The sequence below is a fragment of the Streptococcus sp. LMAG:39 genome, from assembly GCF_008680485.1.
GTDB classification, from domain to species: Bacteria; Bacillota; Bacilli; order Lactobacillales; family Streptococcaceae; genus Streptococcus; species Streptococcus pasteurianus.
Genome location: NZ_NALE01000001.1, coordinates 173,015 through 288,357, shown reverse-complemented (window position 1 = coordinate 288,357; position 115,343 = coordinate 173,015). Strand labels below are relative to the sequence as shown.

Sequence of the window (115,343 nt, the reverse complement as noted above, 5' to 3'; positions counted from 1 at the left end):
TCAAGAGTGTTTGCCAGGTATTTTTAGCTTAACTTACTTGCGTAATTATGGCGCTGCTTTTTCGATTTTACAAAATCAACAATGGCTATTTGCGGTTATTACGTTTGCGGTCGTTGGGGCTGCTTGCTATTATTTTGTTAAAAATATCAACGGTCAGTTTTGGTTTTTACTTGGTTTAATCCTCATTATCTCAGGCGGTTTAGGAAATTTTATTGACCGTGTGCGCCTTGGTTATGTTGTTGATATGATTCATTTAGATTTTATGAATTTTGCGGTGTTTAATATGGCGGATTCTTATTTAACAGTTGGGGTTGTGATACTATTCATTGCCCTTTGGAAAGAGGAGGAGAATGGAGTTAATCATTAAGGAAGCTGGTATTCGTTTAGACAAGGCGCTAGCAGATTTGACAGAATTGTCACGTAGCCAAGCTAACGATGAAATCAAAAAAGGAACAGTTTTGGTCAATGGCAAAGCTGTTAAAGCGAAATATGCTGTCAAAGTTGGTGATGTTGTCACTTACGAAGTGCCAAAAGAAGAAGTGCTAGAATATACAGCTGAAAATATTCCACTTGATATTATTTACGAAGATGATGACGTTGCTGTGGTCAATAAACCACAAGGAATGGTGGTTCATCCGTCAGTTGGTCATACGTCTGGAACATTAGTGAATGCCTTGATGTACCACATTAAAGATTTATCTTCGATTAACGGTGTGATTCGACCAGGAATTGTGCATCGTATTGATAAAGACACTTCAGGTTTGTTGATGATTGCTAAAAATGATACAGCTCACAACGCACTTGCAGCAGAATTAAAAGATAAAAAATCACTTCGTAAATACGTTGCAATCGTCCATGGCACTATTCCAAACGACCGTGGTGTTATTGAAGCACCAATTGGACGTTCAGAAAAAGACCGTAAAAAACAAGCTGTGACAGCAAAAGGCAAACCCGCTTTAACTCACTTTAAGGTTTTGGAACGTTTTGGAAATTATACGTTGGTTGAGTTGACTTTGGAAACAGGGCGTACGCACCAAATTCGTGTGCATATGGCGTATATTGGTCATCCTGTTGCTGGTGATCCGCTTTATGGACCACGTAAGACATTAAAAGGCAATGGTCAGTTTTTACATGCACAAACACTTGGTTTTACTCATCCAACAACGGGTGAAACATTGACTTTCATGGCAGAAGCACCAGCTATTTTTAAAGAAACATTGGAAAATCTAAGGAATGGCAAAGCTTAATGATAAAGCAGGGGTTGGACAACCAATTTTTGCTTTTTTACCATAGAGTTGGTAAAAGATAATCGTAAATCTCTTGCCAAATAATCATAGTTTTGGTATCATATAGAGAGTAAATATTATCCTTTAATACTGTCCTGTGAGGCAGGCAAGGAGAGAACGGTAAAAGAAGTGTGCAACTGGCATAGTTGTACCTATATTTTGTGGAATCTCCTTGGTAACGAGGAGCTTTTTTGTATATTAGAGAGGTTTGTTTTATGAAAACAAAAGAAATTGTTGACGACGTAACAATGAAACGTGCGATTACACGTATCACTTATGAGATTATCGAGCGTAATAAAAATCTTGATAATATTGTTCTCGCAGGAATTAAGACGCGTGGTGTTTTTATCGCTCGTCGCATTCAAGATCGCTTGAAACAATTGGAAGGAATTGATATTCCAATTGGCGAACTTGATACCAAACCTTTCCGTGATGATATGAAAGTTGAAGAAGATACAACTGATATGCCAGTTGATATTACTGGAAAAGATGTGATTTTGGTTGATGATGTTCTTTATACAGGACGTACAATCCGTGCAGCAATTGATAACTTGGTAAGTCTTGGACGTCCAGCGCGTGTCAGTCTTGCTGTACTTGTTGACCGTGGTCACCGTGAACTCCCAATTCGTGCTGATTATGTTGGTAAAAATATTCCAACAAGTGCTGTGGAAGAAATTATTGTTGAAGTGATTGAAGTAGATGGAAAAGATTGCGTCAGCATTGTTGATCCGAGCTAAGCAGTTATAGAATTGAGGAGGAAGATAAAAAGTGGAAAACGTAAAATATGATGTGCATGATATACCTAAAACAGGGATGTTGTTTGGACTATCCTTCCAGCATTTATTTGCCATGTTTGGCTCAACGGTTTTGGTTCCAATTTTAGTTGGTATCGATCCAGCAATCGCCCTTTTCTCAAGCGGTTTGGGGACATTGGCACATTTGACAGTAACTAAATATAAAATCCCAGCTTACATGGGTTCAAGCTTCGCTTACATTGCAACGATGCAAATGCTAATGAAAACCGATGGTATTGCGGCAGTAGCACAGGGGGCAATCGCAGGTGGTCTAGTTTACTTAATCGTTGCCTTGATTGTCAAATTTGCTGGAAATGCTTGGATTGATAAAGTTCTTCCACCAATTGTAGTTGGTCCAATCATTATTGTTATCGGACTTAGTCTTGCAACTACAGCTGTTAATGACGTCATGTTAAAAGATGGCGAATATAATTTCACATACTTGTTGATTGGTATGGTAACGCTTCTTGCTGTTATTCTATTTAACATGTATGGCAAGAAAATTATTGGTGTTATCCCAATTCTTCTTGGTTTGATTGTTGGTTATCTTTTCTCCTTGATTGTTGGCGCAGTAACAGGTCAAACGATTGTTGACTTATCAGACGTTGCTAAATCGGCCTGGTTCCAAGTTCCAAGTTTTGATATTCTTTTCGTGGATTATCATTTCAAACTTTATCCAAGCGCGATTTTGACAATGGCACCAATTGCTTTTGTCACTATGACTGAACATTTTGGTCATGTTATGGTGCTTAATAGTTTGACAGGACGTGATTTCTTTAAAGACCCAGGCCTTGATCGTACCCTTACAGGTGACGGTATTGCACAAATTATCGCTGGTGTCTTCGGTGCTCCCCCAGTCACATCTTACGGTGAAAACATTGGTGTTATGGCACTTAATAAGATTTATTCAGTTTATGTTATTGCTGGGGCAGCTGTGATTGCAGTAGTGATGAGTTTTATCGGAAAAATTTCAGCATTGCTTTCTTCAATCCCTACACCAGTTATCGGTGGAATTTCAATTGCTCTCTTTGGTGTTATCGCTTCAAGTGGTCTTAAAATCTTAGTTGAAAATAAAATTGATTTTGACAATAAGAAAAATCTTTTGATTGCAAGTGTTATCTTGGTATCTGGTATTGGTGGTTTGACATTGCAAGTTGCTGGTTTGCAAATTACAGGTGTCGCATTCTCAACACTTTTAGGTATCATTTTGTATCAAATTCTTCCAGAAAAGGATTAAGAAAATGGCAGTTACAGATGGCGTTGTTTCACTAAAACATTTAGTGACTATGGAAACATTATCAAACGAAGAAGTGCTTGGCTTGATTAGACGTGGTGTTGCGTTTAAAACCAATAAGGCGAATTTTAGTTTAGATAGGCAGTATTTTGCAGCAAATCTTTTCTTTGAACCGTCAACGCGTACGCATAAGTCTTTTGAAGTCGCTGAAAGGAAACTTGGATTGGATGTCATTGAATTTGACGCTAAAACAAGTTCAGTGAACAAAGGAGAGACTTTGTATGATACTATTTTGACGATGAGTTCTTTGGGAATTGACATTTGTGTGATTCGCCATTCAATGGAAGATTACTACAAAGAATTAATTGATAGTCGAACAATTCAAACAGCAATTGTGAATGGTGGTGACGGTTCAGGTCAACATCCAAGCCAATGTCTGTTGGATTTAATGACGATTCATGAAGAGTTTGGCGGCTTTGAAAATCTAAAAGTAGCTATCGTTGGTGATATTACCCATTCACGTGTGGCAAAATCAAACATGCAAATTTTAAAACGTCTCGGAGCAGAATTATATTTTGCTGGTCCAGAACAATGGTATTCAAGTGAATTTGATGTTTATGGAAAATACGTTGCAATCGATGATATTGTTGATAAGGCAGATGTCATGATGATGCTTCGTGTTCAACATGAACGCCATGATAGCGAACGTGGTTTTTCAAAAGAAACCTATCATAAGATATATGGTTTAACAGCTGAACGTTATGAAAAAATGAAAGGTTCTGCGATTATCATGCACCCTGCCCCAGTCAATCGTGATGTGGAAATTGCAGATCAATTAGTAGAAGCGCCTAAATCACGAATTGCAACACAAATGCAAAATGGTGTTTTTGTACGAATGGCAATTCTAGAAGCTGTGCTGAACGGCAAAGCTTAATGAATAATAACATACTTTAGTTTGAATTGTCTGCTAAAAACGTTAAAGTGCTCCCGTGAGAGCAAACGAGAGGAATAAAAATGGCAAAAAGACTTTTAATTTTAGAAGATGGAACAATTTTTGAAGGAAAAGCTTTTGGAGCTGACCTTGATGTAACAGGTGAGATTGTTTTTAACACTGGTATGACGGGTTATCAAGAATCCATTACAGACCAATCCTATAATGGTCAAATATTGACTTTTACTTACCCTTTGGTTGGTAATTACGGTATCAATCGAGATGACTATGAATCAATCACACCCACTTGTAAAGGTGTTGTTGTTTCTGAAAATACACGTCGTGCAAATAATTGGCGTAATCAAATGACTTTAGACGAGTTTTTGAAATCTAAAAATATTCCAGGCATTTCAGGAATTGATACACGTGCTTTGACAAAAATTATCCGTAAACATGGAACAATGAAAGCAACACTTGCTAGTGATGGTGATTCTATTGAGCATTTGCAAGTGCAATTACAAGCCACGGTTTTACCAACAAATAATATTGAACAAGTTTCAACAAAAACGGCTTACCCAGCACCTGGTGTTGGTAAAAATATCATTTTGGTTGATTTCGGATTGAAACATTCTATCCTACGTGAATTTTCAAAACGTGATTGCAATGTGACCGTTGTTCCTTACAATATTACGGCTGAAGAAATTCTTCACTTAAATCCTGACGGTGTTATGTTGTCAAATGGTCCAGGTAATCCAGAAGATGTTCCAGAAGCTCTTGACATGATTCGTGGTGTTCAAGGTAAAATTCCAATCTTCGGTATCTGTATGGGACATCAATTGTTCAGCTTAGCTAATGGTGCGACAACTTACAAAATGAAATTTGGTCACCGTGGATTTAACCACGCTGTTCGTGAAATTGCAACGGGACGTATTGATTTTACAAGTCAGAACCATGGTTATGCCGTTGATCGTGACACTCTTCCTGATTGTCTTATGGTAACGCATGAAGAAATCAACGATAAATCTGTTGAAGGTGTTCGTCATCGTGACTTCCCAGCGTTTTCAGTGCAATTCCACCCAGATGCTGCGCCAGGTCCACATGATGCAAGTTATCTTTTTGATGACTTTCTTGAATTAATTGATGCTTTTCAAGCTGAAAAAGCTCGTAACTAATATTTAAATCTAATCCGTGAGTTAGATAATATAGAAAGGAGAAGATACATCGTTCAAGTTGGCTAATGAGCTGATTTGAACAAACCATACAAGCTGTGCCAAAAGATAATCTTTAGAAATAGATGTTATCGTGTTTTTTATTGCTTGTCTGGCTTTGTATCATAGATTATGCCAAAACGTACAGATATTAAAAAAATTATGGTGATTGGTTCTGGTCCGATTATTATTGGTCAGGCAGCTGAATTTGACTATGCAGGAACACAAGCTTGTCTTGCTCTTAAAGAAGAAGGGTACAGCGTTGTTCTTGTCAACTCAAACCCAGCGACAATCATGACAGATAAAGAAATCGCAGATCAGGTTTATATCGAACCGTTGACACTCGAATTTGTCACACGTATTATCCGTAAAGAGCGTCCAGATGCACTCCTTCCAACGTTGGGGGGACAAACTGGTCTTAATATGGCAATGGAGTTGTCAAGAGCTGGAATCCTTGATGAACTTGGTGTTGAGTTGCTAGGTACAAAACTATCAGCGATTGATCAGGCTGAGGACCGTGATCTTTTCAAACAATTAATGGAAGATCTCAATCAACCAATTCCAGAATCTGAAATTGTCAATACTGTTGACGAAGCGGTTGCCTTTGCAGAATCAATTGGTTACCCAGTTATCGTACGTCCTGCCTTTACTCTCGGTGGTACAGGTGGCGGTATGTGTGATAACGAAGAAGAACTTCGTGAAATCGCTGAAAATGGTTTGAAATTATCACCAGTAACGCAATGTTTGATTGAACGTTCTATTGCAGGATTCAAAGAAATCGAATACGAAGTTATGCGTGATGCTGCCGACAACGCCCTTGTGGTTTGTAATATGGAAAACTTCGACCCAGTTGGTATCCATACTGGGGATTCAATCGTATTTGCACCAACACAAACTCTTTCAGACATTGAAAACCAAATGTTGCGTGATGCAAGTTTGAGCATTATTCGTGCCCTTAAAATCGAGGGAGGATGTAACGTTCAGCTTGCTCTTGACCCAAATAGCTTCAAATATTATGTTATTGAAGTTAACCCACGTGTGTCACGTTCATCAGCTCTTGCCTCGAAAGCAACTGGTTATCCAATCGCAAAATTGGCTGCCAAAATTGCCGTTGGCTTGACGCTTGATGAAATGGTTAACCCAGTTACTGGAACAACTTATGCTATGTTTGAACCAACCCTTGACTATGTGGTTGCCAAAATTCCACGTTTCCCATTTGATAAATTTGAAAATGGTGAACGTCGTCTAGGGACACAAATGAAAGCGACTGGTGAAGTTATGGCTATCGGTCGTAATATCGAAGAATCGCTTTTGAAAGCTTGTCGTTCACTTGAAATCGGTGTTTACCACAATGAAATAGCTGACTTGGCAGAAGTTTCAGATGATGAATTGGTTAATAAGATTGTTCGTGCGCAAGATGACCGTTTGTTTTACCTTTCTGAAGCCATCCGCCGTGGATACACTATCGAAGAACTATCTAAACTAACAAAAATCGATCTTTTCTTCCTTGATAAATTGCTCCACATCTTTGAATTAGAACAAGAGTTAGCGAGTCATGTCGGAGATGTTGACGTTTTGAAAGAAGCTAAACGCAATGGTTTTGCTGACCGTAAAATTGCATCACTTTGGAACATGACTGCCGATGATGTGCGTGCCATTCGTACTGAAAATAAAATCATTCCAGTTTATAAAATGGTTGACACGTGTGCAGCTGAGTTTGAATCAGAAACACCATATTTCTACTCAACATATGAGTGGGAAAATGAATCAGTCAAATCAGACAAAGAATCAATCATTGTTCTTGGTTCAGGTCCAATTCGTATTGGGCAAGGGGTTGAATTTGACTATGCAACTGTTCACTCAGTTAAAGCTATTCAAGCAGCTGGATATGAAGCCATCATTATGAACTCAAATCCAGAAACGGTATCAACAGACTTCTCAATTTCTGATAAACTTTATTTCGAGCCATTAACATTCGAAGATGTTATGAATGTTATTGAACTCGAACAACCAAAAGGTGTTATCGTGCAATTTGGTGGTCAAACAGCTATCAATTTGGCAGAACCGTTGTCTAAAGCTGGTGTTGCTATCCTTGGTACACAAGTTTCTGACCTTGACCGTGCTGAAGATCGTGACCTCTTTGAGCAAGCTTTGAAAGAATTGGATATTCCACAACCACCGGGACAAACTGCGACAAATGAAGAAGAGGCGGTTGAAGCTGCACGTAAGATTGGCTTCCCAGTTCTTGTTCGTCCATCATATGTACTTGGCGGACGTGCTATGGAAATCGTAGAAAATGAAGAAAATCTTCGTTCTTACATGCGTACAGCTGTTAAAGCTAGTCCAGACCACCCAGTCCTTGTTGACTCATATATCGTTGGTCGTGAATGTGAAGTAGATGCGATTTCTGATGGTAAAGATGTCCTTATCCCAGGAATTATGGAACATATCGAACGTGCAGGGGTTCATTCGGGTGACTCAATGGCAGTTTACCCACCTCAAACATTATCTAAGAAAATCCAAGATACAATTGCTGATTACACAAAACGTTTGGCGATTGGATTGAACTGTTTCGGTATGATGAACATTCAATTTGTTATCAAAGATGAAACAGTTTATGTTATCGAAGTTAACCCTCGAGCTAGTCGTACAGTGCCATTCTTGTCTAAAGTGACTAACATTCCTATGGCGCAAGTTGCAACGAAATTGATTCTTGGACAAACTCTTGCTGACCTTGGATATGAGGATGGGCTTTACCCAGAATCTGATTATGTACATGTGAAAGCACCAGTTTTCTCATTCACAAAATTAGCTAAAGTTGATAGCCTCCTCGGTCCTGAAATGAAATCAACTGGTGAAGTTATGGGATCAGACCAAACGCTTGAAAAAGCTCTTTACAAAGCCTTTGAAGCTTCATACTTCCATTTGCCATCATTTGGTAATGTTGTTTTCACAGTTTCTGATGATGCAAAAGAAGAAGCACTTGGTTTGGCGAGACGTTTTGCTGATATCGGATACAGCATTTTTGCTACACAAGGTACAGCCAAATATTTTGCTGAGAATGGTTTGATGTCAACCATTGTCAACAAACTTGGTGAAGATGATGAGAACGATATTCCAGCCCTTGTTCGTACAGGAAAAGTTCAAGCTATCGTCAATACTGTTGGAACAAAACGTACGCTTGACGAAGATGGTGCAACAATTCGTAGCTCTGCTATTGAACACGGTATTCCTCTCTTCACTGCACTTGATACAGCAGATGCCATGATTCGTGTCCTGGAAAGTCGTGGATTCACAACACAAGCTATCTAATACAATACATTTAGTTATAGAAATAAGAAGCTGAGCTAACGCTCAGTTTCTTTTGTTTAGCCATAAATTTTTCTACCAAATAGCTTCAAAATTTCTACTTACAAAACTGTAAGTTTATTGAGAAACGTTTTTCTTATAATAAATACGAAAGATGTTTTTTACATTTTATTCTTGACAGTAAAATACTAAAAACGTATAATTGTCTTATCGCAACAATACAAATATACAAAAGAAAAAGAGGAAGATTATGCCTAGAAGAAGTAAAGCGAAAATGTCTAAAAAGACTAAAGGGATTATTGGAGCTGCGGCAGCTTGTTTTGTTGTTGCAGGTGCAGCTCTGCTTTGGTGGCAACAAACCAAAACATCAGAGTCAACCGTTGAAACAACCTACGATACCACAACTGTAACAGAAGGCACCATTTCATCATCAACTTTGTTGACTGGTACAGTTAAAGCTTTCCAAGAACAATACGTTTATTATGACAGCAGTAAAGGAACTGAAGCTAGACCAACGGTATCAGTAGGTGACCAAATTACTACTGGTCAACAATTGGTTCAATACGACACTACAACAGCCCAAGCGGCTTATGACACAGCTGTTCGTAATTTAAATAAAGTTGGACGTCAGATTAATTACCTTAAAACATATGGTAATCTACCGACAACATCGACAACGACAGATGAAGAAACTGGTGAAGAAAAAACTGTTACTACACCACCAACAGCCCAACAAAATGCTGAATATAACCAACAACTGCAAGATTTAAATGATTCTTATGCAGATGCACAAGCTGAGGTTAATAAAGCACAACAAGCTCTTAACGAAACAGTCGTTGTGAGTGATGTGTCTGGTACAGTTGTTGAAGTTAATAATGACATTGATCCATCATCTAAAAATAGTCAAACCCTTGTTCACGTAGCAACAGAAGGTCAATTACAAATCAAAGGGACATTGACTGAATATGATTTGGCTAATATCAAAACAGGACAAAATGTCAAAATCAAATCTAAAGTTTATCCAGACCAAGAATGGACTGGTACCATTTCATATGTTTCTAACTATCCAAATCAATCTGATGATTCAACCGGAACAGGCGGCTCAAGTTCATCTTCAGGGTCAGCTTCTTATGATTATAAAGTTGATTTGACTGGTGATATTTCTAATCTTCAACAAGGATTCACAGTATCTGTAGAAGTTGTTAACGAAAATAAAAATAAACTTGTGCCAGTTGATGCTGTTGTCAATGAAGGTGATAAAGACTACGTTTGGGTTTATGATAAGGACAGTCAAAAAGCAAGTAAAGTTGAGGTGGCACTTGGAAGTGCTGATGCCAAACAACAAGAAATCTTGAGTGGTTTAGAAGTTGGTCAAATCGTTATTTCTAACCCAGATAGCAGTTTGAAAGATGGAGAAAAAGTTTCTAATGTTACTTCTGATGATACAGCCACTACAGAAGAATCAGAGGTGAGCGAGTAGTGACAGAAGAAAGAAAAGTTTTAATTCAACTCAAAGATATTGTCAAGTCCTACCGTAATGGCGATCAGGAGTTGCAAGTTCTTAAAGGGATTGACTTGACAGTTTATGAAGGAGAGTTCCTAGCGATAATGGGACCTTCTGGTTCAGGGAAGTCAACCCTTATGAATATTATTGGTTTACTTGATAGACCAACTTCTGGCGATTACAGTTTAAATGGAACACAAGTCGAAGACTTGAAAGAAAAAGAATTGGCTAAAGTGAGAAATGAAGAAATTGGATTTGTTTTTCAACAGTTCTTCCTACTTTCAAAATTAAATGCTTTGCAAAATGTTGAGCTTCCACTTATTTATGCTGGGATTGGTGTTTCAAAACGCCACCAACTTGCTAAACAGTTTTTAGACAAAGTTGACCTAGGTGAGCGTATGAAGCATTTACCTTCTGAATTATCTGGTGGACAAAAACAACGTGTTGCCATTGCGCGTGCTTTGGTTAATAATCCTTCGATTATTTTGGCGGATGAACCAACAGGTGCCCTTGATACGAAAACCAGTGAACAGATTATGCAGCTATTGACAGAACTTAATCGTGAAGGTAAAACCATTGTCATGGTTACTCACGAGCCAGAAATTGCAGATTTTGCGACACGTAAAATTGTTATTCGTGATGGTGAAATCACAAGAGATACGACAGATAGTGTTAGGATTGACTAAGGAGGAAGATTATGGAAAACTGGAAATTCGCCCTTAGTTCAATCATGGGGCACAAGATGCGCTCATTCTTAACAATGTTAGGAATTATTATCGGAGTTGCTTCGGTTGTTGTTATCATGGCGTTGGGGCAAGGAATGACCAAACAAATCACAGATATGTTTTCTGCTGATACACGTGACATTGAGATTTATTATGTTGCTAAGGATTCTGATAGTAAAGGTATTTTTGACGATGATATTGAAACAACATCATCAGACCAAGGTCCTAAAATTCAGGAAGAATGGTTGCAAAAAATCACTTCTGATGTCTCAGGAGTTCAAAACTATTACTTGACGAATGGTACGACTGCAACGGTTTCGCTTAATAAGAAAAAAGCCAAAAATGTTAACATTATAGGTGTTAATAAGACTTATTTTGATGTTAAAAAATACAAGGTTGTAGCTGGAAGAAATTTCCGTTCGGATGATTATGAGCATTTTTCACGTATCATTATGCTTGATACGAAATTAGCTGTGAAATTATTTGGTACGAATGATAATGCCTTAAATAAGCAGGTTTCAGTCGGTTCTAAATCATACTTAGTTGTTGGTGTTTATAAAGATCCGAATTCTGGTTCAGCTCTCTACGGAATGAGTTCAGGTGGTAATGCTGTCATGACAAATACACAATTAGCTGCTGAGTTTAATGTTAACGAAATTGAGACAGCATATGTTCATGTTAATGATGCGACGCAAGCAACAACCGTTGGAACGGAAGCTGCCAAAATGATGACACAAGTATCAGGTGTGAAAACAGGTCACTTTACCATTTTTGATATGTCTAAACAGATTGCTGAAATTAATTCAGCTTATGGCATGATGACAACAGTTATTGGTGCGATTGCTGGTATCTCGTTGTTGGTTGGAGGTATTGGGGTTATGAACATCATGCTTGTATCTGTTACCGAACGTACACGTGAAATCGGTTTACGTAAAGCTTTGGGAGCAACACGTAGGAAAATTTTGACGCAATTTTTAATTGAATCAATGGTATTGACTCTCCTTGGTGGGCTGATCGGTTTAGGTTTGGCAGCTGGTTTGACAAGCATTCTTAATAGCAATATGGCTGATATGAAACCATCTATTTCATTTAACGTAGCAATAGGAAGCCTTCTTTTCTCCGCTTTGATTGGTATGGTCTTTGGTATTTTACCAGCAAACAAAGCAAGTAAACTTGATCCAATCGAAGCATTACGTTATGAATAATAATAGCATTAATACAAAAATTGCTTAGACATTTAAAGAGCTGTCACCAGCTCTTTTTTTGAGAATGATGGAAGGGGTGATGTTATGTATGACACTTTAAAAAGAGTGATCAAGTTTTTAGGAATTTTTTCTATTATTCTAACCCTTTTGTGTTTGGTTTATCTTTTTAAACATTTAGATATTTTGAATAACCCTCATGCTTTAGCGGATGCTTTACGAGGTCATCTCTTTTGGGGAAGTATTATTTTTCTTCTGTTGCAAATTATTCAGGTGATTATTCCGATTATTCCAGGTGGGGTGACAACGGTAGTTGGTTTTATGGCTTTTGGTCCAATACTGGGCTTTATTCTCAATTATGTTGGCATTGTTATTGGGAGTATTATTCTTTTTCTATTAACACGCCGCTATGGGAAGCCATTTATTTTGCTATTTATGGAGGAGAAATTATTTGCTCGTTATGAGCGAAAATTAACGTCATCAACTTACGAAAAAGTCTTTGCTTTAAATATGGCATCTCCCATTTCGCCTGCGGATATTTTAGTTATGGTAACAGGCCTGTCAAAGATGACATTTAGGCGTTTTCTCTATATCATTCTGCTTTGTAAACCTATTTCTATCGTGGCTTATAGCTATTTCTGGATTTACGGTGGTCATTTCATTAAATCTTTTTTGTAATTTTGCTATAATAAAAGCATGACTATTGCGATTACGACAAGTTTGCGGGAAAATGTTGCTCTGCGTCAGCGAGCGCAAGCTATTGGCGAAAAACTTCATTTACCTGTTATTGAACGACGAAAACAATCAGTGACAAAGCTTTTACAGTCTAGAGAAGCGCTTCTTTTGGTTTATGAAAATGAGCTGCGCTTGGTCAATCAAGATGGTAGTGAGTTTGCTTTTCATCCTGATACTGCTATGTTGCGTATCAAGAGTGGGCATGACGCTTTATTGGCGTTATTGGGTGATGACAAGTTACAAATTCTTGATACAACGATGGGGCTTGCTAGCGATAGCATTGTTATGGCTTCAGCAGGCGATGATGTAACAGCGATAGAAAGCAATCCTCTTATCCACTTTATCGTTTCGGATGGCTTGACAACTTATTCATCAGAAAATCAACGATTAACAGCTGCTATGCGTTCCATTAAAACTTATTGTGCTGACAATATTACTTATATGAAATCGCTGTCTGATAAGTCATTTGATGTAGTTTATTGCGACCCAATGTTTTCTGATAGGATTTCAGAATCTAAAAACTTAGATGGTTTACGACAATTTGCCAATCCTAGCCCCTTATCTGATAGGTTTTTGATAGAAGCAAAGCGCGTGGCAAGAAAGAGAATTATTATAAAAGCCCATTTTAGGGATGATGTTTTTGAAAAATTTGGCTTTAAAAGGATTGTCAGACCCAATCAAAAATTTCATTATGGCATTATTGAGCTGTGACACGATAGTCAATAATGGAAGAGAGATTTGAGAGAGCTTGAAAGAATTGTTTCAGCTCTTTTTGTTTTAAAAATAATATTTTCAGATAATTATTATGCTTTTATACAATTTGATGCTATTTTAAATAAAAATATATTTACGTGAGTTACAATATAGATTTTTAGAAAGAGAATAAAATGAAAAGAAAAGTTGTTGCTTCGCTAATGTCATTAGCATGTCTTGTAATTGATGTTTTGGAAATAAATCAACTCAAAAATAAAAACGTGGTTGCTGACGATGTTGAAGTCAAGTCCTGCGAGACATCAAGTGATAATACGACCATAAATCGTTTAATCACGGTTTGGAAAGGAAAATCGCGAGAAGCGTTTGATAACTATTCTGCAGATTATTCGGACGAGCAGCGTATTGTTGCCGATGAAGAAGGTGGTATTTTGGCTTATGTTGATGGTTACGGTGATGAGGAAGAATTACAAATTAGTTATATTCAGTACGAAGACGGAAGTGTTCATGAGCTTGATTTAGAAGGCCCAGAATCAACGACAGTTGGCGAAGCTCGTCAGGTCTTATATCAATATTTAAAATAAACTAAGGAGAAGCTATGAAAAAAGAATCATGTTACCAATTGTTGGTGCTTTAGTGATTGTATCCGTTGGCACAGCTAAAACAATTGTGTCTGATGAATTGACAGCGTTACTTCCTAAAACTGTTGCCGAACCGATTACTTTACAGCTTGCTGAGGAGGAATATCAAAAAGATAATAGTTTTGTGGAGTTTTTGGATACTTATTGTTCAGATACTGATTTTGTCATTGGTTATCCTGATGAAGTGGGCGGAGGATTTTTGTTTAAAGACAAAAGTGAGTTCAGCTGATGAGCTATTGGTTGGATAACTTTTGGACGATGATGGCAATATTGTCTATCGAGATGACCAAGCAGTGACTGTTGTGGAAATAAAAGAAGCTATTTTGCGATCTCAACAATAATGCGCTCCTGCTTATTTTTAACCTTTCAAAAAAATTTAAAAGGTGTCAAGAAAAAAACTTGACACCTTATCTTTTTATGATATAATAAGTTAAGTTAGTTAGTAGCAGAGCTATTAACCAAAACAAAAAAATATAGAAAAGAGACTTTATACTAATGGCAGTAAAAATCCGTTTAACTCGTATGGGTTCTAAGAAAAAACCTTTCTACCGTATCAACGTAGCTGATTCACGTGCTCCACGTGATGGTCGTTTCATCGAAACAGTTGGTACTTACAACCCACTTGTTGAAGAAAACCAAGTAACTTTGAAAGAAGATCGTGTTCTTGAATGGTTGTCAAAAGGTGCACAACCTTCTGATACAGTTCGTAATATCCTTTCACGTGAAGGTGTTATGAAAAAATTCCACGAATCAAAATTCTCAAAATAATAGAGTACACTAAGAAGAAAGCCTATGGATACCATTGAAAATCTTATTATCGCTATTGTGAAGCCTTTGATTTCACAACCAGATAATCTTACCATTAAAATTGAAGATACACCTGAGTTTTTAGAATATCATCTTGATTTGGATGCACAAGACATTGGTCGTGTTATCGGTAAAAAGGGTCGTACCATTACAGCGATAAGGTCGATTGTCTATTCGGTACCAACTCAAGGTAAAAAAGTGAGACTCGTTATTGATGAAAAGGGAGAAGAGTAGTGATTTACTACTCTTTTTCTTGTTTTTTGGGGGGAGAAGTGTCATATTTATTGGAACTTGTTATTAGAAAATCTGAGATTGCAAATCATCATTATACGTTTTGAATGCTGACTAATGCGATTTAAACGTTAGCTTTAGTACTTTCAAAACGTTGGTAATCAAAATTTTTTCAAAAAAATTTAAAAAATGTATTGACAGAGAGTCAAATCTACGATAGAATATATCTTGTTGTTTTGGGGTATAGCCAAGCGGTAAGGCAAGGGACTTTGACTCCCTCATGCGTTGGTTCGAATCCAGCTACCCCAGTAAACCTCATTGGTTTTATACATTGATTTTGGTCCGTTGGTCAAGGGGTTAAGACACCGCCTTTTCACGGCGGTAACACGGGTTCGAATCCCGTACGGACTATCTTGACCAGTTGCAGAGCGCAGCTGGTTTTTTCATTGCTATCATGGTACAATGGTAAAGACTAAGTTAAGTGGAGTAAACATGAATTATTTTAATGTTGGAAAAATTGTCAACACACAAGGTCTCCAAGGTGAGATGCGCGTGTTGTCTGTGACGGATTTTACAGAAGAACGCTTTAAAAAGGGTTCAAAATTAGCGATTTTTGATGATAAAGACCGTTTTATTATTGAAGTTGAGATTGCTAGTCACCGTAAACAAAAGAATTTTGATATTGTTAAATTTAAAGGCATGTATCATATTAATGATATCGAAAAATACAAAGGTTGTACTTTAAAAGTTGCTGAGGAAAATTTATCTGACCTTGATGATGGTGAATTTTATTATCATGAAATCATTGGACTTGATGTTTATGAAAATGATGTTTTGATTGGTCAAGTTAAGGAGATTTTGCAACCTGGTGCTAATGATGTCTGGGTAGTGAAACGTAAAGGAAAACGTGATTTGTTACTTCCATACATTCCACCAGTTGTGCTTAACGTGGATGTTGCTGGCAACCGTATTGATGTTGACGTTTTGGAAGGACTTGACGATGAAGATTGATATTCTAACGCTCTTTCCAGAAATGTTTTCACCGCTTGAGCATTCGATTGTTGGTAAAGCTACTGAAAAAGGTCTGTTGGAAATCAACTATCATAATTTCCGTGAGAATGCAGAGAAGGCTCGTCATGTTGATGATGAACCATATGGTGGCGGTCAAGGAATGCTTTTGCGAGCACAGCCGATTTTTGATACCATTGATAAGATTGACGCTAAAAAGCCACGTGTGATTCTCTTGGACCCAGCAGGGCGTAAATTCGATCAAAGCTACGCTGAAGAATTAGCACAAGAAGATGAACTAATTTTCATTTGTGGGCATTATGAGGGCTATGATGAACGCATTAAAATCTTGGTTACCGATGAGATTTCTTTGGGCGATTTTGTTTTGACTGGTGGAGAATTGGCTGCGATGACGATTGTTGATGCGACGGTTCGTTTGATTCCTAATGTCCTAGGAAAAGAAGCTAGTCATCAAGATGATTCTTTTTCATCAGGGCTTTTGGAATTCCCACAATATACGCGCCCATATGATTTTCGTGGTATGAAAGTTCCAGATGTGTTAATGAGTGGGCATCATGAGAATATCCGAAAATGGCGTATTGAGCAAAGTTTGCGTAAGACGTTAGAACGTCGTCCAGATTTATTGGAAAATTATGTTTTTAGCAAGGAAGAAGAAGCTATTTTTCGAAAGATTCTCGCAGAGAAAGACGCGAAAGCTAAAAATATGTGATATAATAGGAGGCATGCGGACTGTATGTCTCTTTATTTTTGAGGAGGTTTCATGCGGACAGAAGAGGTGATTGTTCTTTCCTATCAAGAGAGTTGGAAAGATGATTTTGAAAAAATTGCGCAAGAGTTACGTGCTGTTCTTGGCGAGTTAGCTACTAGAATTGAGCATGTTGGAAGCACAGCCGTTGAAGGATTAGCAGCAAAGCCAATCATTGATATTGATGTTGTGATTGCTCAAGAGACGGCTTTATCTATGGTCATTGAAAAATTAGCAAGTATTGGATATGTTCATGAGGGAAATCTAGGGATTGAAGGCAGGGAAGCTTTTGCTTATTCTGGTAAAGAGCATTTGCAATGTCATCATCTTTATGTTTGTTCTGAAAATTCACTTGAGTTGAAACGGCACCTTGCTTTTCGTGATTATTTGCGCAGTCATCCTGGTGCAGTTGCGATTTATGGAGCAACAAAAATGAAAGCAGCGCAGCTATTTCCCAAAAATATCGAAAGTTACATGGCTTATAAAACATCAGTCATCGAAGAAATTTATAAGGAGTTGGAAAAATAAATGTCAGAAAATCGTGAAATATATGATATTACCGTTATTGGTGGTGGTCCTGCAGGGCTTTTTGCTGCTTTTTATGCAGGTATGCGTGGTGTTTCAGTGAAAATTATTGAAAGTTTGTCAGAACTTGGTGGGCAACCAGCTATCCTTTATCCTGAAAAAGCCATTTATGATGTGGCTGGTTTCCCTGAAATCACAGCAGCAGAGTTAACTGAAAATCTTATCAAACAATTAGAACGCTTTGAAGACCAAACAACGATTTGTCTTAAAGAAGAAGTTAAAACTTTTGAGAAAGAGGGCGATGTTTTCACTATTGAGACCAATAAAGGTCAACATTTTTCACGTGCGATTGTTATTGCCTGTGGTAATGGTGCATTTGCTCCCCGTACGCTTGGTTTAGAAGGGGAAGAAGAATACGCTGACAACAACCTTTTCTACAATGTTCATAAATTAGACCAATTTGCTGGCAAAGACGTTGTTATCTGTGGTGGTGGTGATTCTGCCGTTGATTGGGCAAATCATTTGGATGGCTTGGCTAAAAGCGTGACAATCGTTCACCGTCGTGATGCTTTCCGTGCTCACGAACATAGCGTTGAAGTGCTTAAACAATCAAATGTGAAAATCATGACACCGTACGTACCAGTTGCTTTGGACGGTGATGGTCAATTTGCTAACAGTTTAACGATTCAAAAGGTTAAATCAGATGAAACTGTTGAATTGCCATTAGATGCTTTGATTGTTAGCTTTGGTTTTTCAACATCAAATAAAAACCTTAAAAATTGGAACGTTGATTATAAACGTTCAAGCATTACGGTTTCGCCATTGTTTGAGACAAGTCAAGAAGGTGTTTATGCGATTGGTGATGCCGCTGACTATGAAGGTAAAGTTGCTTTGATCGCCTCTGGTTTTGGTGAAGCTCCAACTGCGATTAATCAAGCGATTAAATACATTTACCCTGACCGTGATAACCGTGTGGTGCACTCAACATCATTGATTAAAAACAAAGAAAAATAAAGCGAAACTCTTCTCACAAGTGATTGTGCTGACTCCAAAAAGTTGGATAACTAATTATTAAAAGGATTTAGTTCTGAATTGCACAGGCCTGAGTCCTTTTAGTTTGTGCCAAATTTTCCGATAGTCATTATTTTCCTACTTTTGAAAGTACTCCAACTAACTAGTGAAAAAATGATAGAATTTGATAGAAAATGCTTGACAATGGCAGAAAAAATAGTATAATTTTATCTGGAAACGATTTCAGTGGAGGTGATGAATATTCTTAAGTCTAAACGAAAACAATTAATTATGGAAAAATTGTCTCATGATAAATTTGTTAATCTTGAGGACTTAGTTAGCATGCTAGATACCTCGGAGTCCACTGTTCGTCGCGATTTGGATGAATTGGAGAGTGAGCGTAAGCTCCACCGAGTCCATGGTGGCGCAGAACTCCCTCCCTCACTTCAAGAAGAATTTACCAATCAACAAAAATCTATCAAAAACATTCAAGAAAAAATGTTAGTCGCTCAGAAAGCCGCTGATTTGATTGCTGATAATGAAGTTATTTTCATTGATGCAGGGACGACAAATGAGTTGCTACTCAACTATCTCTCCCAAGATAATTTAACGGTAGTTACCAATTCCATTCACCATGCTGCCAAATTGGTTGATAAAAACATTCAAACGATTATTATTGGCGGCCATGTCAAAAAAGCAACGGATGCTAGTATTGGAACGGTTGCGTATGAGCAAATCAAACAATTAAATTTTGATAAGGCTTTTTTAGGAATAAATGGTGTCGATGAGCAATTCTTAACAACACCTGATGTTGAAGAAGCGGTCATCAAGAAAACGGTTATTGAAAATGCCAGAAAAACATTTATTGTTACAGATTCATCAAAGATTGGTCACATTTCTTTTGCTAAGGTTGGTAAGGTTGAAAATGTCATTATCATTACCAATCAATCTAGTGGAGCACTGATGAAAAAAATAAAAGAAAAAACGAGGGTAATTGAAGTATGATTTACACAGTCACTCTTAATCCATCTATCGACTTTATTGTTCGCTTGGATAGTTTAGCACTTGGAAGTGTTAACCGCATGACTAGCGATGATAAATTCGCTGGTGGTAAAGGGATTAATGTTAGCCGTATCTTGAAACGTCTTGATATTGAAAATACAGCCACAGGATTTATCGGTGGATTTACAGGGCGTTTTGTGAAAGATGGCTTGGTAGATGAAGGTATTGCAACAAAATTTGTTGAAGTTTCTGAGGACACACGTATTAATGTCAAGGTTAAAGCGGGTGAAGAAACAGAAATTAATGGAGCAGGTCCACACATCTCAACAGAAAAACTTGAGGAATTAGAAGCTATTCTTGCTAGTCTTTCAAGTGAAGATACTGTTGTTTTTGCAGGTTCAGCACCAAGTAGCCTTGGAAACCAAGTCTATAACACATTGATTCCGATTGCTAAAAAAGCCGGTGCAGAAGTTGTTTGTGATTTTGAAGGACAAACACTTTTAGATGCCTTAAACTATCAACCACTTTTGGTGAAACCAAATAATCATGAATTAGCTGATATTTTTGGTGTTGAATTAAACGGTCTTGCTGATATTGAAAAATACGCCCGTGAAATTCTCGCTAAAGGTGCTAAAAACGTTATTATTTCAATGGCTGGCGATGGTGCATTGTTGGTAACACCAGAAGCAGCATACTTTGCAAAACCAATTAAAGGTATTGTCAAAAATTCTGTGGGTGCAGGTGATTCTATGGTTGCAGGATTTACAGGCGAATATGTCAAATCTGGCGACCCAATCGAAGCTCTTAAATGGGGTGTTGCATGTGGAACAGCAACAACATTCTCAGATGACTTGGCAACTGCCGAATTCATAAAAGAAACTTATCAAAAAGTAGAGGTAGAAAAAATATGAAAATTCAAGACTTGCTCAGAAAAGATGTCATGATTCTTGATTTGAAAGCAACTTCAAAAGAAGCGGCGATCGATGAAATGATCACAAGCCTTGTTGAACACGGTGTGGTAACTGATTTTGATACTTTTAAACAAGGTATCATGAACCGTGAAGCGCAAACATCTACTGGTTTAGGTGATGGTATTGCCATGCCTCACAGTAAAAATGCAGCTGTTAAAGAAGCGACTGTTTTGTTTGCTAAATCTGCTGCAGGTGTTGATTATGAAGCATTGGACGGTCAACCAACTTACCTATTCTTCATGATTGCAGCACCAGATGGCGCAAACGATACTCACTTGGCTGCTCTTGCTGAATTATCAAAATATCTTTTGAAAGATGGCTTTGCTGATCAATTACGTCAAGTGACATCAGCTGACGAAGTGATTGCAACATTTAACGCAGCAGAAGAAGATAACAAAGTAAAAGAAGAAGCGAAAGTTGCTCCAGTTTCAGATGATAAACCACTTATCGTAGCTGTTACGGCTTGTACAACTGGTATTGCGCACACTTACATGGCAGAAGAAGCCCTCATCAAACAAGGTGACGAAATGGGTGTCACTGTTCGTGTTGAAACAAATGGTGCTTCAGGTGTCGGTAATCGTTTGACTGCTGATGAAATTGCGCGTGCAAAAGGTGTTATTATTGCAGCTGATAAAGCCGTTGAAATGGCACGTTTTGATGGAAAAGCATTAGTATCACGTCCAGTTGCCGATGGTATTAAAAAATCTGAAGAATTAATCAATATCATTCTTGATGGTAAAGCAGAAACTTACACAGCTTCAGCTGGTGAAGCTTCGTCTTCAAGTGATACTAGTGAAAAATTAAGCCTTGGTGCTGCATTCTACAAACACTTGATGAGTGGTGTTTCTCAAATGTTGCCATTCGTTATTGGTGGTGGTATCTTAATTGCTATTTCATTCTTGATTGACCAATTTATAGGGGTTCCCAAAGATCAGCTGAGTCATCTTGGTAACTATCATGAAGTAGCTGCAGTTTTTAATCAGCTTGGTAATGCAGCTTTTGGCTTTATGATTCCGGTGTTTGCTGCTTACATTGCCTATTCAATTGCTGAAAAACCTGGTTTGGTAGCTGGGTTTACAGCTGGTGCTATTGCAACCTCTGGTCTTGCTTTTGGTCGTATCTCATTCTATAGTTTAGAAAGTGCAGCAAACCTTGCTGATAAACAAATTGCTTCAGGTTTCCTTGGTGCTCTTGTTGGTGGTTTCTTAGCTGGTGGTGTTATTCTTGTTCTTAAGAAAGCTCTTGCCTTCTTGCCAAAATCACTTGAAGGTATCAAATCAATCCTCCTTTACCCACTTCTTGGTGTATTGGTAACTGGATTCTTGATGCTCTTCATCAACATTCCTATGGCTGCTATTAATAGTGCACTTTATGATTTCCTTGATAGTTTGTCTGGTAGCTCTGCTATTATCCTTGGACTTATCCTTGGTGGTATGATGGCAATCGATATGGGTGGACCTTTCAATAAAGCCGCTTATGTCTTTGGTACAAGTAGTCTTACTGCAGCAGCTCTTTCAAATGGTGGTTCAGTTGTTATGGCGGCTGTTATGGCCGGTGGTATGGTTCCTCCTCTTGCAGTCTTTGTTGCAACACGTTTGTTTAAAGATAAATTTACAGCTGAAGAACGCGATGCTGGTTTAACAAATATTGTTATGGGACTATCGTTCATCACAGAAGGTGCAATTCCATTTGGTGCTGCTGACCCTGCTCGTGCTATTCCAAGCTTTATGGTTGGTTCAGCTGTAACAGGTGCTTTAGTAGGTGCATTTGGTATCAAATTGATGGCTCCTCATGGTGGTATCTTCGTCTTTGCATTGACAAGCAACTGGATTCTTTACCTTGTTGCCATTGTTATCGGTGCTATTATTTCAGGATTACTATTTGGTGCCCTTAGAAAAGCTAAATAATAAATTTTATTAATCTAACATTGAACTCCTTCGGGAGTTCTTTTTGTTATAGTTAAAAACTATAATAAATTCTAAATGTATAGTTAAAAACTATATCAGTCCATAAAAAGATAGAATGGTGAAAAGTGTTGAAAAAAGGATTATTATCCTTTACAATCTTAATTATAAAAATTTAGCAGGTATAGTTTAAAACTAATATTGTTATAGGAGGTAACTATGGTAAAGGTTTCGAATTTGGGTTATCCGCGTTTAGGTGAAAATCGCGAGTGGAAAAAATTAATTGAATTTTATTGGGCAGGGGATATTTTACAAGAAGAGTTACGAGCTCAAGCTAAAGATTTACGTCTTGAATTTTTGAAAAAACAAGCTGATGCAGGGCTTGATTTTATTCCTGTAGGTGATTTCTCGCTTTATGACCATATCTTGGATTTATCAGTACAATTTGGTGTGATTCCAAAACGTTTTGCTAAAGAAGAAACCAACCTTGATTTGTATTTTGCAATTGCGCGTGGTAATAAAGACAACGTTGCTTCATCAATGAAAAAATGGTTCAACACAAACTATCACTATATTGTTCCTGAATGGTCTGGTGTTAAACCACAATTGACAAATACACGTTTGCTTGACTTGTATTTGGAAGCAAAAGAAGTGGTTGGCGATAAAGCTAAACCAGTTATTACCGGACCAATTACTTATGTGGCTCTTTCATCTGAAGTTGGTGATTTCACAGTTGCAGTGAAAAAATTATTGCCACTTTATAAACAAGTCTTTGTAGAATTGGTTGAAGCAGGGGCAACTTATATTCAAGTTGATGAGCCAATCTTTGTGACAGATGAAGGGGCTGACCTTTTAGAAGCAGCAAAAGATGTTTATGCTTATTTTGCCAAAGAAGTGCCAGAAGCTAAATTGATTTTCCAAACTTATTTTGAAGCCTTGATTGATGCCAAAGATTTGTCAGAGTTACCAGTAGCAGCTTTTGGTCTTGATTTTGTTCAGGGGTTTAATGAAAACCTGGAAGCTATTGAAGCAGGTTATTTTGCGAATAAGGAAGTTTTTGCAGGTGTAGTTGATGGACGTAATATTTGGGCAACAGATTTTGTCAAAACATCAGCATTACTCGAAAAAATTCAAGCCAATGTAAAAACACTTGTTGTACAACCTTCTTGTTCACTTCTTCATGTGCCAGTAACGACTAAAAACGAAACAGAACTCGAACCAGTTCTTAAAAATGGTTTGGCATTTGCGGATGAAAAATTGCAAGAACTCAAATTGTTGAGCCAACGTTTAGACGGTGAAGAATCTGATGCTTACAAACAACACGTTGTTGATTTTGATGCTTTGCAAGCAGCTGATTTCCGTAATGTAACATTGGAAAATTTGGATGATGTTGCTACTGAACGTGTTGACTATAAAGTTCGTCGTCAAGTGCAACAAGAAAAACTTGGTTTGCCAATTCTTCCAACGACAACAGTCGGTTCATTCCCACAATCACCAGAAGTTCGTCGTACACGCTTGGCTTGGAAACGTGGCAATATTTCTGATGTGGAATATGAAGATTTCATTAAATCAGAAATCGCACGTTGGATTCAAATTCAAGAGGATTTGGACATTGATGTGCTTGTTCACGGTGAATTTGAACGTGTGGACATGGTTGAATTCTTCGGTCAAAAACTAGCTGGTTTCACAACAACAAAACTTGGTTGGGTTCAATCATATGGTTCTCGTGCTGTTAAACCACCAATCATTTATGGAGATGTTAAACACATTCAACCATTGACTGTGCAAGAAACCGTTTATGCTCAAAGTTTGACTGACCGTCCAGTGAAAGGAATGTTGACTGGTCCAATCACTATCACAAACTGGTCTTTTGAACGTTCTGACATTTCACGTGCTGATTTGTTTAACCAAATTGGTCTTGCTATCAAAGATGAAATTAAATTGCTTGAAGATGCAGGTATTGCCATTATTCAAGTGGATGAAGCAGCGCTTCGTGAAGGTTTGCCGCTTCGTAAGAGCAAACAACAAGCTTATCTTGATGATGCTGTTCATGCTTTCCACGTAGCAACATCATCAGTGAAAGAAGAAACACAAATTCATACGCACATGTGTTACTCTAAGTTCAATGAAATCATTGATTCTATTCGTGCTTTGGATGCAGACGTTATTTCTATCGAGACAAGCCGTAGCCATGGTGACGTTATTGAATCATTTGAAACAGCTGTTTACCCACTTGGAATTGGTCTTGGTGTCTATGATATCCACTCTCCACGTGTACCAACTAAGGAAGAAGTTATTGCTAACATTGAACGTCCGTTGCGTCAATTATCACTTGAACAGTTCTGGGTAAACCCTGACTGTGGTCTTAAAACACGTCGCGAACCAGAAACAGTAGCGGCACTTGAAGTTTTGGTGGCTGCAGCCAAGGAAGTCCGAGCTAAATACGGAAAATAAGAAAGGTTATGCTATGTCACGATTATTAGAACGTTTAAAAACAGATATTCTGGTAGCCGACGGTGCTATGGGAACTCTTCTTTACGCCAATGGTCTTGACAATTGCTACGAAGCTTATAATCTTACATATCCAGATAAAATTTCAGCCATTCATCATGCTTATCTTGAGGCAGGGGCAGACATTATCCAAACCAATACCTATGCTGCTAAACGTCATCGTCTGAAAGGCTATGCTTATGATGACCAAGTTAAGGAAATCAATCAGGCTGGTGTTAAAATTGCTAGGGAAGCTGCAGGTGATGATGCTTTTGTTCTTGGAACTGTTGGGGCTCTTCGTGGACTTAAACAATGTAATTTAACTCTTGATGAAATTATTGAGGAGACTTTGGAACAAGTCGGGTATTTGATTGAAACGAATCAAATTGATGGTTTGCTTTTTGAAACTTATTATGATGAAGAAGAAATTATCGAAGTTTTAAAAGCTGTTAGACCAATAACTGATTTGCCAATTATCACTAATATTGCTCTCCATGAAGCTGGAATTACAGAAAATGGTCGTCCTTTAGTTGAAATTCTGGGAAAATTAGTCATGTTAGGTGCTGATGTGGTTGGCTTGAATTGCCACCTCGGTCCCTATCATATGATTAAGTCACTGAAACAAGTTCCGCTTTTTGCTCAGTCTTATTTGTCTGTTTATCCAAATGCTAGTTTGTTGTCTTTTGTTGATGACAATGGCAGCGGTCAGTATGGCTTTAGTCAAAATGCTGATTATTTCGGAAAAAGTGCAGAACTTCTTGTGGCAGAAGGTGCGCGTTTGATAGGTGGTTGTTGTGGAACAACGCCTGACCATATCAGAGCGGTAAAACGTGCTGTTAAAGGATTAAAACCTGTTGAACGAAAATTTGTGACACCAATGGTTGAAGAAGTAGAACTTATCAAAGCAGCTAAACAATCAGAGACATTGGTAGATAGGGTCAAAAGAGAAGTTACAATTATTGCGGAGTTAGACCCACCAAAGACGCTTGACATTGCGAAATTTACGGAGGGGGTAAAATCCTTAGACAAAGCAGGAATTTCAGCCATTACCTTAGCAGATAATTCGCTAGCTAAGACGCGAATTTGTAATGTTAGTATCGCGGCTCTATTGAAAAATGAGATTTCGACACCGTTTCTTTTGCATTTATCTTGCCGTGACCATAATATGATTGGTTTGCAATCGCGACTTTTGGGAATGGACGTTTTAGGATTTAATCATGTCCTTGCCATTACGGGAGATCCGTCAAAAATCGGTGATTTTCCTGGTGCTACAAGTGTTTATGATGCCACGAGCTTTAAATTGTTAGCACTCATAAAACAGCTCAATAAAGGTCAAGGATACAGTGGAGCCAGTATCAAGAAAGAGGCCAATTTTACAGCAGCTGCGGCTTTTAACCCAAACGTCAAAAATCTATCACGCTGTGGTCGTTTAATCGAAAGAAAAGTAGCGGCAGGAGCAGATTATTTCATCACACAACCTGTTTTTAACACAGAGATTATTGATGGATTAGCCGATTTAACACGAGATTATGAAGCGCCATTTTTTGTAGGTATCATGCCGATTACAAGCTATAATAATGCTATTTTCCTTCATAATGAAGTTCCTGGTATCCAACTATCAGATGAGTTTTTAGCAAAATTAGAAGCTGTTAAAGATGATAAAGAAACCTGCCAAAAATTGGCTTTGGAAGAAAGTAAACAATTAATTGACCGCGCTTTGGAGCATTTTAAGGGGATTTATCTCATCACACCATTTATGCGCTATGACTTGACGGTTGAGTTGATTGATTACATTCACCAAAAAGTTGAGTTAAAAAATCAAAGAATATCTTAAAAATTGAGAATGGGAAAGCTGGGACGAAAGTGCCCAGCTTTTTTAGCTGCGAGATATGGTGATTGGGCTTTTAAAATCTGAAGATGAGAGCAAAAGTGGAGAAAAATATTTTTTGAGTTGTTTTGGCTAGAAGCGTTATAGCAGTAAATTTTCATCGTTTTTTGTTATAATAGGCACAAATAAATTAAGGTTTAAGGGGAAGAAAGATAGTTTCGATGAAGTACAAATTGGGTAAAATAGTTTAGCCAATATTTTATTGCGGAAGAATGGTCAACGAATTTTGTGCGACTTATTTTACCAATGGCTTTTATTTCTCTGTTTCTTTTGTTGCAATATGTGATTGCGTATTTCAATACTAAAGCAGAAGCAGACCGTAGTTTGATTCGTCAATATTTTGGGAATACGTTCTCTGACTTTGTTTATTTCAATTTTTTACCTTATCAGTTCGGGCTGATTTTGCCGGTTTATGGTGTGCTGTTAATGTAGATTTTACTTAATCCCAAATAAGGTCATGTCTCATAGAAAAGGTGCACTATTAATTTTCCGCATTTGGTTGGAGGCTTATCACTTCTGGTGAAATGATTATCGGCATAGCCCCGTATTTTTCAGTGGATAATTTGTCTGTGGCTTCTTTCTTAATTTTCATCATTGTAACCAATCTTTTTATGGTGTATATTATTGAAATTAATCACATGATAGATGTCAACCAAAACCGTGTGATAGGAAATGGTGCAATCTACTATTTTCAGTTTACCTTCTTATCTTGGTATATTACTGTTTGATGCCTTTTCACATCAGCATAATAAATTAAGTCATCAATTTACCAATAGGCTTTATGGGGTTGAATTTGGTATGCCAATACTAGGATTGCTTTTAAGTTTCTTGATGCTTCAATCCGCATTTGCTTTAATTGCAATTGCTTGTCTTGTGACACTTATCATGATTTCCTTTAACTTAAAACGAATTTAATGTGAGAGTTTATCAGTTTTTGGGGGGGTGATAAACTTTTTTATTTTTTAAAATAATGTTTTTACTTGACTTAGAGTTAACTCTAAGGTGTACAATGAAAGCGTTCAGAAAAAATTGAAATATCTTGGAGGTTTCGTATGGAATACACAAAATTTGGAAATACAGGTCTTGAAGTGTCAAAATTGTGCCTTGGTTGCATGAGTTTTGGTGATGCTAGTCTTGGTTTTCATTCTGGTTGGCTTTTAGATGAAGAAAAATCACGTATCATCATTAAGAAAGCTTTAGATTTGGGTATTAACTTTTTTGATACAGCAAATGTTTACGGAAAAGGAACAAGTGAGGAATATCTTGGTCGTGCTATTCGTGATTTTGCGGACCGTGATGAAGTGATTATTGCCACTAAGGTTTTCTTTGGTGATGGTTTACACGAGGGACGAAATACAACTGGTTTGTCACGAAAAGCAATTTTTAGCCAAGTTGAAGCTAGTCTTAAACGTTTAGGAACAGATTATATTGATGTGCTTTACATTCATCGTTGGGATTATAACACACCGATTGAAGAAACTATGTCTGCACTTAATGATTTAGTGCGCTCTGGTAAGGTGCATTATCTTGGTGCGTCAGCAATGTATGCTTGGCAGTTCCAAAAAGCGCAGTATGTGGCTGAGAAAAATGGTTGGACAAAATTTTCAGTCATGCAAAATCATTACAATATGCTTTATCGTGAGGACGAACGTGAAATGATTCCGTTTTGTAAAGATTCAGGTGTTGGTTTAGCGCCTTATAGTCCTTTGGCAGCAGGTCGCGTGGTGCGCGATTGGGATGCGGATACTGCACGTAGTAAGACAGATGAAACAGCCAAAATGAAATACGATAGCACTGAAGAACAAGATAAGGCTATCGTAGCGCGAGTGGCAGAAGTTGCAGAAAAATACTTAGATGATTTCATGGGTGCTTTTGACGTGACTTTGACAGATGACGATATGGCTTATTTGGACGAAAAATATTTACCACATAAAATCGTTGGTGCTTTGTAGGGTGACTTTTAATCTTTGCTTTCGGTTCAAAGCGAAAGGAGAAAGTGATGCCCACATTGAAATGGATAATTTGCTGAAAAATCCTGTCAAGGGGCGTATTTTATCAAGCGAAACGTCAATTAATAGCTGGTTGGCAGATAACGGTCTGATTAGTTAGTTTATTATTATTGAAAAAAATTAAAAAAGTATTTGACTTGGAGTGCACTCTAGGGTGTATGATAGCATTACTTGCAAAAATTAGTGAGTTTTTAGCTAATTTTTGAAGATATAAATCAATTTGAGAACAGGATGTTATGAAACTTTTCAATTGATTCTTAGATGAAAGAAGGAGAATTTATGGTACTTGAAACAATTTCATCACCACAAGATTTAAAACAATTATCACGTGAAGATTTGCACCGTGTTGTTGATGAAGCACGACAAGCGCTTCTTGAAAAAACAAGCCAACATGGTGGACACAACGGACCAAACTTTGGTATGGTTGAAATGACAGTTGCTATGCACTATGTCTTTAATTCACCAGTAGATAAATTCATTTTTGACGTGTCACATCAATCATACGTTCATAAAATGTTGACTGGGCGTGCGCAAGCTTTTCTTGATCCAGCGCATTATGATGACGTATCAGGTTACACAAATCCTAAAGAAAGCGAACACGACCTCTTCACAGTAGGTCATACGTCAACATCATTGTCACTTGCTTCTGGTGTGGCTAAAGCGCGTGATTTGAAAGATGAAGCTTATAATGTTGTGGCGGTTATTGGTGATGGTTCTCTTTCAGGTGGTATGGCGTATGAAGGGCTAAACCAAATCGCAACAGAAGGGACAAATACGATTGTCGTTATTAACGATAACGACCAATCAATCGCTGTTAACCCAACTGGCGGTATTTACACAGCACTTCGTGACTTACGCGAAAGCAACGGTCAAGCTGATAATAATCTTTTTAAAGCTCTCGGTTTTGATTATCATTACCTTGACGCAGGAAATGATCTCGACCAATTGATTGCTTTATTTGAAGAAGTCAAAGACGCTAGTCACCCAGTTTTGCTACACATTCATACGCAAAAAGGACACGGTGTGTCATTCATGGAAGAAAATCGCGAAGCTTTCCATGCAGGTGGACCATACAATCCTGAAACAGGAGAATATTTTGGTGGTGCAGGTGCTGCTGAAACATACAATAGCATTACAACAGATTTTGTCTTAAATAAAATCAAAAATGACTCAACAGTAGTTGCCGTCAATGCAGGAACACCAATGTTTATGTTGAGCCAAGACCAACGCAAACAAGCAGGTAAACAATTTGTTGATGTGGGTATTGCTGAAGAAGAAGCAGCTACAATGTCAGCTGGGCTTGCTAAAAACGGTGCAAAACCAGTCTGGTATGTTGCCTCTACATTTATGCAACGTACTTATGACCAATGGTCACATGACATCGCTTTGAATAATTTGCCAGTAACAGCTCTTGTTTACATGGCGTCTGTTAGCTCTTTGAACGACGAAAGTCACCTCGGTTTCTTTGATATTCCATTCTTAGCTCACATTCCAAACGTGGTTTACATGGCACCAACAAGTAAGGAAGAACATCTTGCCATGCTTGATTGGGCAATTGAGCAAAAAGAACACCCAGTAGCTATCCGCATCCCAGTTGGTCCACTTCGTGAAACTGGTATTGCAGACACAACGGATTACTCGATTCTTAATAAGAACCAAGTGACTCAAAAAGGTAGTCAAGTAGCGCTCTTTGGTCTTGGTAATTTCTACGGATTGGCAGAGGAAGTTGCTAAAGAATTGGCTGACAAACATGGTATTACAGCGACAATTGTTAATCCAAAATTCATCACAGGATTGGACGAAGAATTGCTTGATAGTTTAGAAGCTGAGCACCAAGTCGTGGTTACTTTGGAAGACGGTATTTTAGAAGGTGGCTACGGTCAAATGATTGCAAGTTACCTTGGTGATACGGAAGTTAAAGTCCAAAATTACGGTGTTGAAAAAGCCTTCCATGACCGCTACAATGCGCAAGAATTGTTAGCAGAAAATGGCATTACTGTCGAAAATATCGTTAACAACGTTTTAAAAAATTTGGCAGAATAAAAACTTTTCAGTGTAAGTAACAGTCAACATGATAAAAGGCAAAACTTGCCTTCCAAGAAGCTGAGACCAAGTGCTCAGTTTCTTTGTTTATGCAGTTACAAATCTGTAAGACGCAGTGGTTTGGACTTTAACAATTCAGAAATAGATTGTTAAAGGTCGCTGTCAAGGCATATTAAAACAGCGCTTGTCACCTTTGGTTAATTTAGATTTCCCATGCTCAATTGATTAGGCACTTTTTAATATTTGCTTTGTAAGCTAGATTTCCAACCTCAAACAATCAATTACTGGGGTCTAATACGCTGATAATCGGCACTCTTTTGGGTGCTGATTTTTATTTTTGACAACAGTTATCAGTCTCTTTTTTATTAAAAATTTGTTATACTGGAAGGTGAATTTGCGAAAGGATTGACAGATTTGACAAAAACAAGAAAACGCAAGATTAGAAAAAAAGCGAGAAGTCATCGTCGGCAGAAAAAAGTTCCTAAATGGGCTTTATATGGCATGAGTTTGTTGGCGGTTTTAGCTTGTGTCACCCTAGTGATTTTTACTTATCAAGCGCAAGAAGCAGATAATACGGCAACTGCTGACACCACAAGTCCTACTACAATACCTGACCAAATAACGATAAATTTTATTGAAAGTATTGGCGAAGCCGCACGGCAAATTGCTGCGCAAAATGACCTTTATGCTTCGGTGATGATTGCGCAAGCGATTCTAGAGTCAAACAGCGGTCAATCAGCTCTTAGTCAAGCACCTAATTATAACTTTTTTGGCATAAAAGGGGACTACAATGGGCAATCAGTCACGATGAAAACGTGGGAAGATGACGGAAGTGGTAATGCTTATACCATTGATGCCCAATTTCGCTCGTATAGTAGCCAAGCAGAGTCATTGGAAGACTATGCCCAATTTCTCCAAAAAGATATTTATGCTGGTGTGCATAAATCAAACACAACTTCCTACAAGGATGCAACCAAAGCTCTTACAGGTACCTATGCTACGGACACTTCATATGGGACAAAACTTAATCGACTGATTGAACAATACGGACTTACTGTTTATGATAGTTGGTGAGTGTGACTTTTTGTATTTTTCGATAAAAATAATGTTCAGTATTATTTCAAACTTCAAAGAAAAATGTGCAAAATATAGGCTATTTATGCTATAATGAATGGTGATATACAAAATAGGAGACCAGTATGGAATTAGTACGCGAAAAAGAATTTGTAAACCAGTACCATTATGATGCAAGAAATCTCGAATGGGAAAAGAAAAATGGTACACCAAAGACTAATTTTGAAGTGACGTTTCAGTTAGTAAGAAAAGATACAGAAAACAACCAAACGATGATTGTATCAGTATTACAATTTACGGTTGTTAAAAAAGAATTCGTTATTAGTGGTGTTGTTTCACAAATGGTTCACATTAAAAAGCGTATTGTTAACGAACCAAGTGAATTCACCAAAGAAGAAGTTGAAAATTTAGCCGCACCGCTATTAGATGTTGTACAACGTCTAACATATGAAGTAACCGAAATTGCCCTGGACCGTCCAGGGATTAAATTGGAGTTTAGAAACTAATGAAATTAGCAGTTATTACAGATACAACCGCAGTTTTGTCAGATGACATCAAACAAAAAGAGAACCTTCACATTTTGGATATTCCAATCATGATTGGTGAGATTAGCTACCTTGAAGGTAAGGATTTGAGCTTAGATGATTTTTATAAGAAAATGGCAATGTCGCCTATTCTTCCAAAAACAAGCCAACCAAGTTTGGCAAAATTAGACGAGATTTTGTCACAGTTGTCTTCAGAAGGTTATACACACGTTATCGGTTTATTCTTATCTTCAGGAATTTCAGGATTTTGGCAAAATATTCAATTTCTAGCTGACGATTATCCCGAATTAACCATTGCTTTCCCAGATAGCAAAATTACATCCGCACCTCTTGGTAGCATGGTAAGAAACACATTGAATTGGGCAGAAGCTGGTGTGGATTTTGATGATATTTTAGCTAAATTGCAACAGCAAATTGACGGAACAAGTGCTTTTATCATGGTTGATGACTTGAATCACTTGGTAAAAGGTGGGCGTTTATCAAATGGCTCCGCACTTATCGGAAATTTACTTAGTATCAAGCCAATTCTTTATTTTAATGACGAAGGTGTTATTGAAGTTTTCGAAAAAGTGAGAACTGAGAAAAAAGCTATCAAGCGTTTAGTTGACGTTTTGTCTGAAGTGACTGTTAACGGTGATTACGAAGTTTTCATCATTCATTCACGAGCTGAAGAAAAAGCGCAACAGTTTTATCAGACTTTAGCTGACAGAGGTCAGGCTGAAAATCTTAAAATTGTCACATTTGATGGCGTTATTGCTACTCATTTAGGGGAAGGCGCAGTTGCATTTGGTTTCACACCAATTGTTTAAGTGTTAGAGAGGAAAAAACATGAGTATTAAAGTTATCATTGCAGGTTTTAAAGGACGAATGGGCTCAGCAGCAGTTAATATGGTTAAGGGAGATGACGAATTAGCCTTAGCCGCATTACTTGACCCATTTGCGACAGAATCAGACGTGGACGGTGTTCCAGTATTTACAGACAAATCACAATTAGTTGGGTTTGATGCAGATGTTTGGGTTGATTTTACTATGCCAGCAGTTGCTTATGAAAATACCCGCTTTGCTTTGGAAAATGGCTTCGCTCCCGTTGTTGGAACGACAGGATTTTCAGAAGATGAAATCGCTGAATTAATCGCTCTTTCTGAAGAAAAGAAAACAGGTGGTTTGATTGCTCCAAACTTTGCAATTGGTGCTATTTTACTCATGGAATTTGCCGCTAAGGCTGCCAAATATTTTCCGGACCTTGAAATCATTGAACTACATCATGACAATAAGAAAGATGCTCCTTCAGGTACAGCTGTGAAAACAGCGGAATTGATTCGTGAAGTTCGTCAACCTAAAAAACAAGGGGCTGCAGATGAAGTTGAAACGTTAAAAGGAGCGCGTGGAGCTGATTTTGATGGTATGCGTATCCATAGTGTTCGTTTACCTGGATTGGTTGCGCACCAAGAAGTCATCTTCGGTGCCCAAGGTGAGGGATTAACACTTCGTCATGATTCTTATGATCGTATTTCGTTTATGAGTGGTGTTAATATTGGAATTAAAGCAGTTGTCAAACGAGATAAACTCGTTTATGGTTTGGAAAAATTACTATGAAATTAAACAATCTGCCTTCTGAATTTCAGGAGGCTTTACCAATCTTGAAAAAAATTCGCGAAGCTGGCTACGAAGCTTATTTTGTCGGTGGTAGCGTTCGTGATGTTTTACTAAATCGTCCGATTCACGACGTTGATATTGCAACAAGTTCTTATCCAGAAGAGACAAAGAGCATTTTTCATCGTACGGTTGATGTTGGGATTGAGCATGGCACAGTTCTTGTTTTAGAAGAAGGTGGCGAGTATGAAATCACTACTTTCCGTACAGAAGATGTTTACGTGGATTACCGCAGACCTAGCAGCGTGTCATTTGTTCGTTCTCTAGAGGAAGATTTGAAACGCCGTGATTTTACAGTCAATGCTTTTGCACTTGATGAGACAGGTTTAATTATTGATAAATTCAACGGTTTGGCAGATTTGGAAGCTAAGTTATTACGTGCGGTGGGAAATCCTGCGGAGCGTTTTAACGAAGATGCGCTGCGTATTATGCGCGGTTTCCGCTTTGCGGCTAGTCTTGATTTTGATATTGAACCTGATACGTTTACTGCTATGGCAGCACATGCGCCCTTACTTGAAAAAATTTCGGTAGAGCGCTCTTTTATTGAATTTGATAAATTATTGATGGCACCTTTCTGGCGTAAAGGGATTAAAGCCATGATTACTAGTCAAGCTCAAAAATATTTACCATATCTTGAGAATGCTCATGACAATTTACAGCAATTACTTGACGATTTGGCTTGTGATTATCACTTTAAAACGTCTGAACAAGCTTGGGCAGCTTTGCTATTAGCTTTAGATGTCAAAGACGTTCGTGTCTTTTTGAAAGCATGGAAAACATCAAGTCAATTTCAAAAAGATGTTGAAAAGATTGTGGCGATTTACCGTTTCCGTCTAGAAAATGAGCTTGATAAGATGGAAATGTACCGTTATGGCAGTTGTTTGATTGAACAAGCAGAAGATTTGCGTGCTGGTTATGGTTTGCCAGTTGATTTTAAACGTATTGAGCGTTTAGATAAAGAATTAACCATTCATGATAAGCACGAAATTGTTATCAATGGCGGAGTTTTAATCAAAGAATTACAATACAAACCTGGTCCAGAATTAGGGCAGGTATTAAAAGAAATCGAGGAAAAAATTGTTCTTGGTGAGCTTGCCAATGACAAAGAAGCTATTTTTGACTTTATTAGAAAGGAAAACAAATGAGTGATTTTATCGTAGAACACTTAACAAAATCAGTCGGTGATAAGACTGTTTTTCGTGATATTTCCTTTATTATTCATGATTTTGACCGCATTGGGATTATTGGTGTCAATGGAACGGGGAAAACAACGCTCCTTGATGTCATTTCTGGTCGTCTTGGCTTTGATGGCGATGTGTCGCCGTTTGCAGCTAAGAACGGTTATAAAATTGCTTATTTGACCCAAGATCCTGAATTTGATGATGATAAAACTATTTTGGATACAGTTTTGTCATCTGATTTGCGTGAGATGACTTTGATTAAGACCTATGAGACCTTGATGGCTGATTACAACGAAGCCAATCAAGCTAAACTTGAAAAAGTCATGGCAGAGATGGATTCGCTTGATGCTTGGGCGATTGAGAGTGAAGTCAAAACTGTTCTTACGAAGCTAGGTTTGGACGACTTGTCACAAAAAGTTGGTGCTTTGTCTGGTGGACTTCGTCGTCGTGTTCAGTTGGCGCAAGTTTTGTTAAATGATGCAGACTTGTTATTATTGGACGAGCCAACCAACCACTTGGATATTGATACCATTGCTTGGTTGACGAATTTCCTAAAAAATTCTAAGAAAACGGTACTTTTCATCACCCACGACCGTTATTTCTTGGATAATGTGGCAACGCGTATTTTTGAATTGGCTAATAGTCAATTGACTGAATATCAAGGAAATTATCAAGATTATGTGCGTTTGCGTGCGGAGAAAGATGAGCGTGATGCTGCAACGCTTCACAAGAAAAAACAACTTTACAAGCAAGAATTAGCTTGGATGCGTACGCAACCACAAGCGCGTGCGACAAAACAGCAAGCTCGTATCAATCGTTTCAACGAGTTGAAGACTGATTTGTCAGGAGCGACACAATCAACAGAGCTTGAGATTAATTTTGAAACAAGCCGAATCGGTAAAAAAGTTATCAATTTTGAGAATGTTTCCTTTGCTTATCCTGATAAACAGATTTTGACTGACTTTAACTTTTTGGTGCAAAATAAAGACCGAATCGGAATTGTTGGTGATAACGGTGTCGGAAAATCAACGCTTCTTAATTTGATAAATGGTGATTTGCAGCCGACAGTTGGGAATCTTGAAATTGGTGAAACGGTTCGTATTGGCTATTTCTCACAATTGACAAAAGACATGGATGAAAATAAACGTGTCATCAATTATTTGCAAGAAGTAGCAGATGAGGTCAAAACAAGCGTTGGAACAACAAGTGTCACAGATTTGTTAGAACAATTCTTATTCCCACGTTCAACACATGGTACATTGATTTCAAAATTATCTGGTGGTGAGAAAAAACGCCTTTACTTGTTGAAAATTTTGATTGAAAAACCAAATGTGCTTCTTCTTGACGAACCAACCAATGACCTTGATATTGCAACCTTGACAGTTATAGAAAGTTTCTTGCAAACATTCTCAGGACCAGTTATCACAGTTAGTCACGACCGTTATTTCCTTGACAAAGTGACTAATAAAATCTTGGCGTTTGAAAATGGTCATGTTCGTGAATTCTTCGGAAATTATACGGATTATCTTGATGAAAAAGCGTTTGAAGAAAATGCCGTAGCGGAACAAGCTAAAAAAGCGTTCTCACAAAAGACTGAGAAGGAAAAAACGAAGAAAAAACGCATGTCTTACTTTGAAAAACAAGAGTGGGAAGTCATTGAAGATGAGATTGCCAAATTTGAAGAGGATATCGACACTATTGAAGCGCAAATGCAGGAAAATGCCAGTGATTATGGCAAACTAGCAGAGCTTCAACGTTCATTAGACAAAGCTAATGAAACCCTACTTGAAAAATATGAAAGATATGATTATTTGAGTAACTTAGCTGAATAAGCCCAGTCACTCTTTCTTGCAGAAAGAAGGTATTTCGTTACTTAAAAATAGAGAAACAGATTAGAAGGGAAAGTTACTATGAAACTAGTTTGGACTTATTTGAAAAAATATCCCAAATGGCTCATTTTGGATGTGTTAGGAGCTTTTACATTTGTCGTGGTTAATCTTGGTTTGCCAACAGCACTAGCTCGTATGATTGACCAAGGGATAACAACTGGAAATAAAGATAAGGTTTATTTCTGGGCAATTGTCATGTTTATCGTGATTATTGTTGGAGCGATTGGTCGTGTTACTCTGGCTTATGCGGCAGGAAAAATCACAACTAATATGATTAAAGACATGCGTAATGACATGTATGATAAATTGCAGGAATACTCACACCATGAATACGAACAAATTGGTGTGTCATCACTTGTCACTCGCATGACAAGCGATGCTTTTATTCTTATGCAATTTGCTGAACAATCTTTGCGTATGGGGGTTGTGACACCGCTCATGATTATTTTTAGTGTTGTCATGATTTTGGTAACAAGTCCGTCTTTAGCATGGATTGTTGCGGTGGCTATTCCCTTTTTGGTACTTGTGGTTTATTACGTCGCGACACATACACGGCCTCTATCTGAAAAACAACAAGGCACTCTTGATAAAATTAACCAATATGTTCGTGAAAATTTGACTGGTTTACGTGTCATTCGCGCCTTTGCCAGAGAAGATTTTCAAGAAGAACGCTTTGATAGTAAAAACGAAGAATATAAAGGCATTTCAAGTCGGCTGTTCAAGCTAACTGGTTTAACAGAGCCATCATTTGTCTTTATCATCATCTCAATGATTGTTGCCATTGTTTGGTTTGCCTTGAATCCGCTCTCAAGAGGTGATTTGCAGATTGGTAATTTGGTTGCTTTTATTGACTATGGCTTCCATGCGCTCTTTTCATTCTTACTTTTTGCCAATCTCTTTACCATGTATCCTCGTGTTGTTGTCTCAAGCGAGCGTATTTCAGAAGTTATGGCAATGCCAATTTCAATTACTCCTAATGAAAATGGTGTGACTGAGACTGAAACAAAAGGTTATTTGGAATTTGACAAGGTGACTTTTGCTTACCCTGGTGAGACAGAAAGTCCAGTTTTAAAAGACATTTCCTTTAAAGCCAAGCCTGGGGAAACTATTGCCTTTATCGGTTCAACAGGTTCTGGGAAATCTTCTCTGGTTAATCTGATTCCACGTTTTTACGATGTCACACTTGGTAAAATTTTGGTTGATGGTGTTGATGTTAGAGACTATCAATTGAAAGCTCTACGTCAGAAGATTGGTTTTATTCCTCAAAAAGCGCTTTTGTTTACGGGAACTATTGCCGAAAATCTAAAATACGGTAAAACGGATGCAACAGTTGATGAATTGCAAGAAGCAGCAGATGTTGCACAAGCTAAGGAATTTATCGAAAGCCGTGATGAGCGTTACCAAACACATTTGGCAGAAGGCGGAAGCAATTTATCAGGAGGACAAAAACAACGGTTGTCCATTGCGCGTGCAGTTGTTAAGAAACCTGATATTTATATTTTTGATGATTCTTTCTCGGCTCTTGATTACAAGACGGATGCGCAATTGCGTGCGCGTTTGAAAGAAGTCACTCAAGAAGCAACCGTCCTTATTGTGGCACAACGTGTGGGAACTATCATGGATGCTGATCAAATTATTGTACTCGATAAAGGTGAAATTGTGGGACGTGGCACACACGATGAATTGATGCAAACAAACACGATTTATCGTGAAATTGCTAACTCACAATTGAAAAATGCAGATGAGATGAAAGGAGAATAACAATGTCAAAACGCAATGTTTTTCTACGTTTATGGGATTATCTCCAACAATATAAAGGTGCGCTTTTTCTTGCCATTTTCTTGAAAGTTTTCAGCAGTGTCATGAGTGTATTGGAACCTTTTATTTTAGGGCTTGCCATTACAGAATTGACGGCAAACCTTCTTGACATGGCGCACGGTGTAGCAGGTGCTCATATCAATATTTCTTATATTGCAATGATTTTAGCTCTTTATTTCTTGCGAGGTTTGGGTTATGAGCTAGGAAGCTATTGGTCAAACTATTTCATGACTGACGCTGTGCAAAAAAGTATTCATGATTTGCGCCGAGATTTAAGTGAAAAAATCAATAAAATTCCAGTTTCTTATTTTGACAGTCAACAATTCGGAAATGTCTTGGGGCGTTTTACGTCAGATGTTGAAACAGTTTCAAACGCTTTACAACAAAGCTTTCTTCAGATTATCAACGCCTTCTTAACCATTTTCTTGGTTATTTGCATGGTGCTTTATCTCAATTGGCGTTTGGCTTTGGTGGTTATTTTAATCATTCCAATCACTTATATCAGTGCTCAGTTTATTTTGAAAAAATCTCAACCCTATTTCAAAAAACAAGCTGACGCTCTTGGTGATATGAACGGTTTTGTTCAGGAAAATCTAACTGGCTTTAACGTTATCAAACTTTATGGTCGTGAAGAAATTTCAAGTGAAGAATTTCGTGAAATCACTCAAAATTTGCAAGAAGTTGGTTTCAAGGCAAGTTTTATTTCAGGAATTATGATGCCAGTTCTTAGTGCAATTTCTGATATGGCTTACCTGATTGTGGCAGTTTTGGGAGCTTTGCAAGTTCTTTCTGGGAACTTGACGGTTGGTAATATGCAAGCTTTCGTTCAATACGTTTGGCAAGTCAGTCAACCCGTTCAAACCATTACACAGTTGGCAAGTATTCTTCAAAGTGCCAAGTCATCACTTGACCGTATCTTTGAAGTTCTAGATGAACCAGAAGAAGTTGCTGATGTAACAGAGCATTTGACACATGATTTAACAGGTCAAGTTAGCTTTGAAAATGTTTCCTTCCAATACGTGGCAGACAAACCATTGATTCAAAATTTCAATCTTGATGTCAAACCAGGTGAAATGGTGGCGATTGTTGGTCCAACAGGAGCTGGTAAGACAACGCTGATTAATCTTTTAATGCGATTCTACGACGTTACCTCTGGTTCGATTAAAATTGATGGGCATGATATTCGCAACTTGTCACGTCAAGAATATCGAAAACAATTTGGAATGGTCTTGCAAGATGCGTGGCTCTATGAGGCAAGTATCAAGGAAAATCTCCGTTTTGGAAACTTGGATGCGACAGATGAAGAGGTTGTTGAGGCTGCTAAAGCTGCCAATGTTGACCACTTTATTCGCACGCTACCTGGTGGTTACAATATGGAAATGAACCAAGAATCAAGTAACGTATCGCTTGGTCAAAAACAATTGTTAACCATTGCGCGTGCCTTGCTTGCTGACCCTAAAATCTTGATTTTGGACGAAGCAACGTCATCTGTTGACACACGTTTGGAATTATTGATTCAAAAGGCTATGGCTAAATTAATGGAAGGGCGTACAAGCTTTGTCATTGCTCACCGCCTATCAACCATTCAAGAGGCTGATAAGATTTTGGTGCTTAACAATGGTCAAATCATTGAACAAGGCAATCATGAAAGCTTACTAGCTGCTAAAGGTTTCTATTACGATCTTTACAATAGCCAGTTTACTAAAAACAAATAAGCTATCTTGGTGATAATTATTAATAAAAAACAGGATTTTATTTTAAGCAAGTCCTGTTTTCTTATTCTTGCATTTTTTAGTCATTGAATATCTGTTGCAAAGATGATATGATAGTAATGTTAATAATAACGATGTTTGGGAAAAGCCATCGCTAAAAAAAACCAGCCTAATGACTGAATTAGCGCCCTTGTGGATTCCCATGAGGGCTTTTCTTTTGCCCAAATATCTGAAAAGATATAGAGGAGATAAGATGAAACGTCAATCTGCACTTGTCGTCTTTAGTGGCGGACAAGATTCAACAACTTGCCTGTTTTGGGCTTTGAAACATTACGACCACGTGGAAACTGTCACGTTTAATTATGGTCAACGTCACAGTTTGGAAATTGAAGTAGCCAAACACATCGCTGCCGAACAAGGGGTTAAAAACCATTTGCTAGACATGTCTTTATTAGGACAATTAACTGAAAATGCCTTGACTCGTGATATTGTAATCGAAAATCCAGACGATGATTTGCCAAATACTTTTGTTGATGGTCGAAATCATTTGTTTTTATCGTTTGCAGCTGTGCTGGCGAAGCGTCTTGGTATCACAGACATTATTACTGGCGTTTGTGAAACGGACTTTTCAGGTTATCCAGACTGTCGTGATGCCTTTGTCAAATCACTCAATGTTACGCTGAATTTGGCAATGGATTATAATTTTGTTATTCAAACACCGCTGATGTGGCTTGATAAGTCAGAAACATGGGAATTAGCTGACCAACTTGGCAAATTTGATTATGTTCGAGAAAATACGCTAACGTGCTACAACGGCATTAAAGGAAGTGGTTGCGGTGAATGTCCTGCTTGCAAGCTTCGTCAGGCAGGTCTTGAAAAATACCTTGCAAAGAAAGGGCAAGCCTAATGTTTGAAATACCAAAAGAGCTAAAAGTCCCAACTGGTGAATCCTTGGTTTATTGCCCACGTCGTGTCATGGTTTCAAAAGAATTCACCTTTGATGCGGCACACCATTTGTTCAATTATGATGGTAAATGTAAGGCTTTGCATGGGCATACTTATCGTTTGCAAATTGCGGTTTCTGGACTGCTTGATGACCGTGGTATGGCAGTTGATTTTGGCGACCTCAAACAGATTTACAAAAAACATTTGGAACCAAGTTTAGACCACCATTACCTTAATGAAAGCCTGCCCTACATGAACACTACAGCAGAAAATATGGTTTACTGGATTTTTAAGCAAGTCGCGCAGTATTTGCCAAAAGAACGTGAGATTCGTGTAGAATATGTCCGCTTGTATGAAACGCCGACATCATTTGCGGAATTTAGGAGGGAGTGGGAGCTTGATGACTAAACGTCAGTTAACCCTTCCGATTCTTGAAATTTTTGGTCCAACTTTTCAAGGCGAGGGCAGAGCAATTGGGCAAAAGACCATGTTTGTGAGAACGGGTGGCTGTGACTATCATTGCGATTGGTGCGATTCTGCTTTTACTTGGGATGGCTCGGAAAAGCCTAAGCGAATGACTACTGATGAAGTGATTGAGCAGCTTGACCAATTGGGAACGTACGATTATGTGACTTTATCAGGTGGCAATCCATGTTTATTGGCGAATAATATGGCAGAGCTTGTTGCCAAATTAAAGGCACGTGGGGTGACCTTAGCTATTGAAACGCAAGGCTCGCGCTGGCAAACGTGGCTAAAGGACATTGACCAAGTAACGCTTAGTCCCAAGCCACCGTCAAGTAAGATGACGGTTAATTTTGAAACGCTTGATTTTATTGTTTCGCAATTGAAAAAAGACCAAATCACCTTTAAAGTTCCAGTTTTTGATGATGCTGATTTGGTATTTGCTAAAATGATTCAAAAACGTTATCAACCTGATGTTTTGTATTTATCAGCTGGTAATCCAGAACCGCACGCCAACGGCAATATCGTGGAACACCAGCTCGAGCGTTTGCGACAACTATGGGAGACAGTAGCAACTGACCCAGAATGGCAAAGCGTGCGCGTGTTGCCACAATTACACACGCTTTTATATGACAACCAACGCGGTGTTTAAAAGGAGAATGAGATGACTAGAACAGATGAAATGAAAGATTTGACCCTTTTGGGAAATCAAAAGACGACTTACACTTACGATTACGACCCAAGTATTCTGGAATCATTTGATAATCGTCATGTTGACAATGATTACTTTATCAAATTCAATTGTCCAGAGTTTACATCACTTTGTCCGATTACTGGGCAACCAGATTTTGCAACGATTTATATTTCTTATATCCCAGATAAACTTTGCGTGGAATCAAAATCATTGAAACTTTACCTTTTCAGCTACCGTAATCACGGTGATTTTCACGAAAATTGTATTAATACGATTGGTAAAGATTTGGTTGACTTGCTTCAGCCACGCTTTCTTGAAGTCTGGGGAAAATTTACACCACGTGGTGGCTTATCAATTGACCCATATTTTAATTATGGAGAGCCAAATACCAAGTATGAAAAAATGGCAGATTATCGCCTAATAAATCACGACTTGTACCCAGAAAACATTGATAATCGTTAATTGAGAACTAAAAAGAACTTCGTTCAAAAAAACGAAGTTCTTTTTATAGTCATAGTTAAATACGGAATGAAAAGGCGATTCCTGACCCCCCAACTGCCATTAAAAGTAATCCTGTTAGACGCCCAATAAAAATAGCTGAAAGTGCAGGATTGAGCAGGAGGAAGAGTCCTAAAAGAATGGCAAGGACCGCAGAGCCTAGGAAACGATTAGCGTCATAAAACCCTGCTTTACGCATTTGGAAACCACCAATTAAACGAAGGATGCCGCTAATAAGAATCCAATAAGCAGCAATCGTGATAACAGCACTCGATAAAGACATGGCTGAGCTTGATAGAAGAATAATTCCAAAAATAATAGATAAAATACTTTGCAACAAATACCAAAATGATCGCTCGACACTATTGGTATACATCAAAAGGCTGGTGATTCCAGACATGAAAACTAATAAAGCGATTATCCAACCAATCATTGCAGTCGTGGTAAAAGGATGCACAAAAAGAAAAATACCGATAAGTAGTGCTAGAATACCTGACCATAGTGATAAACGTTTCATAATATACCTCCTAATAATATACCATTATATTACCATATTTTTCGTGAAAAGGAGAACATAAAGTCCGCCAGAATGACGAAATCTAGCCCTCAACTTCACAAACGATGTTATATTTTATGACATAAAAACGGAATTTTTTCAAAAAAGTACGGTAAATACTTGACATAAATTTTCAGAAAATTTATAATATTCCTTGTAGTCTATTGATTACAAGATTTATAATCTGATTTTCGGAGGAAATATATATGACAACAGGTAAAGAGTATGTAGCTGGTGTCTTTGATAAAGTCAAAGCGCAAAATGCTCATGAACCAGAGTTTTTACAAGCAGTAGAAGAAGTATTTGAGTCACTTGTTCCAGTGTTTGATAAATATCCAAAATACATTGAAGAAAATCTTCTCGAACGTTTGGTTGAACCAGAACGTATCGTTTCTTTCCGTGTTCCTTGGGTTGATGACAAAGGTCAAGTTCAAGTAAACCGCGGTTTCCGCGTACAATTCTCATCTGCTATTGGACCTTACAAAGGTGGTCTTCGTTTCCACCCATCAGTAAACCAATCAATCATCAAATTCCTTGGTTTCGAACAAATCTTTAAAAACTCATTGACTGGTCAACCTATCGGTGGTGGTAAAGGTGGTTCAAACTTTGATCCTAAAGGTAAATCAGACAACGAAATTATGCGTTTCTGCCAAAGCTTTATGACAGAGTTGAGCAAACACATTGGTGCGGATACTGATGTTCCTGCTGGTGATATCGGTGTTGGTGGACGTGAAATCGGCTACCTTTACGGTCAATACAAACGCCTCCGCAATGAATACACAGGTGTTCTTACTGGTAAAGGACTTACTTACGGTGGTTCTCTTGCTCGTACAGAAGCAACTGGTTACGGTGCTGTTTACTTTGCAGAACAAATGCTTAAAGCTCGTGGTGAAGATTTTTCCGGTAAAGTCGCTCTTGTTTCGGGCTCAGGTAACGTAGCGATTTACGCTACTGAAAAACTTCAATCTCTTGGTGCTAAAGTTGTTGCTGTTTCAGATTCATCTGGTTATGTTTATGATCCAGAAGGTATTGATGTCCCTCTTCTTAAACAATTGAAAGAAGTTGAACGTGCACGTATTGTCAAATACGCTGACGCTCGTCCAAGTGCAACATTTACACCTGCTGGTGAAGGCTCAATCTGGTCAATCAAAGCTGACCTTGCATTCCCATGTGCTACACAAAATGAAATTAACGAGGAAGATGCGAAAGCTCTTGTAGCTAACGGTGTTATTGCTGTTACAGAAGGTGCAAATATGCCTTCTACACTTGAAGCTATCGAAGTTTTCCAAAAAGCTGGCGTTTCATTTGGTCCTGCCAAAGCTGCGAATGCTGGTGGTGTAGCGGTATCAGCTCTTGAAATGGCTCAAAATAGCCAACGTACACCTTGGTCATTCGAAGAAGTAGATGCTAAACTTTATGACATCATGAAAGGTATCTACGATAATTCTGCAGCAGCAGCTAAAGAATTTGGTGCTGAAGGTAACCTTGTTGTCGGTGCCAACGTTGCTGGATTCCTTAAAGTTGCAGAAGCAATGTCAGCACAAGGTATCGTTTAAAATCTTGTTTTTCACAAGACTGTTGTATAACTCTTAATGACTTAATCAACAATCTTTTATAATCTTTAATTACATTCTCTAATATCAAATAACCGAAAATGAGTCCACGAAGTGTGGGCTCTTTTGGTTGGTATCGTTGCAACTCATTATTAGTTATTCTCGATTTTGTTGGTGCAATAAAATCTTGAGACAAATGTGAGAAAGCGCATGGTAGCAAGGTTTTATTTATTTTGTTATAATGTTTTTAGCGAAAGCGAGGGCTTGATATGGTTATAGTGAGAAATGCTTTGGCTAGTGATGCTGGGGCTATTTTGGCATTTTGCCAGCAGATTGGTTCAGAAACAGATAACTTGTCTTATGGAGAAGAAGGGGTGTCTGTTTCTGTTGCAGATGAGGGAATCTTATTAAGTGAGATTCAAAAATCTAAGACATCACATTTCTTAGTAGCCGAAGAAGCTGGTGAGATAGTAGGAACGTGTAATTGTAGTGCTTTTCGTAAAAAACGATTGGCGCATCGTGCAGAAATTGGTATCGCGGTGAAAAAAGCCTACTGGAATCAAGGAATTGGACGTCAGCTATTAACGCGATTGATTGCAGCAGCGCAGCAATCAGGCTTAAAAGTCCTCTCACTTGAAGTTCGGTCTGATAATAACCGAGCGATTCATCTCTATGAAAGCCTTGGTTTTCAAAAGATTGGAACGTTTAAGCACTTTATGGAAATTGATGACCAAGCTATTGATTTTGATATTATGGAATTACTATTGGAGAAAAAATGATTAAACAGATTGTAAGAGACACCTTTTTCTTGGCGCAAAAGTCAGAAGAAGCAACAAAAGAAGATTTGTATTTGGCACAAGACTTGCAAGATACTTTAGTGGCAAACCGTGATAATTGTGTCGGCATGGCTGCTAATATGATTGGCGTTAAAAAGCGAGCAATTATTGTTAATATGGGAGTAGCAGATTTGGTGATGTTCAATCCAGTTTTGCTTAACAAATCACTTCCATTTGACACGAAAGAGTCTTGTTTATCATTGACAGGAGCACGACCAACACGTCGTTACCAGAAAATTGAAGTGGCTTTTTTAGACAAAAATTGGAGCCAACAAACCTTAACCTTGACAGGGTTGCCAGCACAAATTTGCCAACACGAATTAGATCATTTGGAAGGTGTTATCATTTGATTTTCAAAAAAAACAAAAACAAACGTTGATATATCAATGTTTGTTTTTGTTTTCAGAAAATAATTGAAAAAATAAAGTAGAAGTGAAGCTTTTTCTTGACAATAGTTCTCATAAGAACTATAATGTATCCTACAAGAATAAATCTTGGTATTTTTCAGAAAGTGAGTAAAAGATGCATAAGAAAGATCCGTTTTCACAGTTTAGGGATTTTATCAATTTAGCGGAAAATCGTGTCCATGCTCTTGCGGAAAGTCATGGTGTTGAAAATCTGGCTGGTCCACAGGGATTTGCAGTGTTGTATCTCCATGATAATCCTGATAAAGAAATTTATATCAAGGATATTGAGAAGAGACTAAGAATTTCAAAGTCAGTAACTAGTAATTTGATTAAGCGCATGGAGAAAAATGGTTTTATCCGAGTTATTTCGTCAATAGAAGATAAGCGTTATAAGCAAGTGGTGTTGACTGAACTTGGAAAATCAAAGGCTCAAAACATTCAAGATTTCCATGATGAAATGCATAGACAAATCTTAGCTGGTGTTGACCATGAGGATCTCAAAATTTCGTTTCGCGTCTTTGACCGCATTTTGAAAAATTTAGAAAACAAGGAGTAACGCATGTTAAAAATTTTGAAACGCTTAACAGTAAAAGAAGTTACGATGCTTATTTTTGCTGTATTATTTGTGTGTTTGAATGTTTATCTTGAGTTGAAAATTCCAGATTATATGTCGGATATCACAACCTTGCTATCAACAGAGGGAACAAAAGTAAAAGATATTTTTGCTTGGAACTTTGATGCGCCAGGGATGCGTATGGTCTTGCTTTCTTTGGGAAGCTTTGCGGCATCCGTCGTTGTCGGTTTCCTGGCTGCTCGTATTGCGGCAAGTTTTAGTACACGTCTACGTGATGACATTTTCCATAGTGTCTTGAATTTTTCAGATGCTGAAATCAAGAAATTTTCAATTCCTAGTCTTTTGACACGTACAACCAATGATATTACACAAATTCAATTGGTTTTCACAATGGGAATCCAAGTCATTACTAAAGGACCTATCATGGCAATTTGGGCAATAACCAAGATTGCTGATAAAAATCATGAATGGCTATTGGTTCTTATTGTCGCAGTTGCGGTTATGTTCTTGATGATTATGTTCTTGTTGATGATGGTGATGCCTAAACAACGCATGATTCAAACATTAACCGATAAATTGAACAGTATTACGCGAGAATCATTGACAGGTATCCGTGTGGTGCGTGCATACAATGCCGAAGATTATCAAGATGCCAAATTTGCACAAGCCAATGATAATGTTACCAATCTTAACCTCTTTATTGGACGTTCAATGGCGTTGTTATCTCCAGTAATGACAGGAATTTCAAGCGGAATGACACTTGCTATCTACTGGATTGGTGCGCATTTGATTGAAAATATTGCCATTCCGACAGATCCAACGAAAATTGCTGGCGCTATGCAAGATAAAGTTGATTTGTTCTCAGATATGGTTGTTTATTCATCATATGCCATGCAAGTTGTTATGGGATTCATGATGATGATTGTTGTATTCTTCATTTTACCTCGTGCTGTTGTTGCTGCTGGGCGTATTAATGAAGTTCTTGAAACAAAATCTTCAATTGAATATCCAGAAACAAATCAAGCTAAACCAACTGAAAAAGGTTCTGTTGAATTTGACAATGTTTCATTCCGTTACAGCAAAAATTCAGAAGCTGTTTTGGAACACGTTTCCTTTAAAGCGAAAGCTGGAGACACGATTGCCTTTATCGGTTCAACTGGTTCTGGTAAATCAACTTTGGTGAACTTGATTCCACGTTTTTATGACGCGACAGAAGGAACGATTAAAGTCGATGGCATTGATGTTCGTCAATATGACCATGATACGCTTCATAAGATTGTTGGTTATATTCCGCAAAAAGCAGTGCTTTTCAGTGGGGATATCGCTTCAAATATGGATATGGGAGAAAGCAATAGTTCGCCACTTGATGATGACAAGATGTGGGAAGCTCTTGATTTAGCTCAAGGTAAGACATTCGTTGAAATGAAAGACGGTAAGTTAAAAGCACCTGTTGCTCAAAGTGGTCAAAACTTCTCAGGTGGTCAAAAACAACGTTTGGCAATTGCGCGTGCTCTTGCTCGTAAACCTGAGATTATCATCTTTGATGATTCGTTCTCAGCACTTGACTACAAGACTGACCGAATCCTTCGTTCACAGTTGAAAGAACGTACAGCTGATATGACGAAATTAATCGTGGCACAACGTATCTCAACGATTATGGACGCTGACCAAATTTTGGTCTTGGATGAAGGTAAAGTTGTTGGTCAAGGTACGCACGAAGAATTGCTTGCAAACAACGATGTTTATCGTGAAATTGCTTACTCACAACTATCTAAGGAGGAATTAGAAAATGGAAAATAAGAAAAAAACATCTTTCTATGACAGAATGAAGCCCTATATTAGAGGTTTCCAGCTTCCATTTCTTCTTGCAGTGATTGGAGCAATTGTTTCTGCGACGGTTACGGTTATTGGACCTGATAAATTAAAAGAAATCACCAATACAATCACCAAAGGTTTGACACCAACGGCGACTGGTATGATTCCAGGAATCGACTTGGATAAAGTTGGTAAAATTGCATTAACTTTGGCAATTTTATACGTTATTTCAGCAGTAGTTGGTTATATTCAAAGCTTTACCGTAGCGACTATCGTTCAACGTTTTTCACAACGTTTACGTAAAGCTATTCAGACCAAAATTGACAAGGTTCCATTGAATTACTTTGATAGTCATTCGCAAGGGGACACCCTTTCTCGTGTGACAAATGACGTTGACTTGCTTGGTCAATCGCTTAACCAAAGTTTGGGAACTTTGGTGACATCAACCATGTTATTGATTGGATCAATTTTCATGATGTTCCATTCAAATGTCAGCATGGCTCTAACAGCGATTGGGTCTGTTCTGATTGGTTTTGTTTTGGTTATGGTTATCATGGGCTCATCACAACCATTGTTCAAACGTCAACAAAATAACTTGGCTGCGATTAATGGTTATGTTGAAGAAATTTACTCTGGTCATAATGTGGTAACAAGTTATAACGCTGCTGGTGAAACAAGCGAAACCTTTAAAAAATTAAACACCAATCTTTATAAATCAATGTGGCAATCACAGTTCTTGTCAGGTATTATGATGCCGCTTATGATTTTCGTTGGGAACTTTGGTTATGTTATGGTCTGTGTGGTTGGTGCCGTTAAAGTTATCAATGGTGATATTACCATGGGGGATGTGGTTGCCTTTATGACTTATGTTCGTATCTTCTCACAACCATTGTCACAAATTGCGCAAGCTTTCACACAAATGCAATCAGCAACAGCTGCCATGAGCCGTGTCTTTGAATTCCTTGAAGAAGATGAAATGGAAGATGAGTCTGATAAGGAACGTCAACTTAGTGATGTTAATGGTGAAGTTACCTTTGATAATGTTTTCTTTGGTTATTCTAAGGATAAAACAATTATCCATGATTTCTCCGCTGTGGCGAAACCTGGTCAGAAAGTTGCCATTGTTGGACCAACAGGCGCTGGTAAAACAACCATTGTTAACCTGCTCATGAAATTCTATGAAATCGATAAAGGTCAAATCACTATTGATGGTGTGGATACACGTTTGATGACACGTGAAGAAGTGCATGACCAATTCTCAATGGTGCTTCAAGATACGTGGTTGTTTGAAGGAACAATCAAAGAAAACTTGATTTACAATCAAGAAAATATTACAGACGAACAAGTTATTGCAGCGGCTAAGGCTGTTGGTGTTCATCACTTTATCATGACACTTCCAAAGGGTTATGACACTTATCTTGATGATTCTGTAACACTTTCAATTGGTCAAAAACAACTCTTGACGATTGCGCGTGCTCTTTTGAAAGATTCACCGCTCCTTATTTTGGACGAAGCAACGTCATCAGTTGATACACGTACTGAAGAATTGATTCAAAAAGCTATGGATAAATTGATGGAAGGTCGTACATCATTTGTTATCGCTCACCGTTTGTCAACGATTAGAAACGCTGACCTTATCCTTGTGATGAAAGATGGTAACATCATCGAACAAGGCAATCACGATGATTTGATGCAACAAGGCGGATTCTATGCTGACCTCTACAACTCACAATTTGAAGTAGCTTAAAATTAAAACGAGTCTGGGACAACGTGCTCAGCCTCGTTTTTTGTTGTTTGCATATTCTAGTTAAAAGATTTTAGAAAGTTAGGCAAGTACCTAGCTTTTTCTTTTGTTTTTATTTTGTAATGGCATTTATATAACTTGCAATCAATTTGTAAAGCAAAAGTGGCATTTGTTTAGGAATTGAAAAATAGTCAAAATATTTGACTATTTTTGGTGGGTATGACATAATAATGGGAAATTATTGAAAACGTTTAAAAGGAGGGAAGAAAGTGAAAGCTGTTATTGTTAGCAAAGCAGGAGATAGTAGTGTTTTAAAGGTGACTCAGATTGCTAAACCGCAAGTGAAATCAGGTTGGTCTTTGGTGAAAATTATGGGATTTGGGATTAATCGTTCTGAAATTTTTACCAGACAAGGCTTGTCGCCGAGTGTCACCTTTCCAAGGATTCTTGGGATAGAATGTGTTGGCGTCATTGAAGAGACGACGGACGAGCAACGTTTGCCAGTTGGTCAAAAAATCATTTCGATTATGGGAGAAATGGGACGTGATTTTGATGGATCGTATGCTGAATATGTCCTTTTGCCAAATGAGCAGATTTATCCTATCTCAACGCAGTTGGATTGGGCAACGTTGGCGACGATTCCAGAGACTTATTATACTGCCTTTGGTGCTTATCAAAATTTAAAAATCACCTCCCGTGATACGGTTTTGGTGCGTGCTGGTGCTAGTGGTATCGGGACGGCTTTTGTGAAATTGGTAAAAGCTAAATTTCCTGACGTGAACGTCTATGCAAGTGTGCGCAATACTGCTAAAAAAGCGCAACTTTTGGACGCTGGATATGATGATTTGGTTATTGATGATAATGGTGTGCTAAAGACGGATGTGACATTCACGAAAATCTTAGAATTAGTTGGACCTGCCACCATCAAAGACAGTCTAGGGCATTTGCAAGAAAACGGAATTATTTGTTCCTGCGGTCAATTGGGACGAAAATGGTATCTGGAAGAATTTGATCCAATTATGGAACTTAAAAATAATGTCTATTTGACAACATTTTATTCAGGCAATGTTTCACAAGATAAGATTCAGAAAATGTTAGCTTATATTGAGCAAGAACAAGTAGATGTTCGCCCTGAGCGTGTATTTGATTTGGATAGTATCCAAGCTGCACATGATTATCTTGATAGTGTTGCAGCATTTGGCAAGGTCATTATTTTAAATAAGGAGGAAAATTTTAGTGATAAGTAATGCAAAAAAATACGCTCGTTTGCGTGATGAGCAATTTTCCCTCTATGAAAGCTACGCTAAAAAGCATGGGCTAAATAGTAAATCGTTATTAGTTTTTATGTGGATTTATCATAATCCACATGGAATGACACAGGAGAGCATTGCAAAACGAACATTTTCAACGAAACAAGTGATTCAAGCAATTGTTAAAACTTATATGAAAAAAGGAATATTATATTTGGAGCCTTCTCGAATTGACAGGCGCAAGAAGTTGATTCGTTTAACTGAAACAGGTCAGCAGTTTGCTGCTGAATTATTGGATCCGTTAGCAGATTTTGAAGCGCAAGCAATGAGCGCTTTGACTTTGGAAGAACAGGAAGTTTTATTGTCAGCGACAGCGATGTTCACTGATAGGTTAACAGAACTTTTAGAAAGTCATCAGGTAAAGGAACATGTTAAATGATATAGCTGCATATTTTGCAGATAATGGAAATACTTATTTAGGATACGTTTGGCAACACATTAGCCTAAGTTTCGAGGCTTTGGTGATTGCCTTAATCATCGCTCTACCACTTGGCTATTTTTCTTATGAAAAGCCGTTTGTACGACAATTGTCAACGCTTTTGACGCAAGGGCTACGCGTTATTCCAAGCCTTGGAATCTTATTTATTTTGATTCCATTCATTGGAGTGGGGCGCTTACCTGCCTTGATTGCTTTAGTGATTTTGGGAATACCACCCATTTTATTAAATACGATTGTTGGGTTTGCGTCGGTTTCAGAAAATTTGCTAGAAACAGCTTTGGGACTTGGTATGACAAGGTCTCAATTATTAACAAAAGTCCAGTTTCCGTTAGCTCTGCCACATATTTTAAATGGCATTAAATTGGCATTGGTGGAAATTATTGCTAGCGCAACCTTGGCGACCTATATTGGAGCAGGTGGACTTGGTACTTTGATTTTTACAGGATTAGGACTTTATCGTTATGATTTATTGCTAATTGGTGGTGGTTCGGTTGCGATATTGTCGTTCCTTAGTATGATTATTTTTGATTTAAGCATAAAAGGGGTAGAACATTATGAAAAATAAAAAGGTGATTTCAGGAGCGTTACTGGTAGTCATTTTGGTGGCAATTGTTGGTGGGATTTGGGCGTGGCGCAATAATCAATCTTCTGAAGTGCAGCAATCGTCAACCACTATTCGTGTGGGGTCGAAAGATTTTACGGAAAATCTAGTCATTGCTGAAATTTATGCGCTTGCGCTTGAGGACAATGGTTATACCGTCGAGCGTGTGTCAAATATTTCAAGTTCTTTGATTCATAATTCAATTGTCAATGATGAGATTGACTTATATCCAGAATATACAGGAACTGGTTTGCTGTCAGTTTTGGGTGAGGATATGGAAACAGACTCAGAGAAAGTTTATAAGACTGTCAAAAAAGAGTATGAGGAACAATTTAACCTGACTTGGCTTGATTACGCGTCAGCAAATGATAGCCAAGGTTTGGTTATTCGTACGGAAGTCGCCAATTCACTCAACATCAAGACGATTTCTGATTTGCAAGCTCATGCTAGTGAATTGCGCTTTGCTTCACAAGGGGAATTTGATGAACGTGAAGATGGTTTACCAGGACTTGAAAAGACTTATGGTACCTTTAACTGGCAATCTTCAAAGGTGTATGATAATAGTTTGAAATACAGTGTTCTTGAAAATGATGAGGCAGATGTAACGCCAGCTTACACGACCGAAGGTCAGTTGGTTAGTACGGATAAATTCACATTATTGGAAGATGATAAACAGTTCTGGCCACCTTATAATTTAGCGCCCGTTGTGCGAGATAATATTTTGGATGACAATCCAGATATTAAAACCATTTTAAATAATATTTCGGCAAAACTTGATACTGAAACAGTTACGGAACTTAATGCTAAAGTGGATGTTGACGGTCAAGAATATACAGATGTCGCGAAAGAATACTACGATAGCATAAAAGGTTAGAAAGATAGATTTATGACAGAAAAGACAATGATTCAATTTGAGCATGTGAGCAAAGTTTATGGTGATAAAACGGTTGTTAATGATATTAACTTAACCATTGAAAATGGCGAATTTATCACAATTTTGGGAACATCAGGTTCTGGTAAGACAACCATGCTAAAAATGATTAACAAGCTGATTGAACCAACGTCAGGGACGATTTTCTTTGCTGGGCAAGATATTGAGCAGATGGATTCCGTTAGCCTTCGTCGTCAGATTGGTTACGTTGTCCAACAAATCGGCTTATTTCCACATATGACGGTTGCTGAAAATATTGCAACTGTTCCCAAGTTATTGGGCTGGGATAAGGAACGCATTGAAAATCGTGTGGGAGAACTTTTAGATTTGGTGCAATTGCCTGCAGTGGATTACGGCGAACGTTATCCGAGTGAATTATCTGGTGGTCAGCAGCAGCGGATAGGTGTTGCGCGTGCTTTAGCTGCTGACCCTGATGTCATGTTATTTGATGAACCATTTGGTGCCATTGATGCTATTACTCGTAATGATTTACAAGAGGAATTGCAAGCGATTCATCAGAAATTAAGTCAAAAGACATTTGTTTTTATCACTCACGATATTTATGAGGCATTTAAACTGGGAACACGCGTGGTTATCATGGATAATGGTACTATTTGCCAGTTTGACACACCAGAAAATATTATCAAAAATCCAGGAAATGAATTTGTTCAAAGATTGATAACAACTGCGCAGGAACAAGAAAAACTGTGGAGGGCTAGCTATGATTGATTATTTTAAGACATCTTCTGATAAGTTAATCACGGCGCTCATTGAACATATTGAATTGACGAGCTTTTCCCTACTGTTTGCTTTGTTATTTGCTAGTGTCATCACGGTAATTTTGCTGTTTTACCCTAAAATAAGGCTGGCTTCTGTTTACGTCTTATCGCTATTGTACGCCATTCCGAGTTTTGCGCTATTTACCTTGTTGATTCCCGTGACAGGTCTGGGGACGCGAACAGCCATAATAGTTTTGGTAATCTATGCACAATATACGTTAGTTCGCACATTTTTAGCAGGATTGACACAAGTTGATGACAGTATTGTTGAAGCGGCGACTGGTATGGGGATGACAAGGTGGCAAATATTAGCAAAAATTCAGTTGCCATTGGCGCAATCCTCTATTTTTGCAGGATTACGTTTGGCAGCAAGTTCAATGATTGCTATCGCAACAATTGCCTCAACGATTAATGCAGGCGGTCTAGGTAGTATTTTGTTTGACGGACTCCGCACAATGAGTTTGCCTAAATTGCTTTGGGGTATCATTTTGACTGTTGCCCTAAGCTTATTAGTCAACCTCATCTTGTATCTTGTTGAAGAATTAGTCAAGAACGAAAGCGTGAGTTAATGCGTCTTGCAATAATAAGAACACAAACCAAGAAGTTGGGCATTTTGCTCAACTTTTTAGCTCTTAAAAATGCCCCTTTTAGCTTCTTATAAGGAATTTTGTTATAATGAAACTATCATCTAGTTAGGAAAAGTTATGACAGATATGATTTATGGAGAATATGCGGATTACCTGCCTTTGATTTTGGAGGACTTTAGTCAGCGTATTCGCAAGAAAAATGATGAGGTTAAAAAAGAGACTGGTTATAAGCTGTTTGAACATTTTATCGCTCGCGTTAAGACACCTGAAAGTATGACAGAGAAGTGTCAACGCAAAAATCTTCCAGTAACAACCGAGTCTGCCTTGAAAAAAGTGCGTGATAGTATTGGTCTGAGGATAATATGTGGTTTTGTTGATGATATTTATACTTTAGTGGACCTTATCCGTTCTTTTGATGATTGCACCATTGTTGCTGAGAAAGATTACATCAAAAATGCGAAACCAAATGGTTATCGTTCTTACCATTTGATAGTAGAGGTTGTGACGCCTTATCCTGATTGTTTGGGAAATAGGCAGGGATCATATTTTATTGAAATACAGCTTCGTACCATTGCTATGGATTCTTGGGCTAGTTTGGAACATCAAATGAAGTATAAGCATGATATTAAAGACCCAAAACGGATTGTCCGTGAGCTCAAACGCTGCGCAGATGAATTAGCGTCTTGTGATTTGACCATGCAAACCATTCGAAACCTCATCCAAGAAAGCTCCCAAGATTAATGAATATGAGCTACGATAGGAGATAGCATATGAAAATATTAGTTGCAGAAGATGAAATTCAAATGAATCGTGTGTTGACTACGGCGTTAACCCATGAAGGTTATGATGTGGATTCGGTTTATGATGGACAGGCAGCTATTGATATGGCAAATGAAAATGCCTATGACGTTATGGTCATGGACATTATGATGCCTGTCAAATCTGGCATCGAAGCTGTGCAAGAAATTCGTCAAACAGGCAACCAGTCACACATTATTATGTTGACTGCCATGGCTGAAGTTGATGACCGTGTGACAGGCTTAGATGCTGGAGCAGATGATTATTTGACCAAACCCTTTTCATTAAAAGAACTATTAGCGCGTTTGCGGTCGATGTCACGTCGTGTGGATACCAATTTCACGTCTAATATTTTGACCGTTGGAACAGTTACTTTGAATGTTGGTGAGCAGGAACTTGTCAGTCAAAACACTATTCGCCTAGCAGGGAAAGAATCTAAAATGCTGGAATTCTTCATGCTCAATGCAGGTAAGAAACTATCAACCGACCAGATTTTTAACCATGTTTGGGCAAATGACAAAGATGACCCAGAGATTGATAATGGCTATGTTTTTATCTACGTTTCCTACCTTCGTCAAAAATTGAAATCAATTGGTGCAAATGTAGTGATTGAGGGCGAGGAAATGGGTGGTTATGAGTTGAAAGAATTGTAGGTGATGCCATGTTTCGAAAATTAAGGCTTCGTTTTATTGCGATTACCTCTTTAGCAATTCTGATTGTATTGTTTTCAGTGGTTGGGGTGCTCAATTCTGCCCGTCACATTCAAAAGGTAAATGAAATCAACAAGATTTTAACCTTGATTTCAGATAATGGCGGAACCTTTCCAAGCGTCTCCAAAGTAACTAGTGAATTGGGTGATACTGTTTCTGTCGATACGCTCTTTCAATATCGGTATTTTAGTGCTGTTGTTGATAAGGATGGCAATATCACTTCGTTAAATTTGAGCAGTATTTCTGATTTGACCAACGAGCAAGTGGAAAATTACCTGATTAAGATTAATAAATCAGGTGATACGAGAGGTGATTTTCGTTACAGTAATCACACCTATTCTTATCTTGTAACGGACGAATCAGATGATTCGACATTGATTGTGGTCTTGGACTCAACAAATCAAGTCGAGGAAAATATGACACTAGTTCATCTTTCCTTATGGATGTCAGGGGTTAGTTTTGCCTTCTTTGTTCTCATGGTTTCTATTTTTTCTGGTAGGGTTATTGAGCCTTTTATCCGAAATTATGAACGGCAACGTCGTTTTATCACGAATGCTGGTCATGAATTAAAGACACCTTTGGCGATTATTTCGGCTAATAATGAATTGGTTGAGATGATGAACGGTGAATCAGAATGGACAAAAAGTACCAACGACCAAGTTGAACGTATGACTGGCTTGATTAATAGTTTGGTGGCTATGGCCCGTCTAGAGGAACAACCTGAAGTAGTATTGACTGATTTGAATTTTTCAGCAATTGCTGAAGATGCTGCCGAGGACTTTAAGGGTCCTGTCATCAAAGACGGCAAGCAATTTATTATGGAAATTCAACCTGATATTCATGTCAAAGCAGAAGAAAAATCACTTTTTGAATTGGTGACCCTTTTGGTTGATAATGCCAACAAATATTGTGATGCAGGAGGAACGGTCTCAGTTAAATTAAGCAAAGCTAATCGCCTCTCAAAAGCACGTTTGGAAATTTCCAATACCTACGTCGAAGGCAAGAACGTTGATTATAGCAAATTCTTTGAACGTTTTTACCGTGAAGATGAATCACATAATAACAAAAAATCAGGTTATGGTATCGGATTGTCAATGGCACAGACCATGGTTAAACTCTTCAAAGGAAGCATTAGCGTTTCTTATAGCGGAGATACCATTACATTCCTAGTAAGTTTGTAGGGGCGAAAACTCTAAAGCTGATTTGCAAGTAGAGTAAGCAACACTCTAATAACTTACTTTCTCCTGTTCAAAACTCGTTAACATCAACAAAAGACGATTTCCGTTTGGAAGTCGTCTTGTTTTACTATTGTATATAAACTCGTTTTCTGACTTACAAGCCCAATAAGCGTTTGACGTGTTCTGGGCTTTCATTTGGTCCGTAGTTGTTTGGAAAACGGTCGAGTGACTGAATTTGCTTGATGTCATCTGGTGTGAGTTCAAAATCAAAAATATCAAAGTTTTCTTTCATGCGTTCTAAGTGAACGGATTTTGGAATGGTAAGGATATCGTTTTGAACTTGCCAACGTAGAATGACTTGTGCCACAGTCTTGCCATGTTTTTCAGCTATGCTATTGAGCGTAGCGTCCCTAAAAATATTATCTTCTCCACGGTTGAAAGGGCTCCAAGCTTGGGTAGCTATGCCAAATTGGGCATTGGCAGCTTGAATGATAGGGTGTTGTTTGTAGGGGTGAAGCTCAATTTGGTTGAGTGCTGGCACAACTTCGGTATTGAGCGCAAAATCTGTTAAACGTCCAGTAGAGAAGTTAGAAACCCCAATAGCACGGATATATCCTTCCTTATAAAGCTCAATCATCGCACGCCAAGCGCCATGAGTATCACCATATGGTTGATGAATGAGATAAAGGTCAAGGTAATCAGTATCCAGTTTGCGTAGCGTTTCCTCAAAAGCCTTTTTTGTTTCGGTATAACCAAGGTGGTCAATCCAGACTTTACTAGTCAGAAAGACATCTTCACGTGAAAGACTAGAAGCCTTCATCGCACGCCCGACAGCTTCTTCATTTTTATAAATAGCGGCAGTATCAATTAAACGGTAGCCCACCTCAAGGGCGTTTTCGACTGATTCTTGGCATTGTGCTTGGTCGAAAATTTGCCAAACACCAAAGCCTAAAACAGGGATTTGGATACCATTATTTAACGTTTTAAAATTCATAATGTTTCCTCCTTAGTTTCATTTTAGCACAAAAAAAAGCAAAATAATGGTATGAAGATTGCTTTATCAGTTTGCTTCAGGAAAGTCATTGAGGCTTTTCTTGATTTCTTGAATAAAGGCTGTTCCAATTTTTGAAACTTTTTTCTTTTTATTGGTCACATATCCAAGGGTATGTTTAGGACTATCTTGCAGAGGAATGAGGACAATTTGGTTACGAACGAAGCTATTTACAATTCCAAGACCAGAGGCGTAGGCGTCTGTTGCACAAAGTAAATTCATGACTGTTCCACGGTCATTGCTATAGAGCACGTGCTGTGTATTGTGAATTTGTAAGGCATCCTCGTCAAAATTCAAACCTGATTGTTCCTGACGGAAGCGAATTTGGTCGTAACCTTTTAAGTCGCTTTCAGAAATGACATCCTTATGTGCCAATGGGTGATTGCGTCTAAGAAAAACACGTGTTGGAAAATCACCCAAAGACGTAAATTCCAAATCATGGTGTTCCAGGGAAGATTCCAAAATATGCTTATTTTCGTCATCCAGATAAATAATACCCAAATCAGCTTCAAAACGAGCAACACTTTCTAAAATTTTCTTAGTGGTCGTTTCAATCGTTTGAAATTCTTGATAATCTTGATTGAATTCTTGGGCAACCTTTGCCAACGGAATTGACAAGAAATCATAATGATGCGATGCTACCGTGAAACTCTTTTTAAATTGGTCATGGTAACGTTGCTCAAGCAAATCAAGCTCACCGATAATACGTTTGGCATATTTCAAAAAATCATAGCCATCTTCAGTTGTATTGGAACGTGTGAACAGTTGAACCCCTAATTCATTTTCTAAATCCTTAATAGAACTTGATAAATTGGGTTGAGTCATAAATAATTCCTTAGCTGCCTGACTAAAAGAACCTACACGAGCGACTGCTTCAACATAACGACATTGTTGAAAATTCATAAAACCTCATCCCTTCATCATAATAGTTGTTGTCATTATAGCAAAAATAAGATTAAAAAATCAGTAAATTTCTGATAGAAAAAAATAAAGCCGTGATAAGATTTTTGTATAACCTGTCATTAGTTTTCTAGATTATAAGCAGATTTTATGGATAATAATAAAAAATTTAGATTATACGAATGAAAAGAGACGTGGTAAGATAGGATTACTAAAAATCTTGAAGGAAGACGTGTCTATGATAGTAACCGAAAAGCAGTTAAGAAACATTTCAATAGTAACACTAATCATTTTTGTCTTATCTCTTCTTATTTTTTGAAAATATCTCCTTTTAACCCATTGATTTCTGATTACCAGAGCTCTGAAATCACGAAAGAAGATTTACAGTATCTTAATTGCTTAAAAAGTTTGACACATTTGCCTTGAAGATAAAAAGTCAGTCGAGAGAATATCTTGACTGGCTTTTTCTTTGGTTTTCGCTATAAGCAAATCTTATGGCTATTCATAAAAAATATAGATTTTTCAAGTATAAAAATGCATGATAGTATAATTGTCATACCAAAAGCAAAGGAGAAACAGATTATGACAACAAAGAGAGAATGGGTTTTAAAAGCATTTAAAAATGAAAAAGTCGACAAAGTTCCTGTCGGATTTTGGTATCATTTCACAACGGATGATGAAAGAGGCGACGGTTTTAATCCTGAGATTTTCAATAAAAATATCGCAGGACATAAAAAATTCGTTTTAGACGTCAATCCAGATTTTGTCAAGGTGATGAGTGATGGCTTCTTCACTTATCCTAATGAACAAATTCATCAAGGCGTCACTTCTATCAAAGAATTAGAAGGAATTGTCTCTATCGGTGAAAATCATCCTTGGATTACACAACAAGTTGAATTAGCCAAAAAAATACGTGAAGATTTCCCAGAAGATATTGCTTCTTTCTATAATATTTTTGCTCCTGTGACTTATTTGAAGTGGCAATTGGCAGGAAAAGGTGGCAATGGTGATGAAATCATTGAAAACTTTATCAAGGAAGACGCTGAATTGACTAAAGAAGTTTTGGACGTGGTTGCTGGCGACATTGGCATCCTAACAAAACGTTTAATTAAAGAAGCAGGAGTTGACGGTATTTACCTCAGCGTTCAAAATTTGCAAGATTCACGTTCAAGCAAAGAAGAATACAACCAAGTGATTAAACCAGGTGAGCTTCACATTTTGAATCGTGCGATTTCTGCTGGTGGTACGAATATTCTTCACATCTGTGGTTATGAAGGCGCAACAAATGACATTATGTATTACACAGATTATCCCGCAGATGTCATTAACTGGGCAGTTGAATTGGAAGGTGTCAGCTTATCAGAAGGACGTCAATTGTTCGGTGGCAAAACAGTTCTTGGTGGCTTTGAAAATACTGAAAAAGGTTTATTATACCTTGGCAGTAAAGAAGCTATTCAAGGAAAAGTCAAAGAATTGCTTGATGAAGCAGGACGTCAAGGCGTTGTGATTGGAGCAGATTGTACCGTACCAAGTGATATTTCGTCAAAACGTATTGATTGGGTGAAAGAAGCAGTTGCTTTATGAGTTTTTAGGAAAAGGAGTGGATGTATATGAGTAAGAAAAAATGGATTGTTGCTGGTGGAATTGTTGTAGCGCTTGTTGCAGCGACAGTAATTGGACGTCAATTAACAGGTAAGACGACCGCAAGTGCTCAAAGCTCATCTGGCGATTCAGACAAGGTGACTACCCTTCAAGTCGCTCATACACAAAACTATGTGCCATACGATTATGTCGATGAAAATGGTGAAAGTGACGGATTTGAAGTTGCTGTTTTGAAAGCCGTTGATAAAAAATTGAAAAATTATAAATTCGAATACACAGGAACAAGTGACGAAGATTTGCTGATTGGTCTTGAATCTGGAAAATACGATATTGGTGTCAAAGGTGCATGGTACACTGCTGAACGTGCTGAAAAATTTGTGATTCCAGACGAAGCCATTGGTGCTAGTGTGATTGGCTTTGCCATTCGTAAAGAAGATGAATCAAAATACACAGATATCGATTCATTTGCTAATAGCGGTGGTAAACTCGTTCCAATTTCACCACAAAATGCTCAATATAATGTGATTCAAGAGTACAATAAAACAGCTAAAAATCCGATTGAATTGATAGAATCAGAAAGTTTCTCTGTTGCGGATGCCTATGCTTGGGTTCTTGAAGGACGTTACGATGCTTATTTCTCAATCAAGTTGTCATTTGAAGAAGCTGTTCAAGACGAAGATGGTGCTTATCATCAATATGCTGACCAATTAACATGGTTCCCATATAAAGGCATTGAAACTTATCCATTGATTCATAAAAATGCTACTAATGAAGCTTTTGCTGAAGAATATGATAAAGCTATTAAAGGGTTGAAAGAGGACGGTACAATCGCAAAACTTTCTGAAAAATACTTTGGAGAAGATGTCTTTAGTTACGTCACAGACTAGGAGGTGCCTATGGTTTCTTATGAACCATCTCGTGTGATAACATTTCTTCCGGAAATTTTATCAGCTTTACCTCTGACTTTATGGGTTTTAGTATTGACCATTTTATTTGGAAGCTTGTTAGGACTGTTTTTGGCTTGGTCACAGTTGTCAGGTGAAAAAAGCTTACCCTCTTTTGCAAGAGGATATGTCTTTATTTTAAGATGTACGCCCCCTATTGTGCTTATCTTTTTGGTTTTTTATGGTTTACCTCGTTTTTTAGAATGGTGGTTAGGCATCGATGTCAATGGTTGGTCTCGTTCAGTGTTTGTTATTTTAGCGATGACATTGTTGTTTGCAGCTAGTATCTCAGAAGTTTTTAAATCCTCTTATCAAGCACTTCCTAAAGGTCAATTAGAAGCAGGGCTTAGTATTGGTTTAACAGATTATCAGACATTTGTCAGAATCCTTTTGCCACAGGCGTTTCGGATTGCACTCCCCAATATCACGACAGCGATTATTAATCTATTAAAAGACATTGCTTTAGCCTATACGATTGGTCTGGTTGATTTAATGGGTGCTGGAAATTTGGTTATTTCACGAAATCTGGGCAATTATTCGCTTGAAACCTATACAGCGGTTGCCATTATTTACTGGGTTTTAGCGTTAATTTTAGCTGTTGGAACACATTTCATTGAAAATGAGTTAGACACGACACGAGGTTAAGGAGGGATTATGGATTTTTCTTACATTTTAGAAACATTTGTCAAAATTCTTTCTGGGATTCCAGTAACCTTGGGAATTATGGTTGTTTCCATTCTTTTGAGTTTCTTTCCAGCTCTTTTTCTAGCTTTAGGTCGCATTTATAAGGTGAAAGGTGTTACGGGATTTTCAGTTATTTATCTCGCCTTTATTCGTTCGACACCAGCTATTTTACTGATTTTATTTTTTTATAGTCTTTTTCCAAGTTTGATTAACCAGCTATTGAAAGCCACAGGTTTTAATATTTTTGACATTAATCCTATTTATTACGCTTACATTATTTTTGGGCTTATGACTACTGGAAGCCTATCTGAGATTATCCGCTCTGCCATTTTAACGGTTGATAAAGGACAGTTAGAAGCTGCACAGGCGATTGGGCTTTCGACCAGTCAAGCTTATATTAGAATAGTTTTTCCGCAAGCTATTCGTCAGGCGCTACCAAATCTTTGCAACTTGGTGATTAATCTCGTCAAGGGGACTTCTCTTGTTTTTGTGATGACGGTGAAAGATATCACGGCAATTGCTAAGATTGAAGCCGCTTATGGTTACCATTATTTTGAATCCTATTTTGTTATTTTCATTATTTATATTGTGATTTGTGGGCTTATTCAATACGGTTTTAAATTTTTAGAAAAACGTGCTCAAATTGTTTGAGGTCAAGTTAGGAGTTTTCTATGTTATCAGTTAAAAATATCGAAAAATCATTTGGAGATAAAAAAGTTTTAGACGGGATTAGTTTGACAGTCAATCAAGGTGATGTTGTTGTCATCTTGGGACCTTCGGGTTCAGGAAAAACAACTTTCTTGCGGTCTCTTAATTATCTTGAAAAAGCTGATGCTGGGGAGTTGATACTAGATGGCAAGACCTACGATTTGGCAAAAATCAGTCGCAAGGATGTTCTTGAAATTCGCAAAAAAACAGCCTTTGTTTTCCAAAATTATAATTTATTTGCTAACAAAACGGCTATTGAAAATATTTTGGAAGGACTAGTCATTGCTCGCAAGATTCCAAAAGAAGAAGCTATCCCAATTGCTGAAAATGCGCTGAAAAAAGTTGGGCTTTTAGAGAAAAAAGACTACTATCCTAGTCAATTGTCTGGTGGGCAACAGCAACGGATTGGAATTGCGCGTGCTATCGCTGTGAAACCTGATGTCATTTTATTTGACGAGCCGACATCTGCCCTTGACCCAGAATTGATTGGAGATGTTCTTGATGTCATGAAAGAATTAGCCCAAGAAGGGGTCACCATGGTAGTCGTCACTCACGAAATGAGCTTTGCGCGTGATGTGGCAACACATGTCATCTTTATGGAAGGCGGACACATTATCGAAGAAGGCGACCCAAAAGAATTCTTCAGCAAACCAAAAGAAGAACGCACCAAACAATTCTTAACCCGCATCATCCCAGAACTCAATATAGACCCAGTGATTTAAACCAGTCCTTGACTGGTTTTTCTATTTTTTTATGATAAGGGCTAACATTTTCCAGTAAAAGTCGCTTTTTTTGTGGAACAATGATAAAATGGAGTGTAAACTAAAAATTGTAAGAGAAGAGCATGACTAAGAAAATTGGCGTCGGTAAGGCGCATAGTAAGATTATTTGGATGGGTGAACATTCCGTTGTTTATGGCTATCCTGCCATTGCGATTCCGCTTCAAGGAATTAAGGTTGAATGTCATATTTATCCAGCTGAAGAAAAGATTCACTTTGATTTTTATGACACGTTATCAACTGCCGTTTATGCGGCGTTAGAGTACCTAAATCACACAGATGTTTCCATTACCTATGCGATTCGTTCTGAAATTCCACAAAAACGTGGCATGGGGTCATCAGCAGCGGTTTCTATCGCAGCTATCCGTGCTGTTTTTGATTATTTTGAGCAAAGCATTGATATGAATACTCTGGAAATTTTGGTGAATAAAGCAGAGATTATTGCACATTCAAATCCAAGTGGGCTTGATGCCAAGACTTGTTTGAGTGATAAAGCCATTACTTTTATCCGTAACATCGGTTTTAGTACCCTTGATTTAGATTTGGATGCTTATTTGGTTATTGCAGATACGGGAATTTATGGTAATACGCGTGAAGCTGTTGAGAAGGTTGCTCAAGCAGAAGAGGCCAATTTACCACATCTAGCAGCCCTTGGCGACTTAACCGAAATTGTTCAAAAAGCTATTCAAGACAAAGATATTCAAAAAATTGGTCACATGATGACCAAAGCACACGCTCATTTACAAGCTATTGGTGTCAGCATTGACGTTTCCGACCAACTGGTTAAGCTTTCTTTGGGAAATGGTGCCCTTGGAGCCAAGATGAGTGGTGGCGGACTTGGAGGCTGTATTATTGCCCTTGCAAGTACCAAAGCTGACGCAGAAAAAATAAGTAACGCATTAAAAGAAGGAGGAGCGGTTCAAACGTGGATCGAAAAATTGTAACGGTAAAATCATATGCCAACATTGCTATTATCAAATACTGGGGGAAAGCTGACGCTATCAAGATGATTCCAGCAACTAGCAGTATTTCTTTGACTCTGGAAAATATGTTTACCACAACAACTGTTTCTTTTTTACCACAATCGGTTGGTCATGATGAATTTTACATCAATGGTGTCTTGCAAGATGAAAAAGAACACGCAAAAATTTCTGCCATTATCGACCAATACCGTGGTGGACGTTCCGAATTTGTCAAAGTTGAAACTAGCAATAACATGCCAACCGCTGCAGGTTTATCATCAAGTTCAAGTGGACTTTCAGCGCTTGTAAAGGCTTGTAATGAACTTTTCGAAACTGGCTTAAATCAATCAGAGTTGGCACAAAAAGCCAAATTTGCTTCAGGCTCATCATCACGTTCATTCTTTGGACCGATTGCTGCGTGGGATAAAGACAGCGGAGATATTTATCCAGTGCAAACCAATCTCAAATTAGCAATGATTATGCTTGTTTTAAGCGATAGCAAGAAACCAATTTCTAGTCGTGAAGGCATGAAACGCTGTGCTGAAACGTCAACAACTTTTGCGGATTGGGTTAAACAATCTGAGCAAGATTATAAGGATATGCTTGCTTATTTGGAAGCCAATGATTTTGAAAAAGTTGGAGAATTGACAGAACGCAATGCGCTTGCCATGCACGATACTAACACACACGCTAATCCACCATTCAATTATTTGACAAATGAGACCTATGCAGCTATGGATTTTGTTAAATCGCTGCGCGCTCAAGGTGAAAAATGCTATTTCACAATGGATGCAGGTCCAAATGTTAAAGTTCTTTGTTTGGAAGAAGATTTAGAGCGCTTAACAAAACGTTTTGAAGAAAACTATCGTGTGATTGCATCACGTACTAAGGTGTTACCAGATGAAAACGATTAGTGTGCAGACAGGTGGAAAGCTCTATATTGCAGGCGAATATGCCATACTAACCCCTGGGCAAACTGCTATTTTGAAAAATATTCCCATTCCTATGACAGCGATAGTCAAAGAAGCCAAAAAAATTTCCCTTTTTTCAGACATGTTTGACTACGCTACTGATATGACAGTGGATAAGAATTACACGCTCATTCAGCAAACCATTGTCACTCTGGCTACTTACCTTGACAAATCTTTGCATGATTTACCAGCATTTAAACTCGATATTACTGGAAAGTTAGAGCGTGACGGTAAGAAATTTGGCATTGGGTCAAGTGGTTCAGTGACGGTGTTAACGCTCAAAGCCTTGTCCGCATTTTATGAGCTAAAGTTATCAGCGGATACCATTTTCAAGCTTGCTTCCTATACGCTTTTAAAACTGGGGGACAATGGTTCTATGGGCGACATAGCTTGTATTGCTTACGATGATTTGGTGGCTTTCACCTCTTTTGACCGTCAAAAAGTGTCAACGTGGATTGCAACAGAAGACATCAAAACTGTACTTGCTAAAGACTGGGGCTATCGTATCGAAATCATCAAACCTGCGTTACTATGTGACTTCTTGGTAGGCTGGACAAAACAACCGTCCATTTCAAAAGATATGATTAATTTAGTCAAATCGGCCATTACAAGAGCGTTTCTTGAGGATACAGAAAGAAATGTTCAATTCTGTAAGCAAGCCCTTCAAACGGGTAATAAAATGGCTGTTAAGGCAAGCCTGCAAAAAGTTAGTGATTTGTTGCTCGGTTTAAGCTCAGCTATTTACAACGACAAGTTAAAGGCGTTGAAATCTGCTGAAAAAGGTTTAGATGTCATTGCAAAATCATCTGGCTCAGGCGGAGGTGACTGTGGTATTGCAATATCATTCTCAGAAAGCGACAGCCACGAACTCGCCCAACGTTGGCAGAAAGCTGGTATTGAAATACTATATCAAGAAAGATTAAGTGATGAAAGATAAATTAAGTTTAGTCAGACCAATTTGGATTGAGGTAACCAAGAATGATTAATCGCAAAGATGAACACATTAAGTACGCTTTAAAATATCAATCTCCTTATAATTCTTTTGACGATATAGAGTTGATTCATCATTCTCTTCCTGATTATGATTTAAGTGAGATTGATTTGCACACCCATTTTGCGGGGCGTGATTTTGAGTTTCCTTTTTATATCAATGCCATGACGGGCGGTTCAGAAAAAGGCAGAGCTGTTAATCAAAAATTGGCTCAAATTGCACAAGCAACGGGGCTTGTTATGGTTACAGGCTCCTACAGTGCTGCGCTGAAAAATCCTCATGATGATTCTTATCCTAGCAAAGAAGAATTTCCAGAGTTGCTGCTAGCGACCAATATCGGAATTGACAAACCTTATGAATTAGGGCTACAAACTATTCACGAAATGCAGCCCATTTTTCTCCAAGTTCATGTCAACCTAATGCAAGAGCTTTTAATGCCAGAAGGTGAACGTGAGTTTCGCCAATGGAAAGAAAATCTCGCCGATTATGCCACAAAAATGCCAGCTCCTGTCATTCTTAAAGAAGTCGGCTTTGGTATGGATTTAAAAACAATTGAAATGGCTCACAAGTTAGGTATTAAAACTGTTGATATTTCAGGACGTGGTGGCACAAGTTTTGCCTATATCGAAAATCAACGTGGGCATAATCGTTCTTACCTCGATGAGTGGGGACAAAGCACGGTCCAAACGCTGTTAAATGCTCAGCCGATGATTGATAAGATTGAAATCTTGGCGTCTGGTGGCGTTCGTCATCCTTTGGATATTATAAAATGCTTGGTTTTAGGAGCAAAAGCGGTAGGAGTATCGCGAGCAATCCTAGAACTCGTCGAAAAATATTCTGTTGAAGAAGTCATCACAATCATTAATGGCTGGAAAGACGACTTGCGCCTCATCATGTGTGCTCTGAATTGCAAAACAATTGCCGAACTTAGACAGGTAGATTATCTCCTGTACGGAAAATTAAACGAAGCAAACCAAAAACGCTGATTCTTTTGAATCAACGTTTTTTATATATTACTAAATTTATCACAACATGTAATAAACAATGGCAATGTAATGTAGCACTGAAGCTAGTAAAATGAAGAGATGCCAAATCATGTGGTCGTAAGGACGTTTTCTAGCGTAGAAGATTGCTCCGATAGTATATGAAAGACCACCAGCAAGCATTAGTAGCCAGAAAGCAACACCAGTTTTGCTAACAATGCTTGGAATAATGAAAATCACTAGCCAGCCCATAAGCAAGTAGAGAAAGAGTGAGAATCTTTCATTAATCTTCTTGGCAAAAATTTTATATAAAATACCAAAAATAGTTGCGCCCCATTGCAAGATAATAATAACATATCCGAGCCAGCCACCTACTAAAGAGAGAGCGACAGGAGTGTAAGAACCTGCAATAGCAATGTAAATCATACTGTGGTCGATAATCCGCAAAATGAATTTCTGTGGTGAATCATATTGCATAGAATGATAAATTGTCGATGATAGAAACATCAAGAAAAGGCTAATATCAAAGATAGACATGCCGACAGCTGCTTCTATACCATAATGGTGATAACTATAAATGGCAGTGATAGGAAGCAGGACAAGCATTGCCACAGCTCCAACAGCGTGAGTGACACTATTTGCGACTTCTTCGCCGAATGAAAGACGTTTACTTAATTTCATAGTCATGCTAGCATTCATCTTTTTCTCCTTCTAATTCTTGAACTAATTGGTGAGTTTGGTAATACAGCTGCAATGTTTGACAAGCTGAAACGACAACAGGAGGTAAGTCGTCTATCTTTTCACCATTCATGCAAGCAACAAAATCATCATAACGTTTTTGTGATTGGTTGTCCGCTGTTAAAATCGCCAATGTTTGGCTAATTTCTTGAATGGAAAAGACGTTTTTTAAACTTGTAATGACAATTAATCGTGCCACCTGCTTACGACTGTATTTTTTCTTAATCGGCTTTTCGAGATGCCCATGTTTAACATAATTGTTAATCATAGAAGCCGTTAATCCTTTTTCGTTTTGATGATTGGCTTCGCCGATTTGGTTGACATACAGCAGTACCTGATCTAAATATAAATCTATATCTGGTAATTCAGACCATTTTGGATAAGACATTGTCATAAAGTTTTATTTACCTCTTTATCTAGTATCGATAACTAGATTATATAATCTCTAAAAAATATTGTCAAGAAAAAACTTCATTTTGGAGAAATAATGTCAAAAAAATCAGAAAACTTAATATTTTTCGTTCATTTACAGTTATAAAAAAGCGTCCGGGAGGTTCCAGACGCTTTGTCTATTTCAGATTGTTTAGAATTGTTTTGGCAGTTTCTAAATTCATATGTGGTGCTTGCAAGAGTTGTTGAACCACTTTGCCAACTTCGTTTTCAGTGGCACCAGCAAGAAGTGCTAATGATTTGGCTTGCAATTTCATGTGTCCTGCCTGAATACCAGTAGAAGTCAATGCTTTCACGGCAGCGAAATTTTGTGCTAGCCCAACAGAAACAATGATTTTTGCAAGTGTTTGTGCATCTGGATGCCCTAGTAGTTCGTGAGCGATTTTAACGGTTGGGTTAAGTCCGATAGAACCACCGCGTGTTGCGATTGGCATTGGGAGCGTTAATTGACCGCGAAGTACTTGTTGCTCTTTATCAAATGACCAAGTTGCTAAACCACGGCATTGTCCGTCTTTGCAAGCATAGGCGTTAGCGCCTGCTTCGATAGCTCGCCAGTCATTTCCAGTTGCCAAGACAACGGCATCTATACCATTAAAAATCCCTTTATTATGTGTGGTAGCACGATAAACATCAACTTGAGCAAGTTTGCTTGCCAGTTGGAATTTACTTGCTAATGCTTGGGCTTCTGTTTTGTTGCGGCTGAGGTAGCGAAGGTCAACTTGACATTCGGTGGTAACCAGCGCCTGCGTTGCATAGTTTGAAAGAATTGCCATTAGACTTTTTCCGCCAGAAAGTTCTTCCAAACTAGGCACTAAAGCCTCCATCATGGTGTTGACCATATTGGCTCCCATAGCTTCTTGTGTATCAACCGTCAAGTAAACAATCAGAAACTCATCTTTTTCTTCCACAGTCAATTCTCTAGCGCCGCCACCACGTTTTACGATAGAAGGGTGAGCTTCATTGGCTAAGGTCAATAGCTGCGCAGAATGATTCAAGATAGTTTCTTTTGCGATAGCTTTGTCTACCACATCATAAAGGGCAACTTGACCAATCATTTTTCGAGAATGAACTTTGGTCTTAAAACCACCTGAACGTTTGATGATTTTAGCTGCAAAACTAGCCGCCGCCACCACTGAAGGTTCTTCAGTTACCATTGGAACGTTGAAAGTAGCACCATCAACCTGAAAATCAGGAGCAACTGAAAACGGCAAAGAGAAAGTTCCCAAAACATTCTCTGTTAGCTGATTGGCTGTTTCAAGCGATAGCAAGGTATTTTCTTTTAAGTCATTAAGCGTTTCAGTGCTTAAAAGACGATTATTTTCCAAATGTTCAAGACGTTCAGTTATTGCTTTTTTGGAGAATCCACTCCAGTTAACTTTAGTCGATTTCGTTTGTTTTTCCATAAATTCTTTCGTGTCCACGAATTTCTTTGAGGGCAAATGTTCCAGTTTTGTAATTTGCAAAAGAAGCATTACCGTCAGCATCTAAAACAGGTTCTTCAAAGAAGATTCTTTCGTAATCTTCAACAGAAAGAGCAATACGTTGTTTGAGTTCTTGAAGTCGGCTATTTTTAAGTTTGTCTTTGAAACCTTCAACCAATGTTCCAGTGAAAATTTCAGCAACTGCGCCACTTCCATAGCTGAAGAAAGCGATATTGTCACCGCCTACCAAGTTTTCACTATTTTCAAGAAGTGAAAGGAGTCCAAGGAAGAGTGAACCAGTGTATATATTTCCGACTTGTTTACTATAAAGGATAGAACTTTCAAAGTTAGCTTTAAGTTTTTCTTGCAAATCAGCTGGCAATGTTTTATCCATAATTTTATTAAAGCCTTTAAGGGCTAATTTTGGAAATGGTAAGTGGAAACAGAAAGCTGAAAAATCAGAAAGTGATGTATTAAAGCGTTTTTGAAATTCTGCCCATGTCGTTTTCAACATATCAAGGTATTGTTTGGTTGAATAAATACCATTGACATAAGGCGTTGTTGAATAATTAGGACGCCAGAAGTCCATAATGTCGCGTGTTTGAGCAACGAAATTATCATTTAAGAGTAAAATTTGTGGGTCTTGTGAGATAAGCATGGCAATGCTACCAGCACCTTGCGTTGGTTCCCCTGAAGTGTGGGCTCCGTAACGAGCAATGTCAGAAGCAATAACGAGGACTTTTGATTCTGGGTGTTTTTCAACGTGTAAGCGAGCGTAATCAAGCGCTGCTGTCGCACTGTAACAAGCTTCTTTCATCTCGATACTACGTGCAAAAGGTTGAATTCCCAAAAGGTTGTGAATACAAGTTGCTGCCGCTTTACTTTGGTCAACAGATGATTCTGTCGCAACGATAACCATATCAATGGCTTCTTTGTCATCATTAGTAAGAATGCTGTCAGCAGCAGAAGCACCAAGAGTTACAATGTCATCATTGACAGGTGCAATACTAAGCGTTCTTAACAGCAAACCTTTGCTGTACTTTTCAGGGTCAACTTGACGACTTTCAGCTAAATCATCCATGTTTAGCATATATTGTGATGTCGCAAACCCGATTTTATCAATACCGATTTTCATGAATAAACCTTTCTGAATGATTGAACTCACCTGATACTACAATGTTTACGAGTACCTGCCTAGCTAACTCATAATGAGCTCAAATGTCTTATGGCATATTGAGTTCGTGATTATTATTAATTGAGTGACTAAATGTCCAAAGATAATTCTACCATAAAGTTGTGAAAATGCTCTACAAAAAAATTATTTATTTCATTCGTCAAAGTAATGGCAAAATATTTTGAATACAAGAAAAATACTAGCTTTTTTTGTTTATTTCAGATAAAATAGGAAAGAATGATTTTTTTACAAAATCAAAAAATCCAAAGGAGTGAATGGCATGACAAAAGCTGATGTGATTTTTAAAGAAAATATCAAAAAAATTATGGAAGAAGGTGTCTTTTCAGAAAATGCTCGCCCTGTTTACCAAAGCGGTGGACAAGCTAATTCAAAATACGTTACGGGAGCGTTTGCTGAATATGATTTGAGTAAGGGGGAATTTCCGATTACAACCCTCCGCCCTATTCCGATTAAAAGTGCTATTCGTGAAATCTTTTGGATTTATCAAGACCAAACGAATGATTTATCAGTTTTAAATGATAAATACAATGTCAAATATTGGAATGACTGGGAAGTTGACAACTCTGGAACGATTGGCGAACGTTATGGTGCTGTTGTCAAAAAACACGACATTATCCGTAAAATATTGAAACAATTAGAGGAAAATCCATGGAATCGTCGTAATGTCATCTCACTTTGGGATTACGAAGCTTTTGAAAATACAGACGGACTTTTGCCATGTGCTTTTCAAACAATGTATGATGTGCGTCGTGTTGACGGTGAGATTTACCTTGATGCAACTTTGACTCAACGTTCAAATGATATGCTTGTTTCACACCACATCAATGCTATGCAATATGTTGCCCTTCAAATGATGATTGCTAAGCATTTTGGTTGGAAAGTGGGAAAATTCTTCTACTTTGTCAATAACTTGCATATCTACGATAATCAATTCGAGCAAGCTCGAGAATTGCTTTCTCGCGAATCTACGGATTGTAAACCACGTTTGGTACTCAACGTGCCAGACGGAACAGATTTCTTTGATATTAAACCAGAAGATTTTGAATTAGTTGATTATGAGCCAGTTAAACCACAAATAAAATTTGATTTGGCTATTTAATCCCTCTTTTGTGGTCGTTTCCGTATCACATTTCTGTATTTTTTAGGGAAATCTGATAAAATGAAATAGACGAAATGAGAGGACTGTATGACAAAGAAAATCGTTGCCATTTGGGCAGAAGATGAAAATCGTTTAATCGGAGTAAATGATGGCTTGCCATGGCGTTTACCAAAAGAATTAAAACACTTTAAAGAAACAACCATGGGACAAGCCCTTTTAATGGGGCGTGTCACCTTTGACGGAATGAATCGCCGTATTCTTCCAGGACGCGAAACATTGATTTTAACAAGAGACAAGTCCTTTGAGGCAGATGGTGTAAGAATCGTTCATGACATGGACGAGGTTTTTGATTGGTTTAAAAAGCAGGATAAGACCCTTTATATCCTTGGTGGGGCTAGTATCTATAAAGCTTTTCTACCGCATTGTGATGCTATTATTAAAACAACGGTTCATGGTGTTTTTGAAGGTGATACGTATTTCCCAGACATTGATTTGACAAGCTTTAGAAAAGTCTCTGAAACCTTCAACGAAAAAGATGATAAAAATGCCTACGACTTTACCATTACAGTCTTAGAAAAATAAAATAGGGAGATAGGAATGCAAAGAAGTATTTTTGGTGTATTCACGGCTTTCTTAGCGGTTATTTGTATTTTATGTGCCCTCCCAGCACTTAGAAAAAAACGATATGGATTGGCAGTTCTTTTGTTTTTAAATGCCTTTACAAATATAGTCAATACCATTCATGCCGTGTATGGTACCTTATTTTAATTTAGAGAGAATAGAATTAGAGAGAATAAAAGATGGTTGGAAATCGAACAAATGATGTAAAAGTTTATTGCTCATTCTGTGGAAAAAGCCAAGATGAAGTGAAAAAAATCATTGCAGGAAACAATGTTTTTATCTGTAATGAGTGCGTGGCTTTGTCACAAGAAATTATCAAAGAAGAACTTGCTGAAGAAGTTCTTGCAGATTTAGCGGAAGTTCCAAAACCTAAAGAGTTGTTAGCAACTCTTGACGAATATGTCGTTGGTCAAGACCGTGCCAAACGCGCGCTTGCCGTAGCTGTTTATAACCATTACAAACGTGTTTCTTTTGCGGAAAGTCGCAACGAAGAAGATGTTGATTTGCAAAAATCAAACATTTTGATGATTGGTCCTACAGGTTCAGGAAAAACATTCCTAGCTCAAACTTTGGCTAAAACATTGAATGTACCGTTTGCGATTGCTGATGCGACATCATTGACAGAAGCAGGATACGTTGGTGAAGATGTTGAAAATATCCTTTTGAAATTAATTCAAGCAGCTGATTTTAATATCGAACGCGCAGAACGCGGTATCATTTACGTGGACGAAATTGATAAAATCGCTAAAAAAGGCGAAAATGTCTCAATTACACGTGATGTTTCAGGTGAAGGTGTTCAACAAGCACTTCTTAAAATCATTGAAGGAACAGTTGCTAGCGTACCACCTCAAGGTGGACGTAAGCACCCTAACCAAGAAATGATTCAAATTGATACTAAAAATATCCTATTCATTGTCGGCGGTGCTTTTGATGGTATCGAGGATATTGTCAAACAACGTTTAGGTGAAAAGGTTATCGGTTTTGGCCAAAATAACCGTAAAATTGATGAAAATGCTTCTTATATGCAAGAAATCATTTCAGAAGATATTCAAAAATTTGGCTTGATTCCAGAGTTTATCGGACGTTTGCCAGTTGTAGCGGCACTTGAACAGTTGACGGCTGATGATTTGGTTCGTATCTTGACAGAACCACGTAATGCCTTGGTTAAACAATATCAAACACTATTATCATATGACGGTGTTGAACTAGAATTTGATAAAGATGCTTTGCAAGCTATTGCTAACAAAGCCATTGAACGTAAGACAGGAGCTCGTGGTTTACGCTCAATTATTGAGGAAACTATGATGGATATCATGTTTGAAATTCCTAGCCAAGAAGAAGTGACCAAGGTTCGTGTCACTAAAGCGGCTGTTGAAGGCAAAGATAAACCAATTTTGGAAATTGCGTAAGGAGCTGATGATGACTGAGTATTTAAATACCCACAACGCTTCGCTTCTGTTGAGCGCAGCCAATAAATCCCATTATCCGCAAGATGATTTACCAGAAATTGCGCTTGCTGGGCGTTCAAACGTTGGAAAGTCGAGCTTTATTAATACCCTTTTAGGGCGTAAGAACCTAGCTCGTACATCTAGTAAGCCAGGAAAAACCCAATTGCTTAACTTCTATAATATTGATGATAAATTGCGTTTTGTCGATGTGCCTGGTTACGGCTATGCCAAAGTTTCTAAATCAGAACGCGCCAAATGGGGCAAGATGATTGAAGAATATTTGGTAAGTCGTGATAATTTGCGTGCCGTTGTCAGCTTGGTTGATTTGCGTCATGAACCAAGCGCTGATGACGTTCAAATGTACGACTTCCTAAAATATTATGAGATTCCCGTTATTGTCGTTGCCACAAAAGCTGACAAGATTCCTCGTGGCAAATGGAACAAGCATGAATCAGCAATCAAAAAGAAATTAAACTTTAATAAATCAGATAAATTTATTATCTTTTCATCCGTTGACCGCACAGGTTTAGATGAATCTTGGGATAGTATTTTAGATGAATTATGATAAGAGGCTGGGTTTTGAACTGCACCTCAAAAGTTAGACAGAAAAAATCTAACTTTTGAAGTGTTTTTATATGAAATTAAGTTATGAAGATAAAGTAAAAATATATGAGATGATAAAATCAGGATGAGCAAATTTATTTTGAGACAATCCCTGCTGAAAATTGTGTAGAAATTCTTCACATAGGTGCTTATGATGATGAACCTATCTCTTTTCAAAAAATGGATTTATTTGCTAAAGAAACTAATGTAAAGCGTTCAAAAAATTATCATAGAGAAATTTACTTGAATAATGAAAATCGTGTTAGCAAAGATAAGCTCAAAACCATTTTGTACTATCCTATTGAATAATGACTGGATGCTACTTTAGCATCATTTACCTAAAATCCTAAAATACCCCTAGACTAGTATTGGTACTAATCTAGGGGCGTTTTTTAATATCAAATATTACAAGCTTGCAAGCGATAGCGGACAACGACACTTGAATAATGGTAGATAATGCAAGCGAGATTTAGTGTTACTATCCAGATAGTTTTTTCATGTGTAAAATGATATAAAATAGCTGTCGTGATTGCGCCGATGACAAAACTAATAACAACAAGGGAGTAATTGATAGCTTGGCGCTTCATAGCACACGTTTTTTCATCGGCATTAAAATACTGATGCCAAGCTGTTATCATTTTACGGTAATTCCCAGACGTCATCAGAATAGAATAAGCGTGTGATTCAATCTGACTACCTGAAAATGTCAAGGTTAATAGCCCAGCTGCTAGTGCCAGTAAGACAACCCAAAGTAAACGAATATCTGGCAATAGTGGCAAAATCATTGTGACAATCAACAACGGTAGCAGAGCATAAACTCTCCAAAAGGCTGTTTTGGCATTGGCACGTATATGCAAACCAAACATGAAACCAATCGAGAAGAAAAGAACAGAAAATAAGCGAATCAGCGTTTGCTGCAATGGACTGTGACTAATATCGGCGATTAGAAAAAGAATATTACCAGTCTGAGTTGCGACCAAGGTGTCGAATTGTATTTGACAATAGACATCTAAAGCGCCTCCCAAAAAGCCAAGTAAAATGGCCTCAAAGCGACTGTTTTGAGGCATATATTCTAATTCATTCACATCATTTCCTTCTTTCTACAATAAGCTCAATACTTTTATTGTAGCACTTTCTCAAACAGCTAACTAGCTCATTTTCAGAAAAAATGACACTTATTTCAAAATCAACTGGTCGCCTGCCAGAAAACTTTTCTGAAAGTCCTCGACAGGATGAAAATATTGTTTGCCAAACTCATCAATTAATCCGTGGAATTCTTGTGCATCCGCAAAGGTAAATGGTTGCGGAAGTTCTGCAAGCAATATTGCTAAGCTTTTATAGTCAGTTAAATCATTAATTCCTAATTGTGTAAATAATGTACGAGCGTATTTATCAGCGATAAATTGCGGCTGGTCAAAGATATAAGCCATGAGAACATCAGCAGTTTCTGGTCCAACACCGTGCAAAGACAATAAGACTTTTCGCAGTGAGCTACCATATTGTTGAACAATCTTTGCGGGATTTTCCTCATGCGCCAAATACCAACTAGCTACTTCTTGAATAGCCTTACTTTTATTTTTCATAAAACCAGCAGGGCGGACAAGTTCTTCTAAGTTTTCTTTAGGTATATTCACCAGCACTTGCAAATCGTAGTTGCTAGCTGCTCTGATAAGTTGTGAAGCCCTAGTAGCGTTTAATTCAGTCGTATTTTGAATGAGAATAGCCTCAATGATGATTTGTTGCTTGGAATCAGCAGGCCACCAATTCGTTGCTCCCATATGTGTTAGCATTTTTTGATAAAGATTATAAAGTGTGAGTTGCATATCATTATCCTTTGTAAACTTTTTAGTTATTCTATTTTATCAAAATACCATAGAAAAAGCCCAACTTCTGTGAGTTGAGCTTAATAGGAGTGTTTAAAATACGGATTATTTTTCGCTGATGACTAGTTCTCCGTCAACCATGTCAGCTTTAAGGTGTCTAACATCTGTGTGATCGAGATAGAAATCAGTGATTTTATCGCGGATTTCTTGTTCAATGACACGGCGGAGTGGTCGAACACCCATGGCTTCATCATAACCTTCTTCGATAAGGTGTTGTTTAGCAGCATCACTAACCACCAAATCAATGCCTTTCTTGGCAATAGTCTTGCTAACTTCGTCAAGCATTAAGTCAACAATGTCGTTCAAATCTTCTTTAGTCAAGTGAGAGAATTCAATAATGCCGTTGAAACGGTTAAGAAATTCAGGGCGGAAGTATGGGGCGATACGATCCATAATTTTCTTGTCTTTATCATCTTGACCAGTCAAAGCTTCATTGCCAAATCCGGCATTAGAGGTAGCAATGATGACGGTATTTTTAAAGTTAATCGTATTACCTTGACCGTCTGTCAAACGACCATCATCCAAAACTTGGAGAAGAAGTGTGATGACTTGAGGGTCAGCTTTTTCAATTTCATCAAGAAGAATAATTGAGTATGGGTTACGACGAACACGTTCAGTAAGCGTGTTGCTATTGTCGTCGTAGCCAACATAGCCAGCAGTTGTACCGATTAATTTAGAAACGGCTGTGCGATCAGAGTATTCAGACATATCAAGGCGGATAATAGCATCTTTTGAGCCAAACATATCAAGGGCTAATTGTTTAGCAAGCTCTGTCTTACCAACGCCAGTAGGACCGACAAAGAGGAAACTACCAATTGGTCGATTACCTTCGTCAAAGCCAGCACGGTTACGACGAATGGCACGTGAGACGGCTTCAACAGCCTCATCTTGTCCTATGACTTTACCTTTCAAACGGCTAGCTAATTCTTTCAAGCGTTCAATATCACTTGCTCCCATATTTGACACGGGAACACCAGTTAATCGTTCGACAGATTCTGCCACATCATTAACGGTAGCTGTAACTTTTTGCCCTTCCGTATGGTTGTCAATTTGTTTTTGCAATTCTTCGATACGAACCTTGGCATTGAGAGCTGCTTCGTAATCTTCTTTAGCCACAGCATTTTCTTGTTTTTCTTTTTGGTCTGCAATTTCCTTTTCAAGAGATTTGACATCAGTTGCAGGGTGTTGAGCAGCCAAATGAGCAGCAGTCATATCAATCAAGTCAATAGCTTTATCTGGTAAACTACGTTGTGGGATATATTGAATTGAAAAATCAACAGCGGCTTTTAACACATTATCGGGGAGAATAACGTTGTGGTGTTTTTCATATAAATCACGAATTCCCATTAAAATGTTAAAGCTATCTTGAGCAGAAGGAGCATTTACTTTAACTTCGTTGAAACGGCGAGCGAGCGCAGCATTTTTCAAAATAGTATTACGATACTCGTCTTGAGTTGTTGCACCGATAACGGTCAATTCGCCACGAGAAAGCGCAGGTTTGAGAATGTCAGCTAAGCCTTTAGAACCAGAGTCGCCACCAGTTGACCCTGCGCCTAAAATTTGGTGGATTTCATCAAAGAAGAGAATGATATTACCAGCGTCTTTAACTTCTTTGACAAGGTTTTGGATATTTTCTTCAAAAGCACCACGATATTGTGTGCCAGCTTCAAGACCAGAAATATCAATAGAAATAATTTCTTTATTTTTGATAGCTGCTGGCACATCACCATTGACAATAGCTTGCGCTAAGCCTTCGACAACGGCTGTTTTACCAACACCTGCATCCCCAACAAGGACAGGATTGTTTTTAGTACGACGTGACAAGATTTCAGCAGTTTCTTGGATTTCTTTGTTACGTCCAATAACAGGGTCGAGTTCGTTAGCGCGTGCGCGTTCGGTCAAGTTTGTTCCTAATTTTGCCAAGATACCATCTTCTTTAGGAGCAGAACTAGGCGCCCCTTCTTGGTATTCCGCGTTTCCAGGGAGCTTACCTGTTTGGCGATATTGTGCAAATTCTTCAGGAGTAACTTCGCGCCCATTAATCAAATAGCGTCTGTTTTCTGAATTGTACCCGCCCATGTTACTCATAAGTTCGTTAAAAATATCATCCATATTTCCAAAAGGATTTCTTCCGTAAAAATTATTATTTGCCATAAATATTACCTCTTTTCAATCATATTTTCTAAAGTGATACTATTATACGATTTAGTATCTGGAAGGTTAAATCTCTTTAGTCTTTACAAATCGTAGTAGAGAGGTCGCATTTAAAGAGATTTCTTAATTGTTCCTATCAATCACCTTCTGATACTATAATATACTATTGGTCAGAAAAAGTCAAATATTTATATGCAAAAAATATGATTTTTTTAAAAGGAAGCGTTTTATACGAAGCTAAACCGATACTATAATCTGTTTTTGGATTTTTCCCATCTTTAAAGGATATTTAAAAACATGAAAAGAATAAAATATTTCATAAAAAGTGTTGACACAAGGAGAAATATTGGATATAATAATTAAGGTTTTGTAATGAAACTGACCTAAGACAGCAGGGGAGCCGTGCTCATAATATTCCTGCCGAGGCACAAAACGTAATGATGAAATAACGTATTTGTACTTTCGTGTCTAGGTTTAGGTGCGAATTTTTTTGTACCTAGCCCAAAAATAATTACGGAGGTAAAACTAATGAGTGAAGCAATTATTGCTAAAAAAGCTGAGCAAGTTGAAGCTGTTGCTGAAAAAATGAAAGCTGCTGCATCTATCGTTGTTGTAGATTCACGTGGTCTTACAGTTGAGCAAGATACAGTTCTTCGTCGTAATCTTCGCGAAAGCGGCGTTGAGTTCAAAGTCATCAAAAACTCAATTTTGACTCGTGCAGCTGAAAAAGCTGGTCTTGGCGATATGAAAGATCTTTTCGTTGGACCATCAGCAGTAGCCTTCTCTAACGAGGATGTTGTTGCTCCTGCTAAAATTATCAATGATTTTGCGAAAGATGCTGAAGCACTTGAAATCAAAGGTGGTGCAATCGAAGGTTCTGTTTCTTCAAAAGAAGAAATCCTTGCCCTTGCTACATTGCCAAACCGCGAAGGACTTCTTTCTATGCTCCTTTCTGTACTTCAAGCACCAGTTCGCAATGTTGCACTTGCTGTCAAAGCAGTTGCAGACAACAAAGAAGACAACGCGGCTTAATGCGTATGGTAGCTTAACGCTACAAACAATTATCTAATTAAAACAATTAATATTTTGGAGGAATCTATAATGGCATTGAACATTGAAAACATTATTGCTGAAATTAAAGAAGCTTCAATCCTTGAATTGAACGACCTTGTAAAAGCTATTGAAGAAGAATTTGGTGTAACTGCAGCTGCTCCTGTTGCTGTAGCTGCTGGTGGTGCTGCTGACGCTGGTGCTGCTAAAGACTCATTTGACGTTGAATTGACTTCAGCTGGTGACAAGAAAGTTGCTGTTATCAAAGCTGTACGTGAAGTTACAGGTCTTGGTCTTAAAGAAGCTAAAGCTCTTGTTGATGGTGCACCTGCTAACGTTAAAGAAGGCGTTGCAACTGCGGAAGCTGAAGAAATCAAAGCTAAACTTGAAGAAGCTGGAGCTTCAATTACTCTTAAATAAGAGTCACATCATAATTAGATTGCGGAATTCCTATTTACCAGTCTTTGAGAGCGATAAGCGATTGATAGAAACTGATAAATTGATTTGGTTTCCTGCCAAAAATCCTGCCAAAAATTCTTTGGCAGGATTTTTGTTTTAATAAATTTTCGGGGGTAGACATTAGAGTGTCTACCCCTTTTTTTGCGTTTTGGAGGTAATTATGCAAAAGGAAGAACAATCATCACGTCAAATGGTGATGTGTCATCTCGTGGCTATCTTGGGAGTTGATATTGAGAAAGCAACTCAGCTAATTGATGAAATGGAACAAGTAGGTTTAGTCCGATTTGATGAATTTGGAAATGTTGGAATTTTAGTCTTGGAGGGACAATCATGAAACGTATTACCGCTGATCAGTATCAGACATCAGAGCGATATTATAAACTCCCTAAAATTTTATTTGAGAGTGAACGGTATAAGAATATGAAACTGGAGGTTAAGGTAGCCTACGCGGTTTTAAAAGATCGGTTAGAATTGTCTTTGAGTAAGGGCTGGATTGATGAGGATGGGGCTATTTACTTGATTTATTCCAATTCAAATCTGATGGCACTTTTAGGTTGTTCAAAATCAAAATTACTCTCTATCAAGAAAACCTTACGTGACTATGGCTTAATTGATGAAGTCCAACAGTCCTCTAGTGAAAAAGGTCGTATGGCAAATAAAATTTACTTGGGGGAATTAGAACATGAACTTACCCCAGTCTTACATTCAGACGGGGCTAGTGTTAAAAAAACACTAGGGGGGTCTCAAAGAAATACGGGGCCGGTCTTAAATTCAGCCCCTAGTGAGACTGAAGGAAGTGAGACTAAATATAGTGAAACTGAAGGGAGTAATTTCCTTATTGAGGACGAGGAGGAGAGGCAGTTAGTAGATGAAATACAAGAAGAAAACTTTTCTTCAAAAGTCGATTCCGTGACCAAGTACGATCGAGACTATATTTGGGGTTTGGTTCATGACCAATTAAGAAAAACAGGTCTATCTCAGTCGGCTAGTGACTATGCCATGATTTATTTTAGTGATCGTTATCAGTATGCATTGGAACATATGAGATTTGCTCGGTCAGCGGAAGTGATAGCTGAATACGTGTTTAATGGTGTGCTGTCAGAATGGACCAAGCAACTGAGACGACAAGAAGTAAAGGGAGGTGATTAAGATGATTTGGTGGATACTTGGTGGAATCTATTTGATTTCAATCATCATTTTGATTGTTGAAATCATTCGTGCACCAGAAATGGATAATCATATATAAGCAAGAGTTTTACAAATCGTAAGGCTCTTTTTTATTTGGAAAGAGAGGAAAAATGAAATTTTTAGATTTATTTGCTGGGATAGGCGGTTTTAGGCTAGGAATGGAAGCACAGGGTCATGAGTGTTTGGGCTTTTGTGAAATTGATAAATTTGCTAGAACATCCTATAAAGCCATGTTTAACACAGAAGGAGAAATAGAATATCATGACATTAAAGAGATCACAGACCATGACTTTAGACAATTTAGAGGGCAAGTGGAGGTTATCTGCGGGGGATTTCCTTGCCAAGCTTTTTCACTCGCAGGAAGACGATTGGGATTTGAAGATACTCGAGGGACTCTCTTTTTTGAGATTGCTCGAGCGGCCAAACAAATCCAACCACGTTTTCTATTTTTGGAAAACGTCAAAGGCCTACTCAATCACGACGAGGGACGGACGTTCTCCACAATCCTCTCCACGCTGGATGAATTGGGGTATGATGTCGAATGGCAGGTGCTTAACAGCAAGGACTTCCAAGTCCCGCAAAACAGAGAACGGGTCTTTATTATCGGACATTCTAGAAGATACCGTTCCAGATTCTTATTTCCTCTCAGAGGAGAAAGCAGCCCAGCTCATCTTGAAAGGCTAGGAAATATCAATCCCTCTAAACGTGGTTTGAATGGTGAAGTCTATCTAACGACTGGACTTGCTCCTACACTAACAAGAGGTAAAGGTGAGGGGGCTAAAATCGCCATTCCAGTCTTAACACCAGATAGACTAGAAAAACGCCAACATGGGCGTCGCTTTAAGGACAATCAAGACCCTATGTTTACTTTGACCAGCCAAGACCCTATGTTTACTTTGACCAGCCAAGACAAACACGGGGTTATTGTCGCAGGAAATCTGCCCACTAGCTTTGACCAGACTGGAAGAGTATTCGACATTTCTGGTTTGTCACCGACCTTGACAACCATGCAGGGTGGAGATAAGGTGCCAAAGATACTGCTGAGGGAGGAGCTGCCATTTCTGAAAATCAAGGAAGACACAAAAAGAGGGTACGCAAAGGCAACTCTTGGAGACTCTGTCAATCTGGCTTATCCAGACTCAACCAAACGTAGGGGACGTGTAGGAAAGGGAATATCCAATACCCTAACGACTTCTGACAATATGGGAGTGGTAGTTGCTGCTCTGGAATATCGACAGGATAAGTGGTATGAAGTCACAGGCATTGTCTTAGACGGAAAACTCTATCGCCTGAGAATTAGACGACTGACACCAAGAGAGTGTTTTAGACTTCAAGGCTTTCCTGATTGGGCTTATGAAAGAGCAGAAAGTGTTTCCAGTAAGAGCCAACTATACAAACAGGCCGGTAATAGTGTGACTGTCACAGTTATTGAAGCCATTGCCAGAGAATTTAGAAGAATGGAAGAGGAAGAAAAACATGAACCTACTACATAAGAAAAGTATTCTAGAGTGTACGGAATTAGAAGAACGTATTCACCAAGCTGAAACCAATCAGTTACTGGAAAAGATACTATCACTCCCCAATTTTGATTGTGATTTTGAGGTGACTTTTGAAGATGATTACCACAAAGAGATGATTGATCCTCTATTCTACGAATCCAATCTTCATCGGATTTCGGATTTTATGGAAACGAGGGATATTAAAAATGGTGTAGATACACTATTGACGAAAGACAATCACTTGGCCTTTCGTGCCTTTGGTGAAAATTATACTGTTAGGGGAAAGGATGGCATATTAACGACTCTGGTGACGGTCAAGTGCTTCGGTGAAGGACGGATGCCTATTGACATGAGTCGCTATTTCTCAACTCCTGAACCAACAGTTGAAAATAGCCTAACCCTATAAGGAGGAGCCTATGCTTGAGGTATATCTAGGAAATAATACCAATACAAATCAAGATTTACTAACTATTTTGACGACCTATGGTGTGACTTATCGTTGTACAAAAGCATGTGATGTAAACCGTGAAATCATACTGTCACTCTTTGCCAAAACCACGGATTGTTTTGAGTTACTGTCGCCACGATTTCTTCGCTTTAAGCGTCAATATTCGATAAGTTTGAATGAAATGATTCAGCTTATTCTCCAAAAACCAGACCAAAATCTTCGTCTGCCTCTCATTGTCTGTCAAAATCATATCTATCCAGCTATTGGGTTAGACGAAATACGAACATTTCTTCCCAGACGGGTAAAAGAAGAGCTGTTTCAGGCCAGTCTGATGAAACAAGTGACAGGGTAGGTGTGAAGATGAATGAACGATTTTGGGATAATTTAGAAATCATACTCTCAGAAAAAGACCTCACTTGGGCAGAACTAGCTCGAAAGGTATTCAAAGGTCAATATGTCTATCCAAGTGAGTTTAATCGCCTCTATCAAAAACTGCGACATTACAAATCTAATCGCCTGATGCCACAGACAAGGTGGGTTGAGCGAATCGTTCTAGTCTTGGATATTGATTATGAAGATTTATTTAAGAGGTGACAATGATAAGGATAGTGGTGTTTTATCTAGCCATCCAGCTTAACGGTTTTCTTGTGAGTTTATACCTGGAAGAGTATCTGACGATTGAGGTCTTAATCTTGCTTCAATTGGTCCTATTATGTGTGACTTGCTTAGAGATTGCCCGTCATAAAACTGTTCAAGCAAAAAATATGACCTTACAAAATCGCCTAAGATGGTTGCTTCTTGGCTTTACGTGTATGGTTGCTTTTGCAGTCTTCATCAGTTTTCTATTTCCAGTTCAGACTAGGAATCAAGCGGTATTGGTACAAGTAGGAAAGCAGGTTCCTCATGTTATCTTTTTGTTGTTTCTGGTCAATGCAAGTGTCCTTGAAGAGGTAGTTTATAGGCAACTGCTGTGGGAAAAATTGACATTCCTTTTTGTACAAATAGGAATGACCAGTTTTCTCTTTGTTCTAGCCCATGGCCCCAATCAGTTAGGAAGTTGGCTCATCTATAGCTGTCTTGGCTTGACCTTGGCTGTTGTTCGATTGAAAACAGATTATAAGATGGCAATCGCCTTACATTTACTTTGGAATAGTTTGATTTATGTCTTGACCTTCTTGTGATAGCAAAATCAAGAGTGCTTCCGTATTATGGAAGCACCTTATGTTTGATAGGAAATCCAAAGAAGAGGAGGGCACCATGTCTTCTGAACAACAAGAACGTCAAGCGATGCAATACGTGGAAAGAAGTAGTTTATTGACAGTCAGAACACTCTTGAAGCTCTTAGAATGGTCGGCTAGGCAAGCCTTAGCCCAAGACTCAGCTTATAAGATTGGGGTTCAAAAACTGGAAGAACTCCTTCAAAGCCCTTATGCCATTGAAGGGATTAATGTTAGTAAAGATATTTTAGATAAGCCAATCGATGTGGAGAAATTCAAGGAGTTGATGGAGTCAGAAAAACTGCCACTTGCTATTAGTTGGCAAAAAGACTATCTCTACTTTTATGCCAAGGACAAGACCTTGCTTGATCATCACTTAGATGAATTGATGAAGAAACTGGTGTCTAATCCAGAAAAATTAGAAGGTCTAACCTTTGATAAAACCTTGGACCAAGAGATAGAACAAGCCAAAGAGAAAATTAGAGTGACAGAACCTTCGGCAGTCAAAACAAAGGAGGTGACCTTGTAATGTATTCTAGGCAAAAAGCATTTGTCTTTGGACTCTTAGGTCTCGCCTTTGGCTATTTCTGCCATCGTCTAACCCTACTCTATGATAGTTTAACCAATGCCCCACCTATGGAACGTTTTGCCTACCTCTTAGGAGAGGGGCTAAATCAAGTCTTTAATCCTTTATGGCTATTTACCTTTACTCAAAAATCTCTACTTGCCTTTATCCTAGGGGTTCTAACGATGATGTTAGTCTATCTTTATGTTTCAACAGGACAGAAGGTCTATCGAGAAGGGGAAGAATACGGTTCTGCACGATTTGGAACCAGTAAGGAAAAGCGGTTCTTTTACAGTAAGAATCCTTTCAATGACACGATTTTGGCTCGTGATGTTCGTCTAACCTTGTTGGAAAAGAAGAAGCCCCAGTTTGACCGAAATAAAAACTTGATTGTCATTGGGGGTTCTGGGGCAGGTAAGACCTTTCGTTTTGTTAAACCCAACCTTATCCAACTTAACTGTTCCAATATTGTCGTAGATCCTAAAGACCATTTGGCTGAGAAGACAGGTAAACTCTTTTTAGAAAATGGTTATCAGGTCAAAGTTTTAGATTTGGTTAATATGACCAATTCAGATGGTTTTAATCCCTTTCGTTATGTTGAGACAGAGAATGATTTGAACCGCATGTTAACGGTCTATTTTAACAATACCAAGGGAAATGGTTCTCGCAGTGATCCATTTTGGGATGAGGCTTCCATGACATTGGTGAGAGCTATTGCCTCTTATTTGGTGGATTTTTACAATCCTCCAGGAAGTTCCAAACAAGAGCAGGAAGCAAGATGTAAGCGAGGCCGTTATCCAGCCTTTTCTGAGATTGGGAAACTCATCAAACTCTTATCAAAGGGAGACAATCAGGACAAAAGTGTTCTCGAAGTCTTGTTTGAAGACTATTCTAAGAAATATGGTCACGAGAACTTTACCATGCGAAATTGGGCGGATTTCCAAAACTATAAGGATAAGACGTTGGATTCGGTGATTGCGGTCACAACAGCTAAATTTGCCCTTTTTAATATTCAATCAGTGATTGATTTGACACAAAGAGACACTATGGATTTGAAAACATGGGGCACTCAAAAGACCATGGTCTATCTTGTTATTCCAGACAATGATACTACCTTTCGTTTCCTATCTGCTTTATTTTTCTCTACGGTTTTCTCCACTTTGACCAGACAGGCTGATGTGGACTTTAAAGGGCAATTGCCTATTCATGTCAGAAGCTATCTGGATGAGTTTGCGAATGTCGGAGAAATTCCAGACTTTGCCGAACAAACCTCAACAGTTCGCTCTAGGAATATGAGTCTAGTACCAATCTTGCAAAATATTGCCCAACTCCAAGGACTTTATAAGGAAAAAGAGGCTTGGAAAACTATTCTGGGGAACTGTGACAGTCTCCTCTATTTGGGTGGAAATGACGAGGAAACTTTCAAATTCATGAGTGGTCTTCTAGGTAAACAAACCATTGATGTCAGAAGTACCAGTCGTTCTTTTGGGCAGACTGGCTCAGGTTCTACCTCTCACCAGAAAATTGCTCGTGACTTGATGACGGCTGATGAAGTCGGGACTATGAAACGAGATGAGTGCCTCGTACGCATTGCAGGAGTTCCTGTATTTAGATCTAAGAAATATTTTCCACTCAAACATAAGAATTGGAAATGGCTTGCGGATAAGGAATCTGATGAACGCTGGTGGCATTATCACCTCAATCCCTTAACCGCTGAGGAAGAACTAGATTTGTCAGGCCATACAATAAGGGATTTAAGCACAGAAACGTCACTACATTAATAGAAATGAGGAACTATATGAATCAAAAACTAACAGGCTTTGTTTACGGAGTGGACGCCAGCTCCATGTTCTCCCAAGCCATGTCTCTATTACAAAAAGGCTTAATTGCAGTAGGAGCCTTTCTAGTTGTCATGGGTATTATCAACCTTTCAACCAATATTAAAGATGGTGGTCCAGGTGTCCGAAATGCCATTCTAGAAATTGTTGGTGGGGTAATGGTGGGAGCCGCAGGAGCTTTTGTGACACAGATTACCATTTAGAGGAGGTCAGAACATGACATGATGATGAATTTTACGTCACCTTTTGTATTTCTAGCCTCTGAAAAAGTATCTAGCGATAGCCTTTTTGAAGGGTTTCAAGTGGATTTAGAATCAACTGCCAACCTGGTTAAATCACTAGCAGACTTTAATCCGACGGTGTGGTCTTATATGATAGCCATTACCAAGGGGATTATGCAGCCCTTGGGAGTAGCTATTCTTGCGGTTGTTCTCGTACTCGAATTCTCAAAAATGGCCAAGAAAATCGCAAACTCAGGTGGTGCGATGACCTTTGAAGCTATGGCACCCATGATTGTCAGCTACATCATGGTCGCGGTCTTGATTACCAATACGACGGTTATTGTGGAAGCCATTATTGCCCTTGCCTCTTATGTTATTGAACAAGTGGCAGGGCTTGTCACGAATGGTGGTGCTAATTACGATACCATCTCAGGCATTAAGGGATCTGGGATTGTAGGAAAAATGATTATTGGCTTTTTTGCGATTCTCATTTGGTTGGTACGTATGGCCAGTATCATGATTGTCAATATCTTGATTACCATTCGCTTTATCCAACTCTATCTGATGATACCTTTTGCTCCTGTTACCATTCCGACCTTCCTTAGTGATGACTGGAGAAGTGTTGGGATTGGCTACCTTAAGAACATCATGGTCTATGCCGTTCAAGGTATTTTGATTTTTCTAATTGTATCTCTTGTTCCCTTGTTTGAGTCGGCTGGAAAGATTGCCGTATCAAATGGAGCTGGAGTTATGGAATCACTCGCCATTATGTTTGGTGGCTTGGTACAGGCCATATTGTTAATCATTGCCTTAGTTGGCAGTCAACGAACCGCCCGAAGTATTTTGGGTATGTGAGAGTAGGATAGCTTAAACAGTCCAGTGGACTGTTTAAGGTTGTTCCTTGGAAATCGAAGAGGAACAAAGTACTGCTTTGCAGTCGATTACGTCGTCCTACCTCCGCAAGGACGACTAGAACTGTCATGGCTAGGAACTTAGCGTAGAGAGTTCAGACGTCTACTGCATCAAAATCATGAAGCAATTCAAACTGGACTGAGATTTTCATCTTAGTCCTTTTATCAAAGAAGGAGCAATTATTTATGAACACACGTGTCTTTAAGGACATCTCAAAGGTTCAACACAGGGCATGGTTAGGATTTACAACCAGACAGGTTATTTTTGTATTTCCAGCCATCGCCCTAACCATTTTGGTATTGGGCTTGAACCTATTTTACTGGCAATTTGGGGATTGGTTTGTCTATGGTTTTGTTTTTAGCTTTACCATTCCACTCATGTTATTTGGGGTCTATCGCCCAAATGATTTACCATTTGAAACCTATCTCAAGTACCGTTTTCATTATGAACTGACAGTACCAGATCGTACATTTACTGGAAGAAAAGGAGACCAACATGAAAAAATTAAAACACTCAATGAAAGCAAAGACCTCTTCTAATGACCAAAAGCAAAAGACGAAAACACAGAAGCAGGAGATCAGACCTTCTACCCTAAATACGTTAGCCTATCAAGGGCTTTTTCAGAATGGCCTTATGCAGGTCAGCCCAAGCTATTTTTCACAAACCTATCTCTTAGGAGATGTCAATTATCAAACAATTGGTTTAGATGATAAGGGAGCTATTGTTGAGAAATATTCCGATTTAATCAATTCTCTTGATGATAAGACCAATTTCCAACTGACCATTTTCAATCAAAAGGTCAATCTGGAAAAATTCCGTAAGAGTATCCTCTATCCCTTACAGGAAGATGGGTTTGATGCTTATCGTGATGAATTGAATCGTATGATGGATGCCAACTTAGAGGCGGGTGAGAACAACTTTTCGGCTGTCAAGTTTCTTTCATTTGGCAAGAGCGACCAAACACCAAAACTAGCTTTTAGATCTCTGTCACAGATTGGGGAATATTTCAAGAGTGGCTTTTCAGAGATTGATGTATCTCTTGGTCTGCTTGGTGGAGAGGAGCGAGTGAATGTTTTTGCGGATATGTTGCGAGGTGAAAATCATTTACCGTTTTCTTACAATGATTTGACCCTATCAGGTCAATCCACCAAACACTTTATTGCCCCATCCTACCTTTCCTTTAAACACAAGAATCATATTGAATTGGACGATAGATTATTACAGATTGTCTATGTTCGTGATTACGGTATGGAGCTAGGGGATAAATTTATTCGTGACCTCATGCAGTCAGATTTGGAAGTGATGATTAGCCTACATGCCAAAGGCTCAACTAAGTCTGAAACCATGACCAAGCTGCGAACCAAGAAGACCTTGATGGAATCACAAAAGATTGGGGAACAACAAAAGATGGCTCGGACTGGCATCTATTTGGAGAAGGTCGGCCATGTTCTTGAAAACAACATCGATGAAGCAGAAGCTCTTCTTCAAACCATGACCCAAACAGGAGATAAGCTGTTTGACACCGTATTTCTAATTGGCGTGCTTGCGGATACTGAAGACCAACTCAAACAATTTCTTGATATTATCAAGCAAGTGGCGGGGTCAAATGACATGATTATTGATAACTTGACCTATATGCAAGAAGCGGCCTTTAATAGTCTCTTACCATTTGGAAAAAACTATCTTGAAGGTGTTTCTCGATCACTATTGACTTCAAACATTGCCGTGAATGCACCTTGGACTTCCGTAGATATTCAAGACAAGGGTGGAAAATTTTATGGTATCAATCAAATCTCAAGTAATATCATCAGTATTGACCGTGGCAAGTTAAATACTCCATCAGGTTTGATTTTAGGGACCTCTGGAGCTGGAAAAGGGATGGCGACAAAACATGAAATCATCTCTACTAAGCTCAAGGAAGCAGATAGTGATACTGAAATTATTATTGTTGACCCAGAAAATGAGTACAGTATTATCGGTCAAGCCTTTGGTGGGGAAAGTATTGATATTGCCCCAGATTCCACAACGTTTTTAAATGTTCTCGATCTATCAGATGAGAATATGGATGAGGATCCAGTCAAGGTCAAGTCCGAATTTCTCTTGTCCTGGATTGGAAAGCTCTTGGACCGCAAAATGGCTGGTCGCGAAAAGTCGTTGATAGACCGTGTGACACGACTCACCTATAAGCATTTTGACACACCATCATTGGTCGAATGGGTCTTTGTCTTATCTCAACAACCTGAACAGGAAGCTAAGGACTTGGCACTGGATATGGAACTTTATGTGGAAGGGTCTCTGGATATATTTTCACATCGGACCAATATCAAAACTGATAGTCATTTCCTGATTTACAATGTCAAAAAGTTAGGTGATGAATTGAAGCAAATTGCCCTCATGGTTATCTTTGACCAAATTTGGAATCGGGTGGTGAAAAACCAAAAACTAGGGAAGAAAACATGGATTTATTTTGATGAAATGCAGCTTCTTTTATTGGACAAATACGCCTCTGATTTCTTCTTTAAACTCTGGAGTCGTGTCCGTAAGTATGGGGCGATACCGACAGGCATTACTCAGAATGTAGAAACGCTTCTTTTGGACGCAAATGGTAGACGTATTATTGCCAATAGCGAGTTTATGATTCTATTAAAACAGGCTAAGAGCGATCGCGAAGAATTGGTGCCTATGCTTGGGCTTTCCAAGGAACTGGAGAAATACTTGGTCAATCCTGAAAAAGGGGCAGGCTTAATTAAGGCCGGATCCACCGTTGTTCCTTTCAAAAATAAGATTCCACAACACACCAAGCTCTTTGACATCATGAGTACGGACCCTGAAAAAATGAGGACATGAGATGAAAGAGGATAAAAGGCTAGTCAAACAGGTCAGGAAAAAGTTTCGAAGCAATTTAAAATCAGTCCGCATGCATTATCGGAAAGAAGTTAGGACCTTAAAACAGACTGTTCCTAAAATAGGACGATTTCGAAAACCAGCTCAAAATTCTCTGTTTCAGGAAAAGAAAACAGAGTTCAAAGAAAATCTACTCAGTAGCCAAAAGGAAGCAGAAGAGAAGTTCCTAAAGGAAATTACCTATGTGTCTCCTAGACTGTTAAGGGGAAAGGAAATCAAGAACTATCGACTTCCGCAAGCTCAAGAGCGTTTGAGGACGGCAAGAAAACATTTGTCAGAAGTGAAACTAAGTGAAAAGTCAAAATCGGTTAATCCTAAGTTTACCTTCCAAAAAGATAAATCTTCCTTGAAGTCTCGCTTTCAGTTTCACCAAGAAAAATCATTTGATCGACTAAGTGCTGAAAAAGAAGTCAGTTCTGCCAAACGTGAGGTCAAACAACTCAAGAAAGCCCAAAAGTCTAAGAAAAACTCTACCAAAGTCAAAGCTGGATTAAGCTTAGCTGCATCTGAATCGCTTGACTTGGTGGCACAGGATGATGATTTAGATGGACTTAGAACCCTAAAGGATACTAGCCTGAAAGCCAGACGCTATGGCAGGTTTACCTATCAAGCAGGTAAAGTGGCGGTGAAAAGTGGTCAGACTGGTGTGCGTTTTACAAAGACGAGAGTGGCTCATGGAAAGGAACGATTCCAGAACTTCAAAATGGGAAAAGGATTCATACGCCAGAAACCTCTTAAACCAAGAAGACGCTACCAAACCTTTTTAAAGCATGCCAGAAAGCACAGTCTAGCAGGAGTTAAGGGGATTGTTCAAGCCATTAAGGGAAGCCTGACCTTCTTTTCTGCTATTGCGGGAAATCCTTTGACTTGGATTGTCTCAGGTCTTCTCTTGATACTCCTTTTGATGATGAGCTTTTTCATGAGTGTCTCAGGAAGCAGTGTCATTCAACAAGATGAGATCGAGTTGACCAAGGCTTATACCCACATGACGTGGGAAGATGCGGAACATACGAGAACCAACGAAAAAGGGATTACCTACTACACCAAAATTGATGAGGTCATGGTTTACATGAATCATCAATACCAAGACTACAAGCTTGACGATTTCATGGAAACAGGTGGTGCGACCTACAAAGAATTTCTCAGTCAAGTGTGGACGAACTTAAACGGTGGTGACTCTATTAGATCCATGTCTGACTTATTCCAGAAACCTCCTTACAAGCTGTCAGATGAGGACCAAGAAGAACTAAAGGAGTTGACCGAAGAAGGCAACTATTTAGCCCTTCAAGAATTGGATAATCCCTTTCAGGGACAGACCGATGAGGATAGCTTAAACATGACCTACCGATATGGTTATGAGGTTATTGATGAGAAACCAACGCTCCATCACCATATCATCTTAGAAGCAAAAGAAGGCCAAGTCATTGTGGCTCCGATGGATGGCAAGGTTTCTATTGATGGAGAAAACATTGTTTTGACATCAGGTAAGGGAGTGAATAGGACTAAACTAACCTTGTTCGGCATTCATTCAGGTCGAGTGAGTGAACATCAAAAAGTCTTGGCAGGAGACATTATTGGTCAGACCAAAGACGGAACGGGTCTAAAAGTCACCTATCAAAAGGTTGATGATGATATGGATAAGTTGGTCTATGTCAATCCAGCATTCTACTTTCCAAAAGTGATTCAGGTTCAGACCACCATTCTTCCAACTATCGGTCAGTTTGGTGGCAATGAGTTCGAAAGGGCCAAGGCGATTTATGACTATCTCAAAAGCAAAGGTGCGACCAATCAAGCTATCGCAGCGATTCTAGGAAATTGGTCGGTAGAATCTTCCATTAATCCGAAGCGTGCAGAGGGCGACTATCTATCTCCACCTATTGGTGCGACAGACAGTTCGTGGGATGATGAGGGTTGGCTTTCACTTAATGGTCCAACAATATACAATGGACGTTACCCTAATATCCTCAAACGTGGTTTAGGATTAGGCCAGTGGACAGACACTGCAGATGGGTCACGCAGACATACTTTATTGCTAGAATATGCCAAAGGAAAACATCAGAAGTGGTATGATTTAGGGTTACAACTGGATTTCATGTTGCAAGGGGATAGTCCCTATTACACCAACTGGTTAAAGGATTTCTTCAAAAATTCAGGAAGTCCAGCTAGTCTTGCCCAACTCTTTCTCATTTACTGGGAAGGTAATAGTGGTGATAAGCTACTTGAGCGTCAGACACGAGCCAGCGAGTGGTATTACCAAATTGAAAAAGGCTTTAGTCAACCCAACGGTGGGACAGCACAAAGCGACCCAAAAGCACTTGAAGCTGTACGAGGAGACCTTTTTGAAAACTCTATCCCAGGAGGTGGTGACGGTATGGGTTACGCTTACGGTCAATGTACTTGGGGAGTGGCAGCCCGTATCAATCAACTTGGTCTAAAACTCAAGGGTAAGAATGGTGAGAAGATTTCAATTATCAGTACCATGGGTAATGGTCAAGATTGGGTGCGTACAGCCGCAAGTCTCGGTGGTGAAACTGGAACAAGTCCGCAAGCAGGAGCTATTCTTTCCTTTGCGGGAGGAGGACATGGCACACCAGCAGAATACGGTCATGTAGCTTTTGTGGAGAAAGTCTACCCAGACGGTTCATTTCTTATCTCAGAAACTAACTACAATGGCAATCCAAACTATACCTTCCGTAAATTATCTGGAGTGGATAGTAGCTTGAGTTTTTCCTATACGACGAAATAAAAAAAGGATATGCTAACAAAATGTATAAATGTTAGCATATCTTTTTATTTTTGGTCACTATTAATCATAATTTATAGAAATGAGAATTGTTATGAGATGAATCATCTCATCAAGAACATCTGCAAGGGAAATCCCCTTTGTATAGCTATATTTTTTTGAATAATTTTGCCATTGTTTATTCTGAATAGGGTCAGATTTGAACCTCTCGAGTAGTTCAATAATCTTTTCAAAATCGAGTTCTGTTTCGCGATATGAAAATGTTCTCTGACAGGCATTTTTCAACTGAATGAAGTCAATGTCTTCTTTCTTCAGTTTTGAAAGAATATAAACATCGTAAAAATCTTTGCTTCTACTGTTTAAGAAGTTTCGTGAATAGATGGTTTGAAGTTTCTCAGCAAGAATGGTTTCAATTGTATAAGCAATGATTGGAAAATTGTCTTCATCAAAAATAGCTTTATAGTCGTATGTAATAGGCTGAGGAGTTACAACATCACCTGTCGCAATATCCAAATGGATAACTTGTTTAATATTCTCAAGTTGGCACAAAATTGTTGCTCGATAGCCACCATAGTCATCACTTTCTTTAATAGCTGTGATTGATTGAATCACAAAAGAAATACCTTCTTCTGAATCTGCTAAAATTTCCTTGAGTTGCTGCTTCACAGTATCTTCTGAAAGTGTTATTTGATGGAACAAAAAATCAATATCAACCGTGCTACGAGATTCAACTCCAATAACATTTGACAGTAGGAAGCCTCCTTTGAAGATATAGTGATTTGAATAGGTACTCTGACTTAATTTTTTTAAAATCACTTCTAAAAAGTAATAGGTCATCACGGAATTAAAGGTTAATCCAGTATTCTTTGATATTTTATGACAGAGTGCTGTTAGCTTAGCTTTATTCATACTAGGACCTCCAGAGTTTGTTTGACCTTGTCCAAGGTGTTCATTTTTGTCGCATATTCATAGAGTTTTGTAAGATTTTTTTTAGGATAGTTTCCGTAATGTTGAAGTGTTTTGACAAAAAGCTCAGTATCTATTTTTTCTCGATGAATCACAAAATCACAGATAATACGTTCGAAATTATACACTCTTACCTCGTTTCCCATAGGGGTTTTTACAAGAGTAGTTCCTAGTTCGCTATATTCCTTAGAAACAGAATGAATGTTCAGATTAGCTGGAGGAGTATTAAAACGGTAGCCTCTAGGAATGGTTACGTCAAAATATTGAGGAATTTCATCTGTAAATTGTTGCAGGTAAAGCGCTGAGATATAAGAGAAAACAGCCTTGGGATATCGGTACTGAAAGAAGAAGTATTCGTCGTAGTCTCCATTCTGGGTTAGGAAAATTCCTTTTTCGACGCGGTATATAATTCCTTCATTTTCTAGTCTTGTCAAATATATTGTTGGAATATTTAGTGCTTTACAATCTTTATAGGTGATGATGCCATTGTGGTTTTCTATAAATTCAAGTAGAATTTCCTTTTTAGACATGCTTACTCCTTTCAATGTTGCTTTCACACTACAATTTTACAACATTTGTAGTGTGAAAGCAACAATTTCTTTTCCCTGAACTGATTGTGATACCAAAATCAAGCCTTCTTTTTTATGATGGTATTGAACTTGGGCTACGAGCTGTACAAAAAGAGAGTTTCTCCTAGAACGGAAAGTTCTTCGTCAAAACTCCTATTTTTGTCGTGCTCGCTTAACGCCCTCGTATCTAATAAAGAGTGACAGTTTGTTGCTATAGAAAAAAGAAAAGAAGGACTATTTATGACCAAAACATGTAATCATCACTTTCTTGTCAATCAGGAAAAAGGCGAGAAACACGTCTTTCGTAAGAGTAAAAAATATCGAACGTTATGTTCGGTTGCCCTTGGAACAATGGTGACCGCTGTTGTTGCTTGGGGAGGAACGGTTGCACATGCAGACGAAGTCACACCAACAGTGGACACCACCATTCAACGAACGGAAAATCCAACCACGAATTTACCAGAAGCACAACCAACCCCTGTTTCTGAACAAACTGAAAGTATAGCGTTAACTGGACAATCTAACGGTGCAATTGCTGTCACCGTACCGCATGATACGGTAACACAAGCAGTGGAACAGGCCAAGGCTGAAGGTGTTTCTACGGTTGAAGATAGTCCAATGGACTTGGGGAATACAACTTCCGCGTCAGAAACCAACCAACAAATTTCAAAAGCTGAAGCAGATGCCCAAAACCAAGTTGAGGCTATCAATGAAGTTACTGAAACCTACAAAGCTGACAAAGTAGCTTATGAGGATGAAAAAGTCCGAATTGAACAGGAAAATAAGGAGCTGACACAGGCCTACGAAGGGGCCAACCAAACTGGTAAAGAGACAAATGCTTGGGTTGATACCAAAGTTAATGACCTAAAATTTCAGTATGCAGATGCTGATGTGACAGTAAAAGAACAAGTAGTTTCATCAGGAAACGGGACATCTGTACTAGACTATACCAACTATGGCAAGGCTGTTGAAACCATTCAATCAACTAACGAACAAGCACTAGCGGATTATCTAACAAAGAAAACCAAGGCAGATGATATTGTTGCGAAAAATCAGGTCATTCAAAAAGAAAATGAAGCTGGACTTGCTAAGGCAAAGGCAGATAACGAAGCCATTGAAAGGCGGAATCAGGCTGGTCAAGCCGCAGTAGATGCTGAAAACCGTGCAGGTCAAGCTGCGGTGGATCAGGCTAATCAAGAGAAACAACAATTAGTTTCAGATCGAGCAGCTGAGATTGAAGCCATTACAAAACGCAATCAAGAAAAAGAAGCCGCAGCCAGAAATGAGAATGAAGCGATTGATGCCTACAATGCGAAAGAAATGGAACGCTATCAACGTGACTTGGCCGAGATTTCAAAAGGTGAAGAAGGTTATATTTCTGAAGCCCTTGCTCAAGCACTCAATCTCAATAATGGTGAGCCACAAGCACAACATGGAGCCATTACCCGAAATCCTGATCAGATCGTTTCAACTGGCGATGCCATGCTGGGTGGCTACTCAAGAATTTTAGATTCAACAGGATTCTTTGTCTATGATAGCTTCAAAACGGGTGAGACACTAAGTTTTAACTATCAAAATCTCCAAAATGCACGATTTGATGGCAAAAAGATTAGTCGTGTGACTTACGATATTACCAACCTTGTATCACCAGCTGGAACCGATGCCGTGAAATTGGTTGTGCCAAATGATCCAACTGAAGGTTTTATCGCTTATCGAAATGATGGAAATGGTGACTGGCGAACTGACAAGATGGAGTTTCGTGTAGTTGCTAAGTATTTTTTGGAAGACGGTTCACAAGTTACCTTCTCCAAAGAAAAACCAGGTGTCTTCACGCATTCTTCCCTCAATCATAATGATATTGGTCTAGAGTATGTCAAAGATTCCTCTGGAAAATTCGTGCCAATCAATGGTTCAACCATTCAAGTGACAAATGAAGGTTTGGCTCGTTCTTTGGGTTCCAACCGAGCAAGTGATTTGAACTTACCTGAGGAATGGGATACCACATCAAGTCCTTATGCTTATAAAGGAGCTATTGTCTCAACGGTCACATCAGGCAATACCTACACAGTCACCTTTGGACAAGGCGATATGCCACAGAATGTTGGATTGTCTTACTGGTTTGCCTTAAACACCCTACCAGTGGCACGTACAGTATCACCTTATAGTCCCAAACCTCATGTAACGGTGGAACTTGAGCCTGTTCCTGAACCTATTACGGTAACACCTGATGTTTATACACCAAAAACATTTACACCAGAAAAGCCTGTAACCTTTACGCCAAAGCCTTTGGAAGAAGTAGTACAGCCTAGTCTAACTTTGACCAAGGTAACCTTACCTGTTAAACCTATTCCAAAAGAACTTCCAACGCCACCACAAGTTCCGACTGTCCATTATCATGCGTATCGTTTGACAACAACTCCAGAGATTATGAAAGAAGTGGTCAATAGTGACCAAGCTAATCTTCATGAGAAAACTGTCGCAAAAGATTCAACGGTGATTTATCCCTTAACAGTTGATGCTTTATCGCCCAATCGTGCTCAAACGACTAGTCTCATTTTTGAGGACTACTTGCCTGCTGGTTACCTATTTGATAAGGAAACAACACAAAAAGAGAATGGAAACTATGTCCTTAGCTTTGATGAGACTAAGAATTTTGTGACCTTAACCGCAAAGGAAAACTTGTTGCAGGAGGTAAATAAAGATTTAACCAAGGTTTATCAACTGACCGCTCCAAAACACTATGGTTCTGTTCAAAATGATGGGGCAACCTATTCCAATAGTTACAAGTTGCTTTTGAATAAGGGCACAAGAAATAGCTACACAGTCACTTCAAATGTTGTAACGGTTCGTACACCAGGTGATGGGGAGACAACCACACTCATTACACCAGATAAAAACAATGAAAATGCGGATGGTGTCCTCATTAATGACACGGTCGTAGCCCTTGGCACAACCAACCACTACCGATTGATTTGGGATTTGGACCAGTATAAGGGAGAGCGTTCTGCTAAAGAGACAATTGCACGAGGCTTCTTCTTTGTGGACGATTACCCAGAGGAAGTGCTTGAAGTGGTGGAAAATGGCACGGCTGTAACTACCCTTGATGGTCAGAAGGTATCAGGAATAACGGTTAAAAACTATGCTTCACTAAATGAAGCCCCTAAAGACCTTCAAGATAAATTAGCTCGTGCTAAGATTACACCGACAGGTGCCTTTCAAGTCTTTATGCCAGATGATAACCAAGCCTTTTATGACCAGTATGTCAAAACAGGTACATCTTTAGCTTTATTGACCAAAATGACGGTTAAAGATAGTCTCTATGGTCAAACAAAGACCTATACAAACAAGGCTTACCAAGTGGATTTCGGCAATGGTTATGAAACCAAGGAAGTGACCAACACCCTTGTTTCTCCAGAACCTAAGAAACAAAACCTCAATAAAGACAAAGTGGACATCAATGGGAAGCCTATGCTAGTGGGAAGTCAAAATTACTATACTCTCTCATGGGACTTGGACCAATACCGAGGGATTAAAGCTGACAACTCTCAGATTACACAAGGATTTTACTTTGTGGATGATTATCCAGAAGAAGCTTTATTGCCAGATGAAACAGCTATTCAGTTTATCACATCTGATGGCAAAATAGTTTCAGGAATCACGGTGAAGTCTTATTCTCGATTATTGGAAGCTCCTAAATCTTTACAAGCAGCCCTTTCTAAACAAAAAATTCAGCCTAAAGGTGCTTTCCAAGTTTTCATGCCTGAAGACCCACAAGCCTTTTATGAATCTTATGTGACCAAGGGGGAGAATATTACCATTGTCACTCCGATGACGGTTTTGGAAACCATGCTTAATTCAGGGAAGTCTTATGACAACGTGGCCTATCAGGTGGACTTTGGGCAAGCCTATGAAACCAATACGGTGACCAATTTCGTTCCTAAAGTAACTCCACATAAGTCTAACACCAATCAAGAAGGTATTTCAATTGATGGAAAGACTGTCCTTCCGAACACGGTCAATTATTACAAAATTGTTCTGGATTACAGCCAATACAAGGACATGGTCGTGACGGATGATGTTCTTGCTAAGGGATTTTACATGGTGGACGATTACCCAGAAGAAGCTCTTACCCTAAATCCTGATGGTATTCAAGTTTTGGATAAGGATGGCAATCGTGTATCTGGTATCTCTGTCAACACCTACGCTAGTTTGTCAGAAGCTCCGAAAGTCGTCCAAGATGCCATGGCTAAACGTCAGTTTACACCTAATGGAGCCATTCAAGTCCTTAGTAGCGATGATCCAAAATCCTTTTATGAGACCTATGTGAAGACTGGTCAAACCTTAGTTGTGACCCTTCCGATGACGGTTAAAAATGAGCTGACCAAAACAGGTGGTCAGTATGAAAATACAGCCTATCAAATTGATTTTGGCTTGGTCTATGTCACGGAAACAGTGATCAATAATGTTCCCAAATTAGACCCACAAAAAGATGTGGTGATTGACTTGTCTCATAAAAATGACAGCCTTGATGGGAAAGAAGTGACCTTGAATCAAATCTTTAACTATCGCTTAGTTGGAGCGATGATTCCAAGCAATCGTGCGACTGATTTATTTGAATATGGTTTTGAAGATAACTATGATGAAAAGCATGATGAGTACAATGGTGTTTATCGCAGCTATCTGACGACGGATGTCACCCTCAAAGACGGTTCTGTCTTAAATGAAGGAACGGAAGTCACGAAATATACCTTGCAACAGGTGGATACAGAAAATGGCCTCGTGTCAATTTCATTTGATAAATCCTTCTTAGAGACTATCTCTGATGATTCAGCCTTTCAGGCAGATGTTTACCTTCAGATGAAACGGATTGCGACTGGTCAGGTGGAGAATACCAATCTCCATACAGTGAATGGGTATGTCATCAGCTCAAATACAGTTGTAACACATACACCTAAACCTGAAGAACCAAGTCCAAATCAACCCACCCCACCTCAACCACCAATTGAGACTATTGAACCGCCTGTTCCAGCAAGCATTTTGCCAAATACAGGGGAACATGAATCCCTTTTGGGCTTGATTGGGGCTGGGATTTTACTCGGTACAGCTTATGGACTAAAGAAAAAGGAGGAGAAGTAGATGAATCCGAAAACCATTTATGAAAAGGATTCAGACCATGATGGTTTGACAGATGCTCAGGAACTGGCTTTAGGTACCTACCCATATGCTATTGACACAGATGGAGATGGTCAAGCTGATTTAGAAGAGCTACAATCTGGACATTCACCAATAGCCCCACAAAAGGAGTTGTACGATGACCTGGAACTTTGACACCATGAAAAAGGCTTTGTCTGAAATGGAGAGGGTAGATTACCAAGAGTTTACCAAAGCCTTTCTCTCTTTGGAACTAAGTATCTCAGATAGAACAATCCTCAATCAGGTTTATCAAGATTATATGGATGAAGATGACCTATCCTTGATTAGTGATGAGCTACGAGTTAAAGTGGATGGTTATCAGGATGAAGTACAGGCGGATTTGACTGACATTCTGGAAAAACTGTACCGAACAGGTGAAGGCTCTAGTTTTATTATGGATCTAATGTCCTCAAATAGTCTTTCAGACACCTTGGAACAATATGAAGTTTTGGATAGTGACGATTATTCACCACTTAGCCTTGAAACCTTACAGGCCATGATTCAACAGGACTTGGCCATTTCCAGTCAGGATTATTTTGGAGATCTGGTTCACCTTGCCTTGCAAAAAGATTTACTAGACCAGAAAAGTCATTTCTTACAACACTATGTGGCAACTGTAATGGAAGGTATTCCACAAGAAAGAGACCAACGAGCCTTGGTCCTAGATTAACGCAAGGGCTGAGAAACACTCTCAGCCTTTTTAAAATGGGAGGGAAAAATGAATCAAGAAGTCTTACTACAAATGATGAGAGCCACCATTCCTCGTGATAGAGCCTTGCTTGAGGCATTTTTATATTACCAAGCAGAGCATTTTGATGAGGAGTGGGATAATCTTATTCGTCAGTTTTTATCCAATGGGCAAGCAAACATCAGACCTGTTCAGGTACTTCACTTTGAGACAGATGTTTCAGCTTTTGTCAAGGCTAGTCCTTATGATACTGCTCATGATCTATTGACCTATACACAAGTATTCGGTCAAAATGGCCTCCAAAAACTTGACAAATTATCGCCGTCTGAAAAAGACTTGGTGATAGAAGTGGCCTTGTTTAATCTGGCCACTCGTTTTCAATTATTAGACTCAAATGGTCACTACCAAACCATATCGCCGGATTCACTCTTACAAAAGAGTAGAGGAGCTAATTTGGTCAATGTTTATCGAGTGGCTAATAATTTAGCGGATCGAATCAGCCGAGATATTGAACAGTTTCTCTTGACTTACGAGCCTGAGCTTGAAACAAGACTTGATGAAACTGTTCGAGAAAATGAAGAAACTGGTGATGGGCACAAAACAAGTGTTCATCAAGCAATATCATTTAGAGAAGATGGTTCTCTTATCATTGCAAGTTTGGATGTAGATCTGTCTCAACTGGATATACGAACTGGAAAAACCAGCCATCTGCCAGCTTATGAAGAGTTGTCATTACGACGTAAATTTGAGATTCTAACATATTTTGACCAAATTCGAAATGAACGTTCCAAAGTCCCAAGTTTTAGACGAGGTGATTTTGACACTGAGATGGAAATGACACCAGTCTTTGAAGGAGAAGAGTTACTCGCCTATCTAGAGGCTGATGGCAGTCTCTATGAGCTGAAACAAACGCTGACTACAGTCGAAGAAAAGGAATTAGAAAAAATTGGACAAGTCATTAGGACAGAAAATCAAGAAAAATTGACTCAGGTAGGGATTGATTTATCTCAGTTTGCCCCAGACCAAGTCGGTATTTTATTGGATGCGGCAGGTCGTTTTCGTTTGAAAAATGCGGATCTTGCTTTACTTGGTGGCTATCCCAAAGCCTCGGTAACTCAACTAGCCCTTGCGACAGAACTACTCCAAATGGGATTGAGTCATGAAAAAATTGAATTTTTCTTTGGTAACCAGCTTTCCATTGAAGAGCTGCGACAAATTGCCTACGCCTTTTTACGCCAAGAACTTAGCAGAGAAGACGCAGAGCAATTTGAAAAAGATAAAGGCAATCAGCTAGATTTAACCCTTAGAGATTGGAAAAGCAAGCTAGAAAAAGCTGAGACGAAAGAATTAGTTGATGAGGAATTAATTGATGAAGAATTAATTGATGAAGAATTCGTGGAAAATCCACTGGTTCAGAGAGTATTAGACACTTATCCTCTGGGGTCATTGGTTTCCTATAAGGGACAGGACTTTGAGGTCGTGTCGGTCAGCGATGCTCGATTGAACGGTTTGATTCGGATTGAGTTAGTCAATGACTGTTCGGATATCATTGAACAAAATCCAGTTCTTTATGTGAGAACTTGGGAAGAAGTCAGTCAGGCACTTCATCAGACAAAGGCAGAACCACAAACAGAGTTAGACGAAGCAGACCAAGAATTAAATCTTTTTTCATTTCTGGAAGAGGAGCCAGTTCAGAGTGTTGGACTATTGGAACCAGATGGTTCAGAAAAAGGTCATAACGATAATGATCTTGAAGGATCAGATAATCAAATTCCTGAAGAGGAAGTAGTCGAAACAATTCCAGAGATTCCATTAACGGACTTCTATTTTCCAGAAGATATGACGGACTTTTATCCTAAGACTGCTAGAGATAAGGTTGAGACAAACATAGCAGCTATTCGGTTGGTTAAAAAACTTGAAACGGAACGCCGTCAGGCAAATCCAAGTGAACAAGAACTCCTTGCCAAGTATGTAGGCTGGGGCGGACTTGCCAATGATTTCTTTGATGACTATAATCCAAAATTTTCTAAGGAACGAGAAGAACTGAAAAGCTTAGTCACAGATAAAGAGTATTCGGATATGAAACAGTCCTCTCTGACAGCCTATTACACAGACCCAGCCCTGATTCGTCAGATGTGGGATAAGTTGGAAAGAGATGGTTTTACAGGTGGAAAAATCCTAGACCCTTCCATGGGAACAGGGAATTTTTTTGCGGCTATGCCCAAACAGTTAAGAGAAAAGAGTGAGTTATATGGTGTGGAATTAGATACCATTACAGGAGCTATTGCCAAACACCTTCATCCCAATAGTCATATTGAAATTAAGGGCTTTGAGACGGTGGCTTTTAACGACAATAGTTTTGATTTGGTGATTTCAAATGTGCCGTTTGCCAATCTTCGGATTGCGGATAACAGGTACGATAAGCCTTATATGATTCATGACTACTTTGTCAAAAAATCACTAGATTTAGTCCATGATGGTGGGCAAGTAGCAATTATCTCTTCAACAGGGACCATGGACAAACGAACAGAAAATATCTTACAAGATATTCGTGAGACAACCGAGTTTCTTGGAGGGGTTCGACTGCCTGATTCTGCCTTTAAAGCCATTGCCGGAACCAATGTCACAACGGATATGTTGTTCTTCCAGAAACACTTGAACAAGGGATATGTGGCAGATGACCTAGCCTTTTCAGGTTCCATTCGTTATGACAAGGATAGTCGCATATGGCTCAATCCATACTTTGATGGAAAATACAATAGTCAAGTGCTAGGAATCTATGAAGTTAGAAACTTTAATGGTGGAACACTTTCAGTTAAGGGGACTAGTGATAACCTCATTACAAGTGTTCAAACTGCTTTGAATCATGTAAAAGCTCCAAGAGAGATTGATAGAAATGAAATCATCATTAACCCAAATGTGTTGACTAAACAAGTCATTGATACCTCCATTCCAGCTGAAATGAGGGAGAATCTAGGTCAGTACAGTTTTGGTTACCAGGGTTCTACGGTCTATTATCGAGATAATAAAGGCATTCGAGTAGGAACCAAGACGGAAGAAATCAGCTACTATGTAGATGAAGAAGGCAAGTTCAAAGCTTGGGACACCAAGCATCCCCAAAAGCAGATTGATCGCTTTAATAGCTTAGAGGTGACTGGTAGCACTGCTCTAGATGTTTATGTTACAGATGATGCAGCAAAACGTGGTCAGTTTAAAGGGTTATATAAAAAGACAGTTTTCTATGAAGCTCCCTTATCTGAGAAAGAAGTAGCACGAATCAAAGGAATGGTGGACATTCGTAATGCCTATCAAGAAGTCATAGCCATTCAACGCTATTATGACTATGATAAAGGCGAGTTCAACGACTTATTAGGCAAGCTTAATCGTACCTATGATAGCTTTGTCAAACGCTATGGGTATTTGAACAGTGCAGTGAATCGTAATCTTTTTGATAGTGATGATAAATATTCGCTTCTTGCTAGTTTGGAAGATGAAAGTTTGGATTCGAGTGGAAAGTCTGTTATCTATACCAAATCCCTTGCCTTTGAAAAAGCTCTGGTGCGTCCTGAAAAAGAGGTTAAAAAGGTACATACTGCCCTTGATGCCTTAAATTCCAGCTTGGCTGACGGACGAGGTGTTGATTTCGATTATATGATGTCCATCTATCAGGTTGATTCGAAGATGACTTTGATTGAGGAGTTAGGCGACCTCATTATGCCTGATCCTGAGAAGTATTTGAATGGGGAGCTGTCCTATGTTTCTCGCCAAGACTTCCTGTCAGGTGATGTCGTTACCAAGTTAGAAGTGGTGGACCTATTTGTGAAACAAGGCAATCAGGACTTTAACTGGCCGCATTATGCAGGACTTCTAGAAGCGGTTAAACCAGCACGTATTACCTTGGCAGACATTGATTATCGGATTGGTTCACGCTGGATTCCCTTGTCTGTTTACGGAAAATTTGCCCAAGAAACCTTTATGGGAAAAGCTTTTGACCTCTCTGACCAAGAAGTGGTGACTGTCCTTGAAGTCAGTCCCATTGATGGGGTTATCACTTACCAATCTAAGTTTGCCTACACCTATTCCAACGCAACGGATAGGAGTCTAGGTGTCCCTGCTTCACGCTATGATAGTGGTCGAAAAATCTTTGAAAACCTCCTGAATTCCAATCAACCAACCATTACAAAACAAATTGTCGAAGGGGATAAGAAAAAGAATGTGACAGATGTGGAGAAAACAACGGTCCTACGTGCCAAGGAAACGCACCTACAAGAGCTATTTCAAGACTATGTGTCAAGGTATCCAGACGTCCAACAGATGATTGAAGATACCTATAATAGTCTCTATAATCGTACAGTTTCTAAGGTTTATGATGGTAGCCATTTAACCATTGATGGACTCGCCCAGAATATTTCCTTACGTCCTCACCAAAAGAATGCCATTCAACGGATTGTGGAGGAAAAACGTGCCCTACTAGCCCATGAGGTAGGGTCTGGAAAAACCTTGACCATGCTTGGAGCTGGTTTCAAATTGAAAGAACTCGGAATGGTACATAAACCTCTTTATGTGGTTCCTTCTAGTTTGACTGCACAGTTTGGTCAAGAAATTATGAAATTTTTCCCAACTAAGAAAGTTTATGTGACCACCAAGAAGGACTTTGTCAAAGCCAAACGTAAGCAGTTCGTATCACGTATTATCACAGGCGACTATGATGCCATTGTCATTGGAGATTCCCAGTTTGAAAAAATACCGATGAGCCGAGAGAAACAGGTCACCTATATCAATGACAAACTCGAGCAACTCAGAGAAATCAAGCTAGGAAGTGATTCTGACTATACAGTTAAAGAAGCAGAGCGTTCGATTAAGGGACTAGAACACCAACTAGAAGAACTCCAAAAACTGGAACGAGATACCTTTATTGAATTTGAAAACCTTGGCATTGATTTTCTCTTTGTGGATGAAGCTCATCATTTCAAGAATATCCGTCCAATCACTGGACTTGGGAATGTCGCGGGAATTACCAATACCACTTCAAAAAAGAATGTAGACATGGAGATGAAGGTGAGACAGGTTCAGGCGGAGCATGGTGATAGAAATGTCGTTTTTGCGACAGGAACACCAGTCTCAAACTCCATTAGTGAACTTTTCACCATGATGAATTACATTCAACCTGATGTCTTGGAACGATACCAGGTATCCAATTTTGACTCTTGGGTTGGTGCTTTTGGGAATATCGAAAACTCTATGGAACTAGCCCCGACAGGTGATAAATACCAACCTAAGAAACGGTTTAAGAAGTTTGTCAACTTGCCTGAACTCATGCGAATTTACAAGGAGACTGCAGACATTCAGACTTCAGACATGCTTGATTTACCTGTACCTGAAGCCAAGATTATTGCGGTGGAAAGCGAGTTAACACAAGCTCAGAAATACTATTTAGAAGAACTGGTAGAGCGTTCAGACGCTATCAAGTCAGGTAGTGTTGATCCAAGTAGAGATAATATGCTTAAGATAACTGGGGAAGCTAGAAAACTAGCCATTGATATGCGGTTGATTGACCCTGCTTATACCTTATCAGACAATCAGAAAATCCTTCAAGTAGTCGATAATGTCGAGCGGATTTACAGTGAAGGAGCTGAAAACAAAGCCACTCAGATGATTTTCTCTGATATTGGAACCCCTAAAAGTAAGGACGAAGGGTTTGATGTCTACAATGAACTTAAGGACTTGCTAGTAGATCGAGGGATTCCAAAAGAAGAAATTGCCTTTGTCCATGATGCCAATACTGATGAAAAGAAAAACTCACTGTCTAGAAAGGTCAATAGTGGGGAAGTACGGATTCTCATGGCTTCGACTGAAAAAGGTGGAACAGGTCTAAACGTACAATCACGCATGAAAGCTGTTCACCACTTAGATGTTCCATGGCGTCCCTCTGATATTGTCCAGCGAAATGGTAGGCTCATCCGACAAGGTAATATGCACCGGGAGGTAGATATTTATCACTATATTACTAAAGGGAGCTTCGACAATTACCTCTGGCAGACGCAGGAGAATAAACTCAAATATATCACCCAGATTATGACCTCAAAAGATCCTATTAGATCAGCAGAAGATATTGATGAACAAACCATGACCGCCTCAGACTTTAAGGCTTTAGCCACTGGTAATCCCTATCTCAAACTGAAAATGGAGTTGGAAAATGAACTAACAGTGTTAGAAAATCAAAAACGAGCTTTTAATCGCTCAAAAGATGAATACCGTCACACTGTTTCCTATTGCGAGAAGCACCTCCCTATTATGGAAAAACGGTTGAGTCAATATGATAAAGATATTGCCCAATCTTTGGCAACAAAGTCGCAAGATTTTGTCATAAAATTTGACAATCAAGCAATGGATAATCGTGCAGAAGCAGGGGACTATCTGCGAAAACTCATTACCTATAACCGCTCAGAGACCAAGGAAGTCAAAACACTTGCCAGCTTTAGAGGATTTGATTTAAAAATGACTACACGAGGTCCTAGTGAGCCCTTACCAGAGACGGTTTCTTTGATGATTGTAGGTGATAATCAATATACAGTCGCTCTTGATTTGAAATCAGACGTGGGAACCATTCAACGGATTAGTAATGCCATTGACCATATTATAGATGACCAAGAAAAGACGCAAGAGCTGGTAAAGGATTTAAAAGATAAACTACGAGTAGCCAAAGTAGAAGTTGAAAAAGTCTTCCCCAAGGAAGAAGATTATCAGCTTGTAAAGGCTAAGTATGATGTTTTGGCTCCCTTGGTGGAAAAAGAAGCAGAGATTGAGGAGATAGATGCAGCTTTGGCCAAGTTTAGTGAAGATCCAACACCTCAAAAGGAGCAACAAATAATACTCGAGATATAAGAAAAAAGGCTGACAAATATCTTTGAACGCGGTAAAATGAAGTCAAGAAATCACAAAAGGAGAATAGATCATGGCCCAAACACTAGAAGAAATGCGTTGTCAACTTGAAGAATGGTTGGCACAAGGCTTTACAAGCCCAGAAGATAGGGCAAACTACCAAACCTTAAAGGAACAGTATGAAGATGAAACTCTTGATTATAGCTTTTCAAAGCGTGAAATCACTGGACAGCTGGAACTCATCATCACAAGTCGTGAGAATGATTTTCCAAACCTAGACGAAGTGACGAAAGTGGAATACCTTGACTTGGTTGCCCAACTAGATGAACTTGACCAGGAACAAGCTAACTATTACCGTAAGCAGATGCCTTAGAAAGAGGTGGAAGATGTTGGAACAAATTCTACAAAGCCTTCTGATTATTATAGCAATAGGACTAATGTTGCTTGTCCTTTATCAGATTGTGAAAGTTTCAGGTACTTTATTCCTTATCGGGCTCATCAGTGGATTAGTCTTTATTGAAATCTATGGAATCTACCTCTTTTTCACAGAGAGAGACCTCTATACAGAAGATTTAGCAGCCAATGGTATTTGGAGTTTTACTGGATTTTTTATAGCTTTGAATTTATTTCTAGTTTTTAGCATTATTATGAAGTGGTGGAGAAATAGAATAGTTTAACACGGAGGATTACCGATTGGTAGTCCTTTTTCTTGTGATAAAATCTCCAAGCTAATCTTGATATGATGAGGCTATCACTAATAAAGGAGTAAGTCATGTTAAATAAAGTGAAAGCTCGATTTCTGATTGGAGTAGGAGGTTTAATCGCAGTCAGTTTTATGGTCATGATTGGCTACACGATTGGCTCACAATCCGTTTCAAAACAAACAGAGCACCAAATACGAGCAGAAGCCAATAAACTTGTGACAAAGGAAAAGCAGGAGGAAAGAGCGACAGTCTTATCAGATGAGCTTGTCAATGAATTTCTCACTCAATATTATACAAAGGTTCAGCTGGGTGAAAATAACGCTCGTATCAAACCCTACATGACGGATTCGGCATTTTCAGAAGAGGAAGCAAATCAGAATAAAGCGATCAATCAAGTTTATAAAGATTATATGCTTGACTACCGATTTGAATCAGCCAGTATCTATGTCAATACAGAGAGCAATGTTGCACTTGCGGAAGTTACCTATCAAGTGACTTATGTATCTGACTTGAGTGAGCAACAACAACGAACCACTCAGACAGAAACCAAGACGGTTATCTTATCCTACTCCAAAGTTTCCGACAAGCTTCTGGTTAATCAGTTGACCATTTGGAATGGGAAACTGGAGGACATGAAAGAAGCTACAGATGGTGCTAATTCCAGCATACCAACGATCCAAGGAACTACAACAAGTGAGAACAACTAGCAGGAGACAGTCTTCTGCTTTTTTTGATAGGGAGACAAGATGACACGAATTAAAGCAGTAAAACAAAAGGCCATTTTAGATGTGGCTGAAAGTCTAGGTTATTCCTTTAGACGTTTATCAGGACACATTTATGAACACCCAGACCATGATTCCTTTCGGATTTTTGCAGATACCAATACTTTCAAATGGTTTTCAAGAGATATACAAGGGGATGTGATTGACTTTGTTCAATTAGTGGCAGATGTTTCTTTCAAAGAGGCTGTATCCTATCTTGAAACTGGGGATTTTGAACAAACTAAGGTGATAGAAGAAACTTATCAACCGTTTCAATATTATTTGCGTGAAGAACCCTTTCAGCAAGCCCGTACTTACTTGAAAGAAGTTCGTGGCCTAAGTGATCAGACTATCAATACCTTTGGCAGACAAGGATTGCTTGCTCAAGCTACTTATCAATTGGAGCCCGTATTAGTGTTAAAAAGCTATGACCATAATGGGACCTTACAGGCCGCAAGCCTACAAGGTCTCGTCAAAAATGAAGAAAGACACAAACGTGGCTATTTGAAGAAAATCATGAAAGGCTCTCATGGCCATGTCGGTATTAGTTTCGATATTGGGAATCCTAAGCGACTCATTTTTTGTGAATCCGTTATCGATATGATGAGCTATTATCAGCTTCACCAAAAGCAATTATACGATGTTCGCCTGATTTCAATGGAAGGCTTAAAACTTTCAGTGATTGCTTATCAGACCTTGCGACTTGCGGCAGAAGAACAAGGAAAATTGGCATTTCTAGATACAGTAAAACCAAGCAGACTTAGCCATTATCTTCAGGCAATACAAGAGACGACAACCTTTTTTCAAACTCATTCAAACGTCATAACATTGGCTGTTGATAACGATGAAGCAGGAAGAGAATTTTGTCTGAAACTGTCAGATAAAGGACTTCCGATTTCTCAAGATTTACCACCATTGCAGGGACTTGAAACAAAGTCAGATTGGAATGATATTGTGAAACAATAGAGGGAAATATCTTTAGGGGACGTTGTCCAATCTGCTCAAACACAAGTCATTAGGAATCATCCTCCACCTAAATGGGAGCATGCATTGGAATTGTGATAACAAAATCAAGTCCGCTATCATAATCTAGAATGTGACAAGGAGGACACCCTATGAGTGTGATTGAACGTCTGGCTGAAAAAGTAGCTAGGCAAGAAGAAAAGGTCTCACGTGAGACGGAGAAATTGGAACACTATCGTGACCAACTACAAACAGCTATGTATAGTACCTTTATCAAACGGCAACAATCTAGTCAGTTGTCATTTCATGAAGCACTAGAGCAAGCCTTTGGTAAAGCAACCACATTACACCCAGATTACAGAAATGAGGATACAGAATGAGTAAAACATGGAATTTTGATCAGCCACTAGATGATGTGAAACCAACATCGTCCCATGAAGAAAGAGCTAAAATCGCAGCACTTTTCCATAAACAGGATGAAAAACTAATTGAAGAAGTAGATTATGTGGCTGCTTTTGAACAGCAACAAAAGGAGTCAGAATCTAAAGATATACAGACGCCCGAATCAAAAGTTAAACAAAGTCAGCCGAAGAAAGTAAATATCACAAGTGACTATAAACAACACTTGGCAGATACCATTGCACAAAACAACAAGGATATTTCAGCCTGTCAGAAGCAAATTGAAGAACTTCATCAATTGATTGATGAAAAGAAAATCCAAAATAAAAAGTTACAGGCTATTTCAGTAGCCATTGATGATTTATAAGCCAGGTAGTCCTATGCGGGCTACCTTTTTACAATTTAAGGAGAAGATAATGAAATTCTTTCAAAAGAAAACACAGCATCAAGACCGTTTTAAACGACTGATTCATCGATTATCAGAGATGTCCGATACTGAACTAACCAAAGTAGAACAACTCCTAGATGTGGTCTTTGATCCAAGTTTCAAGTCTAGTGAGAGAGTAGAAATATCTCGGAACATTTTAACCACTGAGGAACAAAGTCTTGATAAGTCGATTCAGGAAGCGAAAAATAAACTGAATACTGAGCAGTTAGAGAAGCGAATAGAGCAGTTTAAGCAATCGAAGAAACCTAAAAACGGATAACGCACCATATTTGGTGCGTTATCCGTTTTTTATGGTATAATGAAAGCAAATATAAGGAGGTCTTTATCTATGATTGGAGACAATATTAAATCACTACGCCGAACACACGATTTAACACAACCAGAATTTGCGAAAATGGTCGGGATTTCACGCAATAGCCTGAGTCGCTACGAAAATGGAACCAGCACCGTTTCAACAGAACTCATTGACCGCATTTGTCAGAAATTTAACGTTTCTTATGTCGATATTGTAGGAGAGGACAAGATGCTAACACCTGTTGAAGATTACCAACTGACTTTAAAAATAGAAGTGATAAAAGAACGTGGAGCAGCCATTTTATCACAGCTTTATAGATACCAGGATAGTCAAGATATTGCTTTTGATGATGAAACAAATCCTTGGATTCTCATGAGTGATGATTTGGCTGAATTGATTCATACGAAAATTTACCTTGTCGATACTTTCGATGAAATAGAGCGTTACAATGGCTATTTAGACGGTATTGAGCGGATGTTAGACATGGTGCATCATCGGGTGGTGGCTTAATGAGATTGGAAGAATTTAATGAGGTAGAGTTTCAGAAGGCCTTACAGCGAACCATTCGGGCTTTAACTCGAGGAAAGACGATTCCAGATCAACCGAAAGCCATTTTACTTGGAGGTCAGAGCGGAGCAGGTAAGACAACGATACATCGTATCAAGCAAAAAGAATTTCAAGGCAATATCATTATCATCGATGGTGACAGCTACCGTTCTCAGCATCCCAATTACTTGGCACTGCAAGAAAAGTATGGCAAGGACAGCGTGGACTATACCAAGGGATTTGCAGGAAAAATGGTAGAGCATCTGGTTGACGAACTCAGCACGCAAGGCTACCATTTGCTGATTGAAGGGACTTTGCGTACCACTCAAGTTCCTCGTCAGACTGCTCAATTACTCCGTTCTAAAGGTTATCAAGTTTCTTTAGCTGTCATTGGTACTAAACCAGAGCTTTCTTATCTCAGCACCTTGATTCGTTACGAAGAGCTTTATGCCATCGATCCCAATCAGGCCAGAGCAACACCAAAAGAACACCATGATGGGATTGTAGAGAATTTGGTTGATAACCTAAAGGAGCTCGAAAGAGATAGACTCTTTGACCAGATTCAGATTTATCAAAGAGATAGGACTTGTATCTGTGATTCTGAAACTGATAAAGATTCCGCAGCAGAAGTTCTTCAAGACTGCCTCTTCGGAAAATGGAGCAAGGTTGAGAAGGAGATGTTGAAGGTGGGACAAGAACGGTTGAGGGATATGCAAAAGTTGAAATAGATTTATGACATTACTTAAGTAGTTACCAGTTTAATTGGAGGTCACATTTATGTCAATATATCACTTTTATCAAGGAAAAGATGAAAACGAAGGACTAGATTTAGAGCAACAAAAACAAAATATTTCTAGTTTTATCAAAGCACAATTTTCCGCTGAAAATTTGGTATTTTTTATTGGTTCAGGTTGTTCTGTACCAGCAATTCCTCTTATGTCACAGACTATGAAAACAATAATTGGAAAACATGGAGATATATTATTTGTAATAAAACAATATTTGGATACGAAGAACGTCAACTTATTAATAAATAGTCTTGATGATAAAGAGACTATTAAGGGAGAGATTGTACGATTATGTGAAAGCCATAGTTTGGAAACAATTGCAGATTTATATAATCATATTATTAAGAGCCAACTGTGTGATAAGGAAGAGTTGTTAGAGATTTATGAAAATTTTTGTAGTTCTTTCTCCGATATAGAATCTCTTTTAAACTGGATACAGAATGGTTTAAACTTTAGTCCAAATAACGAACAGTTATTAAATGCTTTTCGAATTTTAAAAGATGAATTTATAGCTTCCATTCCTAAATTAGATTCGGACTCATATAAAGGAGATGTTTTTAAAACTTACGCTGATTTCTATAAATTTGTTTTTTCAAATCGTACTGAAGAAAGTTCAAAAATTTCAGTTTTCACAACGAATTATGACCTTTTTAATGAATATAGTTTAGAAGCTAACAATATAGTCT

112 protein-coding genes, 2 tRNA genes, 1 pseudogene and 1 other annotated feature (2 of these 116 running past the window's edge) are annotated in these 115,343 nt (G+C 38.6%); of the genes and pseudogenes, 103 read left to right on the top strand and 12 right to left on the bottom strand.

Going from position 1 to position 115,343, the window contains the following annotated elements; genetic code table 11:
* From lspA to queF, 43 genes are all read left to right on the top strand, one after another.
* Positions 1–367 carry the 3' portion of a signal peptidase II gene (lspA, locus tag CCC20_RS01435; protein ID WP_003065359.1) on the top strand. 107 nt of this gene lie to the left of the window's left edge, so only the last 367 of its 474 coding nucleotides appear in the window; its start codon lies beyond the left edge, outside the window; its stop codon occupies positions 365–367.
* Positions 351–1,247 (top strand): RluA family pseudouridine synthase, encoded by an 897-nt coding sequence (locus CCC20_RS01430; protein ID WP_013852005.1) that lies wholly within the window; start codon positions 351–353, stop codon positions 1,245–1,247. The genes lspA and CCC20_RS01430 overlap by 17 nt, the downstream gene beginning before the upstream one ends.
* A gap of 254 nt (positions 1,248–1,501) precedes the next feature.
* Entirely contained in the window at positions 1,502–2,023 is a 522-nt protein-coding gene (pyrR, locus tag CCC20_RS01425) for a bifunctional pyr operon transcriptional regulator/uracil phosphoribosyltransferase PyrR (protein ID WP_003065355.1), read from the top strand.
* A 31-nt stretch (positions 2,024–2,054) separates the two neighbouring features.
* Positions 2,055–3,317 (top strand): uracil-xanthine permease family protein, encoded by a 1,263-nt coding sequence (locus tag CCC20_RS01420; protein ID WP_013852004.1) that lies wholly within the window; start codon positions 2,055–2,057, stop codon positions 3,315–3,317.
* 4 nt (positions 3,318–3,321) lie between these two features.
* Entirely contained in the window at positions 3,322–4,248 is a 927-nt protein-coding gene (locus CCC20_RS01415; RefSeq protein WP_117567044.1) for an aspartate carbamoyltransferase catalytic subunit, read from the top strand.
* A gap of 80 nt (positions 4,249–4,328) precedes the next feature.
* The gene (locus tag CCC20_RS01410) at positions 4,329–5,417 is read left to right on the top strand and encodes a carbamoyl phosphate synthase small subunit (RefSeq protein ID WP_003065349.1); all 1,089 of its coding nucleotides are present in this window, start codon (positions 4,329–4,331) and stop codon (positions 5,415–5,417) included.
* A 168-nt stretch (positions 5,418–5,585) separates the two neighbouring features.
* Entirely contained in the window at positions 5,586–8,765 is a 3,180-nt protein-coding gene (gene carB / locus CCC20_RS01405) for a carbamoyl-phosphate synthase large subunit (RefSeq protein ID WP_003065347.1), read from the top strand.
* A 247-nt stretch (positions 8,766–9,012) separates the two neighbouring features.
* Positions 9,013–10,242, top strand: coding sequence for an efflux RND transporter periplasmic adaptor subunit (locus CCC20_RS01400; protein WP_003065344.1), 1,230 nt, complete (start codon positions 9,013–9,015; stop codon positions 10,240–10,242).
* Positions 10,242–10,952, top strand: coding sequence for an ABC transporter ATP-binding protein (locus CCC20_RS01395; RefSeq protein WP_013852002.1), 711 nt, complete (start codon positions 10,242–10,244; stop codon positions 10,950–10,952). Before CCC20_RS01400 ends, CCC20_RS01395 begins: the two co-directional genes overlap by 1 nt.
* Positions 10,953–10,963: 11 nt before the next feature.
* Positions 10,964–12,196 (top strand): ABC transporter permease, encoded by a 1,233-nt coding sequence (locus CCC20_RS01390; protein WP_048791323.1) that lies wholly within the window; start codon positions 10,964–10,966, stop codon positions 12,194–12,196.
* 84 nt (positions 12,197–12,280) lie between these two features.
* Entirely contained in the window at positions 12,281–12,871 is a 591-nt protein-coding gene (locus CCC20_RS01385) for a TVP38/TMEM64 family protein (protein WP_013852000.1), read from the top strand.
* Positions 12,872–12,889: 18 nt separating this feature from the next.
* Complete coding sequence (locus tag CCC20_RS01380) at positions 12,890–13,639, top strand: class I SAM-dependent methyltransferase (protein ID WP_013851999.1); 750 nt, start codon at positions 12,890–12,892, stop codon at positions 13,637–13,639.
* 176 nt (positions 13,640–13,815) lie between these two features.
* Positions 13,816–14,223, top strand: a complete 408-nt coding sequence (locus CCC20_RS01375; RefSeq protein WP_003065328.1) for a hypothetical protein — start codon at positions 13,816–13,818, stop codon at positions 14,221–14,223.
* A 28-nt stretch (positions 14,224–14,251) separates the two neighbouring features.
* Positions 14,252–14,509: a hypothetical protein gene (locus CCC20_RS01370; RefSeq protein ID WP_003065325.1), complete on the top strand. Its 258-nt coding sequence runs from the start codon at positions 14,252–14,254 to the stop codon at positions 14,507–14,509.
* Between the two features lie 266 nt (positions 14,510–14,775).
* Positions 14,776–15,048 carry a 30S ribosomal protein S16 gene (rpsP, locus tag CCC20_RS01365; RefSeq protein WP_003065322.1) on the top strand — a complete coding sequence of 91 codons (273 nt, stop codon included), beginning with the start codon at positions 14,776–14,778 and terminating at the stop codon, positions 15,046–15,048.
* Between the two features lie 24 nt (positions 15,049–15,072).
* On the top strand, positions 15,073–15,321 hold the full coding sequence (locus CCC20_RS01360; protein WP_003065320.1) for a KH domain-containing protein: 249 nt from the start codon (positions 15,073–15,075) through the stop codon (positions 15,319–15,321).
* A gap of 234 nt (positions 15,322–15,555) precedes the next feature.
* A tRNA-Gln gene (locus tag CCC20_RS01355) sits at positions 15,556–15,627 on the top strand.
* Between the two features lie 30 nt (positions 15,628–15,657).
* Positions 15,658–15,729 (top strand) — tRNA-Glu (locus CCC20_RS01350).
* An 81-nt stretch (positions 15,730–15,810) separates the two neighbouring features.
* Entirely contained in the window at positions 15,811–16,329 is a 519-nt protein-coding gene (gene rimM, locus CCC20_RS01345) for a ribosome maturation factor RimM (protein WP_012962097.1), read from the top strand.
* On the top strand, positions 16,319–17,056 hold the full coding sequence (gene trmD / locus CCC20_RS01340) for a tRNA (guanosine(37)-N1)-methyltransferase TrmD (RefSeq protein ID WP_058692184.1): 738 nt from the start codon (positions 16,319–16,321) through the stop codon (positions 17,054–17,056). The genes rimM and trmD overlap by 11 nt, the downstream gene beginning before the upstream one ends.
* 51 nt (positions 17,057–17,107) lie before the next feature.
* Positions 17,108–17,620: a GrpB family protein gene (locus CCC20_RS01335; protein WP_058692185.1), complete on the top strand. Its 513-nt coding sequence runs from the start codon at positions 17,108–17,110 to the stop codon at positions 17,618–17,620.
* Positions 17,621–18,631, top strand: a complete 1,011-nt coding sequence (locus CCC20_RS01330; protein ID WP_058692186.1) for an NAD(P)/FAD-dependent oxidoreductase — start codon at positions 17,621–17,623, stop codon at positions 18,629–18,631.
* Positions 18,632–18,883: 252 nt separating this feature from the next.
* Positions 18,884–19,633 (top strand): DeoR/GlpR family DNA-binding transcription regulator, encoded by a 750-nt coding sequence (locus CCC20_RS01325; RefSeq protein ID WP_003065305.1) that lies wholly within the window; start codon positions 18,884–18,886, stop codon positions 19,631–19,633.
* Positions 19,630–20,541: a 1-phosphofructokinase gene (gene pfkB / locus CCC20_RS01320; RefSeq protein ID WP_058692187.1), complete on the top strand. Its 912-nt coding sequence runs from the start codon at positions 19,630–19,632 to the stop codon at positions 20,539–20,541. Before CCC20_RS01325 ends, pfkB begins: the two co-directional genes overlap by 4 nt.
* Complete coding sequence (locus CCC20_RS01315; protein WP_003065302.1) at positions 20,538–22,508, top strand: PTS fructose transporter subunit IIABC; 1,971 nt, start codon at positions 20,538–20,540, stop codon at positions 22,506–22,508. Before pfkB ends, CCC20_RS01315 begins: the two co-directional genes overlap by 4 nt.
* Positions 22,509–22,724: 216 nt before the next feature.
* A complete protein-coding gene (gene metE, locus CCC20_RS01310) occupies positions 22,725–24,959 on the top strand; it encodes a 5-methyltetrahydropteroyltriglutamate--homocysteine S-methyltransferase (RefSeq protein WP_058692188.1) in 2,235 nt (744 codons plus the stop codon).
* A gap of 13 nt (positions 24,960–24,972) precedes the next feature.
* Positions 24,973–26,829: a bifunctional homocysteine S-methyltransferase/methylenetetrahydrofolate reductase gene (locus CCC20_RS01305; protein ID WP_058692189.1), complete on the top strand. Its 1,857-nt coding sequence runs from the start codon at positions 24,973–24,975 to the stop codon at positions 26,827–26,829.
* Positions 26,830–27,111: 282 nt separating this feature from the next.
* The gene (locus CCC20_RS01300; protein ID WP_058692190.1) at positions 27,112–27,315 is read left to right on the top strand and encodes a hypothetical protein; all 204 of its coding nucleotides are present in this window, start codon (positions 27,112–27,114) and stop codon (positions 27,313–27,315) included.
* Between the two features lie 240 nt (positions 27,316–27,555).
* Entirely contained in the window at positions 27,556–27,798 is a 243-nt protein-coding gene (locus CCC20_RS01295) for a hypothetical protein (protein WP_236718671.1), read from the top strand.
* Between the two features lie 137 nt (positions 27,799–27,935).
* A complete protein-coding gene (locus CCC20_RS01290; RefSeq protein WP_287178629.1) occupies positions 27,936–28,835 on the top strand; it encodes an aldo/keto reductase in 900 nt (299 codons plus the stop codon).
* A 336-nt stretch (positions 28,836–29,171) separates the two neighbouring features.
* Positions 29,172–30,935 carry a 1-deoxy-D-xylulose-5-phosphate synthase gene (locus CCC20_RS01285; RefSeq protein ID WP_058692192.1) on the top strand — a complete coding sequence of 588 codons (1,764 nt, stop codon included), beginning with the start codon at positions 29,172–29,174 and terminating at the stop codon, positions 30,933–30,935.
* Positions 30,936–31,340: 405 nt separating this feature from the next.
* Entirely contained in the window at positions 31,341–32,009 is a 669-nt protein-coding gene (locus CCC20_RS01280) for a glucosaminidase domain-containing protein (protein WP_003065287.1), read from the top strand.
* Positions 32,010–32,134: 125 nt separating this feature from the next.
* Entirely contained in the window at positions 32,135–32,515 is a 381-nt protein-coding gene (locus CCC20_RS01275) for a DUF1149 family protein (protein ID WP_003065285.1), read from the top strand.
* Positions 32,515–33,363: a DegV family protein gene (locus CCC20_RS01270; protein ID WP_058692193.1), complete on the top strand. Its 849-nt coding sequence runs from the start codon at positions 32,515–32,517 to the stop codon at positions 33,361–33,363. The genes CCC20_RS01275 and CCC20_RS01270 overlap by 1 nt, the downstream gene beginning before the upstream one ends.
* Before the next feature lie 19 nt (positions 33,364–33,382).
* Positions 33,383–34,150: a 4-hydroxy-tetrahydrodipicolinate reductase gene (dapB, locus tag CCC20_RS01265; RefSeq protein ID WP_003065282.1), complete on the top strand. Its 768-nt coding sequence runs from the start codon at positions 33,383–33,385 to the stop codon at positions 34,148–34,150.
* Positions 34,147–35,352 (top strand): CCA tRNA nucleotidyltransferase, encoded by a 1,206-nt coding sequence (locus CCC20_RS01260; RefSeq protein ID WP_058692194.1) that lies wholly within the window; start codon positions 34,147–34,149, stop codon positions 35,350–35,352. The genes dapB and CCC20_RS01260 overlap by 4 nt, the downstream gene beginning before the upstream one ends.
* A complete protein-coding gene (locus tag CCC20_RS01255; protein WP_287178622.1) occupies positions 35,349–37,220 on the top strand; it encodes an ABC-F family ATP-binding cassette domain-containing protein in 1,872 nt (623 codons plus the stop codon). Before CCC20_RS01260 ends, CCC20_RS01255 begins: the two co-directional genes overlap by 4 nt.
* A gap of 78 nt (positions 37,221–37,298) precedes the next feature.
* Positions 37,299–39,038 carry an ABC transporter ATP-binding protein gene (locus tag CCC20_RS01250; RefSeq protein ID WP_003065277.1) on the top strand — a complete coding sequence of 580 codons (1,740 nt, stop codon included), beginning with the start codon at positions 37,299–37,301 and terminating at the stop codon, positions 39,036–39,038.
* 2 nt (positions 39,039–39,040) lie between these two features.
* Positions 39,041–40,810 carry an ABC transporter ATP-binding protein gene (locus tag CCC20_RS01245; RefSeq protein ID WP_013851968.1) on the top strand — a complete coding sequence of 590 codons (1,770 nt, stop codon included), beginning with the start codon at positions 39,041–39,043 and terminating at the stop codon, positions 40,808–40,810.
* A 250-nt stretch (positions 40,811–41,060) separates the two neighbouring features.
* A complete protein-coding gene (gene queC, locus CCC20_RS01240; RefSeq protein ID WP_013851967.1) occupies positions 41,061–41,714 on the top strand; it encodes a 7-cyano-7-deazaguanine synthase QueC in 654 nt (217 codons plus the stop codon).
* Positions 41,714–42,160 (top strand): 6-carboxytetrahydropterin synthase QueD, encoded by a 447-nt coding sequence (queD, locus tag CCC20_RS01235; protein WP_003065271.1) that lies wholly within the window; start codon positions 41,714–41,716, stop codon positions 42,158–42,160. The genes queC and queD overlap by 1 nt, the downstream gene beginning before the upstream one ends.
* On the top strand, positions 42,153–42,866 hold the full coding sequence (gene queE / locus CCC20_RS01230; protein ID WP_003065269.1) for a 7-carboxy-7-deazaguanine synthase QueE: 714 nt from the start codon (positions 42,153–42,155) through the stop codon (positions 42,864–42,866). The genes queD and queE overlap by 8 nt, the downstream gene beginning before the upstream one ends.
* 12 nt (positions 42,867–42,878) lie before the next feature.
* Positions 42,879–43,370, top strand: a complete 492-nt coding sequence (gene queF, locus CCC20_RS01225; RefSeq protein WP_003065267.1) for a preQ(1) synthase — start codon at positions 42,879–42,881, stop codon at positions 43,368–43,370.
* 55 nt (positions 43,371–43,425) lie between these two features.
* Here the strand turns inward: queF and CCC20_RS01220 are convergent, their stop codons facing one another.
* Complete coding sequence (locus CCC20_RS01220; protein ID WP_003065265.1) at positions 43,426–43,923, bottom strand: DUF308 domain-containing protein; 498 nt, start codon at positions 43,921–43,923, stop codon at positions 43,426–43,428.
* Positions 43,924–44,168: 245 nt separating this feature from the next.
* Here CCC20_RS01220 and gdhA point away from each other — a divergent pair, with 245 nt between their 5' ends.
* The 15 genes from gdhA to CCC20_RS01145 all read left to right on the top strand — a co-directional run bounded on the left by gdhA (position 44,169) and on the right by CCC20_RS01145 (position 58,227).
* Positions 44,169–45,518, top strand: coding sequence for an NADP-specific glutamate dehydrogenase (gdhA, locus tag CCC20_RS01215; RefSeq protein WP_003065263.1), 1,350 nt, complete (start codon positions 44,169–44,171; stop codon positions 45,516–45,518).
* Between the two features lie 266 nt (positions 45,519–45,784).
* Entirely contained in the window at positions 45,785–46,294 is a 510-nt protein-coding gene (locus tag CCC20_RS01210) for a GNAT family N-acetyltransferase (protein WP_287178606.1), read from the top strand.
* Positions 46,291–46,701, top strand: coding sequence for a peptide deformylase (locus CCC20_RS01205; RefSeq protein ID WP_003065257.1), 411 nt, complete (start codon positions 46,291–46,293; stop codon positions 46,699–46,701). The genes CCC20_RS01210 and CCC20_RS01205 overlap by 4 nt, the downstream gene beginning before the upstream one ends.
* 172 nt (positions 46,702–46,873) lie before the next feature.
* The gene (locus CCC20_RS01200) at positions 46,874–47,314 is read left to right on the top strand and encodes a MarR family winged helix-turn-helix transcriptional regulator (protein WP_061100410.1); all 441 of its coding nucleotides are present in this window, start codon (positions 46,874–46,876) and stop codon (positions 47,312–47,314) included.
* 3 nt (positions 47,315–47,317) lie between these two features.
* Positions 47,318–49,132, top strand: coding sequence for an ABC transporter ATP-binding protein (locus tag CCC20_RS01195; protein WP_003065252.1), 1,815 nt, complete (start codon positions 47,318–47,320; stop codon positions 49,130–49,132).
* Positions 49,122–50,894: an ABC transporter ATP-binding protein gene (locus tag CCC20_RS01190; protein WP_058692202.1), complete on the top strand. Its 1,773-nt coding sequence runs from the start codon at positions 49,122–49,124 to the stop codon at positions 50,892–50,894. Before CCC20_RS01195 ends, CCC20_RS01190 begins: the two co-directional genes overlap by 11 nt.
* A 266-nt stretch (positions 50,895–51,160) precedes the next feature.
* Complete coding sequence (locus CCC20_RS01185) at positions 51,161–52,138, top strand: zinc-binding dehydrogenase (protein WP_117479603.1); 978 nt, start codon at positions 51,161–51,163, stop codon at positions 52,136–52,138.
* Complete coding sequence (locus tag CCC20_RS01180; protein ID WP_003065246.1) at positions 52,128–52,580, top strand: MarR family winged helix-turn-helix transcriptional regulator; 453 nt, start codon at positions 52,128–52,130, stop codon at positions 52,578–52,580. Before CCC20_RS01185 ends, CCC20_RS01180 begins: the two co-directional genes overlap by 11 nt.
* Positions 52,570–53,205, top strand: a complete 636-nt coding sequence (locus tag CCC20_RS01175; protein ID WP_013851963.1) for an ABC transporter permease — start codon at positions 52,570–52,572, stop codon at positions 53,203–53,205. The genes CCC20_RS01180 and CCC20_RS01175 overlap by 11 nt, the downstream gene beginning before the upstream one ends.
* Positions 53,195–54,115, top strand: coding sequence for a glycine betaine ABC transporter substrate-binding protein (locus tag CCC20_RS01170; RefSeq protein WP_013851962.1), 921 nt, complete (start codon positions 53,195–53,197; stop codon positions 54,113–54,115). The genes CCC20_RS01175 and CCC20_RS01170 overlap by 11 nt, the downstream gene beginning before the upstream one ends.
* Positions 54,116–54,142: 27 nt before the next feature.
* Positions 54,143–54,901 (top strand): ABC transporter ATP-binding protein, encoded by a 759-nt coding sequence (locus CCC20_RS01165; RefSeq protein ID WP_172473475.1) that lies wholly within the window; start codon positions 54,143–54,145, stop codon positions 54,899–54,901.
* Entirely contained in the window at positions 54,894–55,520 is a 627-nt protein-coding gene (locus tag CCC20_RS01160; protein WP_003065238.1) for an ABC transporter permease, read from the top strand. The genes CCC20_RS01165 and CCC20_RS01160 overlap by 8 nt, the downstream gene beginning before the upstream one ends.
* A 135-nt stretch (positions 55,521–55,655) precedes the next feature.
* Positions 55,656–56,279, top strand: a complete 624-nt coding sequence (locus CCC20_RS01155) for a GTP pyrophosphokinase (protein WP_003065236.1) — start codon at positions 55,656–55,658, stop codon at positions 56,277–56,279.
* Positions 56,280–56,308: 29 nt separating this feature from the next.
* Positions 56,309–56,989 carry a response regulator transcription factor gene (locus CCC20_RS01150; protein WP_013851959.1) on the top strand — a complete coding sequence of 227 codons (681 nt, stop codon included), beginning with the start codon at positions 56,309–56,311 and terminating at the stop codon, positions 56,987–56,989.
* Positions 56,990–56,997: 8 nt separating this feature from the next.
* Entirely contained in the window at positions 56,998–58,227 is a 1,230-nt protein-coding gene (locus tag CCC20_RS01145; RefSeq protein WP_003065232.1) for a sensor histidine kinase, read from the top strand.
* Positions 58,228–58,378: 151 nt separating this feature from the next.
* Here the strand turns inward: CCC20_RS01145 and CCC20_RS01140 are convergent, their stop codons facing one another.
* On the bottom strand, positions 58,379–59,218 hold the full coding sequence (locus CCC20_RS01140) for an aldo/keto reductase (RefSeq protein ID WP_287178588.1): 840 nt from the start codon (positions 59,216–59,218) through the stop codon (positions 58,379–58,381).
* A gap of 66 nt (positions 59,219–59,284) precedes the next feature.
* Positions 59,285–60,178 (bottom strand): LysR family transcriptional regulator, encoded by an 894-nt coding sequence (locus CCC20_RS01135; RefSeq protein WP_101774244.1) that lies wholly within the window; start codon positions 60,176–60,178, stop codon positions 59,285–59,287.
* A 576-nt stretch (positions 60,179–60,754) separates the two neighbouring features.
* On the opposite strand from CCC20_RS01135, the gene CCC20_RS01130 reads away from it, so the two are divergent.
* The 9 genes from CCC20_RS01130 to fni all read left to right on the top strand — a co-directional run bounded on the left by CCC20_RS01130 (position 60,755) and on the right by fni (position 68,802).
* The gene (locus tag CCC20_RS01130) at positions 60,755–61,759 is read left to right on the top strand and encodes a uroporphyrinogen decarboxylase family protein (protein ID WP_172473474.1); all 1,005 of its coding nucleotides are present in this window, start codon (positions 60,755–60,757) and stop codon (positions 61,757–61,759) included.
* Between the two features lie 26 nt (positions 61,760–61,785).
* Entirely contained in the window at positions 61,786–62,664 is an 879-nt protein-coding gene (locus tag CCC20_RS01125) for a transporter substrate-binding domain-containing protein (protein ID WP_041973602.1), read from the top strand.
* A gap of 9 nt (positions 62,665–62,673) precedes the next feature.
* Complete coding sequence (locus CCC20_RS01120; protein WP_003065219.1) at positions 62,674–63,366, top strand: amino acid ABC transporter permease; 693 nt, start codon at positions 62,674–62,676, stop codon at positions 63,364–63,366.
* A gap of 9 nt (positions 63,367–63,375) precedes the next feature.
* Positions 63,376–64,056: an amino acid ABC transporter permease gene (locus tag CCC20_RS01115; protein ID WP_048791474.1), complete on the top strand. Its 681-nt coding sequence runs from the start codon at positions 63,376–63,378 to the stop codon at positions 64,054–64,056.
* A 20-nt stretch (positions 64,057–64,076) separates the two neighbouring features.
* Positions 64,077–64,835: an amino acid ABC transporter ATP-binding protein gene (locus CCC20_RS01110; RefSeq protein ID WP_009854375.1), complete on the top strand. Its 759-nt coding sequence runs from the start codon at positions 64,077–64,079 to the stop codon at positions 64,833–64,835.
* A 122-nt stretch (positions 64,836–64,957) separates the two neighbouring features.
* Positions 64,958–65,836, top strand: coding sequence for a mevalonate kinase (mvk, locus tag CCC20_RS01105; RefSeq protein ID WP_003065213.1), 879 nt, complete (start codon positions 64,958–64,960; stop codon positions 65,834–65,836).
* Entirely contained in the window at positions 65,818–66,768 is a 951-nt protein-coding gene (gene mvaD / locus CCC20_RS01100; RefSeq protein ID WP_048791473.1) for a diphosphomevalonate decarboxylase, read from the top strand. Before mvk ends, mvaD begins: the two co-directional genes overlap by 19 nt.
* Positions 66,755–67,762, top strand: a complete 1,008-nt coding sequence (locus CCC20_RS01095; protein ID WP_048791472.1) for a phosphomevalonate kinase — start codon at positions 66,755–66,757, stop codon at positions 67,760–67,762. The genes mvaD and CCC20_RS01095 overlap by 14 nt, the downstream gene beginning before the upstream one ends.
* A gap of 41 nt (positions 67,763–67,803) precedes the next feature.
* Positions 67,804–68,802: a type 2 isopentenyl-diphosphate Delta-isomerase gene (gene fni / locus CCC20_RS01090; RefSeq protein WP_003065206.1), complete on the top strand. Its 999-nt coding sequence runs from the start codon at positions 67,804–67,806 to the stop codon at positions 68,800–68,802.
* Between the two features lie 39 nt (positions 68,803–68,841).
* Here fni and trhA read toward each other — a convergent pair whose 3' ends face one another.
* From trhA to CCC20_RS01070, 4 genes are all read right to left on the bottom strand, one after another.
* A complete protein-coding gene (gene trhA, locus CCC20_RS01085) occupies positions 68,842–69,498 on the bottom strand; it encodes a PAQR family membrane homeostasis protein TrhA (protein ID WP_048791471.1) in 657 nt (218 codons plus the stop codon).
* Complete coding sequence (locus CCC20_RS01080) at positions 69,488–69,931, bottom strand: DUF1836 domain-containing protein (RefSeq protein WP_003065202.1); 444 nt, start codon at positions 69,929–69,931, stop codon at positions 69,488–69,490. The genes trhA and CCC20_RS01080 overlap by 11 nt, the downstream gene beginning before the upstream one ends.
* Before the next feature lie 175 nt (positions 69,932–70,106).
* Positions 70,107–71,390 carry a hydroxymethylglutaryl-CoA reductase, degradative gene (locus tag CCC20_RS01075; RefSeq protein ID WP_048791470.1) on the bottom strand — a complete coding sequence of 428 codons (1,284 nt, stop codon included), beginning with the start codon at positions 71,388–71,390 and terminating at the stop codon, positions 70,107–70,109.
* On the bottom strand, positions 71,365–72,543 hold the full coding sequence (locus CCC20_RS01070; protein WP_048791469.1) for a hydroxymethylglutaryl-CoA synthase: 1,179 nt from the start codon (positions 72,541–72,543) through the stop codon (positions 71,365–71,367). Before CCC20_RS01070 ends, CCC20_RS01075 begins: the two co-directional genes overlap by 26 nt.
* Before the next feature lie 319 nt (positions 72,544–72,862).
* Here CCC20_RS01070 and CCC20_RS01065 point away from each other — a divergent pair, with 319 nt between their 5' ends.
* The 6 genes from CCC20_RS01065 to CCC20_RS01040 all read left to right on the top strand — a co-directional run bounded on the left by CCC20_RS01065 (position 72,863) and on the right by CCC20_RS01040 (position 76,683).
* The gene (locus CCC20_RS01065) at positions 72,863–73,702 is read left to right on the top strand and encodes a thymidylate synthase (RefSeq protein WP_048791468.1); all 840 of its coding nucleotides are present in this window, start codon (positions 72,863–72,865) and stop codon (positions 73,700–73,702) included.
* 87 nt (positions 73,703–73,789) lie between these two features.
* Entirely contained in the window at positions 73,790–74,284 is a 495-nt protein-coding gene (locus tag CCC20_RS01060) for a dihydrofolate reductase (RefSeq protein ID WP_117479592.1), read from the top strand.
* A 15-nt stretch (positions 74,285–74,299) separates the two neighbouring features.
* Positions 74,300–74,470: a hypothetical protein gene (locus CCC20_RS01055; protein ID WP_003065196.1), complete on the top strand. Its 171-nt coding sequence runs from the start codon at positions 74,300–74,302 to the stop codon at positions 74,468–74,470.
* A gap of 32 nt (positions 74,471–74,502) precedes the next feature.
* Complete coding sequence (gene clpX, locus CCC20_RS01050; protein ID WP_003065195.1) at positions 74,503–75,732, top strand: ATP-dependent Clp protease ATP-binding subunit ClpX; 1,230 nt, start codon at positions 74,503–74,505, stop codon at positions 75,730–75,732.
* Between the two features lie 7 nt (positions 75,733–75,739).
* Positions 75,740–76,336: a ribosome biogenesis GTP-binding protein YihA/YsxC gene (gene yihA / locus CCC20_RS01045; protein WP_048791466.1), complete on the top strand. Its 597-nt coding sequence runs from the start codon at positions 75,740–75,742 to the stop codon at positions 76,334–76,336.
* 131 nt (positions 76,337–76,467) lie between these two features.
* Positions 76,468–76,683 carry a GyrI-like domain-containing protein gene (locus CCC20_RS01040; protein ID WP_082144682.1) on the top strand — a complete coding sequence of 72 codons (216 nt, stop codon included), beginning with the start codon at positions 76,468–76,470 and terminating at the stop codon, positions 76,681–76,683.
* An 89-nt stretch (positions 76,684–76,772) separates the two neighbouring features.
* Here the strand turns inward: CCC20_RS01040 and CCC20_RS01035 are convergent, their stop codons facing one another.
* The 3 genes from CCC20_RS01035 to CCC20_RS01025 all read right to left on the bottom strand — a co-directional run bounded on the left by CCC20_RS01035 (position 76,773) and on the right by CCC20_RS01025 (position 80,411).
* Positions 76,773–77,441: a YoaK family protein gene (locus CCC20_RS01035; protein WP_048791487.1), complete on the bottom strand. Its 669-nt coding sequence runs from the start codon at positions 77,439–77,441 to the stop codon at positions 76,773–76,775.
* 108 nt (positions 77,442–77,549) lie between these two features.
* Entirely contained in the window at positions 77,550–78,197 is a 648-nt protein-coding gene (locus tag CCC20_RS01030; protein ID WP_048791465.1) for an endonuclease III domain-containing protein, read from the bottom strand.
* Between the two features lie 105 nt (positions 78,198–78,302).
* Positions 78,303–80,411: an AAA family ATPase gene (locus CCC20_RS01025; RefSeq protein ID WP_048791464.1), complete on the bottom strand. Its 2,109-nt coding sequence runs from the start codon at positions 80,409–80,411 to the stop codon at positions 78,303–78,305.
* A gap of 364 nt (positions 80,412–80,775) precedes the next feature.
* Positions 80,776–80,911, top strand: a sequence feature (ribosomal protein L10 leader region).
* 28 nt (positions 80,912–80,939) lie between these two features.
* On the opposite strand from CCC20_RS01025, the gene rplJ reads away from it, so the two are divergent.
* The 16 genes from rplJ (at position 80,940) to CCC20_RS00945 (ending at position 95,458) form a co-directional block, all read left to right on the top strand.
* Entirely contained in the window at positions 80,940–81,443 is a 504-nt protein-coding gene (gene rplJ / locus CCC20_RS01020; protein ID WP_048791463.1) for a 50S ribosomal protein L10, read from the top strand.
* A 69-nt stretch (positions 81,444–81,512) separates the two neighbouring features.
* Positions 81,513–81,881, top strand: a complete 369-nt coding sequence (rplL, locus tag CCC20_RS01015; RefSeq protein WP_003065188.1) for a 50S ribosomal protein L7/L12 — start codon at positions 81,513–81,515, stop codon at positions 81,879–81,881.
* A 199-nt stretch (positions 81,882–82,080) separates the two neighbouring features.
* Positions 82,081–82,254 (top strand): hypothetical protein, encoded by a 174-nt coding sequence (locus CCC20_RS01010; protein WP_285394245.1) that lies wholly within the window; start codon positions 82,081–82,083, stop codon positions 82,252–82,254.
* Positions 82,251–83,069 (top strand): replication initiator protein A, encoded by an 819-nt coding sequence (locus CCC20_RS01005; protein WP_285394246.1) that lies wholly within the window; start codon positions 82,251–82,253, stop codon positions 83,067–83,069. Before CCC20_RS01010 ends, CCC20_RS01005 begins: the two co-directional genes overlap by 4 nt.
* Before the next feature lie 149 nt (positions 83,070–83,218).
* Positions 83,219–84,601 carry a DNA (cytosine-5-)-methyltransferase gene (gene dcm, locus CCC20_RS01000; RefSeq protein WP_287178547.1) on the top strand — a complete coding sequence of 461 codons (1,383 nt, stop codon included), beginning with the start codon at positions 83,219–83,221 and terminating at the stop codon, positions 84,599–84,601.
* Positions 84,585–85,013 (top strand): hypothetical protein, encoded by a 429-nt coding sequence (locus tag CCC20_RS00995; RefSeq protein WP_285394248.1) that lies wholly within the window; start codon positions 84,585–84,587, stop codon positions 85,011–85,013. The genes dcm and CCC20_RS00995 overlap by 17 nt, the downstream gene beginning before the upstream one ends.
* 10 nt (positions 85,014–85,023) lie before the next feature.
* Positions 85,024–85,407 carry a thioredoxin domain-containing protein gene (locus CCC20_RS00990; protein ID WP_287178543.1) on the top strand — a complete coding sequence of 128 codons (384 nt, stop codon included), beginning with the start codon at positions 85,024–85,026 and terminating at the stop codon, positions 85,405–85,407.
* Positions 85,408–85,415: 8 nt separating this feature from the next.
* Positions 85,416–85,649: a transcriptional regulator gene (locus tag CCC20_RS00985; protein ID WP_287178539.1), complete on the top strand. Its 234-nt coding sequence runs from the start codon at positions 85,416–85,418 to the stop codon at positions 85,647–85,649.
* A gap of 2 nt (positions 85,650–85,651) precedes the next feature.
* Positions 85,652–86,236, top strand: a complete 585-nt coding sequence (locus tag CCC20_RS00980) for a CPBP family intramembrane glutamic endopeptidase (protein ID WP_287178536.1) — start codon at positions 85,652–85,654, stop codon at positions 86,234–86,236.
* Positions 86,237–86,312: 76 nt separating this feature from the next.
* Positions 86,313–86,801 (top strand): hypothetical protein, encoded by a 489-nt coding sequence (locus CCC20_RS00975; protein WP_287178533.1) that lies wholly within the window; start codon positions 86,313–86,315, stop codon positions 86,799–86,801.
* On the top strand, positions 86,801–88,618 hold the full coding sequence (locus CCC20_RS00970; RefSeq protein WP_287178530.1) for a VirD4-like conjugal transfer protein, CD1115 family: 1,818 nt from the start codon (positions 86,801–86,803) through the stop codon (positions 88,616–88,618). Before CCC20_RS00975 ends, CCC20_RS00970 begins: the two co-directional genes overlap by 1 nt.
* A gap of 17 nt (positions 88,619–88,635) precedes the next feature.
* Complete coding sequence (locus CCC20_RS00965) at positions 88,636–88,878, top strand: hypothetical protein (protein WP_001072182.1); 243 nt, start codon at positions 88,636–88,638, stop codon at positions 88,876–88,878.
* Positions 88,879–88,896: 18 nt separating this feature from the next.
* Positions 88,897–89,751, top strand: coding sequence for a VirB6/TrbL-like conjugal transfer protein, CD1112 family (locus tag CCC20_RS00960; protein WP_285394253.1), 855 nt, complete (start codon positions 88,897–88,899; stop codon positions 89,749–89,751).
* A gap of 242 nt (positions 89,752–89,993) precedes the next feature.
* On the top strand, positions 89,994–90,347 hold the full coding sequence (locus CCC20_RS00955; protein ID WP_285394255.1) for a PrgI family protein: 354 nt from the start codon (positions 89,994–89,996) through the stop codon (positions 90,345–90,347).
* A complete protein-coding gene (locus CCC20_RS00950) occupies positions 90,304–92,655 on the top strand; it encodes a VirB4-like conjugal transfer ATPase, CD1110 family (protein WP_287178434.1) in 2,352 nt (783 codons plus the stop codon). The genes CCC20_RS00955 and CCC20_RS00950 overlap by 44 nt, the downstream gene beginning before the upstream one ends.
* A 1-nt stretch (position 92,656) precedes the next feature.
* Positions 92,657–95,458 carry a phage tail tip lysozyme gene (locus CCC20_RS00945; protein ID WP_287178432.1) on the top strand — a complete coding sequence of 934 codons (2,802 nt, stop codon included), beginning with the start codon at positions 92,657–92,659 and terminating at the stop codon, positions 95,456–95,458.
* Positions 95,459–95,518: 60 nt separating this feature from the next.
* On the opposite strand, the gene CCC20_RS00940 is transcribed toward CCC20_RS00945, so the two are convergent.
* Positions 95,519–96,364, bottom strand: coding sequence for a nucleotidyl transferase AbiEii/AbiGii toxin family protein (locus CCC20_RS00940; protein WP_285394258.1), 846 nt, complete (start codon positions 96,362–96,364; stop codon positions 95,519–95,521).
* Positions 96,361–96,951 carry a type IV toxin-antitoxin system AbiEi family antitoxin domain-containing protein gene (locus CCC20_RS00935; protein WP_285394259.1) on the bottom strand — a complete coding sequence of 197 codons (591 nt, stop codon included), beginning with the start codon at positions 96,949–96,951 and terminating at the stop codon, positions 96,361–96,363. Before CCC20_RS00935 ends, CCC20_RS00940 begins: the two co-directional genes overlap by 4 nt.
* Before the next feature lie 279 nt (positions 96,952–97,230).
* Here CCC20_RS00935 and CCC20_RS00930 point away from each other — a divergent pair, with 279 nt between their 5' ends.
* The 14 genes and pseudogenes from CCC20_RS00930 to CCC20_RS00865 form a co-directional block, all read left to right on the top strand.
* A complete protein-coding gene (locus CCC20_RS00930) occupies positions 97,231–102,126 on the top strand; it encodes an SspB-related isopeptide-forming adhesin (protein ID WP_287178426.1) in 4,896 nt (1,631 codons plus the stop codon).
* Positions 102,127–102,318 (top strand): calcium-binding protein, encoded by a 192-nt coding sequence (locus CCC20_RS00925; protein ID WP_285394261.1) that lies wholly within the window; start codon positions 102,127–102,129, stop codon positions 102,316–102,318.
* Positions 102,302–102,853 carry a hypothetical protein gene (locus CCC20_RS00920; protein ID WP_285394262.1) on the top strand — a complete coding sequence of 184 codons (552 nt, stop codon included), beginning with the start codon at positions 102,302–102,304 and terminating at the stop codon, positions 102,851–102,853. The genes CCC20_RS00925 and CCC20_RS00920 overlap by 17 nt, the downstream gene beginning before the upstream one ends.
* A gap of 48 nt (positions 102,854–102,901) precedes the next feature.
* The gene (locus tag CCC20_RS00915; RefSeq protein WP_287178421.1) at positions 102,902–109,756 is read left to right on the top strand and encodes a helicase-like domain-containing protein; all 6,855 of its coding nucleotides are present in this window, start codon (positions 102,902–102,904) and stop codon (positions 109,754–109,756) included.
* 70 nt (positions 109,757–109,826) lie between these two features.
* Positions 109,827–110,126: a DUF5962 family protein gene (locus tag CCC20_RS00910; RefSeq protein ID WP_144356693.1), complete on the top strand. Its 300-nt coding sequence runs from the start codon at positions 109,827–109,829 to the stop codon at positions 110,124–110,126.
* 13 nt (positions 110,127–110,139) lie between these two features.
* Positions 110,140–110,430 carry a DUF5966 family protein gene (locus tag CCC20_RS00905; protein WP_144356694.1) on the top strand — a complete coding sequence of 97 codons (291 nt, stop codon included), beginning with the start codon at positions 110,140–110,142 and terminating at the stop codon, positions 110,428–110,430.
* A gap of 95 nt (positions 110,431–110,525) precedes the next feature.
* Entirely contained in the window at positions 110,526–111,164 is a 639-nt protein-coding gene (locus tag CCC20_RS00900) for a peptidylprolyl isomerase (protein ID WP_144356695.1), read from the top strand.
* Positions 111,165–111,203: 39 nt separating this feature from the next.
* A pseudogene (locus tag CCC20_RS00895) lies at positions 111,204–112,280 on the top strand (toprim domain-containing protein).
* A gap of 53 nt (positions 112,281–112,333) precedes the next feature.
* Positions 112,334–112,561 carry a DUF5965 family protein gene (locus CCC20_RS00890; RefSeq protein WP_144356697.1) on the top strand — a complete coding sequence of 76 codons (228 nt, stop codon included), beginning with the start codon at positions 112,334–112,336 and terminating at the stop codon, positions 112,559–112,561.
* Complete coding sequence (locus tag CCC20_RS00885) at positions 112,558–112,947, top strand: DUF5945 family protein (protein WP_287178411.1); 390 nt, start codon at positions 112,558–112,560, stop codon at positions 112,945–112,947. The genes CCC20_RS00890 and CCC20_RS00885 overlap by 4 nt, the downstream gene beginning before the upstream one ends.
* Positions 112,948–112,996: 49 nt before the next feature.
* On the top strand, positions 112,997–113,287 hold the full coding sequence (locus CCC20_RS00880) for a hypothetical protein (protein ID WP_285394270.1): 291 nt from the start codon (positions 112,997–112,999) through the stop codon (positions 113,285–113,287).
* Between the two features lie 69 nt (positions 113,288–113,356).
* Positions 113,357–113,833, top strand: a complete 477-nt coding sequence (gene pezA / locus CCC20_RS00875) for a type II toxin-antitoxin system antitoxin PezA (RefSeq protein WP_285394271.1) — start codon at positions 113,357–113,359, stop codon at positions 113,831–113,833.
* A complete protein-coding gene (gene pezT / locus CCC20_RS00870; protein WP_285394272.1) occupies positions 113,833–114,597 on the top strand; it encodes a type II toxin-antitoxin system toxin PezT in 765 nt (254 codons plus the stop codon). Before pezA ends, pezT begins: the two co-directional genes overlap by 1 nt.
* A gap of 49 nt (positions 114,598–114,646) precedes the next feature.
* Positions 114,647–115,343 carry the 5' portion of an SIR2 family protein gene (locus tag CCC20_RS00865; RefSeq protein WP_285394273.1) on the top strand. 590 nt of this gene lie beyond the right edge of the window, so only the first 697 of its 1,287 coding nucleotides appear in the window; its start codon is at positions 114,647–114,649; its stop codon lies beyond the right edge, outside the window.

Excerpts from the sequence above, each read along its gene's own strand:
- CCC20_RS01010 (WP_285394245.1), top strand. The coding sequence starts at position 82,081 with ATGCAAAAGGAAGAACAATCATCACGTCAAATGGTGATGTGTCATCTC.
- CCC20_RS01275 (WP_003065285.1), top strand. The coding sequence starts at position 32,135 with ATGGAATTAGTACGCGAAAAAGAATTTGTAAACCAGTACCATTATGAT.
- CCC20_RS01170 (WP_013851962.1), top strand. The coding sequence starts at position 53,195 with ATGAAAAATAAAAAGGTGATTTCAGGAGCGTTACTGGTAGTCATTTTG.
- rpsP (WP_003065322.1), top strand. The coding sequence starts at position 14,776 with ATGGCAGTAAAAATCCGTTTAACTCGTATGGGTTCTAAGAAAAAACCT.
- CCC20_RS01200 (WP_061100410.1), top strand. The coding sequence starts at position 46,874 with ATGCATAAGAAAGATCCGTTTTCACAGTTTAGGGATTTTATCAATTTA.
- CCC20_RS01390 (WP_048791323.1), top strand. The coding sequence starts at position 10,964 with ATGGAAAACTGGAAATTCGCCCTTAGTTCAATCATGGGGCACAAGATG.
- CCC20_RS00930 (WP_287178426.1), top strand. The coding sequence starts at position 97,231 with ATGACCAAAACATGTAATCATCACTTTCTTGTCAATCAGGAAAAAGGC.
- carB (WP_003065347.1), top strand. The coding sequence starts at position 5,586 with ATGCCAAAACGTACAGATATTAAAAAAATTATGGTGATTGGTTCTGGT.
- CCC20_RS01335 (WP_058692185.1), top strand. The coding sequence starts at position 17,108 with ATGCGGACAGAAGAGGTGATTGTTCTTTCCTATCAAGAGAGTTGGAAA.
- CCC20_RS01115 (WP_048791474.1), top strand. The coding sequence starts at position 63,376 with ATGGATTTTTCTTACATTTTAGAAACATTTGTCAAAATTCTTTCTGGG.
- CCC20_RS01135 (WP_101774244.1), bottom strand. The coding sequence starts at position 60,178 with ATGAATTTTCAACAATGTCGTTATGTTGAAGCAGTCGCTCGTGTAGGT.
- CCC20_RS00990 (WP_287178543.1), top strand. The coding sequence starts at position 85,024 with ATGCTTGAGGTATATCTAGGAAATAATACCAATACAAATCAAGATTTA.
- CCC20_RS01005 (WP_285394246.1), top strand. The coding sequence starts at position 82,251 with ATGAAACGTATTACCGCTGATCAGTATCAGACATCAGAGCGATATTAT.
- CCC20_RS01220 (WP_003065265.1), bottom strand. The coding sequence starts at position 43,923 with ATGAAACGTTTATCACTATGGTCAGGTATTCTAGCACTACTTATCGGT.
- CCC20_RS01070 (WP_048791469.1), bottom strand. The coding sequence starts at position 72,543 with ATGAAAATCGGTATTGATAAAATCGGGTTTGCGACATCACAATATATG.
- CCC20_RS01060 (WP_117479592.1), top strand. The coding sequence starts at position 73,790 with ATGACAAAGAAAATCGTTGCCATTTGGGCAGAAGATGAAAATCGTTTA.
- dcm (WP_287178547.1), top strand. The coding sequence starts at position 83,219 with ATGAAATTTTTAGATTTATTTGCTGGGATAGGCGGTTTTAGGCTAGGA.
- CCC20_RS01325 (WP_003065305.1), top strand. The coding sequence starts at position 18,884 with ATGAATATTCTTAAGTCTAAACGAAAACAATTAATTATGGAAAAATTG.
- CCC20_RS01145 (WP_003065232.1), top strand. The coding sequence starts at position 56,998 with ATGTTTCGAAAATTAAGGCTTCGTTTTATTGCGATTACCTCTTTAGCA.
- trmD (WP_058692184.1), top strand. The coding sequence starts at position 16,319 with ATGAAGATTGATATTCTAACGCTCTTTCCAGAAATGTTTTCACCGCTT.
- CCC20_RS00995 (WP_285394248.1), top strand. The coding sequence starts at position 84,585 with ATGAACCTACTACATAAGAAAAGTATTCTAGAGTGTACGGAATTAGAA.
- CCC20_RS00890 (WP_144356697.1), top strand. The coding sequence starts at position 112,334 with ATGAGTGTGATTGAACGTCTGGCTGAAAAAGTAGCTAGGCAAGAAGAA.
- CCC20_RS01195 (WP_003065252.1), top strand. The coding sequence starts at position 47,318 with ATGTTAAAAATTTTGAAACGCTTAACAGTAAAAGAAGTTACGATGCTT.
- CCC20_RS01385 (WP_013852000.1), top strand. The coding sequence starts at position 12,281 with ATGTATGACACTTTAAAAAGAGTGATCAAGTTTTTAGGAATTTTTTCT.
- CCC20_RS01360 (WP_003065320.1), top strand. The coding sequence starts at position 15,073 with ATGGATACCATTGAAAATCTTATTATCGCTATTGTGAAGCCTTTGATT.
- CCC20_RS00960 (WP_285394253.1), top strand. The coding sequence starts at position 88,897 with ATGATGATGAATTTTACGTCACCTTTTGTATTTCTAGCCTCTGAAAAA.
- CCC20_RS01080 (WP_003065202.1), bottom strand. The coding sequence starts at position 69,931 with ATGACAATGTCTTATCCAAAATGGTCTGAATTACCAGATATAGATTTA.
- CCC20_RS01415 (WP_117567044.1), top strand. The coding sequence starts at position 3,322 with ATGGCAGTTACAGATGGCGTTGTTTCACTAAAACATTTAGTGACTATG.
- CCC20_RS01375 (WP_003065328.1), top strand. The coding sequence starts at position 13,816 with ATGAAAAGAAAAGTTGTTGCTTCGCTAATGTCATTAGCATGTCTTGTA.
- CCC20_RS01025 (WP_048791464.1), bottom strand. The coding sequence starts at position 80,411 with ATGGCAAATAATAATTTTTACGGAAGAAATCCTTTTGGAAATATGGAT.
- CCC20_RS01410 (WP_003065349.1), top strand. The coding sequence starts at position 4,329 with ATGGCAAAAAGACTTTTAATTTTAGAAGATGGAACAATTTTTGAAGGA.
- yihA (WP_048791466.1), top strand. The coding sequence starts at position 75,740 with ATGATGACTGAGTATTTAAATACCCACAACGCTTCGCTTCTGTTGAGC.
- queD (WP_003065271.1), top strand. The coding sequence starts at position 41,714 with ATGTTTGAAATACCAAAAGAGCTAAAAGTCCCAACTGGTGAATCCTTG.
- CCC20_RS00905 (WP_144356694.1), top strand. The coding sequence starts at position 110,140 with ATGTTGGAACAAATTCTACAAAGCCTTCTGATTATTATAGCAATAGGA.
- clpX (WP_003065195.1), top strand. The coding sequence starts at position 74,503 with ATGGTTGGAAATCGAACAAATGATGTAAAAGTTTATTGCTCATTCTGT.
- mvk (WP_003065213.1), top strand. The coding sequence starts at position 64,958 with ATGACTAAGAAAATTGGCGTCGGTAAGGCGCATAGTAAGATTATTTGG.
- CCC20_RS00965 (WP_001072182.1), top strand. The coding sequence starts at position 88,636 with ATGAATCAAAAACTAACAGGCTTTGTTTACGGAGTGGACGCCAGCTCC.
- CCC20_RS01055 (WP_003065196.1), top strand. The coding sequence starts at position 74,300 with ATGCAAAGAAGTATTTTTGGTGTATTCACGGCTTTCTTAGCGGTTATT.
- rplJ (WP_048791463.1), top strand. The coding sequence starts at position 80,940 with ATGAGTGAAGCAATTATTGCTAAAAAAGCTGAGCAAGTTGAAGCTGTT.
- CCC20_RS00950 (WP_287178434.1), top strand. The coding sequence starts at position 90,304 with ATGAAAAAATTAAAACACTCAATGAAAGCAAAGACCTCTTCTAATGAC.
- CCC20_RS00880 (WP_285394270.1), top strand. The coding sequence starts at position 112,997 with ATGAAATTCTTTCAAAAGAAAACACAGCATCAAGACCGTTTTAAACGA.
- CCC20_RS01330 (WP_058692186.1), top strand. The coding sequence starts at position 17,621 with ATGTCAGAAAATCGTGAAATATATGATATTACCGTTATTGGTGGTGGT.
- fni (WP_003065206.1), top strand. The coding sequence starts at position 67,804 with ATGATTAATCGCAAAGATGAACACATTAAGTACGCTTTAAAATATCAA.
- CCC20_RS01175 (WP_013851963.1), top strand. The coding sequence starts at position 52,570 with ATGTTAAATGATATAGCTGCATATTTTGCAGATAATGGAAATACTTAT.
- CCC20_RS01035 (WP_048791487.1), bottom strand. The coding sequence starts at position 77,441 with ATGCCTCAAAACAGTCGCTTTGAGGCCATTTTACTTGGCTTTTTGGGA.
- pyrR (WP_003065355.1), top strand. The coding sequence starts at position 1,502 with ATGAAAACAAAAGAAATTGTTGACGACGTAACAATGAAACGTGCGATT.
- metE (WP_058692188.1), top strand. The coding sequence starts at position 22,725 with ATGGTAAAGGTTTCGAATTTGGGTTATCCGCGTTTAGGTGAAAATCGC.
- CCC20_RS01155 (WP_003065236.1), top strand. The coding sequence starts at position 55,656 with ATGACAGATATGATTTATGGAGAATATGCGGATTACCTGCCTTTGATT.
- CCC20_RS01430 (WP_013852005.1), top strand. The coding sequence starts at position 351 with ATGGAGTTAATCATTAAGGAAGCTGGTATTCGTTTAGACAAGGCGCTA.
- CCC20_RS01110 (WP_009854375.1), top strand. The coding sequence starts at position 64,077 with ATGTTATCAGTTAAAAATATCGAAAAATCATTTGGAGATAAAAAAGTT.
- CCC20_RS00915 (WP_287178421.1), top strand. The coding sequence starts at position 102,902 with ATGAATCAAGAAGTCTTACTACAAATGATGAGAGCCACCATTCCTCGT.
- dapB (WP_003065282.1), top strand. The coding sequence starts at position 33,383 with ATGAGTATTAAAGTTATCATTGCAGGTTTTAAAGGACGAATGGGCTCA.
- CCC20_RS01210 (WP_287178606.1), top strand. The coding sequence starts at position 45,785 with ATGGTTATAGTGAGAAATGCTTTGGCTAGTGATGCTGGGGCTATTTTG.
- CCC20_RS01400 (WP_003065344.1), top strand. The coding sequence starts at position 9,013 with ATGCCTAGAAGAAGTAAAGCGAAAATGTCTAAAAAGACTAAAGGGATT.
- CCC20_RS01125 (WP_041973602.1), top strand. The coding sequence starts at position 61,786 with ATGAGTAAGAAAAAATGGATTGTTGCTGGTGGAATTGTTGTAGCGCTT.
- CCC20_RS00985 (WP_287178539.1), top strand. The coding sequence starts at position 85,416 with ATGAATGAACGATTTTGGGATAATTTAGAAATCATACTCTCAGAAAAA.
- CCC20_RS01370 (WP_003065325.1), top strand. The coding sequence starts at position 14,252 with ATGTTACCAATTGTTGGTGCTTTAGTGATTGTATCCGTTGGCACAGCT.
- queC (WP_013851967.1), top strand. The coding sequence starts at position 41,061 with ATGAAACGTCAATCTGCACTTGTCGTCTTTAGTGGCGGACAAGATTCA.
- CCC20_RS00970 (WP_287178530.1), top strand. The coding sequence starts at position 86,801 with ATGTATTCTAGGCAAAAAGCATTTGTCTTTGGACTCTTAGGTCTCGCC.
- CCC20_RS00955 (WP_285394255.1), top strand. The coding sequence starts at position 89,994 with ATGAACACACGTGTCTTTAAGGACATCTCAAAGGTTCAACACAGGGCA.
- CCC20_RS01260 (WP_058692194.1), top strand. The coding sequence starts at position 34,147 with ATGAAATTAAACAATCTGCCTTCTGAATTTCAGGAGGCTTTACCAATC.
- CCC20_RS00900 (WP_144356695.1), top strand. The coding sequence starts at position 110,526 with ATGTTAAATAAAGTGAAAGCTCGATTTCTGATTGGAGTAGGAGGTTTA.
- CCC20_RS01290 (WP_287178629.1), top strand. The coding sequence starts at position 27,936 with ATGGAATACACAAAATTTGGAAATACAGGTCTTGAAGTGTCAAAATTG.
- CCC20_RS00935 (WP_285394259.1), bottom strand. The coding sequence starts at position 96,951 with ATGTCTAAAAAGGAAATTCTACTTGAATTTATAGAAAACCACAATGGC.
- CCC20_RS01305 (WP_058692189.1), top strand. The coding sequence starts at position 24,973 with ATGTCACGATTATTAGAACGTTTAAAAACAGATATTCTGGTAGCCGAC.
- CCC20_RS00925 (WP_285394261.1), top strand. The coding sequence starts at position 102,127 with ATGAATCCGAAAACCATTTATGAAAAGGATTCAGACCATGATGGTTTG.
- CCC20_RS00920 (WP_285394262.1), top strand. The coding sequence starts at position 102,302 with ATGACCTGGAACTTTGACACCATGAAAAAGGCTTTGTCTGAAATGGAG.
- CCC20_RS00940 (WP_285394258.1), bottom strand. The coding sequence starts at position 96,364 with ATGAATAAAGCTAAGCTAACAGCACTCTGTCATAAAATATCAAAGAAT.
- CCC20_RS01255 (WP_287178622.1), top strand. The coding sequence starts at position 35,349 with ATGAGTGATTTTATCGTAGAACACTTAACAAAATCAGTCGGTGATAAG.
- CCC20_RS00975 (WP_287178533.1), top strand. The coding sequence starts at position 86,313 with ATGTCTTCTGAACAACAAGAACGTCAAGCGATGCAATACGTGGAAAGA.
- CCC20_RS01250 (WP_003065277.1), top strand. The coding sequence starts at position 37,299 with ATGAAACTAGTTTGGACTTATTTGAAAAAATATCCCAAATGGCTCATT.
- CCC20_RS01160 (WP_003065238.1), top strand. The coding sequence starts at position 54,894 with ATGATTGATTATTTTAAGACATCTTCTGATAAGTTAATCACGGCGCTC.
- CCC20_RS01190 (WP_058692202.1), top strand. The coding sequence starts at position 49,122 with ATGGAAAATAAGAAAAAAACATCTTTCTATGACAGAATGAAGCCCTAT.
- CCC20_RS00980 (WP_287178536.1), top strand. The coding sequence starts at position 85,652 with ATGATAAGGATAGTGGTGTTTTATCTAGCCATCCAGCTTAACGGTTTT.
- pezA (WP_285394271.1), top strand. The coding sequence starts at position 113,357 with ATGATTGGAGACAATATTAAATCACTACGCCGAACACACGATTTAACA.
- CCC20_RS01295 (WP_236718671.1), top strand. The coding sequence starts at position 27,556 with ATGGTGCAATCTACTATTTTCAGTTTACCTTCTTATCTTGGTATATTA.
- CCC20_RS01095 (WP_048791472.1), top strand. The coding sequence starts at position 66,755 with ATGAAAACGATTAGTGTGCAGACAGGTGGAAAGCTCTATATTGCAGGC.
- CCC20_RS01205 (WP_003065257.1), top strand. The coding sequence starts at position 46,291 with ATGATTAAACAGATTGTAAGAGACACCTTTTTCTTGGCGCAAAAGTCA.
- CCC20_RS00885 (WP_287178411.1), top strand. The coding sequence starts at position 112,558 with ATGAGTAAAACATGGAATTTTGATCAGCCACTAGATGATGTGAAACCA.
- CCC20_RS01380 (WP_013851999.1), top strand. The coding sequence starts at position 12,890 with ATGACTATTGCGATTACGACAAGTTTGCGGGAAAATGTTGCTCTGCGT.
- CCC20_RS01150 (WP_013851959.1), top strand. The coding sequence starts at position 56,309 with ATGAAAATATTAGTTGCAGAAGATGAAATTCAAATGAATCGTGTGTTG.
- CCC20_RS01315 (WP_003065302.1), top strand. The coding sequence starts at position 20,538 with ATGAAAATTCAAGACTTGCTCAGAAAAGATGTCATGATTCTTGATTTG.
- pfkB (WP_058692187.1), top strand. The coding sequence starts at position 19,630 with ATGATTTACACAGTCACTCTTAATCCATCTATCGACTTTATTGTTCGC.
- trhA (WP_048791471.1), bottom strand. The coding sequence starts at position 69,498 with ATGAATGCTAGCATGACTATGAAATTAAGTAAACGTCTTTCATTCGGC.
- CCC20_RS01165 (WP_172473475.1), top strand. The coding sequence starts at position 54,143 with ATGATTCAATTTGAGCATGTGAGCAAAGTTTATGGTGATAAAACGGTT.
- CCC20_RS01270 (WP_058692193.1), top strand. The coding sequence starts at position 32,515 with ATGAAATTAGCAGTTATTACAGATACAACCGCAGTTTTGTCAGATGAC.
- CCC20_RS01065 (WP_048791468.1), top strand. The coding sequence starts at position 72,863 with ATGACAAAAGCTGATGTGATTTTTAAAGAAAATATCAAAAAAATTATG.
- rimM (WP_012962097.1), top strand. The coding sequence starts at position 15,811 with ATGAATTATTTTAATGTTGGAAAAATTGTCAACACACAAGGTCTCCAA.
- CCC20_RS01030 (WP_048791465.1), bottom strand. The coding sequence starts at position 78,197 with ATGCAACTCACACTTTATAATCTTTATCAAAAAATGCTAACACATATG.
- CCC20_RS01245 (WP_013851968.1), top strand. The coding sequence starts at position 39,041 with ATGTCAAAACGCAATGTTTTTCTACGTTTATGGGATTATCTCCAACAA.
- CCC20_RS00945 (WP_287178432.1), top strand. The coding sequence starts at position 92,657 with ATGAAAGAGGATAAAAGGCTAGTCAAACAGGTCAGGAAAAAGTTTCGA.
- pezT (WP_285394272.1), top strand. The coding sequence starts at position 113,833 with ATGAGATTGGAAGAATTTAATGAGGTAGAGTTTCAGAAGGCCTTACAG.
- CCC20_RS00910 (WP_144356693.1), top strand. The coding sequence starts at position 109,827 with ATGGCCCAAACACTAGAAGAAATGCGTTGTCAACTTGAAGAATGGTTG.
- queE (WP_003065269.1), top strand. The coding sequence starts at position 42,153 with ATGACTAAACGTCAGTTAACCCTTCCGATTCTTGAAATTTTTGGTCCA.
- gdhA (WP_003065263.1), top strand. The coding sequence starts at position 44,169 with ATGACAACAGGTAAAGAGTATGTAGCTGGTGTCTTTGATAAAGTCAAA.
- CCC20_RS01120 (WP_003065219.1), top strand. The coding sequence starts at position 62,674 with ATGGTTTCTTATGAACCATCTCGTGTGATAACATTTCTTCCGGAAATT.
- rplL (WP_003065188.1), top strand. The coding sequence starts at position 81,513 with ATGGCATTGAACATTGAAAACATTATTGCTGAAATTAAAGAAGCTTCA.
- CCC20_RS01285 (WP_058692192.1), top strand. The coding sequence starts at position 29,172 with ATGGTACTTGAAACAATTTCATCACCACAAGATTTAAAACAATTATCA.
- queF (WP_003065267.1), top strand. The coding sequence starts at position 42,879 with ATGACTAGAACAGATGAAATGAAAGATTTGACCCTTTTGGGAAATCAA.
- CCC20_RS01140 (WP_287178588.1), bottom strand. The coding sequence starts at position 59,218 with ATGAATTTTAAAACGTTAAATAATGGTATCCAAATCCCTGTTTTAGGC.
- CCC20_RS01075 (WP_048791470.1), bottom strand. The coding sequence starts at position 71,390 with ATGGAAAAACAAACGAAATCGACTAAAGTTAACTGGAGTGGATTCTCC.